The following is an 81,462-nucleotide window of genomic DNA, read 5'->3' on the forward strand; positions in this document are numbered from 1 at the left end:
TCTCCGGCCGGCACGCCTCCCTCACCACCGAGCCCTGCGGGTCAGCCACGCACAGCTGGCGGTCCCGTTCACGCTGATCGCCCTCGTGACGCTGGTCGACGTCCTCGCTCCGCCGGACGTTCACCTCGGGCCGTTCCTGGTCGCCGCACCAGCGGTGACGGCCTCGTTCGCCGGGCCCTGGATGACGGGCTTCGTGGGCCTGGTCGCCGTGCTGGCCCAGGTGGTCGTCGCGACGGTGCGCACCAGCCTGACCGACCTGAACCACACCTTCCAGGTCATCGCGCTCGTCATGATCTCGGGGTTCGTGGCCTTCTTCGCCTACCTGCGCGAGGTGCACGAGAAGGAGCTGGTCCAGCTGCGCTCGGTGGCGGAGACCGCCCAGCAGGTGGTCCTGCGGCCGCTGCGCGAACGGATGGGGCCGCTGAGCGTCGCCTCGGTGTACCTCGCCGCGGCGGCCGAGGCCCGGATCGGCGGCGACCTGTACGCGGCCGCCCGTACGGCCGCGGGGACGCGGCTGATCATCGGTGACGTCCGCGGCAAGGGCCTGGACGCGGTCGGGGACGCCGCGCTCGTACTCGGCGCCTTCCGGGCCGCCGCGCACCAGGAGGCCGAGCTGCCAGGCCTGGTGAACTACCTGGAGGCGGCGGTCTCCCCGGATCTGGACGGCTCGGAGGACGACGGCGGCAGCGGAGTCCCGGGTGAGGACGGCGAGAGCTTCGTGACGGCGGCCGTCCTGGACGTTCCCGACGTGGAACCGGTGCTGCACCTGGTCAGCTGCGGCCATCCGCCGCCGCTCCTCCTGCCCCGCACCGGCGGGGTCGTACGCCTGGAGGTGTCCCAGCCCGGGCCGCCCCTCGGGCTCGCCGGTCTCGTGGCCGCGCCCGTCACGGCGCAGACCTTCGCGTTCGCGGCCGGTGACGTCCTGCTCCTCTACACGGACGGCGTTCTGGAGGCACGTGACCGGGAGGGCGCCTTCTACCCGCTCGCGGAGCGCGTGGCCGCCTGCTCCGGCATGCACCCGCGGGCCCTGCTCGACCACCTGTGCCGGGACCTGCTCGCCCACGCGCCGGGCAGCACCCTGGGCGACGACGCCGCGATGGTGGCGATCGAACGACCCCTGTAGGGGGATCGGGGTTTGCCAGAATCGGATCATGCTGACCATCGGAACGATCGTCATGGGCGCCTCGGACGTGCGGCGCGCCACGGAATTCTGGAGCCGGGCCCTGGGCTACGTCCCGCGCGACGGCGAGGTCGACGAGGACTGGACGGTCCTGGTCCCCGCGGACGGCGGCGGGCCGGGCCTTGCGCTGGGCCGCAGCGTCACGCCCGTACAGGAACGCCCGCGCGTCCACCTCGACCTGTACGCGGCCGACGCAGACGAGCAGGCGGCGGAGGTGGCCCGCCTGGTGGCGCTGGGTGCCCGGCGCGTCGACTGGGACTCCTATCCCGAGGACCCCGATTTCATCGTGCTGGCCGATCCCGAGGGCAACCGCTTCTGCGTGATCGACGCTACCCACGGAAGCCCGAGCGGCACTGCGGACAGCGCGAGTTGAGGGACAGTCAGAGGTGGCCAGGCATGATCGAATTCGAGCTAGAGTATGCCTTTCCAGCCAACAACTTTTCCCTGGGGGACCCTTGCGCCTCAAGAGCAGCCTCGTCGCGACCGCCGCGGCCCTGGCCACCGTCGTGATTCCGCTCATCGCCAGCCCCGCGGCCGCGGCGTCCGGCACCGAGGCAACGGTCTCGACCAACTCGTACTACGGGCGGATGGTCATCGGCTGGCGGATCAACCCCTACCGCCTCGACCCGATCCAGATCGTCGCCCAGGACCGTGCGACCGACGGCTACGTCGTCGGCATCCGCCTCGTCACCAACGGCGCGAGCGGCCACAAGGTCTGGAGCATGCGGACCGTGCCCAGCGGCCAGACCACCGCCTCGTGGACCACCTACCTGGAGGCGGGCTGGATCGACAACGCCTACTTCGAGGTCTGCCAGATCGGCGCCAGCAGCGGTGTGATCGCGCGCTGCGAGTCCTCGAGCGTGATGAACAACCCGTTCGACGACTCCTCCGTCTAGGACGCACGACGAGGGGGTGTCAGCCGCATGCGGGTGACACCCCCTCGTCGCAACGCCGCTTCCTCAGCCCCCGCTTACCCCTGCCTTAAGCGGAACCTAAGACTCATGAGGGGCGGGCCGAAACGAACGAATGTCCGTTTCGGTGTCGCTAGCGTGCTGCCGCATACCCCAACTCCCCAGTAACACAGAGGCAGGCACGCGATGGGCAGCACAGTCGGGCACCGGCGCAGGACGAGCCGCAAGGCGAAGATCACGGGAGCGATCGTGGCGGCGGCCGTGATCGGAGGCGCGGCCTTCGCCTTCACCGGGACCGCCCAGGCGGCCTCCGTGGGCGCCGTGTACACGAAGTCCAGCTCGTGGAGCGGCGGTTACACCGGCCAGTACGTCATCACCAACCACACCGGCCAGGCGCAGTCGGACTGGACGCTGCAGTTCGACCTGCCGGCGGGCACGAAGATCGACTCCCTGTGGAACGGCACCCACACCGTCTCCGGTCGGCGGGTCACCGTGAAGCCCGCGAGCTGGAACCGGGAGCTCGCCGCCGGGGCCTCCGTCACCGTCGGCTTCGTCACCAGCGGCTCCGGCTCCCCCGGCGATCCGACCGGGTGCCTGATCAACGGGGTGAAGTGCTCCGTGGACCAGGGCGCGACGGCCCAGCCCAGCGGGCGGCCCACCGCCCGTCCCACCGTCACCGCGACCGCGCCCGCGACGCCCACCGCGCCCGCCACCTCCGCCGCGCCGACGAAGACCGCGTCGCCCTCCCCCACACCGACCCCCACCGCCCCCGTCCCCGCGCCGGGCGGCAGCGGCGCGCGCTTCGCCCCGTACGTGGACACCTCCCTGTACCCCGCCTACGACCTGGTCGACACCGCGGCCAAGACCGGCGTGCAGGAGTTCCACCTCGCCTTCATCACCTCCGGCGGCGGTTGCGCGCCCCTGTGGGGCGGTGTCACGGACCTCGCGAGCGACAAGGTCGCCGCGCAGATCGGTGCACTGCGCGCGAAGGGCGGCGACGTACGGGTGTCGTTCGGCGGCGCCGCCGGCCACGAACTGGCCCTGAACTGCGCGACCGTGGACGAGCTGGCGGCCGCGTACGGGAAGGTCGTCGACCAGTACCGGCTCACCAAGGTGGACTTTGACATCGAGGGCGCGGCCCTGCCGGACACCGCGGCCAACGCGCGCCGTGCCCAGGCCATCGCCCGGTTGCAGAAGTCCCACCCCGGCCTGGACGTCGCCTTCACCCTCCCCGTGATGCCCGAGGGGCTGACCCAGCCGGGTGTGGCGCTGCTGGCCGACGCCAAGAAGAACGGCGTGCGGGTGGACGCGGTCAACATCATGGCGATGGACTACGGGCCGGCGTACAGCGGGGACATGGGGCAGTACGCGATTCAGGCCGCGACGGCCACCCAGGCCCAGCTCAAGGGCGTGCTCGGGCTCTCCGACGCGGCGGCGTGGAAGGCGGTGGCCGTCACGCCGATGATCGGCGTGAACGACGTCGCCAGCGAGGTGTTCACCGTCGCGGACGCGACGCAGCTGGTGGAGTTCGCGGCGTCGAAGGGGATCGGCCGGCTGGCCATGTGGTCCTCGACACGTGACAAGCAGTGCGCGGCCGGTGCCGTCAACTACGCCGATGCCACGTGCAGTTCGATCCTCCAGCAGCCGCTGGCCTTCACCAGGGCGTTCGCCGCGCTGAAGTAGCCGCGCCGAACGGCTCACGGGCCCGCCGCACGAGACGAGCGGCGGGCCCGTCCGGTGTCACGCGAGGATGCCCGCGCGGGTGGCGAGGTCGAGCGCCACTTCCGGCCGCGGCTCGGGGCGGCCTTCGGTGTGGCCCGGTGCCAGCAGGGCCGCCACGGCGTCCGCGTCGGCCTTGCGCTCCCGCGCCAGCGCCTCGAACCGGGCGACGGCCTCGGCCAGGCTCCGCGCGCGGTCGTACGGGGCGTCGTACGAGGCCACGGCGAGGTCGAGGAACGCCTTCTGCGAGCCGACCCAGGGGGCGGCCCCCTCCAGCCCGTCCTCCCTCATCTCGTCGGGGTAGGGGATCCGGTGCCAGGCTCCGCCCTCCCACCAGTAGACGAAGCCGAAGAGGTTCCCCTCGGCGTCGTCCCGCAGGAGCTCCCAGGGCAGCCATGCGGGGCCGCCCGCCAGGAAGTCGATCTGCTCGCCGGCCGCATGGGTGTGGCTGCCGTCGGGGTCCTGGCCGCAGAACACGGCGCGTTCCCCGTCGAACAGTGTCAGGCGCCACCAGCCGCCCGCGCCGGTGGAATGGCACCACAGGCCGTCGTCGTCGAGGGAGAACTCGGTGCTGGTCGAGCATGCGGCGTCGACCATGGCCATGGTCACCGCCCTCGCCCACAACAGCTGGGGATGGTCGAGGTCTTCGGGTCGGCTCGGCGTGTGCATGGTGTGGTCTCCTCCCTGTGCCGGACACAGCCTCGCATGCCGCGGCCACGGCCCCGAGTGCGGGCACGGCCCGGGCGCCCCTCGGTCCAGCGGTCCTCGTGCGTCGGCGGCCATGCCGATGGTCGGGCGGCCCCGCGTGCTGGGACGCAGATACGGCGCGTCCGGACCACTTCCGGCCATTCCCCTCCCCGCACTTCCCTCCAGTGCCTCCAGCACGACTGCCCCGTCCCGCGGTCCGGGAGCGCCGAGAACGGCGGTGGCCTCGGCCGGGCACCGTTCAGGAGCTGACGTCGTCCCCGACGGTCCGGCCCCACGCGGCCGGCAGGGCCGTGGAGGCAGTCGGCACCCGGCGGCGCACGCACAGGCCGCCTGACCGACTCCCCACCAGGATGTCTTGCTTGCAAAAATATTTTGGTGTGCGGCGGCTTCGCGGAAGATTCCGCTGGGGCGCCCCTAGTGACACCGAGCGGATCCCGCCACCACCCTCGCGTCCCCAACTCCACTGCCCACAGCCGGGGTTACCGTCCGCCCATGTCTTCGAACACACGGACCCCCGCCGCCGTTCCGCGCAGTCGCCGCGCCCTGCTGCGCACCGCCGTGGCGGGCACGGCGGCCGCCGGGGCGGGCCTGACCCTCGGCTCGGCCTTTCCGGCCTCCGCCGCCCCGCGGGACGCGGAGAGCGCCGGGCGCGTCACCACGCCCGCGCAGGCGCTGCGCAGACTGGCGGCCGGCAACCAGCGCTGGCGCACGGAGCGCCAGGAGCACCCGCACGAGTCCGCGTACCTGCGGCGCCGGCTCGTCGAGGGGCAGCAGCCGTTCGCGGTCGTGCTGGGCTGCGTGGATTCGCGGGTGCCGCCCGAGCTGGTGTTCGATCAGGGTTTGGGTGACCTGCTGACCGTACGGTCGGCGGGCGAGGTGCTCGACGAGGCGGTGCTGGGGAGCATCGCGTACGGGGTTCTGGAACTGCGCGTACCGCTGGTGCTCGTCCTGGCCCACCAGTCGTGCGGAGCGGTGGCAGCGGCGGTCCACGCCGATGAGACGGGCGATCCGCTCCCCGCCCACATCCGGTACCTGGCCGATCAGATACGGCCGTCCATAGATCACGGACAGCACGGTGACGCCCGCGTCGACGCGACGATCAACGCACACGTGCGGGAGGTCCGTCGCCGGCTGGCGGCCGAGCCCGACCTCGCCGGGAAAGTCGCGGCGGGCGAGCTGGCCGTGGTCGCCGCCCGCTACGAGCTGCGCGACCAGCAGGTGCGCACCCTGTCGTGACGGCGGGGGTGGGACGGCTCATCCCGGCGCTGTCCGCGACCGGGATGAGCCGGGGTTCACGACCCTCAGGCGTTGACGCAGACGTTGCCGGCGGCCGGGTTGAGCGCACCGATCAGGTTGATGCTGTTCCCGCACACGTTGATCGGGATGTGGATCGGGATCTGGACCACGTTGCCCGAGAGGACGCCGGGCGAGCCGATTGCGACACCCTCCGCGTGGGCGTCCGCCGACGCCGAGGACGCACCGCCGATGACCGCCAGGCCCAGCACCAGGGCAAGGCCTGCACTCTTCAGAACACGCGACACGTGACATCTCCTTGTTACCGCACAGCGGTGCCGGAGCACCGCGCGGCCCCGAGGGGGACCGCCCCCTTTCATTCGGCAGCTGACCGCCGCGCGACCTGGTTCAGGAGCCCGGTTCCCTCGAAGGGGTACCCTCGCGGCCCCCGTTTGGGGGCATCGGAGGCCGGCGGCCGCGGGGCCGTTCGACGGAGCCCTGTTCGAGAGGGGCGGCGCAACGTGCTTCCGGGTTCGGGTACCGCCCCTTCCCCGAGACTCACCGGGCCCGGCCGGATGATGTGAGGCCACCGCCCCGATGCCGGCGATGGCGGGCATCGGCGGCACCGTTCCCGCGTGCTGGAAACGGTCGTCGGGGCACCTCCCAGCCCGGCACCGCAGGCGGGGGTCAGCAGGGCGAGGGACACCGCTGCGGCCACCGCGCCGTAGGCACGCGTGGCGCATCCGTATCCGCATCCGCGTGGGCAGCCGCTGCCGGTCACGCGGTCCGGTGGAGGTCCGCGCGGTGGACCGGGTGCGCGAACGGCAGTCCGGCGGCGTGGCGGGCGATCTCCTCGATGGCGGAATCCGCCATCCTGCGGAGTTCGTTGCCGAGGGAGCCCGCGATGTGCGGGGTGAGCAGCACGTTCGGCAGGTCGTACAGCGGGGAATCGGCCGGCAGGACCTCCGGCTCGGTGACGTCGATGACCCCGTGGAGCCGGCCGGAGGCCAACTCGTCGGTGAGCGCCGGCCCGTCGACCAGGGAGCCGCGGGCCGTGTTGATGAGCGTGGCGCCGTCGCGCATCAGCGCCAGCCGACGACGGTCGATCATCGACCGTGTCTCCGGCAGGGCGGGCGCGTGCAGGCTGACCACGTCGGAGATCCGGCAGAGTTCGTCGAGCCCGACGCGGCGGGCACCGAGATCGCTCGCCTGACGATCGCTCAGATGGGGGTCGTGGAGGAGGAGGTGGAGGTCGTACGGACGCAGGAGCTCGATCACCCGGCGGCCGATCCGGGAGGCGCCGACGATGCCGACCGTCCGGCGGTAGTTGCCCACGTCGCCGTAGCGCAGGTACCAGTCGTGGGGGGTGCCGCGCACGCGGCGGTAGTCCTCCCGCAGTTGGAGCACGCGTTTGTTGGACAGGAGGACCATGGCGACGGTGTACTCGGCCACTGGGCGGGAGTTGGCCAGGGCGGCGCAGGAGACGACGACGCCACGGTCCCAGCAGGCATCGGTGACCAGCTGTTTGACGGAGCCGGCCGCGTGCACGACGGCTTCGAGGCGCGGCGCGGCCGCCAGCGCCCGGGCGTCGACGGCGGGCGCGCCCCAGAAGGTGAGCAGGACCTCCGCCTCCGCCAGTGCCCGCACGGCCTCGGGTTTTCCGAAGTCGTCGGCGACGAGGTCCGGGTCGACGTCGGCCACTTCGGCGAGCCGTCGGGCGGTGGCGTCGTCCAGCAGGCGGGACCGGAACTCGGGGGCCATCGCGAGCAGGGTCCGTGGGCGGCGAACGGGCATCGGGGACTCCTTGCGGCTGGGTGAGGCCGCGCCGACTCTAGGAATCCGGATTCCGAGCGTCAAGATCTGTGCAGCGGGGCAGGATGTCGCCCGTGACGGGCCCGGATCCGAGGCACGAGGAGGAACCGCCATGTCGTCCACCCCTTCCGGCGAACCACACGGCACGGCCGCCCTGTTGGTCAATCCGCGCGGCCAGTACCTGCTCCACCTGCGCGACGCGAACAAGCCCCACATCTGCGACCCGGGGACGTGGAGCATCCCGGGCGGCGGCCGCGAAGGGGACGAGACCTCGCGGGAGGCCATCGCTCGGGAGCTGAGGGAGGAGACCGGCCTGACGGTCCCGCTGGAACCGTTCACGGTCGTCGACAGTCACGGACCCGGCGCCGCCGAAGGCAGGATCCAGGTCTACCTCGGCGCCTGGGACGGCGATGCCGACGCCCTGCCGCTCAGCGAGGGGATCATGCTGCGCTGGTTCGACGCCCGTACGACCGCGCACCTGACGATGTGCCCGTGGACGCGGCAGGTCATCGACCAGCACCGGGCGCTGGTGGCAGCGACGGAACCGGCCCCGCGCCCGCCCGCGTCGGCCGCGGCCCCCGTCGGTCGCCCGGGCGGCGGAGCCCTCCTCAACGTCGTCGGGGCCCACCTGTACCTGGAGCGCGACGGCCGGATCCTGCTCGGACTGCGTCACCCCGACTCGGCGTTCGGCGCCTCGCACCACCACTTCCTCGCCGGCCACTGCGAGCAGGAGTCCGCGGTCGCCTGCCTGATCCGCGAGGCGCGGGAGGAAGCCGGCCTGGTGCTGCGGGCCGAGGACATCGAGCTCACGCACGTCGTGCACCTGGTCGACCCCCCGGGCTCGCGGCCACGCCTGCAGCTGGTCTTCCGCGCACGCCGGTGGGAGGGGACGGTGGAGGTACGCGAGCCCGAGAAGTGCGTCAGCTGGGACTGGTGGCCTGCCGACGCGCTGCCGGAGCCGATCGTGTCGTACGCGCGGGCGGCGGTCGAGGGCATCCGGGCGGGACGCCTCTACACCGAGATGGGCTGGCTGTGACCACCGGCGACCACCCCGGAGCGGTGGGCCGGTACACCCTCCCGGTGGACGTGCACCTGATCCTGCGCCGCGACGGCGAGCGGGGGCCCGAGGTCCTGCTGTCCCGGCGGGCCGGCCCGGTCTACGCGGCCGGGATGTGGCACCTGCCCTCCGGGCACCTCGACGGCCCGCACGAGGACGTGGTCCAGGCCGTGGTCCGCGAGGCCCGGGAGGAGACGGGCGTCCTCATCGCCCTCGGGGACGTGGCCTCGGCGGTGACCGTCCATCACCGCGGCCCCCTCGGGCACGCCCGCCTCGGGCTGTTCTTCGAGGTCAGGCGCTGGACGGGCACACCGGGGGTGCGGGAGCCGGAGGTGTGCGACGCGATGGGCTGGCACCGGCTCGACGCCCTGCCGGAGCCGATCATCGCGTACTGCCGGGCCGGACTCGACGCGTACGCGGCGGGGCGGCCGGCGGCCGTCCACTTCCAGCAGCTGGGGGACCCGATCCCCTACCGCCCCGACGGCCCACGGCGCACCCGGCTGCTGGACGGGGCGGCGCCCGAACGCCCCTGACCCCTCGTCACCGCAGCGCACCCCGCTCCTCCTGCGCGTGCGCGACACCGGCCTCCCCAGCGGAACCTCCCCTTGTTTCCGCGGCGGGCCACGGGGAGCGGGAGCGGGGGCCGCGGCGAAAACCGCTTCGGGCGCGACGGCGGCGCCCCCTACTGTGACCTGGTGACGACTCAGGTGATCATGTTGAACGGCGGGTCCAGCTCGGGCAAGTCAGGGATCCTCCGGTGTCTGCAGGCGGTCCTGCCCGAGCCGTGGCTCGCCGCCGCGGTCGACTCGCTGGTCGAGGCGGTGCCCGCCTCGCTGCGGGCGTCGGACGCGGGGATCGAGTTCGCCGCGGACGGCGGCGTGCAGATCGGATCGGAGTTCCGGCGGCTGGAGGCGGCGTGGATGGCGGGAGTCGCCGCGACGGCCCGCGCGGGCGCCCCCGTCATCGTCGACGACGTCTTCCTCGGCGGAGCCGCCTCCCAGGAACGGTGGCGCCAGGCCCTCGACGGCCTGGACGTGCTGTGGGTCGGCGTCCGGTGCGAGAGCACGGTCGCCGCGGCCCGCGAGATCGCCCGCGGGGACCGGCCCCCGGGGATGGCCGCCTCGCAGGCCGAGCTGGTCCACCACGGTGTGGCGTACGACCTGGAGGTGGACACCACGCGCACGGAGTCCCTGGACTGCGCCCGGACCATCGCCGCCCGAGTCACCTGACCGGCACCCCGCTCGCGTACCCCCGTGCCCGCCACCATGGCCTCCGGCGACCAGACGATCGTGTTCCGCAGCGAGCCTGGGGCGGGGGCCGGCGTCAGGTGTCCTTCTTGGCCAGGAACCCGCGCAGCCGGGTGAGCGGCCAGGTGTTGATCACGTCGTCCGCGGTCAGCCAGCCGCGCTGCGCGGTCGCCACCCCGTAGCGCATGTACGGCAGATGCGTGGTGGCGTGCGCGTCGGAGTTCACGGCGAACTTCACGCCGTACCGCTTCGCGCGCAGGATGTCCTCGTCGCAGAGGTCGAGCCGTTCGGGGTGCGCGTTGACCTCCAGGGCGGTGCCCGCCCTGGCGCACGCCTCGAAGACCGCGTCGAAGTCGGCGTCTATGCCGGGGCGTTTCCCGATCCGGCGGGTCGTGGGGTGGCCGATGACGGCGACGTGCGGGTTCTCGCAGGCGCGGATGAGGCGGCGGGTGAGTTCGCTCCTGCTCTGGTTGAAGTGGGAGTGCACGGAGGCCACGCAGATGTCGAACCCCGCCAGGAACTCGTCGGGCCAGTCCAGTGCGCCGTCCGGGCCGATGTTGAGCTCCGTGCCGTGCAGCAGCCGCATCCTGCGGTGCGCGCGGTCCAGTTCCCGTACGCGCTCGCGCTGGGCGAGCATCTTCTCGCTGGTCATCCGCTGCATGGAGAGGTTCGGGGCGTGGTCGGTCACCGCGTAGTACGCGTATCCGCGGGCGGCAGCGGCGGCGACCATGTCCTCCAGCGGGGCCAGGCCGTCGGTGAGGTCGGTGTGGGTGTGCAGGTCGCCGCGGATGTCCTTCTCCGTAAGCAGGTCCGGGAGTTCGCCGCGCAGCCCGGCCGCGATCTCGCCGCGGTCCTCGCGCAGGGTCGGGGGGATCCAGGGCAGTCCCAGCCTGGCGTAGACCGCCTCCTCGGTCGCGGAGGTGAGGTTCTCGCCGCTCTCGGCGTCGAAGAGTCCGTACTCGGAGAGCTTGAGGCCCTGACGCACGGCGATCTCGCGGGTGCGGATGTTGTGCGCCTTGGATCCGGTGAAGTACTGGAGGCCCGCGCCCCAGGAGTCGGGGGGCAGGACGCGCAGGTCGACCTGGAGGCCGGTGACGGTGCGGACGGAGGTCTTCTTCTGCCCGTGCGCGATGACCTCGGCGGTCTGCGGGAGGGCGGTGAGGGCCTCCATGAACGGAGCCGCCCGCCGTGCCGCCACCAGGATGTCGACGTCGCCGATGGTCTCCCTCATGCGGCGCAGGGACCCCGCGTACGTGCACCGGACGCAGCCGGGGACCTCCGAGAGTGCGGCGACCAGCTGCTCGGCGACGTCCATGGCGGCGCTGACGAGGATCCGGCCCTCGCCGGCCTTCTGCAGTACGGAGATGCCGTGCAGGATGTTGTCCTCGGTCCGCTCGCCGAAGCCCTTCAGGTCGCGCAGCCGTTCCTGGCCGATGGCCTCGACCAGCTGGTCCACGGAGCTGATGCCCAGCTCCTCGTAGAGCACCATGGCCTTGCGGGGCCCGAGCCCCGGGATCGCGACCAGCTCGCGCACTCCGGCCGGTACGTCGGCGCGGGCTTCGTCGACCACGGTCATGCGGCCGGTCCGCAGGTACTCGATGATCTTGTCGGCGACCGATCTGCCGACGTGGGGGATCTCGCGCAGGCCCTTGGCGTCGAGCGTGGACACGTCCTCGGGGTGGCCCCCGACGGCCCGGGCGGCCTTCTCGTAGGCGCGCGCCTTGAAGGCCTCCCCGCCCCGGATCGCGATGAGGTCCGCGTATTCCTGGAGCAGAGCCTCGACCTGGTCGTTGGCTCGGGCCATGCCTCCAGGGTGCCCCGCGGGCCGCGCCCGGGCACGTCGGGCGCGGCCCGCCGACGTGCCCGACGTGCCCGGGGTCAGAGCATGACGTGCTTGGCCTGGGTGTAGTCCAGGAGACCGGACAGGGAGAGGTCGCTGCCGTAGCCGGAGTGCTTGACACCGCCGTGGGGCATCTCGGAGACGGTGGTGCCGTGGGTGTTCACCCAGACGATGCCGGTGTGGAGGGCGCGGGTGGCGCGCATCGCCCGGTCGTGGTCGGTGGTCCACACGCTCGCGGCCAGGCCGAAGCGGACGGCGTTGGCCAGGTGCAGGGCTTCGGTCTCGTCGGCGAAGGGCTGGACGGTCACCACCGGGCCGAAGGTCTCCTCCTGCACGATCTCGTCGTCCTGGCGGACGCCGGCGACCACGGTGGCCTCGTGGAAGAAGCCGGGGCGGGGTGGCCGGCCGCCGCCGGTGACGATCTCGGCGTGGGCCGGCAGCCGGTCCAGCAGGGCCTGCACCGAGGCGAGTTGGGCCGCGTTGTTGAGGGGCCCGAAGTCGACTCCGGTACGGAGTCCGGCCGCTTCGGCGGCGAAGGCCGCGAGGAAGGAGTCGTGGATGCGGCGGTGGACGAGGAGCCGGGTGGGCGCGGTGCAGTCCTGGCCGGCGTTGTAGTAGGCGACCGCGGCGAGGGCGGCGGCGGTGGCCGCCACGTCCACGTCCTCGTGGACCAGGACGGGCGCGTTGCCGCCCAGCTCCAGGTGGACCCGTTTGAGGTCGGCGGCCGCGGCCGCCGCGATCTCCCGGCCGGCCCGGACGCTGCCGGTGACGGCGATCAGGGCGACCTCCGGGTGGGCGGTCAGGGCCCGGCCGGTGTCGCGGTCACCGCAGACCACGTTGAGCACCCCGGGCGGAAGATGGTCGGCGGCGAGCCGGGCCAGGAGCACGGCGGAGGAGGGGGTGGTGTCGGCGGGCTTGAGCACGGTGGTGTTCCCCGCGGCGATCGCCGGGGCGATCTTCCACGCGGCCATCATCAGGGGGTAGTTCCAGGGGGTGATCTGCGCGCAGACGCCGAGCGGTTCCCGGCGCAGGAGGGAGGTGCGGCCCTGCGTGTACTCGGCCGCGGCGGCGCCCGGGAGGTTCCGTGCGGCGCCGGCGAAGTAGCGGACGGCGTCCGCGATCGCGGGCAGTTCCTCGGTGCGGAACTGCTCCGGGGGTTTGCCGGTGTCCGCGGTCTCGGCGGCGGTGAGGGCGTCCGCGTGCGCCTCAATGGCGTCGGCGATGCCGAGCAGGGCGCGCTGGCGGGTGGCGGGGGTGATGGTGGACCAGTGCGCGTACGCCGTGGCCGCCGCGGCGCAGGCCGCGTCCGTGTCGGCGGGGCCGGAGCGCGGGGCGTGGCCGTGCACCCGGCCGGTGGCGGGGTCGGTCAGGGCCGTGGTCGCGCCCGAGGCGGCGGGGCGGTCCGCTCCCCCGATGTGGTTGGTCAGGAGGTCAGCCACGGCGCAGCGCCTCCTCGGCGGCGGCGCGTCCGGTGCGGACGGCGCCTTCCATGTAGCCGGCCACCCACTGGTCGGATCCGCAGACGTAGAAGGGTGGTTCGTGGGTGCCGTGCCGGGGGCCGACGGCCATGACGTCGCCGGGGGTCCACTGGGTGACGTACCCCTGGGTCCAGGGGTCGGTGCCCCACAGGCGCAGGTACGAGGCGAGCGGCCGGTGGGCCTCGTCGCCGTAGAGGCGGGCGATGTCGGCGAGCAGTTCGGTGGTGCGCAGTGGGGCGGGCGTGCCGAGGAGGACGCCGTAGCGTTCGGGCGGGACGAGGGCGGACAGGATGCCTTCGCTCTGCGGCCAGGTGCTGCCGAGGACCCCCTCGCATTCGGAGAGGCCGCTGAGGCCTCGTTCGCGCCAGAAGGGGCGCGCGTACGCGGCGGTGAACTTGGCGGCGAGGGCGTGGCGTTGGCGGTGCAGGGAGGCGAGGCGTTCGTCGGACACGCCGGTGACGGCGACCGAGCGCAGCGGGCCGACGGGGAGGGCGCTGACGACGGCGCCCGCGGTGAGGGTCTCGCCGCCGGCCAGGCGTACGGAGCAGGGGCCGGACGCGCGGACGGCGACGGCCTCGACGGGTGAGTTCGTACGGATCCGTCCGGCGAGCCCCTCGGCCATGCGCAGGGCCACGGTCGCCGATCCCTCGGCGACCCGCAGGCCCTCCCAGGCCTCGTACTCGTAGTGGCCGCAGCCGGGTACGGCGGCGTGCTTGCGGAGGGCGGCGAGCAGGGAGCTCCGTTCGCAGGAGCCGTCGGCGAGGGCGAGTTGGCCGATCTCCCAGAGGCGTACGACGGACGGGCCGGCGTCCTGGGCGCGCAGCCAGTCGCCGACGGACAGCCGGTCGAGGGCGGTGGCCTCGGGGTGCGCCCAGGGGTCGTTCGGGTCGACGGTCGCGGCGAGCGCGGTGAAGGCGGCGGTGACCTTGGCGTGGCAGGTGTCGTCGCCGGGGCCGAACCAGTGCGGCGGGTCGGCGGCGGAGACCCCTTCGGGGGTGGCGCGGACGAGGGCGCCCGGTTCGGCTACGTAGCTGGGTACGAGGGTGAGGCCCAGTTCCGCGACGAGCGTGGTGTAGGCGGTGTGGGCCCGGCCCGCCACCTCCCCGCCGAGCTGGACCAGCCGGCCGTCGGGGAGGGTGGTCTGTTCGACGCGTCCGCCGACCCGGTCGCGGGCTTCGACGACGAGGACGTCGGCCCCGCCCGCGGCCAGGTCCCGGGCGGCGGCGAGACCGGCCAGTCCTGCGCCCAGCACGATGACGTCGTGGTTCATGGAGGTGCTTCCTTCGATCGGTACCGGCCAGTGGTACGGGGGCGGGAGCGGCGGCAGGTGCGGCGGCGCGGGCTCAGTCGAGGACGAGGCAGTGTTCGGGCTTCCAGCCGACCTCGACCTGCTCGCCGCCGCTCCAGCGGTCCTCCATGCGGGAGCGGACGGTGTTCTGCTCCAGCACGGACACCGTGACGCCGGGGGCCAGTTCGATGAGGTAGGTGGTGGTCGGTCCGCCGTAGACGGTCTCCCGGACGACTCCGCTCACCTTGGCCATGCCCGGTTCGAAGTCGGAGAGCCAGATCTTCTCCGGGCGGATCGAGAGGCGGACCCGGGTGCCGTCGGGCACGTCGGACCGGGGGCCGACGGGCAGGGCGGGGCCCTCGTCGAGGACGACCCGGCCGGAGCGGTAGGTGCCGGGGACGAGGTTGGAGGTGCCCATGAAGGAGGCGACGAAGCTGCTCGTGGGGCGCTCGTACACGTCCTCGGGCGTGCCGCACTGCTCGATGCGGCCCTCGTTCATGACGGCGAGGCGGTCCGACATGGTCAGTGCCTCGTCCTGGTCGTGGGTCACGAAGACGAAGGTGATGCCGACCTCGCGCTGGATCTGCTTGAGCTCGACCTGCATGCGGCGGCGGAGTTTGAGGTCGAGGGCGGCCAGCGGCTCGTCCAGCAGCAGCACCTGGGGGCGGTTGACGAGGGCGCGGGCGAGGGCGACGCGCTGGCGCTGGCCGCCGGAGAGGGTGGGCGGCTTGCGGCCGGCCAGTCCCCCGAGCTGGACGAGGTCGAGCATGTCGGCGACGCGCCGGCGGATCTCGTCGCGGGCGACGCCCTTGCGCTTGAGGCCGAACGCCACGTTGTCGGCCAGCGAGAGGTGGTCGAAGAGGGCGTAGCTCTGGAAGACGGTGTTGACGTTGCGCTTGTTGGGCGGCAGGCCGGTGACGTCCTGCCCGTCGAGCAGCACGCTGCCTTCGGTGGGGTCGGCGAAGCCGCCGGTCATCCGCAGCAGGGTGGTCTTCCCGCAGCCGGAGGGGCCGAGCAGGGAGAAGAACTCCCCCGGGGCGATGTCGAGGGTGACGTCGTGGACGGCGTAGGCCTCGGAGTTCGGGTACCGCTTGCCGATCCGGTCGAGCCGGACGGCGGGGTGGTCGTACACGGGGGTCGGGTACATGGGTGTCACTTCCCGGAGAGCAGATCGAGGCCGCCACGGCGGCCGAACAGGCGCGGGATGGCGAGCGCGAGGACGACGAGTCCGATGGAGCCGACGAGCATCAGGGTGCCGACGGCGTTGATGGTGGGCTGCACGCCGAACCTGATCGCCGAGTAGATGCGGACGGACAGCGGCTGCGGATCGACGCCGGTGGTGAAGTAGGCGAGGACGAAGTCGTCGAAGACGAGGGCGAAGATCAGCACCCCCGAGGCGAGGATGCCGGGAAGCAGCGCGGGGAGCGTCACCAGCCACAGGGCCTGTCTGCGGGTGGCGCCGAGGTCCATCGCGGCCTCTTCGACCTCGGGGTTGAGGGCGGCGATGCGGGAGCGCAGGATGACCGTCACGTACGAGATGGAGAAGGTGATCTCGGCGAGCATCACGGTGCCGGTGGACAGCGTGATGCCCAGCCCCTTGAAGAGCAGCATCGCCGCGACGCCGGTGACGATCTCCGGGGTGATCAGCGGGACGAGCATGACCAGGCCGGCGAAGGAGCCGAGGCGGCCCCGGTTGCGGACGAGGCCGAGGGCCAGGGCCACGCCGAGGACGAGCGAGCCGGCCATGGCGACGAGGGACACCCGCAGGCTCATGCCGAGCGAGCCGAGGAGCACGTCGTCGTGGAGGAACGCCGTGTACCAGCGGAGGCTGACGCCGTCGAAGACGGTGAGGGACTTCTGCGCGTTGAAGGAGAAGAGGACGACGACGGCGACGGGGAGGTAGAGCAGCGCGAAGAAGACCGCGGTGACGGCGATGGCGAAGCGGGGCCGGCGCTCGGCGCCGCGGCGCGGGCGACGCGGGCGTGGGGCGCTGGGCCGCGGGCCGCCGGCTCCGTGCGGCCCGGCCGGGTCGCCGGGGCGGGGGGTGGCGTCCCCGGTCGTGCCGCGTGGCGACGGAAGGGCCGTACGGGAGGCTCTGGGCCCGGGTCGGAGGGTCATCGGGCCGCCTCCGCCTCGTCCTTGCGGGTGCGGCGCAGGTAGCCGAGCATCCCGAGCAGCAGGACCGCCATCAGCAGCATGGTCAGGGCCGAGCCGAGCGGCCAGTTCTGGCCCTGGAAGAACTTGTCCTGGATCAGGTTGCCGATCATGATCTGGTCGGGACCTCCCATGAGCTGGGCGCTGACGAAATCGCCCATGGCGGGCAGGAAGACGAGGACGCAGCCGGCGGCCGCGCCCTGCCGGGTGGCGGGGACGGTGACGAAGAGGAAGGTCCGCAGGGGGCCGCCGTAGAGGTCGCGGCCCGCTTCGATGAGCGAGGTGTCCATGCGTTCCATGGCGGCGTACAGCGGGATGACCATGAAGACGACGAAGCCGTAGACGAGTCCGGCGATGACGCCCGGCCCGGTCTGGAGAATCCTGGTGCCGTCGTCGGCGAGGCCGATCGCGCGCAGGGCCTTGAGCAGCGGCCCGTCGTCGGAGAGCAGCACGGACCAGCCGTACATCCGCACCAGGTAGTTGGCGAAGAACGGGACGACGATCGCGGCGATCAGCAGGTTCTTGAAGCGTCCGCCGTACAGGGCGATGGCGTAGGCGACCGGGTAGGACACGGCCAGGCAGATGACACAGGTGATCAGCGCGTAGCCGAGGGAGCGCAGTAGGACGGTGCGGTAGGCCGGGTCGGCCAGCGCTGCGAAGTTGTCGGGGTTGAGTCCGAAGCGAGGGTTTCCGAGGGGGTCGGTGGTACCGAAGGCGAGGGTGGCCACCAGGAGGAGGGAGGCGAGGAGGAAGCCGGTCATCCAGAGGGTGCCGGGGAGCATGAGCCAGGTCCACAGCCGCGCCCCGGACGCTGCGGCCGTTCCTGGGCGGGGGCGGGCGGCGGGGCCGGATCGATCGCGTCGCAGCATGTCAGCCGGCCTTCACGTCGGTCCAGGCGGCGTCGCGGCGCTGTTCGCCCTCCGCGGTGCCGTTGCGGAAGTAGCTGTCGTCCTTGAGGTCCCGCGCGGTGACCTGGCACTGGGGGAAGGGTTCGACGAGCGCGGTGTAGGTGTCCTCGGTGCCGCGGACCGGCATCGGGTAGCCGATGTACTCGATGTTCTTCTTCACGTTCTCCGGGCGGAGCATGTAGTCGATGAAGAGCATCGCGGTGCCGGGGTGCTCCGCGTTGGCGGGGATGGCGTAACAGTCGGAGTTGACGGGGGCGCCCTCGCGGGCGACTTCGAAGCCGAAGACGGTGGGGTCCTCCGCCTGGGCGAGCATGGCGGCCATGTCCCCGCTCCAGGCCTGGGTCATGTCGGCGTTGCCGTTGAGCAGGTTGTTGTAACTGTCGCTGGAGAAGCCGCGCAGACGGGGGCGGAGGGAGCGCAGGGTTTCGGTGACGCGTGCGAGGTCGCCCGGATCGCCGGTGGTGAGGTCGAGGCCGAGCTTGAGGGCGCCCATGCCGAGGACCTCGTCGCGGTCGTCGAGGACGAAGACCTTTCCCTTGGCCTGGGCGTTCCACAGGTCGTCCCAGGAGCCGGTCAGGTCACCGAGCCGGTCGCGGCGCCAGCCTATGCCGGTCTTGAACATGGTGAACGGCACGGTGTGGGCGGATCCGGGGTCGTACCAGGGGTCGGCGAAGTAGTCGTAACCACCGAACACGGCCTCGGCGTTCTTCAGCCGGGTGTGGTCGATCGTACGCAGTCTGCCGCCGGCGGCGAGGCGCTGTGACCACTTCGCGGTGGGGAAGATGACGTCGTAGCGGTTTCCCGCGTTGAGCTTGGCGGCCATGCCTTCCATGGAGTCGAAGTTCGACTGGACGACCTTGACGCCGTACTCCTTCTCGAATCCTTCGAAGACGGCGGGGTCGACGAAGTCGGCCCAGTTGAAATAGACGAGGTCGCCGTCGACCTTGACGTCGATGGGCGCCTGACCGGCCGCTTCGCCGGCCGGGTCGGTGCCGGAGGCGAATCCGCAGCCGGCGGCGGCGAGGCCGAGGACCGTGGCGGTGCCGGCGCGGAGGAAGGAGCGTCTGGACGGGCGGAGTGCCTCGGGGGACATGGGGGTCCTCTCCGTAGGGGGCCTCGGGGGGATGGGGGCGCCGGGGTGGTGACCGGGGGGCGGCGCGGACGCTGTACGGCGGGGGGCGGTGTGCGGTGGTGCCGGGGCGGTGCGGGGTGGTGCCGGGGCGGGCCGCCTAGGGGGTGCGGCCGGGGGGTGGCCGTACGGGGGTGCCGGCGGCGGGCCTTCGGCGGGAGCGGCTCACTGTTGCGCGGTGTCGAGGTCCGCCCGGATGCGGCCGGCGAACCAGCCGACCGCCGACTCGCGGCGGGACAGGGGCCCGGGCTCGAAGCCGGGGGTGGAGAGGCCCTTTTGGACGCGGGCGACCAGTTCGGCGTCCTCGTCGTTGGTGATCCAGCCGATGTGGATGTTCAGGCGCCGGGCGAGCCGGGTGCGCAGGCCGGTGCCGCGCCGGGTGTAGAACGCGCCGGGCACGGCCACCCGGTCCACCGCGGTCGGGATCGCGGTCCAGGCCAGTACGTGGTCGGGGTAGAAGTCGATGAGGGTGTTCGGGTAGATCACCGCGTACCGCCAGACCCGTCGGTCGGCCTCGGCGAGGCCGGGCATGGGGGCGGCGATGCGCTGGTAGAGGCGTTCGGCCCAGTTCGAGGACGGTTTGTCCCGCAGCGGCGAGGCGAACAGCGCGTACGAGTCCTCGATCTCGCAGGTGTAGCCCTGGTAGTCGAGCAGCCGCATCAGCCCGGGGTGGGCCACCGGGACGTGGTAGCCCTCCAGGTAGTTGTCGACCGCCACCTTCCAGTTGGCCTGCTGCACCTCGGCGCCGGCCAGGTCGTGGATGCGGCTGCGGCCGACGGGCACCAGGTCGGCGCCCGCGTAGTGGCCGACCGCTTCGGCGAGCCCGGCGCACTGCTTCGCCAGGGGTACGGCGTCGGGGTCGAGGTTGACGAAGACGAAGCCGAGGAAGGATTCGACGCGGGCCGGGAACAGGCCGAGCGCGGGCTTGTCGAGGCAGGGGATCTGTCGGGCCTCGGGGGCGCCGACGAGGCTGCCGTCGAGGCGGTACGTCCAGCCGTGGTACGGGCAGCGGATGGCCTTGCCGTCCGGTTCGGGGACGGTGACCAGGCGTGTTCCGCGGTGCCGGCACACGTTGAGGTGGGCGGCCAGGCCGCCGTCCTCCGTGCGGACGACGAGGACTTCCCGGTCCGCGACCGTGGCGGCGAGCCGGGCGCCCGGGCCGGGCAGGTCGGACTCGTGGCAGACGAGCTGCCAGGACCTGGCGAAGACCTGCCGCGTCTCGGCGGCGGCGGTGCCGGGGTCGGTGTAGTAGCGGGCTGACAGTGCGTGCCCGGGGGCGTCCTGGACCGGCTGCTGGTCGGGGCCGGCGGGGGTTCGTTCAGGGGCTCTGGAGTACATCGGGTGACTCCTCCGTGCCGGCGGTGCGGCGATCGGTTCGGCGTCCGGTTCAGAGAGGGATGGCGAGACGACCCAGCGGCGGGCAGCAGGCCGCGGCGGGCGCCGCAACCTTGCTGACCGATTGGACAGTCAGATTGCTGGCTGATTTCCGCCGGGTCAAGACTTGTACGCTGACCGATCGGTCAGCTAGCGTAATTCTCGTCGCTGCACCGGCGTTCCTCCACTTCTGGGCCTTTTGTCGGGCCGGACGCAGCCCCGCCTCACGGGCACCCGCCCCGGCCGCACCCCTCTCCCTCCCTCCCTGCTTGCCGTACGTCTTCGGCCTCACCGACGTCACCGACGTCACCGGTCAAGGGAGCCCCCCTTCCCCGCCCCCTCCTCCACCCCACCCCACCCCTCCCGGAGGCACGCATGAGCGGTCGTCGGCGTCTGGACTGGCTCGGGCTCACCCCCGAACCCGAGCGGGAACTGCCTGCGGCGGTCGCCGCCCTGCGCGCCTCCTCGCGACGCCCGCCCGTGGCGCCCGCCGAGCTGGCGGCCGCCGAGCGGCGCCGCGTCGAACGCCTGGTCCTGCGGGGCAGCCGGCACAGCTGGCTGCGCTACCTGGCCGAGGTCACCGAGCTGGTGACCGCCGTGGCCACCGGCCCCGATCCGGGGCCGGGGCAGGGCGACCGTGCGGCCGCCCTGCTCGCCGCCGAGGTGGTCCTCGACCACCACCGCATGCTGATCGGCCTCCCGGGACCGGGGTACGGCCGCACCGCCAGGGACCGCGCCGCGCTGGAGAGCGCCGTACGGACCCTGCGGACCCCTCCCCCGACAGGAGAAAGCCGATGACCACGATCCGCCGGCCGGCGCAGCCGCCACCGGGCTCCGTGCTCGGAGCGTCACCCCACGCGGTCGAGAGCGCCGAGGCGTACCGCGCCGCCGGGGGCTACACCGCCGCCACCGGGCCGGACGAGCTGCTGCACCACCTCACCGCGTCCGGCCTGCGCGGTCGCGGCGGGGCCGGCTTCCCGGTCGGCGTCAAACTGCGCTCCATACGGGACCGGGGCGGCCGCCCGGTGGTGGTGGCGAACGGCGAGGAGGGCGAGCCGGGTTCGGTCAAGGACCGCTGGCTGCTGCGGTCCCGGCCCCATCTGGTCCTCGACGGACTCGTCCGCGCCGCCGCCGTCACGGGCGCCGTCCGCGGCTACGTCTACCTCTCGGACCCCGAAGCGGGCGCCCGCGTCCGCCGGGCCCTGGCCGAACGGGACCCCGGTCTGCCCGTCGAGGTCGTCGAGACCGCCCCAACCTATGTCGCCGGGGAGGAGAGCGCGGTCGTCCGCCGGATCGACGGCGGACCGGCGCTGCCCACCGTCAAACCGCCCCGTCCCTTCGAGCGGGGGGTCGGCGGCGCGCCGACCCTCGTCTCCAACGTCGAGACCCTCGCCCGCATCGCCCTCACCGCCGCCCGCCCCGGCCTGCGCGAGCGGATCGCGGACTCCACCCTGGTCACCCTGTCGGGCGGGCCCGCCACCCCGGTCCTCACCGAAGTCCCCATCGGCACGCCGCTGCGCACCCTGGCGTCCCTGCTCGGCGTCCCGGAGGCCACCGGCGCGCTGATGGGCGGCCTGTTCGGCGGACTCCTCGACTCCGACGCCGTGGCCGGGCTCCCGCTCGAACGCGGCGCGCTGACCGCCGCCGGCAGCGCCCTGGGCTGCGGAGCGATCCGCTTCCTGTCGCCCGGCACCTGCCCGGTGGCCGCCGCCGCCGACGCGGCCGGCCACCTCGCGGCCGAGAGCGCCCGCCAGTGCGGGGTCTGCGTCTCCGGGACCAGGGCCGTGGGCGAGGCCCTGTACGCCCTCGCCGCCGGGACGGCCGGGCCGGACACCGCGGACGGCCTGCTGCGCTGGTCGCAGGGGCTGCGGGGGCGGGGCGCCTGCGGCCTGCTCGACGCCGCCGCGGGCATCGCGGGCAGCCTGCTCCGCGCCTTCCCCCGGCTCGTCCGCTCCCATCTGGCCGGCCCGTGCCCGGTCTGCGCGGGCTCCGATCCCGCGGACGGCCGCCGACGCCTCACGGTCGCCGTGCCCGACGTGGCCCCGCGCACAGGGTGCGCGTCCGCCGCGGCCGTGCCGAAGGCCGTGGCCCTCCCGACCCCGTTGCCCGCCCTGAAAGGAACATCGTGAAACTCCTGCTGGACTCCACCCGCTGCCAGGGCTACGGGCTGTGCCAGGAACACGCGCCCGGCCTGGTCGAACTCGACGAATGGGGCTACGCGAAGGTCATCGCCGTCGCGGTCCCCTCCGGTACCGAGGAAGCGGCGCGCGCCTGCGCCGAAAGCTGCCCCAACTCCGCACTCCGACTGGAAAAGTGACATGGGACGCGATCTGAGCGCCCTCTTCGACCCCCGCTCCGTCGCCGTGGTCGGCGCGAGTGACGATCCCGCCAAGTACGGGCACGCCGTGGCCTCCCAGGCCCTGCGCGCCGACGGGCGGAGGCGGCCGGTGCACCTGGTGAACCGGCGCGGCGGCACCGTGCTCGGCAGACCGGCCGCCCCGTCCCTCGCCGCGATCGGGGAGCCCGTCGAACTGGTGGTGGTCTCCGTCCCCGGCGACGGGTTCGAGGCGGCCGTCGACGACGCCCTGGCCTGCGGGGCGAGGGCGATCGTCGGCATCACCGCGGGGTTCGCCGAGGCCGGCCCGCAGGGTCTGGCCCGCCAACGCGCGGTCGTCGCCCGCGTCCGGGAGGCCGGAGCCGTCCTGGTCGGCCCCAACTGCCTGGGCATCGCCGACAACACGACCGAGCTGTACCTCGCCTCGGACCGCTTCGCGCCCGGCGGTGTCGCCCTGCTGAGCCAGAGCGGCAACCTCGCCCTCGAACTCCAGCTCCGCGGCGCCCCGCACGGCCTGGGCTTCTCCCGGTTCGTCTCGCTCGGCAACCAGGCCGACGTGACCCTCGTGGACCTCGTCGAGGACTGCGCCCGCCACGAGGCCACCACGTCGATCGCCGTGTACGCCGAGGACTTCGGCGACGGCAGGGCCTTCGCCCGGGCCGCCGCCGCGGCGGGCAAGCCGGTGGTCCTGCTCACCGCCGGGCGGGGCACCGCCTCCGCGCGCAGCGCGCAGTCGCACACCGGGGCGCTCACCACCTCGGCCGACGTGGTGGCCGCCGCCTGCCGCGACGCGGGAGTGGAACTGGTGCGCACGCCAAGGGAGATGACGGTCGTCCTCGCCGCCCTGAGCGCCCGGCCGGGCCGGCCGCGTACGCAGGGACGCGCGAGCGGCGCCCGTACCGCGGTCTTCACCGACGGCGGCGGCCACGGCGCCATCGCCGCCGACGCCGCCGAGGACGCCGGACTCGACGTGCCGGAACTGGGCGCGGCCACCCAGGCACGGCTGCGGACCGTGCTGTGGCAGCAGTCAGCGGTCGGCAACCCCGTCGACCTGGCCGGCATGGGCGAGCAGGATCCCCTCTCGTACGCCGACGCGGTCGCGGAGCTCCTCTCCGCCGACGAGGTCGACGCGGTCCTGATGACGGGCTACTTCGGTGGCTACGCCGCCTCCGACGGGGGCCTCGGCGGCGGCCCGGCCGGCGGCTCCGTCCTCGCGGAGGGCGAGACGCTGGCCGCGGAGAAGATCGTCACGCACCTCGCGGCCGCGCCGAAGCCGCTGGTCGTGCAGTCGATGTATCCGAGGTCGCAGAGCTGCCGGGTGCTGGCCGAGGCGGGGGTGCCGGTGTTCGCCGCCACCGAGGACGCGGCCCGCGCGCTGTCGGCGCTGACCGGCCGGGGAACGGCGGGCGGCGCGGCGGAGCTCCCGGAGTTCCCCGCGCTGCCCGCGCCGGACGCGCCGCTGCGGGACCCCGGGTACCACGGAGTTCGGGCGCTCCTCGCCGCCGCCGGGGTGGCCTTCCCGGCCGCGCGGGAGATCACCGACGAGGCCGGACTGCTGGCCGCGGCCGAGGAGTTCGAGGGCCCGTACGTGCTCAAGGCCCTGCACCTGCTGCACAAGTCGGACGCGGGCGGCGTCGCGCTGCGGTTGGCCGACCGGGAGGCGCTCCTCGTCGCGTTCCGGGAGATGCGCGCCCGGCTCGGCGCGCCCGCCTACTCGGTCGAGGCGATGGCCGACCTCTCGGACGGAATCGAGCTGATCGTCGGCGTGAACCACGACCCGCGGTTCGGGCCGGTGGCCATGGTCGGGCTCGGCGGCGTCCTCACCGAGAGCCTGCGCGACGTCGCCTTCGCGCTGGCTCCCGTACCGGCAGGGCGGGCCGAGGCCCTGCTGCGCGGGCTGCGCACCGCAGCTCTGCTGGACGGCGTCCGCGGCCGGCCGGCCGTGGACGTGGCCGCCGCGGCCGCCGTGATCGAACGCATCACCACGGTGGCCGCGGCCCATCCGGAGATCGCCGAGCTGGAGGTCAACCCCCTGCTGGTGCGCCCGGACGGCGCGCTGGCCCTGGACGCCCGGGCGGTCCTCGGCTGACCCCGCCGATCGCCGTCTCCCCCGCTCCCCTGGCTCCGCCCTCATCCCTTCCACCGGAGGACACCCCCACCATGGACTTCCGCTACACCCCCGAGCAGGCCGACCTCAAGGCCCGTGCCGCCGCCTACGCCCGGCTCCTGATGGAGTACGAGGACCGGTCCGAGGAGGCCGGCGGCCCGCTGCCGGCCGACACGGTCCGCGAACTGACCCGCGCCGCCATGGACGCCGGTGTCTACGCGATCAACATGCCCGCCGCCTGGGGCGGGGCCGGCCTGTCCCTGCTCGACCAGGTCATCGTCGAGGAGGAGTTCGGCAAGGTCACCAACTGCCTCTGGGACATCCCCTGGCGGCCCGCGAACGTCCTCGCGTACGGGACCGAGGCCCAGCGGGAGAAGTACCTCCTGCCCGTCATCCGGGGCGAGCGGTTCGACGCGTTCGCGGTCACCGAGCCCGGGGCGGGCTCCGACCCCGGCTCGGGCACGAGCACCGCGACGCGGACCGCGGACGGCTGGCTGTTGAACGGCGAGAAGTGGTTCGTGACCTGCGGCGACATCGCCGACTTCCTGCTCGTGCAGGCGGATGCGGGCCCGGAGCGGGCCGCGACCCTCTTCTTCGTGGACAAGCACGCACCCGGGGTCGAGATGACGCGGGTCCCGCGCTTCATGCACTCCGCGGTGAACGGGCACCCCGAGTTCACCTTCACCGATGTGTTCGTCGCCGACGACGACGTGCTCGGCGGTGTCGGCAACGGATACGAGCTGACCAAGGAGTGGTTCACCGACGAGCGGCTGATGATCGCCGCCCGGACCGTCGGCGCCGCCGAACGTGCCCTGGAGCTCGCCCGCGACTGGGCCGTGCGGCGACGCCAGTTCGGCTCGCCCATCGCCGACTTCCAGCTGATCCAGGGCATGCTCGCCGACTGCGCCGTCGACATCGCCGTCAACCGCGCCTACACCCACCAGGTCGCCTGGGAAGCCGACCAGCCGCACACCGACCGCAAGACCCTGCACGCCAAGGCGTCGACGGCGAAGCTCGCGGCGAGCGAGGCCGCCGGACGGGTCGTCGACCGGTGCGTGCAGATCTTCGGCGGCCGCGGCTACGACCGCTCGTACCCGGTCGAGCGCATGTACCGGGAGCTGCGCGTGGACCGCATCTGGGAGGGCACCTCCGAGATCCAGCGGCTGATCATCGCCAACGAGCTGATCAAGCGCGGGACCCGGGCCCTCGCCCTGCCCGCCTCCTGACCGCTCCTGCCGCCGCCTGCCCCGCACCGCACCCGTACCTGCCCCGCACCCGCACCCGCACCAACACCCGACCCGCGATCACAAGGACCACAGACATGGACTTCCGTCTCACCGCCCGTCAGGAAGAGCTCAGGGAATCGGCGCGCGCCCTCACCGAGTTCATCACGAAGTACGAGCTCGACTGCGAGGAGAACAACGGCCTGCCCCCGCGGGCCCACGCCGAGATCCGCGACGCCGTCCTCGAGAGCGGCCTGCAGGCCGTCAACATGCCGGCGCAGTGGGGCGGCGCCGGTCTCACCATCCTGGAGCAGGTCACCGTCCAGGCGGAGCTCGGGCGGCTCACCGGCGCCCTGTGGGACATGGTGTGGCGGCCCGCCAACGCGCTGTCCTTCTGCACGCCCGAGCAGCGCGAGCGGTACCTGGTCCCCGTCATCCGGGGACAGCGCCGCGACTGCTACGCGGTGAGCGAGCCCGAGGCCGGCTCCGACCCGCAGAGCCTGCGGACCACGGCGACGCGGACCGCGGACGGCTGGGTGCTGAACGGCGAGAAGTGGTTCGTCACCGTCGGAGACCACGCCGACTTCATGATCGTGCTCGCCTCGGCCGGGGACGAGGGGGCGCCGACCCTGTTCCTCGTCGACAAGGACACCCCGGGCATCGAGATGACCCGGGTGCCCCGCTGGATGCACACCTTCGTCTACGAGCACCCCGAGTTCACCTTCACCGACGTGCACGTCCCGGCGGACGCCGTGCTCGGGGGAGTCGGCAACGGATACGACATCACCCGCTCCTGGTTCACCGAGGAACGGCTGATGATCGCCGCGCGGACGATCGGGGCGGCCGAGCGCGCCCTGGAGCTCGCCCGCGACTGGGCGGTGGAGCGACGGCAGTTCGGCTCGCCCATCGCCGACTTCCAGCTGATCCAGGGCATGCTCGCCGACTGCGCCGTCGACATCGCGGTCAACCGCGCCTACACCCACCAGGTCGCCTGGGAGGTGGACGAGGGCGGGCTCGACCGCAAGACGCTGCACGCCAAGGCGGCCATCGCCAAGCTGTCGGCGAGCGAGGCGTCCGGCCGGGTCGTCGACCGGTGCCTGCAGATCTTCGGCGGCCGCGGCTACGACCGCTCGTACCCGGTCGAGCGGCTCTACCGCGAACTGCGCGTGGACCGCATCTGGGAGGGCACCTCCGAGATCCAGCGCCTGATCGTCGCGGGTGAACTGGTCAAGCGCGGCACGGGAGTCCTGCAGCTGCCGGTGACCCGGTGACCGATGTGGAGCGCGTCGGGATCGTGGGCTGCGGGCTGATGGGATCCGGCATCGCCGAGGTCTGTGCCCGCGCCGGACGGGAGGTCGTGGTGGTGGAGGCGGACCGGACCGCCGCGGACGCCGGCCTGGATCGGATCGAGCGCTCCCTGGCCCGGGCCGCGGCGGCCGGGAAGCTGCCGGCCGCCGACCAGCAGGCCGCGCTCGGCCGGATCACGCTGACCACGGACGTGTCCCTGCTGGCGGACCGGGACCTGGTCGTCGAGGCGGTGGCCGAGGACGAGCGGGCCAAGCTGGAGGTGTTCGCACGGCTGGACCGGGTGGTGGAGCGCCGGGACGCCGTGCTGGCGACGAACACCTCGTCGATCCCGGTCATCCGGCTGGCCGCCGCCACCTCCCGGCCGGCCCAGGTCGTCGGCCTGCACTTCTTCAACCCCGTCCCGGTGCTCCCCCTGGTGGAACTGGTCCCCTCGCTGCTCACGGGCGAGGAAACCGTCCGGCGCGCACGGGACTTCGCCTCCGGTGTGCTGGGCAAACGGGTGGTCCGCGCCCAGGACCGGGCGGGCTTCGTCGTGAACGCGCTCCTCGTGCCGTACCTGCTCGCCGCCGTGCGGATGGCCGAGTCCGGGATCGCCTCGGCCGAGGACATCGACCAGGGGATGACCCTGGGCTGCGCCCACCCGCTGGGGCCGCTGGCCCTGGCCGACCTGATCGGGCTGGACACCGTCCAGGCCATCGCCCGGTCGATGTACGCGGAGTACCGGGAACCCCTGTACGCCCCGCCTCCGCTGCTGGCCCGGATGGTGGACGCGGGCCTGCTCGGCCGCAAGACGGGGCGGGGCTTCCACACCTATCCCTGACCCGATGGGGGCCACGCCCGCCCCGCCCCGCCACCGGCCCCGTCCCCGGCCGCCGCGGTCCAACGGGCGGGGACCGGGGGCCCGATGCGCGAGGATGGTGGTCCGGCGGGTCCGCCCGCCGGGCCTTCCACCCGCCACCCGCTCAACCACCCACCCACCGACCCCACCGACCCGACGGGCGTCGCCGACACGGGGAGCAGCCAACGTGACCAAGGCCGAGCGCGCACTCGAAACGCGGGAACGCATCCTCACGGCCGCGTGCGAGGTGATCGCGGACATCGGTTTCGAGCACGTCAGCATGCGCAAGGTCGCCGAGCACGCCGGTGTCTCGAAGGCCCTGCTGCACTACCACTTCGACACCCGGGAGAAGCTGTTCGCCGAGGCGATGACGCACTCGTTCGCCCGGACCGGCACGGACACCGGCAGCGACACCGGTACGGACCCGGCCGTGGTCGTCCTGGCCCGCATCGTGCGCAGCATGCTGCCCACGGACGAGGAGCTCCGCCAGGACTGGAAGCTCTGGCAGGAGCTTTGGGTGCGCGCGCTGCGCGACGGCACGGCCCGGACCCTCGCCGTCGACCTGTACGACCAGCTGCACGCGTGGGTCGCCGGCACCGTGGAACGGGGCATCGCGTCGGGCGAGTTCACCGAGTGCGACGTCGCCGCGATCGGCACGCTGGTGCTGGCCCTGTGCGACGGCCTCGGCATCCGCCTGATGCTGGACGACCCCCGGGTCGACCTCGCCACCGCCCAGTCGACGGTGTGGCGGGCCATCGCGCCCGCCCTCGGGATCGCGCCGGTGTTCCCGGAGGTGTGACGGCGCCGGGCCGGCGGAATGTTCGGGGAATGTACGGGCGGCGGCGCGCCCGCCGGAACACCGGGTCGACGGGGTTAGCATCGACGGTGTTTCCGCACGTGAGAGGCAGTGATGACGGGTTCGGAGTCCAAGGGCCTCGTGCTGATCGTCGAGGACGAGCGGCACATCTCCGACGTCCAGAGGCTCTACCTGTCGCGCGAGGGCTTCGGTGTCCACGTCGAGGCCGACGGGAACGCCGGGCTCGCGGCCGCGCGGCGGATGCGTCCGGTGGCCATCGTGCTGGACATCGGCCTGCCGGGCACGGACGGCATCTCCTTCTGCCGGGCCCTGCGGGACGCGGGCGACTGGACGCCGGTGCTGCTGGTCACCGCGCGCGGTGAGGAGGCCGACCGGATCCTCGGCCTGGAGCTGGGCGCGGACGACTACCTGACCAAGCCGTTCTCGCCGCGCGAACTGGTCGCGCGGGTCAAGACCGTACTGCGCCGGGCGGCGGGCCCGCCCGTACGGCCGGCCGAGAGCCTCGGCGGGCTCAGCGTGGACCCGGTCAGCCGGACCGTGCGCCGCGACGGCGAGCCGGTGGAGCTCACCGCCACCGAGTTCAACCTGCTCGCGCACCTGCTCCGGCACGTGGGGCAGGTCTTCACCCGGGAGCAGCTGCTCGCCCAGGTGTGGGGCTACCCGGGCTACCGCGACACGCGGATGGTCGACGTGTTCGTCTCGCAGCTGCGCGCCAAGCTCGGCGACGCGAGCCCGATCCGTACGGTCCGGGGCGTCGGGTACGGCGCGATCGCTCCCCGCACGTGAACCGCCCCGGCCCCCGTCCGGGCCCCCGTCCCGGCCACGGCCCCGGTACCCGCGGCTCCCTCGCGCGCAACATCGTGGTGCTGACCACCGTGGTGGCGGCGCTCGCCGTGGCCCTCACCGGTCTGATCGCCTGGCAGACCGCCGCGCACGGCGCGGAGCAGCGCGAACGCGACCAGCTGGCGCGTCAGGCTACGGTGCTCAGCCGCCTGCCGGCCCTGTCCGAGGCGCTCTTCGCGGGTGCCCAGGTGCTGGCGGGGCCGAACGGTGTGCAGCTCGCGGTCATCAGCCCGGACGGCGCGGTGAGCGGGACCGCCACCCCGGCCGTGGACCGGGCGTCGAAAGCGACGCTGCTGACCGGGAAGCCGGTCTCGACCACGGGCGTCCTCGGCGGCGAGGAGGTGCTGCTGGTGGGGCGGCCCGGCGTGCGCGGCGGCGCGGTCGTGCTGACCGAGCCGTACGCGGTGGTCGCCGAGAACACGAACCGGATCCGCCGCAACGTGGTCGTGCCGCTGATCGTGGGCATGCTCGGCGCGGCGCTGGCCGGGGCCCTCCTGGCCCGGCGCATCGCCCGTCCCCTGGTGCGGGCCGCGCGGATCGCGCACCGGCTGGCCGACGGCGAACGCGGCGTACCGGCCCCCGTCGACGGGCCCCGGGAGACGGCGGACATCGGGCGGGCCCTCAACGTGCTGGACGAGGCGCTGGCGCACAGCGAGAACCGGCAGCGGGAGTTCCTGCTCTCCGTCTCCCACGACCTGCGGACCCCGCTGACCGCGTTGCGGGGGTACGCCGAGGCGCTCGCCGACGGGCTGATCGAGCCGGAGCGGGTGCCCGAGGTGGGCGGCGTGCTGGCCGACGAGACGCGGCGCCTGGACCGGTTCCTGGGGGACCTGCTGGACCTGGCCCGGCTGGAGGCGGACGACTTCCGTCTCGACATGGCCCCGGCCGACCTGGGCGCGGTCGTCGCCGAGGCCGCCGCCTTCTGGACCGGCCCCTGTGCCCGTCACGGTGTGGGGCTCCGGCTGGAGCGGCCCGGGCGGCCCGTCGTCGTCGAGACGGACGCCTTCCGGGTACGGCAGCTGATCGACGGCCTGGTGCAGAACGCCCTGCGGGTCACGCCCGAGGGCGCACCGCTGGTCCTCGCCGTGCGCGCCGCCCCGGACGGCGGGGCCGCACTTCAAGTCCGCGACGGCGGACCGGGCCTCACGGACGACGACGTGCGCGTCGCCTTCGACCACGGCGCCCTGCACGAGCGCTACCGAGGCAGCCGCCCTGTCGGCTCCGGCCTGGGGCTGGCCATCGCCCACCGGCTGACCGGCCGCCTCGGCGGCGCGATCCGCGTCGAGGGGCACGGGCCGGAGGGCGGTGCCTGCTTCACCGTCACCCTTCCGCCGGCGCCCGGGAGCGTGTGAGCGGGCCGGGCTCCTCTTCGCCGGGGGCGCGCGGGTGTCCGTACATTCCCCGAACAATGCGCCCACGGCCCCCTTACAGACCGCGCGCACCGTGAGCTCCCATGAACACTCCATCGGCCGTGAGGCCGGGTCTCCTCCATCGGATCGGAAGCCGGTGTGCCCGGCACGCCTGGCGGGTCGTCGCCCTGTGGGTGGTGCTGCTGGTCGGTCTCGGGGCGGCGAACCACGCGTGGGGCGGCTCCTTCGCGGACAGCTTCTCCCTGCCGGGCACCTCCACGCAGACCGGCGCCGACCTGCTGAGGGCCCACACCGTCGGCTCCGGCGGCACGGCCGCCCCGATCGTGATCACCTCCGACGGGGGTTCGGTCACCGGGCACCGGGCCGCGATCGAAGCGTCCGTGGACGGCCTGCGCCGGCTGCCGGACGTCCTGTCCGTGGCCGACCCGCTCACCACGCCCGGCGCGGTCTCCGCGAACGGCGGGACCGCCCAGATCACCGTCCGCTTCGACGGCAATCCGGCGACCTTCGACCCCTCCTACCTCGCCGGGGTCGACAGCGCCGTCGAGCCGCTGCGCGCGGACCGCGTCACCGTCGAGTACGGGGCCCCGCTCGGGCAGCTGGCCGCGCCCAAGGCCGCCGACCACACCTCGGAGGCCATCGGTCTGGCCGTCGCCGTGCTGGTGCTGCTGATCGGCTTCGGCAGCGTCGCCGCCACCGGTCTGCCGCTGCTGACGGCCGTGCTCGGGCTCGCCGTCGGCCTGGCCGGTCTCGGACTGCTCGCCGGGTCCTTCGACTTCGCCCAGGCGTCGCCGACCCTGGCCGCGATGATGGGCCTCGGCGTCGGCATCGACTACGCGCTGTTCCTGGCCACCCGCTACCGGGCGCTGCTGCACGCGGGCACGGAGCCGGTCGAGGCGGTCGGGCGTACGGTCGCCACGAGCGGGCGTGCGGTGCTGGTGGCCGCCGCCACGGTCGCCATGGCCCTCGGCGGGCTGGGCGTCTCCGGTGTGGGCTTCATCGGCACCCTGGGCCTCGCGGCCGGGATCAGCGTGGTCGTGGCGGCCGCCACGACCGTGACGCTGACTCCGGCCCTGCTGGGCCTGCTGGGCAGCCGCATCGACCGCCTCCGCGTGCGCACGCCGGTTGCCGAGCCCACCGGCGAGGGGGACGTCTGGCACCGCTGGGCCGTCCGGGTCAGCGGGCGCCCCTGGCCGGTGCTGGTCGGCGGCCTGCTCGTGCTCGGGGTGCTGGCCGTCCCGGTCGCCTCCATGCGGCTCGGGCACGTGGACGCCGGTGCGCAGTCCACCGCCAGGACCGACCGTCGGGCCTACGACCTGATGACCGAGGGCTTCGGCCCCGGCGCCAACGGCCCGCTCACCGTCGTGGCCCACCTCGACAGCCGGCAGGTCGCCGACGGGGCCCTGCGCCAGGAACTCGCCGCCTCGCTCCGGCGGGAGCTGGCTGCCGTACCGGGCGTCGCCTCGGTGACGCCCCCGGTGTCCAGCCCGGACGACGTCCTGCTCATCACCACGGTCACCCCGGCCACCGGACCGCAGGACGGCGCCACCGCCGACCTGATCCACACCCTGCAGGACGAGACGGTGCCGGGGGCGCTGGCGGGCACAGGTGCCACGGGCTACGTCACCGGCACGGCCGCCGCCACCCAGACCTTCACCGACACCCTCGCCGCCAAACTGCCCCTGATCATCGGGGTGGTCGTGGCCGCGGCCTTCCTGCTGCTGCTCACCGTCTTCCGCAGCCCGCTGATCGCGCTCAAAGCGGCCGTGCTCAACCTGTTCTCCATCGCCGCCGCGTACGGGGTGGTCGTCGCGGTCTTCCAGTGGGGCTGGGGCGGCGGGCTGTTCGGTGTCGCCGAGAAGGTGCCCGTCGAGTCGTACGTGCCGATGATGATGTTCGCGATCGTCTTCGGGCTCTCCATGGACTACGAGGTCTTCCTGCTGTCCCGGATCCGCGAGGCGTGGCTGCACCGGGAGGACAACCACCTGGCCGTCGCCACCGGTCTCGCCGCCACGGCCCGCGTCATCACCTGCGCGGCCCTGATCATGACCAGCGTCTTCCTCGCCTTCCTGCTCTCTGCGAACGTCGCCGTGAAGATGCTCGCCCTCGGCCTGGGCGTGAGCGTGATCATCGATGCCACGGTGGTCCGTCTGCTCCTGGTACCGGCGTCCATGTACCTCCTCGGGCGGGCGAACTGGTGGCTCCCCGGCTGGCTGGACCGGCTCCTTCCGCATCTTGACCCGGAAGGCCCGGCCTCCGCGCCGACCCCGTCGCCCGTGTCCGCCCCCACGCCCACGGCCGCGGTCCCGGCGGCGACCGATCGAGGAGACCGCCGATGAAGCAGCGTCTGAGGAAGCAGCGTCTGAGGAAGCCGCGTCTGAGGAAGGCCCGCACGGCCCTGCGCCGCCACCTCGTCCTCAGCGTCACGGCCGCCGTGGTCCTCTCGGCCGCCGTCGCCGCGGGCGCGGCCGAGTTCACCGCCCGCGCCGTGATCCGGAACCACGTCACGAAGGCGGCGCCCGGCCTCGGCGGGGACGTGGCGGTCGGCGTGGCCGACGACTGGGCCCTGTGGGACCTGGCGCGGGGGAGCATCCCCCGTCTCGACATCAGCAGCGACGACGCCCGGGTCGGGCGCCTCCCGCAGGTCCGCGTCCGTGCACGGCTGGACGACGTCCGCCTCGGTGACGGGGGCGCCGTCGGCGCGACGCACGCCGAGGTGACCGCCTCCGCACAGTCCCTCGCCGCGGCGATCCGGACCGCCGTGCCCGCCGTGCAGGTGTCCGCGGTCACCACCGATCCGGCGCGCGGGACCGTCCTCGCCGCCGTCGGCCCGGGCGGCGCCGGACAGCTGACGCTGCGTCCCGTCCTGAAGGACGGCAGGGTCACCCTGACCGTGGACGGGCTCACGGTGTTCGGCCGCTCCGTCCCGACCGGCCGGCTCGGCGTGGGCGACGGCGCCTTCGGCCCGGAGGCGGGTGCGCCGAAGGAGTACCCGCTCGGGCTCAAGGCCACGTCCGTACGCGTCCGGGCCGACGGCCTGCACGTCGACCTGGCGGGCGGCCCGGCTCCCCTGGCGGGTGTCTGACAGCGGCCGGATCGGGGGCCGGCCCGCGCGTCCGCTCGCGTACCGGAGCAGGCCGGCGATCCTGGGGCGACAAGCCCTACGGACCCTGGAGCGCTGATGCGCGCATGAGCCACGACCCCGCCGACGCCCCCGGCTCCCGGCCGTCCCCCGCTCACGGCAACGGGCCCGCCGTCTCCCGCCGGGAGTTCGACGCGCTCTTCGAGCAGGTCCGCACATGGGGCCGGTGGGCGGCGGCCGACCGCGGGGCCTGGAACGGGGTGACGGCGGACCACGTGCGGCGGGCCGCCGCCCTGGTCCGGTCCGGGACGGTCGTCCCGATGGGCCGGCCCTGGGACACCCGGCCCGGTCCGGACAACGCGAAGCCCGCCCTGCACCACATGTCCGATCTCGGCGACGTGGAGGCCCCGGAGCCCTCCGTCTACAAGGACTTCCTGGCCGTGGACTACCACGGCAAGGGCGTCAGCCACCTCGACGCGCTGTCACACGTCGCCTACCGGGGGCGACTGTACGACGGCCGTGCGGCGCGCGAGTCCGTCGATGCCGGGGGCGCCCGCTTCGGCGCGGTGTCGGCGCTCGGCCCGTTGGTCACCAGGGGCGTACTGATCGACCTGCCGGCCGTCCTCGGGACCGCGTGGCTCGATCCCGGGCGGGCGGTGCACGCGCGGGACCTCCTCGCGGCCGAGGAGGCGCTCGGTGTGACGATCGGGGACGGCGACGCGGTGCTGCTGCGCTCCGGCGCCTTCCGCCGCCGAAGTGAAACGGGCCCCTGGGACCCCGGCGAGGCGAGCGCGGGCTGGCACGTGGACGCCGTGCCGCTGCTGGCCGAGCGCGCCATCGCGCTGCTCGGGGGCGACGGGGACAGCGACGTGCGCCCGTCTCCCGTGGAGGGGCTGCACTCCCCCGTGCACACGCTCGCCGTCACCGCGATGGGAGTGCCGCTGCTGGACAACCTCGATCTGGAACCGCTGTCGGCGGCCTGCGCCGAAGCGGGCCGATACGCCTTCATGCTCGTCGTGACGCCGCTGAACGTCCCGGGCGGGACGGGTTCGCCCGTCAATCCCGTCGCGGTCCTGTGAGGGCGATCCTGTCAGGGCGAGCCCGAGGAATATACTCAAATCTGACAAATCCGAGCATTCCGGTATGTACACCGAGCGCCGAGGGCCGACGACCGTGGGCCGAGGGAAGTGGTGCAGATGGGGGTGGTGGAAGACCGCATCGGGCCGGTGCGTCCCCGTGACCGGTTCCTGCACGGCGAGTCCGTCGAAGGGAGCGTGAGGGGGCCGATCCTGCACTCGTGGCAGCGCAGCCAGCTGCTGGGCATCTCGCCCGACCAGTCCGAGCTTCCGTTCACGCAGGACTTCGACCCGGAGGGCCGGCTCGTCCGCGCCGCCAGGCCCGTACTGGACCGACTGGAGGCGGTCTTCGCGGGCAGCCGGATGAACATCAGCCTCGCCGACGGCCACGGCACCGTCCTCGAACGCCGTTTCGGCGAGAAGTCCATGGTCAAGCACCTCCCCCCGATCCAGACCGTCCCGGGCTTCGTCTTCGCCGAGCAGTTCGCCGGCACGAACGGCATCGGCCTCACCCTCGCGGAACGGCGGCTCTGCCAGGTCTTCGGCGCCGAGCACTTCGCCGAGCGGTCCCAGTCGAGCGCCTGTACGGCGATCCCGCTGCGCGACCAGCTCAGCGGGCACATCGAGGGCGTCCTGTGCCTCGGCTATCCCTACACCGACGCGGACCCGGCCCTGGTCCCCGTGGTGCGCAAGGCGGGCGAGGCCATCGAAAGGCGGCTGATGGAGCAGAGTTCGGCGCGTGAGCGCGGCCTGCTGCACGCCTATCTGGAGGCCGCGAGCCGGACCGGGGCCGAAGACCACAGCGGCAACGGGCACGCGCTCGCCATGTCCGAGCTGCTCCAGAGCGAGCTGGAGCAGAGCGATCAGATGACGCTCAAGGAGAAGGCCACCGAGCTGATGTCCTCGGCCCAGTGGGCGGCCGCCGAGGTGTCGCTCTCCCGCGACCGGTGGGTCACCCTCGTCAGCCGTCCCGTGACGAGCCCCTCCGGGGTGGAGGGCATCGTGATCGAGGCGCTCCTCCCCGACGAGGACGAGCGGCACGCGCCCGCCCCCACCGGCCCGCCGCCCGGCCCCCTGTCCCGCGCCACGGCCCGTACGCCGACGAGGGCGGCCCGCGCACCCGGCACGTCCGCCACATCCCCCGCAACCGGACCGGCAGACGCGGCCGGCTCCGAGGACACCGCGGGCGGCACGGTCCGCGGGCTGGTGCTGGTGGGCGAGCCCGAGGTGGGCAAGTACGCCGTCGCGGCGCGGCGACGGCTGGAGCTGCTGGCCGAGGCCAGCAACAGCATCGGCACCACCCTGGACGTGGACCGCACCGCCTGGGAGCTCGCCGAGACAGCCGTCCCCCGGCTGGCCGACTTCGTCACCATCGACGTGCCCGAGGCCGTCCTGCGCGGCGACGAGTCCGCCCACCCCAGCAGCGAGATGCGGCGTACGGTGGTCCACGGAATCCGCGAGGACTGCCCCTTCTACCCGGTGGGCGAGCTGCTCACCCTGCGCCCGACCACGCCCCACATGCGCTCCCTGGTCACCGGTCAGCCCGTGCTGGAACCCGATCTGAAGGCCGCCTTCGGCTGGATCGCCCAGGACCCGGAGCACGCCGAGCTGCTCCTCGCGCACAACATCCACTCCCTCATCACCGTCCCCCTCTTCGCGCGCGGCGTCCTCCTGGGCATCGCGAGCTTCTACCGTTCGCAGGACCCGGCCCCCTACGGGGACGACGACCGCTCCCTGGCCAAGGAGCTCGCCGCCCGCGCCGCCCTCTGCATCGACAACGCCCGCCGCTACACCCGCGAACACACCCTCGCCCTGGCCCTGCAGCGCAGCCTGCTCCCCCGCGGCCTCCCCGCCCAGGACGCCGTGGAGGTCGCCCACCGCTACCTGCCCGCCGAGTCCGGAGTGGGCGGCGACTGGTTCGACGTCATCCCCCTGTCCGGCACCCGCGTCGCCCTCCTCGTCGGCGACGTCGTCGGCCACGGACTGCACGCCGCCGCCACGATGGGCCGGCTGCGCACCGCCGCCCGCAACTTCGCCGAACTGGAACTGGCCCCCGACGAACTCCTCACCCACCTCGACAACCTGATGGTGCGCCTCGACCGCGAAGAGGGCGGGGACAACCCGGCCCTCGGCAGCGGCATCGCCGGCGCCACCTTCCTGTACGCCGTCTACGACCCCACCTCACAGCGGTGCACCATGGCCCGGGCCGGCCACCCGCCGCCCGCGCTGGTCCACCCGGACGGCACCGTGACGCTCCTCGAACTGCCCGCGGGCCCCCCGCTCGGCCTCGGCGGTCTGCCCTTCGAGTCGGTCGAGATGCGGCTCCCCGAACACAGCCAGCTCGTCCTCTACACCGACGGGCTCATCGAGGACCGCCACCGCGACGTCGACGTGGCCCTGGACGAGCTCGTCCGCGCGCTGGCCCACCCGGACCGCGCCCCCGAGGAGACCTGTCGGGCGGTGCTCGACGCCGTGGCGCCCGAGCACCCCGGTGACGACATCGCCCTCCTCGTCGCCCGCACCAACGCCGTGCCCGCCGACCGGATCGCCTCCTGGGACCTGGGCGCCGACCCGGCCATGGTCGGCGAGGTCCGCGCCGCCGCCGTGAGCCAGCTGGACCGGTGGGGGCTGGAGGATTCCGCGTTCGCCACGGAGCTGGTGCTCAGCGAGCTGGTCACCAACGCCGTCCGCTACGGCACCGCACCCATCCGGGTACGCCTCGTCCTCGACCGCACCCTGATCTGCGAGGTGTACGACGCCAGCAGCACCGCCCCGCGCATGCGCCACGCCGCCAACACCGACGAGGGCGGCCGCGGCCTGTTCCTCGTCGCCCAGCTCGCCCAGGCCTGGGGTACCCGCTACACCACCGGGGGCAAGCTCATCTGGGCCGAGTGCGCCCTCGCCGCGGCGTGACGGCGTCGCCCACGACGGGCACGTCCCGGCGAGTTCAATGCCGGACATACGCGGCAAGATCGGCATAGAATCCCCCAAGCAGTCGGGAAGAACTCGGAGGCCGACCCCCCGGAGAAGTCTGTGCGTGACGCTCCCGACACCTCGATGAGCCCGCCCCCTCCCCCGGGTGGCGAACCGCTCGTGCGCCTGCGCGGCCTCGGCAAGCGGTTCGGCGGCACGGTGGCCCTGGCCGCGGTCGACCTCGACATCCACCGGGGCAGCGTCCTCGCCCTGCTCGGCCCCAACGGCGCCGGGAAGTCCACCCTCATCAAGGTGCTCGCCGGGGTCCACCACGCCGACGAGGGCGAGGTGAGCGTGGCCGGCCACCCGCTCGGCTCCCACGCCGCCGCCCGGACCATGTCCTTCATCCACCAGGACCTCGGTCTCGTCGAGTGGATGACGGTGGCCGAGAACATCGCCCTGGGCACCGGCTACCCGCGCCGGCACGGACTGATCTCCTGGCGGCGCACTCGGGAACGCTGCGACGAGGCCCTGCGGATCGTCGCCGGGCACCTGGACGCCGACGCCCGCATCGCCGACCTCGCCCCCGCCGAGCGCTCACTCGTCGCCATCGCCCGCGCGCTGGCCACCGACGCCGAACTCATCGTGCTCGACGAGCCGACCGCCACGCTCCCGGCCGCGGACTGCGCCCGGCTGTTCGCGGTCCTGCACGCCCTGCGCGACCGCGGACACGGCATCCTCTACGTCAGCCACCGCCTCGACGAGGTGTACAAGGTGGCGGACACCTTCGCCGTCCTGCGCGACGGCCGCGTGGTCGAACACGGTCCTCTCGCCGGTTTCGGCCCCGCCCGGCTGGTGCGCGCCATCGTGGGCCACGAACCGGCCGCCCACGCGCCGACCGCGCCCCGCCCCGCCGCCGGCCGGCCCCTGCTGAGCCTCGACCGGGTGCGCACCGCGTACGCCGGACCGGTCAGCCTGGACCTGCGGGCCGGGGAGGTCCTCGGCATGGTGGGCCTGACCGGCGCCGGTCACACCGACCTGGGTCGCGCCCTCGCCGGCGCCCGGCCGATGCTCGGCGGGCGGGCGCTGCTCGACGGCCGGCCGTACCGCCCCCGCCGGGTCTGCGCCGCGCTCGACTCCGGCGTCGGCTTCGTGGCGGGCAACCGTCAGGAGGAGGGCTGCGCCGCCGAACTGACCGTTCGGGAGAACTTCCTGGCGAACCCCCGGGCGGCCGGTGTCCCGGCGCTGCGGTGGACCGGCCCCCGGCGCGAGCGCGCCGAGGCGACCGCCCTGATCGACCGCTTCTCGGTGCACCCCCGCGACAGCGAGGTGCCGATCGCCACCCTGTCCGGCGGCAACCAGCAGAAGGTGATGGTCGGCCGGTGGCTCCGCGGGAACCTGCGCCTGCTCGTCCTCGAAGAGCCGACCGCCAGTGTGGACGTCGGCGCCAAGGCGGTGATCCACCGGCTGCTCGACGACGCGCTGGCCTCGGGGCTCGCGGTCCTGCTCATCTCCACCGATTTCGAGGAGGTCGCGGAGGTGTGCCACCGCGCGCTGGTGTTCGTCCGCGGGACCGTGAGCGCCGAACTGACCGGTGCGTCCCTGACCGTCGGCGAGCTCACCCGGACCGCCTCGGCCATGCCCCCGATCACCGGGACCGCGAAGAGCCGATGACCCGATCCCCCTCGCCCCGCCCCCTGCTGGGCCACCTCCGCGGGCACCTCGTCGGCGGCTACGGTCTCCTGGCCCTGGCCGTCCTGCTCTTCCTGGTCTTCTCCCTCACCCTGCCGGATACCTTTCCCACCCGGGACAACATCTCTTCGGTCCTCTCCAACCAGTCGATCCCCGCCCTCCTGGCGCTCGGCGCGACGGTCCCGATCGCCGCCGGCAAGTTCGACCTGTCGATCGGATACGGTCTCGGCCTGGCGCACGTGCTGGTGATGCAGCTCATCGTCAACGAGGGCTGGCCCTGGCCCCTCGCCTGCCTCGTGGTGGTCCTCGGAGGGGCGGTGTCGGGCGCGGTCAACGGCCTCATCGTCGAATTCGGTCGGATCGACTCGTTCATCGCCACGCTCGGCACCGGCAGCATCATGTACGCCTTCTCCGGCTGGATCACCGACGGCGGCCGGATCGTGCCCGGCCCGGACGGCCTGCCGGCCGCCTTCACCGGCCTCTACGACTCCCGGTTCCTCGGCCTGCCCGTTCCGGCCTTCTACGTCCTCGCCCTCACGGCCGTCCTCTGGGTGGTCCTGGAGCGGCTGCCGCTCGGCCGGTACCTGTACGTCATCGGCTCCAACCCGCGCGCCGCCGGCATCGTCGGCATCCCCACCCACCGCTACTGCGTCTACGCCTTCACCACGTCGGGTCTGATCGTCGGCTGCGCCGGGGTCCTCCTCGCGGCGCAGCAGCAGACCGGCAACCCCAGCGTGGGGCTGGAGTACCTGCTGCCCGCCTTCGTCGGCGCCCTGCTCGGCGCCACCACGATCAAACCCGGCCGCGCCAACGTCCTCGGCACCGTCGTGGCCGTCGCCGTCCTCGCCATCGGCCTCGCCGGCATCGGACAGCTCGGCGCCCAGTTCTGGGCCACGCCGCTGTTCAACGGCGGCACGCTGCTCATCGCCGTCGGCCTCGCCGGCTACTCCGCCCGCCGCCGCCTGCGCTCCGGCGCCACGGCGGCCCGCCGGTCCCCCGCGGAGCGGTCGGCCGCACCACCGCAGGACAGCCACCCGTAGCAGACCTCGTACGCGCACCCGCGCCAGGAGCACCGTGTACCCGAACCGCAAGACCACCCCCACGGCCGCAGCCCTGCTGGCGGCGGCCACGGTCCTCGTCGCCGGCTGCGGGAGCGGCCCGTCGACGGGCGCCGGGCCGTCCGAGACCGGCTGCCCCGCCGCCCTCGCGAGGGCCGAGGCGGCCGTCGGGCAGGCCGAGAAGTCCGACGCCGCCTGGCACGGCCCGACCGACGGGCCCTCGGCGGCGTCCGGCAAGACCCTCGTCTACGTCGCGCAGACCATGACCAACCCCGGTGTCGCCGGCGTCGCGCAGGGCGTCGAGGAGGCCGCGAAGGCCATCGGCTGGAAGCTCCGGGTGATCGACGGGGACGGCACCCCCGCCGGCATCCAGGCGGCGCTCAGCCAGGCCATCACGCTCAAGCCCTCGGGCATCGTCATCGGCGGCTTCGACCCTCGGCTGACCTCCCAGCAGATGGCGCGGGCCGAGGCCGCGCACATCCCGGTCGTGGGCTGGCACGCGGTCGGGTCGCCCGGCCCGAGCGAGCAGCCCCGGCTCTTCACCAACGTCACCACGAAGGTGGAGGACGTGGCCCGGATCAGCGCGGACTGGATCATCGCCCGGTCCCGCCGCGACGCCGGAGTCGTCCTCTTCACCGACGACTCGATCCCCTTCGCCAAGAACAAATCCGAGCTCATCCGCCGGGAGCTGGCCACCTGTTCCGGAGTGCGCCTCCTGACGACCGAGAACATCCCCATCCCCGACGCCGCCGGGCGCACCCCGCAGGCGGTCTCCTCCCTCCTCTCCCGCTTCCAGGACGACTGGACCCACTCCGTCGCCATCAACGACCTGTACTTCGCGGACGCGGCCCCGGCCCTGCGCGCGGCCGGAAAGCCGCCGGCCGGACCTCCCTTCAACATCGGCGCGGGCGACGGCGACCCGTCCGCCTTCCAGCGGATCAACAGCGAGCAGTTCCAGGCCGCCACCGTGCCCGAGCCGCTGTCCCAGCAGGGCTGGCAGATCGTCGACGAGTTCAACCGGGCCTTCGCCGGCCGGCCCGCCAGCGGCTACGTGGCCCCCGTCCACATCGCGACGGCCGACAACAGCCACGGCGCCACGTCCTGGGATCCGTCCGGCTACCGCGAGGGGTATCTGAAGATCTGGGGCAGGTGACGCACGCCCCCGGCCACCGCCGGGGGCTGCGGCGCGGCCTACTGATACGGGTCGAAGGGGATCCCCGCCGGCTTGGCCTCGGCGAGGTGAGAGGCGAAGGAGTCGTCCCTCAGCCCGAAGTGCGCACTGCCGAAATCGGCCTGGCTGAGCTTGTCGCGCAAGCCGGCGGGGTAGCCCGACCATCCGACGAGCGGGGGGAACTGCCAGGTGCCGCGATGGTTCTCGGGCGGCTCGTCGTTGGTGTTCGCCGCGCGGAAGCAGTGCGTACCGACCCCGTCCTTGTGGTACACGATCTTGGGGTGGGTGCCGTCCCAGCGGATCTGGTCGCGGGTGTGGACGTTGAAGTCGCCGTGGGCGGAGGTCGCGACGTACTTGGCCTCGTTGTTCTGGATCCACACCACCACGTGTTCCCAGTCGTGGCGGTGGCCCCCGAGGGAGATGCCGGCGAGCGCCTGGTCCTTCTCGAAGTAGAGCGCGTAGACCACGGCGCACCAGCCGTTGTTGCACTTCCAGCGGGAGTAGCCGTTGGTGTTCTGCAGGTCCGAGGCGTCCCGGCAGCTGCCGTTGAGGGCGCCGGTGGGTTTCAGGCCGCCGTTCAGGTCCCCGCCCGGGCCTATGGCGGGGGTCGGGTAACAGCCGTCGGTGTCGTAGTCGTAGGCGGGCTGGAAGGTCCGCTCGATCGCCTCGGCCTGGCCGGGCAGGGCCGGGGGCGGGGCGGCGAACGCCACCTGGGGGATGCCGACGACCAGCGCGAGGGCTGCCCCGACGACCACGGTTGATCTCCGGATATGACGGTTCGTCCGCAAAACGGGCTCCTGACCGGTCGGCTCGACGAGGCCTGGCGCATCCGGCCGCCTTCGGCCGACACGCCCGGAGCATCATTCGCGCACCGCGGTCGGCACGGCAAGAGCCCCGGCGACCCCTCTTTCCGCCTTCGAGCCGGACTCAACAGCGTTGCGGACAAAGCTATGTGACTGAATGTCAGGACACGTGGCGGTCCGCCGCCTCACGACCGCGCACCCGCCCGCCCGGCCGCCCGCGCGGAAACCGCGTGAGGTTCCGGCCGGTCCCTGTTGGATGTGTGGCATGACGAACCCCTGGCGCGAGCGCCGGAGCCGGGAGCGCGGCACTCCGCTCCGATACGTGGTGGTGGAGGAGCGGGACCACGGCCCGGAGGGCCGGGGCGTCCCCTACGCCCGCGGGTACGACCTGCCGGCGAAGTGCGCGGACGTGACGGGGCTGTTCGCTACGGCTCCTGCGCGGCGGCGCCCCGGCTCTTCGAGCCGCGGAAGCGTCCGGAGCCGGTCCGGCTCGGGCTCATGGGCTGCGACCCCGACGCCCCCATCCTGGCGCGGCACTACGGCACCACCCGGCTGGAGACCATCGCCGTCGACCGTGCGGGCCGGGTCATGACCGGTCGGACCGCCGAGGCCTGCATTGCGCGCTGGGAGAGGCGCTGGGCGGCCCCGGCGCTTCCTACGGACGGTGCTGGAACTCGCTGTTCGACTGCCTGTCCGGCGGTTTCGGCGCCGTTCCGCCCTTCACCCTGGTCCCGCACGACTTCGAGGTGGCCCGCGGCGCCCTGGCCGCTGAAGGGATGACCGCGGACTCCTACGCCGAGGAGGTCGTCGGACTCCTCAGGGGCTTCGGCGCGACCGTGGAACTCCGGTAGGGAGGGTCATGTCCCGACGGCGTTCATCAGGACGATGGCGACGAGGTTCAGGAGGATCACCGCGATGACGCCGCCGATCATGATCCAGGCCCTGCGTGATTCGTCCATGCGTACGAGTCACCTCCCGGCTCGCTCGGCCGCACCCTCGCGGGAGGGTTCCGTCGGCCCTCCCGCCATGATGACCCCGTTCCGCGCGTGCCACAGGTCGGGCACCCCGACCGGGTGGTGACCGGTCAGGCGACCCAGGTCCCGGTCATGCCGACGACCGCCGAGCCGTCCTGGTCGGCGAGCTTGTTGCCGGTGAAGTCCCGGGCCCACTGCGAGGTCTGGATGCGGAAGGCGGGCCGCTCCACGGTCAGCGCCTCCATCACGGACTCGGCCGCGCCGGCCGGGGTCTGGGCGCCGTCCAGGAACTGGCCGACCGTGCGCTCGACGTAGTGGCGCAGCGCGTCGGCGTACGGGCCGGCCGCGGCGATCCGGCCCTCGATGTCGAGCCCGATGTTGTTGACGAACTCGGTGGCCACGGCGCCCGGCTCGATGACGGTCACGCTGACGCCGACGGCGCCCGCGACGGGGGCCAGGCTCTCCATGTACCCCTCGACGGCGAACTTCGCGGCGCAGTACGCCTCGTTGAAGGGCTGGCCGATGACGCCGCCGACACTGGTGACCGTGATCAGGCGACCGCCGGTGGCCCGCAGGTGCGGCAGCGCGGCCTTGGAGACGTTCAGCACGCCGAAGAAGTTGACCTCCATGACCTCGCGGACGTCGGCGACGGTTTCGAGTTCCAGGGTGCCGACGTGTCCGGCGCCCGCGTTGTTCACGACCGCGTCCAGCCGGCCGTAGTCGGCGATCACGCCGTCCACGGCGGCGGCGACGGAGGCCTCGTCGACGACGTCGAGCCGGCGGATGTCGAGCTCGACGCCCGCCTCGGCGGCCGCCTTGCGCAGGGCGTCGGCCTTGCCGGTGTCACGCAGCGTGGCGATCGTGCGCCAGCCGGCCCGGGCGGCGGCGATGGCGGCCGCCAGGCCGATACCGGAAGAGGTACCGGTGATCAGGACGGTGCGGAGGGAGGCGTCGGGGGTGGTGGGGAGGGTCGACATGACGGTCACCTTTCACGGAACGTGATTTATGTGCGTGCACACACACCATAAAGTTATGTGCGTGCGCACGCAACCTCTAGACTGCCGACATGCCGAAGAAGCTCACCGAAGCCGAGATGTCGGCGGCCGACCACGCCTTCTACGGGCTGGTCTGGGCCGGCACCACCATGACCGACCGCGTCGACCGCGCCCTCGTGAAGGCCCACGACCTCCCCGTGTCCTGGTTCGAGGTCATGCTGTGGCTGGCGTCCAGCCCCGAGCCCGTGCCCGCTTCCGTCCTCGGCAACAGCACGCTGCTCAGCCGCAGCCAGGTCTCCCGCGTGGTGGACGCCCTGCAGACCCGGGGCCTGGTGACCCGCACACCCTCCGCGCGTGACGCCCGCTCGGTGGAGGTCGCCCTCACGGAGGCCGGACGCACGCTCTTCGCCGAGGCCGACGCCACCCGGCGCGAGGCCTTGGCCCCGGTCTTCACCGACCTCCTCGACGAGCGGGACCTGGAGGCGCTGGGGACCGTGTGGCGCAAGCTCAAGGCCGAGAAGGGCCGCCTTCAGGGCTGAGGGTGGCGGCGGCCGCGAAGAGGCGGGCGCAACGCCGGGTCATGGCCTCCGGGGACTGCTCCGGGTGCTTGACCCACCACCGCACGAGGGTGGCGACCAGGTCCCGCCAGACGTACTTCAGCGCGTCGGCGTCCAGCGGGTCGGTGGAGCCGGCCGCGCGCAGCAGGTCGGCGGTGCCGCCGGCGGCGAGCCCGTCGATGACCGCTCGGTACTCCGAGGCCCGGCGGGCGGCCTCGCCGCCGGCCGGCAGTGTGGTGTCGTACAGCACGAACCACGCCTCCCGCTGCCCCTCCAGGGCGGCGAAGATGCCGTGCAGCACGCGCAGGGGCGTGTGCGGCTCGGTCCCGTCCGGGCCCATCGCCGTACGGATCGCGTCCAGCAGCCGGTCCCCGACGGGGACGAGGCAGGCGACGTACAGGTCCTCCTTGGTCCCGAGGTACTGGTGCAGCAGCGTCTTGGTGACGCCGACGCGCGCGGCGATCGCGGGGAGCGACGCGGCCGCGTAGCCGTGCGTGCCGAACTCCTTGGTGGCCGCCTCCAGCATCTGCCGCCGGCGGTGCTCCCGCGGGACTCCTTTGGTGCCGGCCTTCGAGGACGGGACCGCCGGGACCGGTGGAGCTGGTGGGGTTGCCATGAGCGGATATTATCAGTAGGTAATTTACCGCTAGGTAAATTACCTCGACCCTGGAGTGCACCATGACCGGCACCACCGCGCGACCGATGTCCCGTGCCCGCTCCTGGTGGGGCTGGGGGTGGGCCGACGCCCATCCCGACGACGCCGAATGCGCCGCGATGGGCGCCCTCCTGCCCGGTACGCTCGCCCGCCCGCTGCCCGTGCCCCGGGTGCGGGACCTGGGCATCGGGAGCTCCGCCGCGCAGCCCCCGCGGAGCCTCGCCCGGCTGGTCACCGCCGATCCCGCGGACCGGGCCGCCCACGCCATGGGCAAGGCGTACCGCGACGTGATGCGCGCCCTGCGCGGGCGGCCCGGCCGCATCCCCGACCTCGTCGCCCGCCCCCTGGCCGACCGGGACGTGGCCGACCTGCTGGACTGGGCCGGCGAGCGGCGGGTCGCCGTCGTCCCGTACGGCGGGGGCTCCTCGGTCACCGGGGGCGTGGAGTACCGCGGCGACGAGCACCGGGCGGTGCTGTCCCTCGACCTGACCGCCATGGGCCGCGTCCTGGAGGTCGACGCCGCGGGCCGCTCCGCCCGCATCCAGGCGGGCACGCTCGGGCCGAGCCTGGAGGACCAGCTGCGGCCGCACGGCCTCACCCTGCGACACTTCCCGCAGAGCTTCGAGTTCTCCTCCCTCGGGGGGTGGCTCGCCACCCGGGCCGGCGGCCACTACGCCACGGGCCGTACGCACATCGACGACTTCGTGCAGTCGATGCGCGTGGTCACCCCGGCCGGCACCGGCGAATCCTGGCGGCTGCCCGCCTCCGGGGCCGGCCCCTCCCCCGACCGCCTGTTCCTCGGGTCCGAAGGCGCCCTCGGCGTCATCACCGAGGCATGGGTCAGGGTGCAGGAACGCCCCCGCCACAAGGCCTCCGCCGCGGTCTCCTTCGCCGACTTCCACGACGCGCTCCGGGCGGTGCGCGCGCTCGCGCAGTCGGACCTCTCCCCCGCCAACTGCCGTCTGCTGGACGCCGGTGAGGCCGCGCTGTCGGGCGCGGCCCAGGACGGCTGCGCGGTGCTGGTGCTCGGTTTCGAGTCCGCGGACGAACCGGTGGCCGGCCGCCTCGAACGGGCCGTCGCCCTGGCCCGCTCGCACGGCGGCCGCGCCGAGACGGCGAAGGGGTCCGGTGACACGGCCGTCGACGCCTGGCGTTCGGCGTTCCTGCGCATGCCCTACCTGCGGGACGGCCTCGCCAGGATGGGCGCCGTGGCGGAGACCTTCGAGACGGCCGCCACCTGGGACCGGATCCCCGGCCTGATCGACGCGGTGCGCACCGAGGTCGGCGCGGCGGCGCTGAAGGCCACCGGACATCCCGCGACGGTCAACTGCCGCCTGACGCACGTGTATCCGGACGGTGCGGCCCCGTACTTCACGGTCCTCGCGGCCGGCCGGCCCGGCGACGAGGTCGCCCTGTGGGACGACCTCAAGGCCGTCGCGGGCGAGGTCCTGCACCGTCACCGGGCCACCATCACCCACCACCACGCCGTCGGCCGGGACCACCGCCCCGCCTACGACCGCCAGCGGCCCGAGCCCTTCGCCCTCGCGCTGCGGGCCGCGAAGGGGGCGCTCGACCCGCACGGCATCCTCAACCCCGGCGTCCTGGTGGACTGACCGGTCCCACGGGCGGCGGGTGGGGCCGGGTCCGCCGGGGGGCGGACCCGGCCCTCGGGCCGGCGCGCGCGGTCAGACGCGGTCGGCGGCGATCAGCACGTACTGGAAGGAACCGTCCTTGTAGGACTCGATGAACGCCTCCTCGATGCCGGTGACCAGCGAGGACGTGGCCCGCAGCTCCCAGTAGGGCAGCGTCTCGGGCGTCAGGTCGATGACGGCCTGCGGTACGAGACGGTTGTCCGCCATCGCACGCAGGTACTCACGGCGGGAGTGGATGTTGCACTCGAAGTGCGCGTTGATCTGCGAGACCCACTTCGAGGGCTGGCCGTACCGCGGGTTCCAGCAGCCGGTGATGGTCACGTAGCGGCCGCCGACCGCGAGGACGCGGGAGTGCTCGGCGAAGAGGTCGTGCAGGTCGACGTACATGCTCGACTCGTTGTTCCACGAGCCGGCGGCCTGCCCGGTCTCGAAGGGCGTGTTGAGCATGTTGCAGACGCGGGCGTGGACGTGGTCCTCGATGCCGAGTTCACTGGCGCGCCGGTTGGCGAAGTCGGCCTGCTTGGCCGACAGGGTGACGCCCTCGACCTTGCATCCGAAGCGCTGGTGGGCCATGACCATGGAGCCGCCGCGGCCGCAGCCGGCGTCGACGAGGGTGTCCTCCCGCCGGATGGGTCCGAGGTGGTTCAGGAGGACCTCGGCCTGCGCGGACTCCAGTCGGTGGAGCTCGGCGACCAGCTTCTTCTCGTACTCGCTGTCGCCGGCGTCGCCGAGGGCGGCGTGGTCGACGTCGCCGATGCCGTAGTGGTGGTGGTAAAGGCCGTCGACGTCGCCGAGCCGCAGGTTCACGGGCCGGGCCTCGTTGTTCCAGTACCGGGCGATGTCGCCCTGGTAGGGCGTCGCCGGGGAGGGGATGATCACGGAGGGGTCCGCGGATGTGGCGGTGGTCGCGGTGGTGAGATCGGTGCTAGTCACGGATAAGTCCATCCTTACCAGAAGTCGGGCAGGCTGTAGCGATAGGTGTTGGTCTGGTGCCAGTAGTGGTTGCCGTCGACCCATACGGCCACGCCCCGCAGGAAGCGCGACACGCTCGGTACGGGACAGCCGGCCGCCAGGGCGGCGGCCTCGGCTTCGAACTCGTGCATGAGGTCGTTGTGGACCTCGACCGCCTTCAGGTAGGCCTCCTGCTCGGACACGTCCTCGCGTTCAGCGATCACCACGGGCAGGTTCAGGTGCCGGCCGGGGCTGGCGAGTTCCTTGGTGTAGGAGTACAGGTCGTTGACGATCGTGGTGGCGTTGCCAGCGAGCGCGATGACCCGCTGCATGGCGGCCTGCGCGTGGAGGTCCGCGGGCAGTTCGTAGCCGCCCACGGAGTCGGTGATGGTGGGGCAGGGGCGGAAGTTGTTGAACTGGCGCATCGCCAGGTACTCCCACACCTCGGGCACGTGGTCCGTCTGCGCCCAGGCCGCCTCGGCGAGGTACCCCATGTGCAGGCGGGCCATGTCGTGCCGGAACCGGTCCGCCTGGGAGGCGGTGGCCATCCGGAGGAAGTACTCCATGGCGGAGCGGTAGGCGCGCCGCGGCGCGTCCGAGTGGAGCGACCGCGCCCACTCGGGCTGGTACTCCTTCGTCGTGTGCAGGGGGTCGAGGGCGGTGTGCGCCAGCAGGAGGCGCCCGCCGAGGCCGATGGGCGAACCGCCGTGGTCCTCGCAGTAGCAGTCGTCGACCGCGTTCTCGGCCACCATCAGCCGGGTGGCGAGCATCAGGTGCTCGATGCTGGGGGCGTCCGGGTGACAGGCGACCATGTAACGCCCGACGGAGAATCCGTCGAACTCGCCCTCCCAGTCGTCGGGGTACAGGTCGACCTCGTCCACCGCCCATTCCTTGATCCTGCGGCTGACCTCCTCCACCCGCGCGGGATCGGGCTCCGGGATCGGGTGGTAGTAGAGGCCGGGGATCGGATGGCCCGGTACCGGCTCCGCGGGCGCCTCGGGTGCCGCGGCCGCGATCGGCTCCCCGGCCCGGGCGGCCAGGTGCAGGCTCGCCGTGCCCAGCCCGCTGGGTCCGCGCAGGATCCGCTCCAGGGCCGGGCTCGCCTGCCGCGCGGCGGCGGGACCGCCGTCGGGTACGGATCCTGCCGCGGGCACGTGGACGGGCACGTTGACCGGCGCTTCTACGGAGACTTCGGCGGGCACGGCGCCCACCGCGGGTACGGCGCCGGCGGCCTCGACACCGGAGGCCAGGGCGTTGGCGAAGAGGTGGGCCCCGAAACGGGCCGCAGCGGCCGGCAGGCTCGACTGCAGAGGGGAAGGCCCGGGCTCGGGCATCCGTGGCTCCTTGAAGGATGGGTGGGCTGTCCCGGACCGCCCCGGGCGCGCTCGGCCGACCCGGGGCGGTCCGGGCCGGCCCGTGGCGGGCGTCGGGGGCGACGGGGGTGGTGGTCGCGCAACGTCCTAGTCGCGCCTGCGGGCGATCTGCACGTTCTCCAGCACGCCGAGCGCGTCGGGCACCAGGATCGCGGCGGAGTAGTAGGCGGTGACCAGGTAGGAGATGATCGACTTCTCGTCGATGCCCATGAAGCGCACCGACAGGCCGGGCTCGTACTCCTCCGGCAGGCCGGTCTGGCGCAGGCCGATGACGCCCTGGTTGTCCTCGCCGGTTCGCATGACCAGCACGGAGCTGGTGTTCTCCTTGCTGATCGGGATCTTGTTGCAGGGCAGGATCGGGACCCCGCGCCAGGCCGGGACCTGCTGGCCGCCCACGTCGACGTGGTCCGGGTAGAGCCCGCGGGAGTTGAACTCGCGCCCGATGGCCGCGATCGTCCGGGGGTGGGCGAGGAAGAACTTCGAGCCGCGGCGACGGCAGAGCAGCTCGTCGAGGTCGTCCGGGGTGGGCGGGCCGGAGTGGGTCTGGATCCGCTGCTTGAAGGCGGCGTTGTGGAGCAGGCCGAACTCCCGGTTGTTGATCAGCTCGTGCTCCTGGCGCTCGCGCAGCGCCTCGATGGTGAGCCTGAGCTGCTCCTCCGTCTGGTTGTGCGGCCCGTTGTAGAGGTCGGCGACCCTGGTGTGGATCCGCAGGACGGTCTGCGCGATGGAGAGCTCGTACTCGCGGGGCTTGAGCTCGTAGTCCACGAAGGCGCCGGGCAGTTCGGCCTCACCCGTGTGGCCGGCCGACATCGCGATCTCGGCCTCGCCGTGCTTGTTCTGCCGCTGGTGCGGGAGCGAGCTGAACCGCTGGACGTGGGCCTGGAGGCTCGGCGCCCCGGACAGCACGGCGGCGAACTCGGCGCGGGACAGGGTGAGCAGGGTGCCGGGGGTCTCGGCGGTGGCGGTGTAGTCCCATGTGGCGTCGGCGTCCAGCAGGGCGTTCTCGCCGAACTGCTCGCCGTCGGCGAGTACGGCGACGGCGACCGCGTCTCCGTACTTGCCGACGGAGGTCTGGCTGATCCGGCCGTGGGCGATCAGGTGGATCTGGTCGGCGGGGGTGCCGCGTTCCACGAGCACCTCGCCGGCCCGGAAGTCGCGCTGGACGCACCGACCGGCGATCGCGGCCAGCACCTCCTCGTCCTCGAAGCCGCGCAGCAGGGCAAGTTCGCCGAGCTCGCGGGGGATCACCCGGACGTCGCCGCCGTCCTGGATGAACTCGATGCGTCCGTCGCCGACGGTGTAGCTGAGCCGGCGGTTCACCCGGTAGGTGCCACCCTTGGTCTCCACCCAGGGGAGCATCCGCAGCAGCCACCGGGAGGTGATCTCCTGCATCTGCGGGGCGGACTTGGTCGTGCTGGCAAGGTTTCGGGCGGCGGCCGTACTCAGGCTGGACTGCTGGGTCGGTTCCAGCTGTGCTTCCGGGCTCGTGTCAACAGTCATCGGTCGAGCTCTCCTTCGTAAGGGCGGCGATCGGCATACGTGCACGTCACCGGTGAAAGAGGAAAAAGAGGGGGAAATATTCGGGAATCCGTCCAGATCCCGGGGAACACTAACGGCGGGTACGCGCGGCGGACCCTGACACGCCGTCGTCATTACCTCGATGCAGTGATCTTGACCGGCACCACGTTTGCCCGCCCGACCGACGAGATCCAGCCTGGTCCGGACCGCCACGGGTGCACAACGGGCTGGAAGCTCACGTGATCACCCGACGGGAAATCGGGGGCGCGGCGACTCGGCGCGCTCGCCGCGTGGGGCGTCCCGCCCGGCTGCTTCGTCCATCCCCGGGACAGCGGGGCCCCCGGTAGCCGACGGGCCGGGCGCGGGTCCGGTGCTCAGCCGGCAGGGTGTTTTCCGGCCTCGCGGCCGTCGACGTACGTCGCCACCACATCGATGTCGCCGATGCGCGAGACGTCCACGCCGTGCGGGTCGTCGCCGAGGACGACCAGGTCGGCGCGTTTGCCCGGGGTGAGGCTGCCGGCCCGGTCCTCCCAATGGCAGGCGTAGGCGCCGGCGACGGTGTACGCGTGCAGGGCCTCGTCCACGGTGATGCCCTCGTCCGGGCCGATCAGCCGGCCGGACGCGCAGGCGCGCTCGACCATGAACTGGACGGCCCGCAGCGGGGAGCCGTCCGTCACCGGGCGGTCGGAGCTGCCGACCAGGGTGATGCCGTGGTCGAGGAACGCCCTGCCCCGGTAGAGCCAGGGGGCACGCTCCGCGCCCATGATCGCCGCGTAGTCGTCGCCGAAGTACCGCAGGAAACTCGGCTGGACGACGGCGCTGACGCCCAGGCGCGCGAGGCGCGGGAGCTGGTCGGGGCGGATCAGGCCGGCGTGCTCGATGCGGTGCCGGGCGCCGGGGCGGGGGCGCAGCCGCTGGGCGCGTTCCAGGGCGTCGAGGGCCACGTCGGCCGCGCGGTCGCCGATGGCGTGGACGGCGAGCTGCCAGCCGCCGAGGTGGCCGTCCACGATCGACTGGGCGAGCACCTCGGGGTCGTCCTGCAACTGGCCGGCGTGGTCCAGGCCTTCATAGGGGGCGCTCAGGGCGGCGGTACGGGCCATCATGCCGCCGTCGGTGAAGATCTTGAGGGCGCCCACGGAGAGCCAGTCGTCGCCGAAGCCCGTGCGGAGGCCGAGGTCGAGGGCTTTGGGGATGCCGTCGGCCTCGTGCGCGCCGGCCGGCCGGAGCCGGTCCGCGGAGACCATCAGCTGGACCCGCAGCGGCAGCAGGCCCTTCTCGCGGGCGAGTTGGTAGGCGCCGAGCTCGACCGGGGTGTGGCCGAAGAGGGCGCCGCCGATGCCGGCTTCGGCGCAGGCGGTGATGCCCTCGGCCAGGCAGGTGCGGGCGGCGCGTCCGATGGACTCGGCCACCTCCTCCTGGGAGTACGGCAGCCGCAGGGCGCGGGCGGCCCCCATCGCGCCTTCGGCGAGGAAGCCGTTCTCGTGCGGGACGTCGGCGGCGAGCAGGTCCAGGACGGCGGTGTTGACGACGCAGCCGTGCCCGGAGTCGTGCAGCACGTACAGCTTGTGTCCCCGGCTGACGGTGTCGAGTTCGGCGGCCGTCAGATGGCGCCCCAGCGCCCGCTGGTCGTAGCCGACGATGCTCACCCAGGCGCCGGGCGAGTCCTTGCGGGCGACGGCTTCGGCCACGACCGCGAGGGCGTCGTCGATCCGCGTACAGCCCGCGATGCTGGTGGTGTTCTGGGTGAAGCCGGTCCAGGGCAGGTGCACGTGGGCGTCGATGAACCCGGGGAGCACCGTGGCGCCCTGGAGGTCGATCACCTCGCGCGCGGGCAGGGCGGCGACGGCCTCGTCCAGGCCGACGACCCGGCCCTGCCAGATGCCCAGTTGGCGGGCGACGGGGTGGTCGGGGTCCATGGTGAGGAAGCGGGCGTTGACGAGCTTGGTGCACAGCACGGGCGGTGTCGTCCCCCCTGTGGGTGTCGGCCGGAGCGGGTCAGGCGTCGATCGACCGTACGAGGGAACGGGGGCGCAGGTCGGTCCAGTTGGCCTCGATGAACTCCAGGCACGCCCCTCGGGTGTTCTCCTCGAAGACGGTCGTCCATCCGCCCGGCACTTCGGCGAAGGAGGGCCAGAGCGAGTGCTGGCCCTCGCCGTTCACCAGCACGAGGAAGCGGCCCTCGGCGTCGTCGAAGGGGTTGGTGCTCACGGTCGGTACCTCCCGGGAACGTCATCATTAGGTTAGGCTCCCCTAATTGCGAAGAGCTTAGTCTGTCCCCTTGCCGCTCACAAGGAGATCCGCATGCCCCTGACCGATCCCGTCTCCGACCGCGGGCCCGGCACGGACCACTCCTTCGCCGCGTACGGACTGCCCGGCGAACCCGGCACCGAGGCGTTCTGGGCGGCAGCGGGCACACCCGCCTCCATCCCTACGGGCGACGGGAGTTGGGTGACGCTGTTCCTGTGGCGCGGCTCTCCGGCGAGCATGGCGTTCGAGAGCTGGTCGGACCCGGTGCCCCTGCGCCGGTGGGGGGGTACGGACTGCTGGTACGTCGAGGTCCCCATGCCCGCGCGGCTGCGCGTGAGCTACCGGTTCCTCGTCGACGGCACGGCGCACGCCGACCCCTTCAACCCGGCCGGCGCGGGCGGCGACCGCTCCGTCGCCGCGACCCCCGACGCGCCCGCCCAGCCGCACTGGCCCCTCATCGGCCCCTCGGACGTCCTGCCCCTGCCCCGTACCCGGCTGCGCTGGAGCAGCGAACGGCTCGGCGGGCGGCGCACCGTACGGGTCCATCCCGCGGGCGGTGGCGGACCGTTGGTCCTGCTGCTCGACGGGGACGACTGGCTGTACCTCCACCCGGCCGTGACCGCCTTTGACTCGGCCGTCGCCGCCGGCGAGATGCCCCCCGTCACCCTGGTGTTCCTGCCGGTCCGGGACCGGGAGGCCGAGTTCGGGTGCCGGCCCGCGCTGTGGGAGGGGGTGCGGGACGAGCTGCTGCCGCTGGTGGCGCAGACCGGTCTGCGTGCGGACCGGGACCGTCTGGTGGTCGCCGGGCAGAGCCTCGGCGGGCTGAGCGCGCTGTACGCGGCGCTGGAGTTCCCGGACCTGGTGTCGCGGGTCGCCTGCCAGTCGGCGTCGTTCTGGTGGACGCCCGGCGCCCCGGACCCGGCGGACCCCCTGGGCGGCCCGGCGGGCGGCGCCCTCGCCGCGCGGCTGCGGGAGGGCCCCGACCTGTCCGGGCTGCGGATCGCCTTCGACGTGGGGGAACACGAAACGCGCATGCTGCCGCACTGCGAACAGGTCGAGGCGTTGACCGAACGGGCCGGAGCGACCGTACGGGTGTCCCGTTCGGCGTCCGGCCACGACCGGGCGGGCTGGCGGCACGCCCTGCTCAGGGACGTCGCCTGGGCCCTCGGTTAGGGGGCGTTGCGGGACTCTCGCAACACCCACGGCTCCCTCGGACCGTGCCGCTCAGCGGGCCACCGCCAGGCAGTAGTCCTCGTCGGTGGCGAGGAGGTTGCGGTGGGTGTCCTCGGCGGTGATGACCCCGTCGTCCAGGACGAGGACGCGGTCGGCGGCGTCCAGGAGGGCCGGGCTGCCGGTGATCACCACGGTGGTGCGGCCACGGCGCAGCCGCGCGATGTTGCGCGCGATGAGCTGTTCCGTGACCGCGTCCACGGCCGTCGTCGGATCGTGCAGGACGAGGATCTCGCTGTCGGCGGCGAGGGCACGGGCCAGGGACAGCCTTTGGCGCTGTCCGCCGGAGAGGTTCGCGCCGCGGTCGCGGACCGCGTAGTCGAGCCCCTCGCGGTGGAGGGCGACGACGTCGGTCAGCATCGAGGCCTCGACCGCCTCGCGGAGCGTGCGGCTGGTGCCCGACGGGTCGATGTTCGTACGCAGGGTGCCGGCGAAGATCTCCGCCTCGTACGGGTTCACCAGCATGTGCTCGCGGACCGCCTCGAGCGACAGGCCGGCGATGTCCTGCCCGCTGAGGCGCACCACTCCCTCGTACGCGTCCGGCGGGACCTTGACGGCCAGGATCGAGGCGAGGTCGGCCGCGGCGCGCGGCTGGTAGACGGCGATCGCCACGAACTCGCCCGCCGGAACATCGAACTTCAGCTCGCGCAGGGCCCCGTACCGGACGCGGTCGATCTCCAGGTCGCCGCCCGCGGCCGGCCGCTCGGACGCGGTGGCCGTCACCGGCGGGGCGGCCAGCACCAGCGCCATCCGTTCGGCCGAGGCGCGGGCCGTCATCACGTACTTGGGCATGTCCGAGAACATCTTGAGCGGTTCCATGATGAACTGGGCCAGCCCGACGGCCATGACGAGTTCGCCGATGGTGATCCGGCCGTCGAAGGCCAGCCAGCCGGCCGTCAGGGTCACGGAGGCGGCGAGGACGGCGTTGAGGGCCGTGGCGGTGCCCGCGTACGCGCCGTTCGCGAGGGCCACGGTGACCGCCTGCCGCTTGGCCTCGGTGCTGACCCTCCGGTAGGAGCCGAACGCGGCGTGGTTGCCGCCGAAACCGTGCAGCGGGCGCAGGCCGGTGATCAGGTCGGCGACCTTCGCGCCCGCCCGCGCGACGCGGGCCTGTTGTTCGCGGGTGCCGGAGCCGATCCGTTTCGACATCACGCTCAGGACCGACAGGATCGCGACGGTGCCCGCGATCACCAGCAGGCCGAGCCGCAGGTCGGCCACTCCCAGCGCGACCGCCGCGACCAGCACGGCGACCAGCGAACTGATCAGCAGCGGTACCACCTCGATGATGTCGGCGCTCTGGTCGGCGTCCTCGGTGGCGATGGTCAGCACCTCGCCGAACTTGAGGTCCACGTCCCTGGCGACCGGCTGGAGTCCGCGCTCCGCGACGCGCACCCGCCAGCGGTGTGCCTCGGTCGTGTTGGCCTTCTGCAGGATGCGCATGCCGAACCGCCACGACAGCGACACGGTCGTGATGATCACGGCCAGCACGGCGATCGCCGCGGCGAGGGCGTCGAGGCTGCGCTCCCCCCGCATCGTGTGCTCGACGATCAGGCCGAGTGCGATGGGGAAGGCGGTCTCACCGGCCTGGTAGAGGCCCATGAGGACGGTGCCCCAGGCCATGGCGCCGACGTTGCGGCGCAGTGCGGTGCGGAGGATGTCGGACCCTGCGTGGGGCCGCCGCGTGTCAGGAGTCTTCATCGAGGTGCCGGGCAATCACTTCCGGGGTGCGCAGGGTGAACAGATCACGGATCGTGATCACTGGACCGTACTCGCGGCGGAGCAGCCCGATCAGCCGCACCGCCAGCATGGAGTGTCCTCCGAGGGACATGAAGTCGCTCACCGCGCTCACCTCGTCGTCGTCCAGGTCGAGTGCCTCCGCGAAGTACGCGCACACGACGGTCTCGGTCTCGGTCTCGGGGCCGCGTTCCCCCGCCGTGGTCAGCGCGCCGAGCGGCTTGGCCTCCGGGAGTGCCTTGGTGTCGGCCTTCCCGTTCACGGTCAGGGGGATGGCGTCGACCTGCGCGTAGTGGGTGGGGCGCAGGAAGTCCGGCAGTGCGGCGCCCACTTCGGTGGCGACGGTCGCCACGTCGGACCCGTCGAGGACGAGGTAGGCGGCCAGCCGGTGCGCGCCGTCGACCTGCGGGTCGGGCTGGGCGACCGCGGCGGCGAACCGTACGGCCGGGTGCGCGGTGAAGGCGGCCTCGACCTCGCCGGGTTCGACCCGGTGGCCGCGGATCTTGACCTGCTGGTCGGTGCGGCCGAGGTACACCAGGTTGCCGTCGGGCCGCCGCAGCACGAGGTCGCCGGTGCGGTACATCCGCTCGCCGGGAGCGCCGAACGGGCAGGCGACGAACCGGTCCGCGGTCTGGCCGGGCCGGCCGAGGTAGCCGCGGGCGATGCCGATGCCCGACACGTACAGCTCACCGGGGACCCCGTCCGGCAGCGGGCGCAGCCACGGGTCGAGCACGTACACGTCGGTGTTGTCGATGGCCACGCCGACCACCGGGTCCTGGCATTCGAAGGTGCCGACGCCGAGCGTGTTGATGGTGTACTCGGTGGGCCCGTACAGGTTGTAGCCGGCGGTGCCCCCGGTCTCGGCGAGGCGCCGCCACAGGGTCGGGGTGACGGCCTCGCCGCCGAGCAGTACCAGCGCCGGCCGCCGCGACGGGTCGTCGAGCAGGCCTTCGGCGACGAGCTGCTGGGCGTAGGTGGGGGTGACGTTGATGACGTCGATCCCGTGTTCGAGGCAGTACTCGACCAGCCGGGGGGCGTCGCGGCGCAGTTCCTCGTCGCAGATGTGCACCTCGTGGCCGTCGGCGAGCCACAGCAGCTCCTCCCACGACATGTCGAAGGCGAAGGACACGGTGTGCGCGATGCGGAAGACCCGGTGGCCGTGCTCGGCGAGCACCGGCTCGAAGATCCGGCGCTGGTGGTTGATCAGCATGTTGGTGAGCCCGGCGTACGGGGTCACCACGCCCTTCGGGCGCCCGGTCGATCCGGAAGTGTAGATCGTGTACGCGGGGTGCCGCAGGCGGTCCGGGTCGGCCGGGGCGTACGTCACGAAGGGCTCGGCCTCGGGCAGGGGCCGGTCCAGTTCGATCAGGTCGCCGGTCAGCCGGGGGGACACGGCGCTGACGGTGAGGACGACGTCGGGGCGCGCGTCCGCGAGGATCGCGGCGATCCGCTCGTCCGGGTGGTCGAGCTCCAGCGGCACGTACGCGGCGCCGGTGCGCAGTACGGCGAACAGCGCCACGATCGAGTCGAGCGAGCGCGGGACCGCGAGGGCCACCGTGGTCTCGGGGCCGATGCCGCGGCGGGCGAGCACGCCGGCCACTTCGCGGCTGCGGTCCCGGAGGGCGGCGAAGGTCATGGTCCGGCCGTGGGCGACGAGCGCGACCCGCTGCGGGTCACGGTCCGCCGCCCGGTCGAAGCGGTCGACGACGGTTTCCGTGCCGATGTCGGTGCGGTCGGCCGGAGCGGGCCGGGGCTCCGGGCCGGGCAGCGCGCCGAGCGGGCCGGTGGAGCGGGCCAGGTCGTCGAGCACGCGCAGGTAGTCGTCGAGGAGCCGGCGGGCGGCCGGCGTGTCGTGGTCGCGGTACTCCAGCTTGACCGTGAGCTGGTCGCCGGGCGTGACGACCCAGGTGAAGGGGTAGTGGGTGGAGTCGTCGGCGCGCACCGCGGTGATGCCGTGCCGGGCGTTCATCTCGGCGAACGCGTCCATGTCGAGGAAGTTCTGGAGCACGAACAGGTTGTCGAAGAGCGTGTCGTGGCCACTGGCCCGCTGGATTTCGCCGAGCCCCAGGTACTCGTGTTCCATCGCCGCGACCCTCGCCGCCTGTACGGCCGACAGGTACGCGCCGGCCGTGTCTGCCGGCCGGGCCCGCGTCCACAGGGGCACGGTGTTGAGCAGTACGCCGACGACGGCGGACAGGCCCTCGCCCTCGCGGCCGGAGACGGTCACGCCGAACACGGCGTCGCCGCGGCCGGTGCGGGCACCGAGGAGGAGGCCGAAGGCGCCGGTCAGTACGGTGTTCAGCGTGACGCCGTGCGTCCTGGCCGCCTCCCGCAGCAGTTCCGACTCCTCGGTGGACAGCGTGTGGACCAGCGTGCGGGGCAGGTCCTCGACGAGGGCCGGGGCCGGTCCGGCGAGCAGCGTCGGGCCGGGGAGGTCGGTCAGGTGCTCCGCCCAGAAGCGTTCCGCTACGGCCGCGTCCCTGGCGTCGAGCCCGCGGGCGTAGTCCTCGAAGCTCGGAGCCGCCGGGGTCGGGGGCGCCAACTCGCCCGCCAACGCGGCCTCGTACGCGTCGAACAGGTCCCGCAGGACGATCTCACGGGACCAGCCGTCCCACAGCAGCAGGTGGTAGCTCAGCAGCAGGCCGTCACAGCCGTCGGGCCGCCGCACCACGGTCAGCCGGATCAACGGCGGTTCGCCCGGGTCGAATCCGGTGTCCCGGTCGCGGGCGAGGAGGGCTTCGACCTCCGCGTCCGTGGCGAGGACGAGCGTACGGACACCGACACGCCGGCCCGGGGCGAGGACCTGCACGGCGTTTCCGTCGTCGTCCGTGGTGAATCCGGCGCCTACCACCGGGTGCCGGGCGATCACCCACGCCATCGCCTCGGCCAGCGCGTCGGTGTCCAGGCGCCGGTCGAAGGTGAACCAGCTCTGCGCGACGTAGTGGCCGGCCGGGCCCGCCAGCTGGGCCTGGAAGAACAGACCCCGTTGGAGGGGGGTGACCGGCGCCGTGTGCTCGGCGGCCGTGGCGGCGTCCGCGATGCGTTCCAGTGCCCGCAGCCAGTGCGCGGTGATCTCGTCGGGTACGCCCTCGGCGAGGGTGAAGGCCGCGTGCAGGCTGCCGGTGGCCGCGTCGGTCCAGGCGTTGACCTCCACGGCGTACGGGCTGCCCGGGTCCGCACCGGTGAGGTGCAGGGCCTGGGACTCGTCGCCGCGGCCGAGGTAGTTGAAGAGCACCTGCGGGCGGGCGGCCAGCAGCGGGCCGGTCTGCGGGTTGAGGTACCTGAGCTGTCCGTACGCCACGTGCGCGCGCTCGTCCGGCTGCCGTTCGACCACCTCGCGGGCCGCCGCCACGGGGTCGGTGTGCGCACTGAGCCGTACGGGCGCGATGGACGTGAACCAGCCGACCGTACGGGTGTAGTCGTGGTGGGGCAGCACCGGGACCCGGCCGTGCCGCTCGAGCTCGACGGCGAGATCGGTGGGCGTGGGCTGTACGTGGGTCAGCGCGGTGCGCAGCGCCCCGCACAGCAGCTCGGTGAGCCCGATGCCGAGTGCGGCGGGCGCGGTACGCGTGACGAGGTCGCCGACCTCCGGCGGGAGCACGACGGTGGTCTCGCGCGGCGCCTCGACGGCGGGCAGCAGCGGGGGCGCCTGGAGCGTGGTGATCCAGTGCCCGAGGTCTTCGGTCACGTGGGCGGACCGGGACGCGAGGGCCTGCGCGTACTCGGCGTAGGAGGTGGTCGGCGGGGCCAGGGCGGTGCCGCGCAGGGCGGCTGTCAGGTCGTCGAGGAGGACCAGCCAGGACACGGCGTCGACGGCGAGGTGGTGCACGGTGACCACCAGGGTCCGGCTCGCCTCCAGCCAGGTGAAGGCGATGACCTCCCCGGCCTCGGGATCGAGCCGTCCGGCGGCCTCGTTCGCGGCGGCCGTGGCCGCGGCGGTCGGGTCCGCCGTGGCCGCGGTCGCCGGATCGGTCGTCGCATCGGTCGTCGCACCGGTCGTCGCAGCGCTTGTCCCAGCGTTTGTCGCAGCGTTTGTCGCAGCGGTGGCGCCGGTGGTGTCCGCCCGTACGACGGTGACCGCGCGGGCGGGTTCGGTGTGCAGGGCCCACACCCCGTGCTCGACGCGCAGCCGCAGCCGCAGGGCGGGGTGGGCCGCCACGACGGCCTCCGCGGCGCGCCGGGCGTCGGCGAAGCCGGTGCCCTCGGCCGTCACGATGGCCCTGGCCTGGGCGAACCGGGCGAGTGATCCGCCCAGTTCGCGCCGGCGCAGGATGATCGGTGTGGGCGTCAGCGGGCCGTCCTCGTGGACGGCGGGGGTGGGTGCGGGGGCCGGCTCCGCGCTCTGCGGGGTGCGCGTCGCCAGGTGTCCGGCGAGGGCGCGGGGCGTCCTGAGCAGGAACACGTCCCGTGGCGTGAGCGCGAGGCCGAGCGCCCGGGCCCGGTTGACCACGGTGATGGCGAGGATGCTGTCGCCTCCGGCCCGGAAGAAGTCGCAGTCACCGTCCACGGCGACACCGGGCAACGTGTCCGTGAAGATGCCGAGCAGCGCGCCGAGCGCCGAGCCGGTCGCGGACACCGGGACGGCAGGGGGTGCGGCCCGCTCGGCCAGGGCCCTGCGGTCCAGTTTGCCGTTGACCGTCAGCGGCAGGGCGTCGACCGGGAGGACCAGGGCGGGCACCATGTGCGCGGGCAGCTTCGCCGACAGGAGGCGGGTGAGGGCGGTGGCGTCTTCGGGCAGGCGGCCCACGACGTGCGCGACGAGGTGGTCACCGCTGTCCGCCACGGTCACGGCGGCGTCGACCACACCGTCGATCTCCCTGACCGCGGACTCCACCTCGCCGAGTTCGATGCGGAAGCCCTTGAGCTGCACCTGGTCGTCGGCGCGGCCGACGAACTCCAGGTCGCCGTCGAGGGTGCGGCGGGCGAGGTCGCCCGTGTGGTACATGCGGGAGCCGTCACCCGCGAACGGGTCCGCCACGAACCGGCCCGCCGTCAGTCCCGGCCGGCCCAGGTAGCCGAGCGCCACCTGGTCGCCGGCGACGTAGACGGCGCCCACCCGGCCCGGCGGGACGGGCCGGAGCCGGTCGTCGAGGAGGTGGGTGACCAGGCCGGGGATCGGGACGCCGATCGGGCTGACGTCGCCGCCGCGCTCGAAGTCCCGTTCGGCCAGGACCCGGTGGGTGACGTGGACGGTGGTCTCGGTGATGCCGTACATGTTGACCAGCTCGGGCGTGGCGATGCCGTGCCGCTCGACCCAGCCGCGCAGCCGGCTCAGGTCGAGCGCCTCGCCCCCGAGGATGATCCGGCGCAGTGCGGGAAGCGGCTCGCCGGCCTGCCGGTCGGCGTCGACGAACTGGTGGAAGGCTGAGGGGGTCTGGTTGAGGACGGTCACGGCGCGCTCGCGCACCAGCCGGTGGAAGTCCACCGGGGAGCGGGTCAGCGCGTAGTCGGGCACCAGCAGCTCGGCGCCGTGCGTGAGAGCGCCCCACAGCTCCCAGACCGCGAAGTCGAAGGAGTACGAGTGGAACTGGACCCACACGTCGTGCGGGCCGAAGTCCATGCCGGGGCGGGTGTTCGCGAGCAGGGTCACCACGCTGGAGTGCGGGACGACGACCCCCTTGGGCCTGCCGGTCGATCCGGACGTGTAGATGACGTAGGCGGGATCGTGCCAGTCGACCTCGGCTTCGACCTCGGCCGCGGGCGCGGGCGCGGGCGCGGGCGCGGGCGCGGGCGCGGGCGCGGCGACTGTGGCGTCCGGCGGCGCCTCGTCCCCCTGCACGAGGACGCGGGCCGGCACGCCCGCCCGGTGCAGCAACCGTACGAAGCGGTCCCGCTGTTCCCGGTCCACGAGCAGGACCTGCGGTGCGGCGTCGGCGAGGACGTACTCCAGCCGTTCGTCCGGATAGGCGAGGTCGAGCGGTACGTACGCGCCGCCCGCGGTGACGACGGCGACCAGCGCGACGACCTGCTCCAGGGAGCGGGGCACGGCGACGGCGACCCGTGCGCCCGGTCCGACGCCGGCCGCGCGCAGCACGACGGCCGACTCGTTCTTGGCCGCGGCCAGTTCTCCGTAGGTCAGGGATCGGACTTCGCCGTCGAGGGCGCACTGGGTGACGGCGGCCCTGGCCGGGTTCCGGTGCGCGGCGGCGTCGAAGAGCGCACCCAGGGTCGTCGGCGTGATCGGCTGCGGGCGCCGGGCGTCCTCGGGCGCGAGATCGTCGACCAGGTCGTCCGGGCGGGTGAGCAGACCGGTGAGGGTGTGGGTGAAGGTCCGCAGGATCGCGCGGGCGCGCGCCTCCCGCAGCAGTGCGCCGTCGTGGATGAGGTTGAAGCGCGGCCGGCCGTCGGGGGCGCGTTCCACCACGAGCGTCAACGGGTAGTGCGGGGCGCCCTCGTTGACGATGCCGGTGACGGCCAGGGTGTCGTCGGGCCCGCGTAGGCCTGCCACGTCGGTCGCGACGTCGAAGACGACCAGGGTGTCGAAGAGCGGTCCGGCGCCGACCTGGCGGGCGATGCGTGCCAGCGAGACGTGCTGGTGCGCCAGCACCGCGCTCTGGTGTTCCCGTACGGAGGCGAGCAGTTCGCGTGCCGTGGTGTGCGCGGCCCACCGGACGCGCACGGGAACGGTGTTGATGAACAGGCCCACCATGTCGGCGATGCCGGGCACGTCCGCGTCCCGCCCGGACACCGTGGAGCCGAACACGATGTCCCCGCCGTACGGGTGCGTGCCGTGCAGGACGCCGGCGAGCGTCACCGCCCAGGCGGTGTGCACGGCCACGCTCAGCGGTACTCCGGCCGAGCGGGCGGCCTCGTCCACGTCCTCCGCCGGCTCCACGGCCGTGTCGGCGAACCGGTCGGACGGCGTGTGCCCCTCGGCGACCAGCGAGGGGCCGCACAGCCCGGCGAGCTGCTCGCGCCACACCCGGTCGCTCTCGTCCTCGTCGCGCCGGGCGAGCCAGTGCACGTAGTCGGCGAAGCCGCCGAGCGGGTGCACGGTGCCGGGTGCGTGGTATTCGGCCAGCAGCGCGCGGAGCATCGGCGGCACCGACCAGCCGTCGGCGATGATGTGGTGCACGGTCTGCACCAGGACGGTGCGGCCGGCGCCCGCGCGGACGAGCGTGTACCGCATCAGCGGTCCGGTGGCCAGGTCGAAGCCCGCGCGACGGTCCCGCTCGGCGAGGTCGCGGATCTCCTCGTCGGTGATGCCGGGGCGGTCCAGCGTGGTGAACGGGGCCCGCGCACCGCTTTCCAGTACGGAGACCACCCGGCCGTCGGCGAGGGCCGTGAACCGCGCGGCCAGGTTGGGGAAGAGCGTGAGCAGGCGGGTGGCGGCCGCCGCGAGCCGGGCGGGGTCCACCTCCCCCTCCAGGGTCAGCAGCTGCTGCTCCACGTAGCTGCCCGCGGAGTCGTCGTCGAAGACCGAGTGGAAGTACAGGCCCTCCTGGAGCGGGGTCAGCGGCAGGACGTCCCGCAGGCACGGGCCGTCCAGGTCGTCCACGTCGGCCTGGGTGAGCTCCACCAGGGCGAAGTCGCCGGGAGAGTGGCCGCCTTGGTCGAGCGCGGCCAGAGCGGCCAGGGCCTCTCGGAAGTACCGTGCGATGGTGGCGATGTCCTCGTCGGTGAACATCCCGTCGGGCCAGGAGATGGTGGTGGTCAGTTCGTACGCGCCGGCCGACGAGGCGGGTTCGGCGATGGCGTTGAACTCCAGGGCGCGCGGCAGACGCATGCGCGGATCGCGCCGCTCCCCCAACGGTGCGGTGCTACAGGCCAGTTGCCAGTCGCCGCGGGCTCCGGAGTCGAAGCGGCCCAGGTAGTTGAAGAGCACCTGGGGTGCGGGTGTGTCGGAGCCGGTGCCGCCGCTCAGGTACCGCAGGACCCCGTAGGAGAGGCCGTTGCCCGGTACCCGGGCGAGGTCGTCCTTGACCGCCTTGAGGGCGGCGGCCAGGTACGCGGGGGCGGTGAGGTCGGCGGCGGGTCCGGGGTCGACGGTCACCGGGAAGAGGGTGGTGAACCAGCCGACGGTCCGGGAGAGTTCGGGTTCGAATCCGGCGGTCCGCGCCACGAGGTGCCCTTCGCGGCCGTGGCCCTCCAGTTCAATGTGCGCGAACGTCTGGTCCTGCCCGAGGTCGCGGCGCCACCGGGCGAGGGTGACGGCGAGCGCGGTGAGCAGTACGTCGTTGACGCCCGCGTGGAACAGGGCGGGGATCTCGCCCAGCAGGGCGGCCGTCACCTCGGGCCCGACCGAGACGGTCGTCACCCGCTCTCGCTCGACGGTGTCGGTCCCGGCCGGAGCACGCCTGCCCACCGGTGCGTCGGGCCCCGGCAGGGGGCGCCGGTAGTGGGCGCGGTCGGCGTCGAAGGCCGTGCGCTCCAGCAACTGTGTCCAGCGCCGGAACGACGTGCCCACCAGGGGCAGTTCGACGGGCTCCCCCGCGGCGAACCGCTCCCATGCCGTGGCGAGGTCCTCCCGCAGGATCCGCCAGGACACGCCGTCGATCACCACGTGGTGGACGACCACGACCAGCTGCCGGGCCGCCCGGCGCCAGACGGCCCGCAGCATCACGCCGTTGTCCGGGCCCAGCCCGGCGGTGGCGAGGGCGACGCACGCGTCGAGCGACAGGTCGTCCCCCTCCTGCCACCCGGCCGCGGTCCCGTCGGGCTCCGGGACGTCGAAGCCCCAGCGGTCGCCGCGCACCAGCCTGGCGCGCAGCATGTCGTGGCGCGCGACGACGGCGGTGAGGATCTGGTCGAGGGCGTCGGCGGTCAGCTCGGCCGGGGTGTTCAGCACCACCGACTGGACGAAGCCGTCGATGGCGTCGGTGGTCTCGCCGAGCCATCGGAGCACGGGCGATCCGGTGACGGGACCGGTCGCGACGTCGCCGTGGTCCACGGCGGCCGCGCCCTCGCGGCTCGCCACCGCCGCCAGCGCGCCGATGACGCTGTGGGTGAAGATCTGCCGGGGTGTGACGTGCAGGCCCACGGTGCGCAGCGCGCTCAGCAGCGAGATGGCCAGCAGGCTGTCCCCGCCGAGCTGGAAGAAGTCCTGGTCGACACCGACCGCGTCCAGTCGCAGCAGCGCCGCGACCGCCGCGCACACCAGGCGTTCGTTCTCGGTGGCGGGCGGGGCGAGCGGTCCCGTCCCGAGGTCGGGTTCCGGCAGCGCGCCGCGGTCGAGCTTGCCGTTCGCGGTGAGCGGGAACTCCTTCATCACGACGACGTGCGTGGGCACCATGTACTCGACCATGTGCGCGGCGGCCCACGCCTTGACCTCGTCCGCCCGCAGGTCCTCGCTCCCGGCGGCCGGGATCACGTACCCCACGAGGTAGGTGCCGCCGGACGTGTTCTTCTTCGCGAGGACGCAGGTGTGGCGCACGTCGGGGTGTTCCGCGAGGCCGACCTCGACGTCCTCGATCTCCAGACGCATCCCGCGGATCTTGATCTGGTTGTCGGCGCGGCCGAGGAAGTCCAGCGAGCCGTCCGGGGCGAAGCGTGCGAGGTCGCCGGTCCGGTACAGCCGGGACCCGTCCGCGGCGAAGGGGTTGGCGACGAAGCGGGAGGCGGTGAGGCCGGGCGCGCCCGCGTATCCGCGCCCCAGGAGGAAGCCTCCGACGTACAGTTCGCCGCCGACTCCGACCGGGACCGGGCGCAGTCGTTCGTCCAGCACGTACAGCTGGGTGTTGGGGTTGGCCTTGCCGATCGACGTCGACAGGCGTTCCGCGGTGCCCCGGTAGACGACGTGCGAGACGCCGATCGTCGTCTCGGCCGGGCCGTAGCCGTGGTACATGGGTATGTCGAGCCGGTCGCGGAACCGTTCGTACAGCTCCGGGGTCAGCACCTCGCCCCCGCACCACACGTGCCGCAGGCTGTCGAGCCGCCCGGAGTGGCCCGCGATCTCCAGCAGCACGTCCAGCATGGACGACACGAGGTAGGTGAAGGTGACGCGCTGCTCGGCGATCACGCCGAGGAGGTGGTGCGGATCGCGTTCGCCGCCGGGGCGCAGGACCACCAGCCGGCCGCCGGACACCAGCGGCAGGAAGATCTCGTTGATGGAGATGTCGAAGGACAGCGGCGCCTTGAACAGCGAGGCGTCGTCGTGGCCGAAGCCCAGGATCTCGTCGACCTGCCACAGCAGGCGCTCGCTGATCGCCTCGTGGCGGATCATCGCGCCCTTGGGGCGGCCGGTCGAGCCGGACGTGAAGATGACGTAGGCGAGGGCGTTGCCGGGGACGGTGATCCCGGTGCCGTCTCCCGGGTAGGAGCCGTACGTCCAGTCGCCGAGGTCGACGACCACGGCCGGGGGCTCGTCCGGGTCGTGCTCGCCCGGGCCGGCCAGTTGCAGGACGACGCGGGCGTCGTCGATGACGACGGCCCGGCGCGCGGCGGGCCACTGCGGGTCGAGGGGGACGAACGCGGCCCCCGCCTCGAGCACGGCGAGCAGGCCGATCACCATGTCGGCCGAGCGGCTCAGGGAGATGCCGACGACCTGCTCGGCGGTGATGCCGCGTTCGATCAGGTGGTGGGCCAACTGGCTGGAAAAGCGCGCTGTTTGACGGTACGTCAGCGTGCGGTGCTCGTCGATGACGGCGACGGCGTCCGGCCTGGTCCTGGCCTGCTCGCGGAACATCTCCACGATCGTCGGGCGGACCCGGTCCACTCCGGTGTCGTTCCACTCGGCGAGGGTCGCGAGCCGCGTCGCCGCACTGGACGGGGTGATGCCGGCGAGGGGCCGGTCCGGGAAGTCGGCCAGGTCGTCCAGCGCGAGCTGTGCGTCGGCCACCGCGACGCCTTCGGGGACGGCGATGCTCCGGCCGTCCTCGCCGACCTCCCAGCCGGGCACCTCGGCAACGCCGTTGGCGGCCTTGCCGAGGACGTCGGCGAACAGGGTGCCGGGGGTGAGTTCCATGCCGTCCGGGCTGCTGCCCGTCGCCCAGTACGACAGCCCGATGGCGCACGCGTGGGCGATGGTCCGGTCGCAGTGGTCGCCTGTTCGTCGGCGCACGCCGGCCAGGCGCGTGGGAGAAAGCCGCACGAGACGAGCGGTCGGTTCCGTCATCGAAGACTCAACGCCCCTTCACAGTCCGTGAGTGCCCACCCGGATCGGGGTGGGCTAGCTGCCCTCGCGCCAGGCCCGCCACAGGTGGGCGTACCGGCCGCCCAGGGCCACCAGTTCCTCGTGGGTGCCGTGCTCGACGACGCGTCCCGCGTCCAGCACGGCGATCCGGTCCGCTGCCATCGCCTGGGTCAGCCGGTGCGCCACGAACAGCGTGGTGCGGCCCGCGCACGCGGCGAGCACGGCCCGTTCCAGCTCGGCCGCGCCCTCACTGCCCGCTTCGGCCGTGGACTCGTCGAGCACGACCACCGGGGACCGGCCCAGTACCAGCCGGGCGAGGGCGATCTGGGCGACCTTGGTGACGTCCAGGCGCTCGCCGCCCTCGCCGACCAGGGTGTTCAGTCCGTCGGGCAGCGCGTCGACCCATCCGTCGGCGCCGACGGTGCGCAGGGCGTCCGTCAGTTCGGCGTCGGTCGCCTCCGGTGCGGCCAGCCGCAGGTCGTCGGCGAGCGGGCCGGAGAACACGTGCGTCTCCTGCGTCAGGATGCTCACCAGGGCCCGCGCGCCGGCCTCGTCCAGATCTGCGAGGTCGGTCGGCCCGATGCGCACCGATCCGGCCTGGGGGGTCCCGATGCCCGCGATCAGCGCGGCCAGGGTCGACTTGCCGGCGCCCGTCGCCCCCACGAGCGCGAGCGAGCCACCGGCCGGAATCATCAGGTCGACGTCCCGCAGGACCGGCTCCTCGGTGTCGGGATAGCCGAAGGTGAGCGCCTCCACCCGGACGGGGTACGGCGCGTCGACCGCCGGCGTGACCCCCGGGGCGCCGACCAGACGGTCCTCCGCGTCCTCCCCCAGCACCCCGACCAGCCGGGTGAGGCTCGCGCCCGACTTCTGTGCCTCGTCGAAGGTGAACATGATGGAGCCCAGTGGGGTGAACAGCCGGTGGAACAGCAGCGGAGCCGCGGACACCTCGCCCAGGCTGGCGGCGTCGGCCTCCAGGAGGGCGTATCCCACCACGATGATCAGGACCAGTCCGATGAACTCGGCGCGGTTCTCCCGGCCGACGAACCGGCCGAAGAGCCGGAACACCTCGATGCCGAGTTCGCGTACCCGCCACGACTCGCTGGTGACCTTCTCGCGGACGGCTCCCTCCAGGCGGTACGCCCGGACCGTGTCGATCCCGTTGAGTCCGCTGATCAGGGCCTGTGCGCGGTCGGCCTGGACCGCGCGCTGCCTGCGGTAGAGCGGGGCGGACCGGGGCAGGTACCAGCGCAGGGCGAGCGCGTACGCGGGCAGCGCGCCGGCGCCCGCCAGGCCGAGCCGCCAGTCCAGGCCGAACATGCCGAGCGTGGCGATGACGACCAGCACGCCCGCCGAGAACACCGTGGGGACGGCCGTGCGGATGCCCCGGGACAGGACGGCGACGTCGTCGCCGACCCTGGACAGCACGTCTCCCCGGCCGACCTGCTCGATGCGCGCGCTCGGCATCCCCAGCACCGCCCGTACGGCGCCTTCGCGCAGCCGGGCGAGCAGGTCCGCGCCGAGCCGCCCGACCAGGTAGGTGGACAGGGCGGTGGCCGCCGCGCCGAGCAGCGCGGCGGCGACCATGAGTACCCCCGTCGTGACCAGGACGGAGCGCGGTTCGCCCGCCACCACCCCGTCCACGACCTGCCCGAGCAGCAGCAGCGGGAGTACCTGGAGCGCGGCCCCCGCCACCGTGGTGAGGACGGTGGCGGCCGTCAGCCAGGGCACCTCGCGGCAGTGCGCCGTGACCCAGCGGGTGGCCTCGCGTCCGCTCGTCGTGCGCAGGGTCGGCGGGGCGACGCGCGTACCGGTGGTGCTCACCCCCGGCCGACCGACTTGACGAGTTCGTCGATCGCGTACGGCAGGGACAGCAGGGTGCCCTGGGACATGGCGGCGCCGACCGCCGGGCCTTCGCTGTCCAGCAGGTACGACACCTTGCCGTTCTTGACGGCGGCCAGGTTGGCGAACAGCTCGAACTTCTTGAGCGCCTCCGTGTCGGCCTTGTCGTTGATGACGAAGATGCGGTCGACGTCGATGAGGTCCATGCGCTCGGGTGAGAGCGTGGTGTAGAACTTGCCGTCGGCGATCTTGTCGATCTCGGTCTGGTAGGTGAAGCCGGTGCCCGTCACCAGGCGTCCGCGGACGTCGGTGGAGGTGAACGGGGCCGCCGAGTCCTTGTACCAGGACAGTGCGACGGCGGTCTGGTTCGCGAACTCGGGGTGGGCCTTCCTGGCCGCGTCGAGCTTGTCCTGGACGCCCTTCACCAGCTCGACGCCCTTGGACTCCTGGCCGAGCGCCTTGGCGATGTGGACCGCGTTGTCCTGCCAGGGGGCGCTGAAGGGCTCCTTCTCGGCCTTGGTGCGTCCCACCGTCGGGGCGATCTTGGAGAGCTTGTCGTAGGCGGCCTGGTCGATCTCGGAGTAGACCGCGATGATCAGGTCGGGCCGGAGTGCGGCGATCTTCTCGTAGTTGGGGCCGGTGTCGCCGTTGCTCATGACGACCTCGGGGCGGGTGTCGCCCCACTTGTCCTTCACCCACGGCCACTGGGTGTTGACGTCCGGGCTCGTGCCCGGCGGGTTCGGGTACTGGTCGACCATGCCGACCGGCTTGGTGCCGAGCGCCAGGATGGCCTGGTCGTCGGTGTAGCCGACGGAGACGACCCGCCGGGGAGCCTTGCTGACCTCGGTGGATCCGAACGCGTGCTCCACGGTGACCGGGAAGGTGCCGGCCGCGGCGGCCGGGGCGTCGTCGCCCTTCTTGTCGGCCGGGTCCTTCGCGTCGGAACCGCAGCCGGCCAGGAGGCCGATGCCGAGGGCCGCGGCGGACAGTACCGCCATCAGCCGGCCCCGGGGGGTGGTACGCGTCGTTCGCTGGAGAAGCATCCGCAATCCCTTGCTTTCGTGCTGTCCACTGCGCCCCCGCCCGAGGGCAGGCACACCGTATCGCGCCCAAGTGAGGCTAGCCTAGCCTTACTTGACTCGGAATTGTGTCCGATCTAGTCGATTCGGCCGGGCTGGACGTGGGTGCGGCCGATGGGCACGATGAGCGGCCGGTCCCCCACCGGATCCTCGATCACCAGGGCGCGCAGCCCGAAGGCCTCGTGCAGCAACTCGGCGGTGATCACGTCCCGTGGGTGCCCCTGCGCCAGGATCGATCCGGCCCTCATCACGATGAGGTTGTCGCTGTACCGCGTGGCCAGGTTGAGGTCGTGCAGCACCATCACCACGGTGCGTCCCGACTCGTGCAGGTCGTCCACCAGGTCCAGCACGTCGATCGCGTGCGCCAGGTCCAGGAAGGTGGTCGGCTCGTCCAGCAGGAGCAGGTCGGTGCCCTGGGCCAGCGTCATCGAGATCCAGACGCGCTGGCGCTGCCCGCCGGACAGCGCGTCCACCGGACGGTCCGCCAGGTCGGACACCCCGGTCAGGGCCAGCGCCCGTGCCACGACGGCGGCGTCGTCCGACGACCACTGGCGCAGCCAGCTCTGGTGCGGATGGCGCCCCCGGGCGACCAGGTCGGCCACCGTGAGCCCGTCCGGCGCGACCGGCGCCTGGGGCAGCAGGCCGAGCTTCTTCGCCACGTCCCGGGTCCTGAGCGTGGCGATGTCCTCACCGTCCAGGACGACCGAGCCCTTCGTCGGCTTCAGCAGCCGCGACAGGGTCCGCAACAGGGTCGACTTGCCGCAGCCGTTGGAGCCGATGATCGTGGAGATCACACCGGGCGGGATCGTCACGTGGAGGTCGTCGATGACGCTCCGGCCGCCGTACCCGACGGTGACCCCGCTGGCCGCCAGCCGCGAGGTCTCCTGACCCCCGGACGCGATCCCGGCGATGGGCGATACGGCCACTGCTCCCCCTGAACTGGACGTGCCTGCATACGAGTCGGTCAACGGAGGTTCGCCCGCACCAGCAGGTGGACCAGGAAGGGGCCGCCGATCGCGGCGGTCACCACGCCGACCGGAAGGGTGATCGGCAGGGCCGTACGCGCCACCAGGTCGGCGCCGGTCAGCAGCAGGGCCCCGAAGATGCCGGAGGCCACCATCGGCGGGGTCGGGCACCTCAGCAGACGCATCGCCACCTGCGGCGCGACCAGAGCGACGAACGGGACCGGGCCCGCCGCGCTCACCGCCACGCCGGCCAGCAGGACCGCGCACAGCAGCAGGACCGCGCGGACGGCCGAGTACCGGACGCCCAGGCCCGCGGCCACCTCGTCGCCGAGGTGCATCGGTTTGAACTGGAACGCGGCGCACGCCACCACGACCATCAGCGCGAGCGTGCACCAGAGCGCCACCCGGATGTCGTCCCACGAGCGGTTGTCCAGCGAGCCGATCAGCCAGGCCTGGGCCCGGGCCACGTCCCTGATGTCGGCCCGGACCAGCAGCCAGGTCGTGACGGCCTCCGTCACGGCGCTCACCGAGATGCCGATGAGGATGAGCCGGAAGCCGTCGATGCCGCGCCGCCACGCCAGGAAGTACACGAGGAGCCCCGTACCGAGACCGCCCGCGAGCGCCGCTCCCGACAGACCGACGGAGCTGACGACCGCCGCGGCGGTCCCGCCCGAGACCGTCACCAGGAACACCGCGACCGCGCCGGCGCCCCCGGTGATGCCCAGGATGTCGGGGCTGGCCAGCGGGTTGCGCGCAATCGACTGGGTGATCGCCCCGGACACCCCGAGCGCGACGCCGACGACGCACCCGGCCAGGGCCCGCGGCATCCGCAGGTCCATGATCACGAACTCGTCGACCTGCTCGCCCCGGCCGAGGATCGTGGCGATCACCCGCGGCAGGCCGACGGGGAACTCCCCGACGCCGATGGACAGGCAGAACACCAGGAACGTCGCCGCCGTCAGCAGCAGGGTGGCGCACACCATCCACGGCCGCCAGACGAACGACACCCGGCCGAGCCGGACCCCCGGCGCCACCGACGCCTTCACCGCGTCCACCGCTTCCGCTTCCACGTCGGCCCCGTTCACGCGCTCTTGAACTTTCCGCGCCACACCAGGACCGCGAAGAACGGGGCACCGAGCAGGGCCACCACGACACCGGCGTCCAGCTCGCCCGGCCGCACCAGCAGCCGCCCCGCGATGTCGCAGACCAGCAGGACGACGGCCCCGAGCAGGCCCGCGTACGGCACCAACCAGCGGTAGTCCGGCCCGGTCAGGTCGCGGGCCACGTGGGCCACCATGAGGCCGAGGAAGGCGATGGGTCCGCAGGCCGCCGTCGCCGCTCCCGCCAGCAGGGTGATGGCGACGATGCCCACGGCCCGGGTCAGCGCGATGTCGACGCCCAGCCCGCGCGCCACGTCGTCGCCGAGGTTGAGCAGGTTGACGGCGGGCAGCGTGGTCAGGGCCAGCACCACCCCGACGGCGATGAACGCGGTCACCGGCCAGATGACGTCGAATCCGACTCCGGCCACCGAGCCCGCGTTCCAGAAGCGCAGCGCGTTCAGCGAGGCCTTGTCCGAGAGGGCGACCGCCGTGGTCATGGCGGCCAGGAACACGGTGATCCCCTGCCCTGCCAGGGCCAGCGTCAGCGGGTTGCCGGCCCCCCGGCCGATGCTCGCCAGCCCGAACACGACGACACCGGCGACCGCCGCGCCCAGGAAGGCGAACCAGACGTACTGGAACGGGCCGGCGAAGCCGAACACGGCGATCACCGTGACCACCGCGAAGGACGCGCCCGCGTTCACCCCGAGCAGGCCCGTGTCGGCGATCGGGTTGCGCGTGTACCCCTGGATCAAGGCCCCGCCGACTCCCAGGGCCACGCCCGCGACGACCGCGAGGACCGTCCGGGGCACTCGTACGGTCCGCACGATGAGCCTGATCTCGGTGAGCCGCCGGTCCGGGTCCGGCGCCCCCGTCAGCCCCTGCCACACATCCGCCGGGCTCAGCGCGCGGGCACCGACGGCCAACGACACCGCCACCGCGGCCAGCAGGATCAACAGAAGCGTCAACGATCCCGCAATACGGCGCCTGCGGGCCTCCGTCGCCCCCTTGGGCGCGGGACGCTCCACTGTAGTCGTGCCCATGTCGCTGTACGTCATCCCTTCGCTGACCGGCCCGGGTATCGGCTAGCGGGCGGTGCTGCCCGTTCCGTCGGCCACCGTCCGGACCTCGTCGGGATTCGTCGTGAGGCCCCGGTCGAGGAGCGAGTCCAGGATCTCGCCGACCCTGACGCTGGTGTTGGACAGCAGGGACGAGGTGATGCCGTGCGTGTGCTCCGTGCCGCCCTGCACGTAGAGGCCGCAGCGCAGTCCGGGGTCGGTCGCGATGCGGTAGTCGCGCTCGACGCGGACACGGCCCTCGTCGTCGCGCAGGCAGCGGTCGGCGACCTCGCCGAGGAGGCCGAGCGGGTCGGCGGGGCGGTAGCCGGTGGCGAAGACGACCACGTCCGCGTCCAGGGGCGTCTCCTCGCCGGTGACCAGGGACTGCACCGTGGCGTGGACCCCGGCCGGCGTCTCCGCGACGCCGGTGAGCCGCGAGACGTTGAGGAAGCGCAGGCGCTCGGTGCCGAGGACCTTCTCCTGGTACATCTGCCGGTACAGGTCGTCGATCAGATCGATGTCCACCACGGAGTAGTTGGTGTTGCGGTGGTAGTCCATCAGCTTGCGCTTGACGTTCTCGGGCGCGGTGAAGAAGGCTCCGACCGCCTCGGGGTCGAAGATGCGGTTGGCGAAGCCGCTGTCGTCGGCGGGGCTGTACCCGTACCGGGAGAACACGGCGCATACCTCGGCCCCGGGGAAGCGGCGGTGCAGATAGGCGACGTTCTCGGCGGCGCTCTGCCCCGCGCCGACGACGACGAACCGGGAGGGGTCGGCGCCCCGGAGGCCGTCGACCTTCGTCAGGAGGTCGGAGTTGTGCCAGATGCGGTCGGTGCGCTCCACGCCGTCCGGCATGAGGGGGCGTAAGCCGGTGCCGATGACGAGGTTGCGGGCGCGGCGGAGCGCGAGCCCCTCCGCCGACCGGACCGTCACGTCGAGGTGGTCCACCACGCCGTCGTGGACGACCGGCGTGACCCCGACGACCTCGTGCCCGTAGGACACCATGTCGTCGACCTGGGCCGCGGACCACTCCAGGTAGTCGTGGAACTCTACCCGCAGGGGGAAGAGGTTCTTGTGGTTGATGAAGTCGATCAGCCGGCCCTTGCTCTTCAGGTAGCACAGGAAACTGAACTCGCTGGCCGGGTTCCGGAGCGTCACCAGGTCCTTCAGGAAGGACACCTGCATGGTCGCGTCGTCGATGAGCATGCCCCGGTGCCAGCCGAAACGCGGCTGCTGTTCGAAGAAGTGAGTGGTGATCACTTCCTCCCCGCCGACGCGTGCGTTGTGCTCGCCGACCGCGATCGCCATGGCCACGTTGGACGGCCCGAAGCCGATGCCTATGAGGTCGTGGATCAGCGGGGGGTCGCCAGGACGAGCCTGTGCCATGTCACTCCCATCGCGCGAGGGCAGCCGCCGCGCCGGCCGGGGCGGATCACAACTTAGGTAAGGCTAAGCTGATCCACACGGAACTGTCGAGAGGCAAATCGGGCACTCAAGACTGAATGAACGTCAATTCCCGTCCGCGCAGGCGCCGTTGCACGCTTAGGCAAGCCTTGCTTAACTCGACAGTGACCAACCCCTGCTCCTGAGGAGGAACCCCATGCGGGTCGTCATGTTCGGTTACCAGACCTGGGGGCACCGCACCCTGCAAGCCCTCCTGGACTCCGAGCACGACGTGGTGCTGGTGGTGACGCACCCGAAGAGCGAACACGTCTACGAGAAGATCTGGAGCGACTCCGTCGCCGACCTCGCCGGGGAACACGGGGTCCCGGTGCTGCTCCGCAACCGCCCGGACGACGACGAGCTGTTCCAGCGCCTCAAGGAGGCCGATCCGGACATCATCGTCGCCAACAACTGGCGTACGTGGCTGCCCCCGCGGGTCTTCGGCCTCCCCCGCCACGGCACGCTGAACGTGCACGACTCGCTGCTGCCGAAGTACGCCGGCTTCTCGCCGCTGATCTGGGCGCTGATCAACGGCGAGTCCGAAGTGGGCGTCACCGCGCACATGATGAACGACGAACTCGACGCCGGCGACATCGTGCGGCAGGAGTCGGTGCCGGTGGGGCCGACCGACACCGCCACCGACCTCTTCCACCGGACCGTCGACCTCATCGCCCCGGTCACCGTCGGCGCCCTCGACCTCATCGCCTCGGGGCGCACGGAGTTCACCCGGCAGGACCGCAGCCGGGCGAGCTTCTTCCACAAGCGGTCCGTCGAGGACAGCCGCATCGACTGGACCTGGCCCGCGGAGGACCTGGACCGCCTGGTCCGCGCCCAGTCCGAGCCGTACCCGAGCGCCTTCACCTTCCACCGGGGCAGGCGGCTGGAGGTGCTGTCCGCCCGTGTGTCCCGGGGGCTGTACGGGGGCACGCCCGGCCGGATCTTCTACCGCGAGGGCGAGGGCGTGGTGATCGTCGCGGGCGCAGGTGCCCGGAGCGGCCGCAATCACGGGCTGGCCCTCACGCGCGTACGGACCGAGGACGGCCGGGAGCTGCCCGCGGCCGAGTACTTCACCGCCATGGGCGGATACCTGACCGGCCGCCCCTGACCGGCCGCCCCTGACCTGCCGTACCTGCCCGGTACCTGCCCGGCCGCACCTGCCGGGCCGACTCGCGGCCCGGCTCATGCCGGCAAGACCGGGTTCACGCCGTCGTGCGGGGGTGCGGGAAGGGTGAGGCGGGTGACGGGGTCCGCGGCCGGGAGGGCGATGGGCCGGGCGCCGTCGTGGTCGTGCGTGACGTCCGCGAGCGGGCGGGTGTGTTCGGCCGCGCGGGCCATCCACTGCCAGATCCGCAGCGGGGTGTCGGGAGTCGCCGGCGCCTGCCCGGTGCCGCTGATCCATGTGGTGAGGGTGAACCGGTGATCGGCGAAGTGCCCGCTGGGGCAGGTGGACGGGACCACCTCGTGGAAGGCGCTGGCCGGGAAGAACACGATGGTGTCGTGCTCGGGTTCGATCGTCCGGTAGGTCTCCGCCGGCTGTGGCCCGCCCTGACGGAACTGCGTGTCGTACAGCCGGAGTTGACCACCGTCGAAGCCGCGGGGCCTGCGGTGGAGGTAGTACACGGCCGAGACGGCCGTGCTGACGTCGCGGACCCGTGAGGCGTCGGTGTGGATGCCGTAGTGGCCCCCTTCGCCGTGCGCCGTCAGGACCGTCAGGGTCTGCGTCAGCGCGGCCTGGTGGCCGAGGACCTCCTGGACGAGCGGCAGGCAGTCGGCGAGGTGCCGGCTGAAGACGGAGCTGGTCACGGGGAGGACGAGGGAGCTGCGGCCCTTGTGGGAGACCTGGCCCGACAGGGGGTCCAGGACCGTTCCCGCGTTGAAGTCGGACTGCCGGGAGACCGCGTACGCCAACAGGCCGGCGGCGCGCTCCGCGCCCAGGAAGTTCTCGAAGCGGCAGACCGGGGCCGGTATGACGGGGGTCGTGGACCAACGGTCGGAGGGAGGCAAGTCCCGGGTGCTGATTTCCGTCGGCGTGGCCGGTTCCTTCGCGTATCCACTCATGGCCCGGAACCGTAAGCGGGGTGGCCGGTGCCGTCGAAGGAGCACATGGGGGCGCACAGGAGTACGCCACCCCCGGTCCGCTGTGTCGGCCCCCCGGCCCGCCCGGGTGGAGAGCGGCGCCCTCGCCCGGCCCGGTGCGGGCGGCGGGGCCGCCGTCCGCTGCGCGCTCACGGCGGCGGGCCCGGGCGCGGGGTCATTGGGCCGCCGTGGCGGCCGGGATGTTCACGCGGGCGGCCCTGCGGGCCGGCCAGAGCGAGGCGGCCAGCGCTCCCGCCAGGGCGACGAGCACACCGAGGGCGAGGCGCCCCCAAGGCAGGACCAGCGTGTAGCCCGCGACGCTCTCCTGGAGGGTGCGGCCGAGCGCCCAGCCCAGGAAGACGCCCAGGGCCGTGCCGAGCGTCGCGCCGAGCCCGCCGAGGACCAGGGCCTCCAGGCGGATCATTCGGCTCACCCCGGCGCGGTCCACACCGAGGGCGCGCAGGGTACCGATCTCCTTGCGGCGTTCCAGGACGGACATCGCGAGGGTGTTGGCGATGCCCAGCGCGGCGATCGTCAGGGCCATGCTCAGCAGGGCGTAGAAGACGTTGAGCTGGTCGCCGATGGAGCCGCTGTCCTGGGCCCGGATGCCCTCCTGGTCGAGGACGGCCAGGGCGGGGTTGTCCCCGAGGGCGCGGGTGACGCTGCCCAGCGCGGAGCGACTGGGCCCGCCGTCCACGGCGACGAGGATCCCGGCGATGTGCGGGGTGGGGTCGTGGCGGGCGACGAGTGAGTCGGGTGCGGTGATGCTGGGCAGCAGGTTGCTCTGCTCGTCCGCCCGGTAGACGGCGCCGATGGTGACGCTGTCCGGCCGGCCGTCCTGCCGCTGCAGGGGCAGGGTCTGGCCGACGTGCCAGCCGGCCGCCCTGGCCTTGAAGTCGGCCACGGCGATCTGGCCCTGGGCGAGGCGGTCGAGGGAGCCCTCGACGACGTCGTACCGCAGCAGGCGGCCGATGGTGGCGGGGTCGACGCCGGTCAGCACGGAGGGGGTGCCGGCCAGCCGGTACTCGGTGGACTGGTCGAGCGGGCTGACCGCGGCGCCGGGCAGCTTCTTCAGGGCCGCCGCGGTGTCGGCCGTCAGCCGCGTGCCGCCCTCGGCGGGCTTCACCAGGTAGTCGGCGATGAAGTCGTGGGTGGTCGCCCGGTCCAGGTACTGGGCGGCGGAGGCGCCGAGGACGGAGAGGCCCGAGGCGAGGGTGAGGGCGATGGCGAGCGCGGCGGCCGTGGCGCCGGTACGGCGCGGGTCGCGCACGGTGTTGCGGGCGGCGAGGTCGCCGTACACCGGGTGGAGGCGGGTGAGGAGCGGCCGGACCAGGGCGACGAACGGCCGGGCCAGCAGCGGGATGAGGACGATCGTGCCGGTGAGGGTCAGGGCGGCGCCGAGGCCGATGACGGTTCGCGCGTCACGGTCCGTGCCGAGCGCCCCGTACGCCGCGGCGGCGACGCCGGTGACCAGCAGCGCGGCGCCGAGGCCGGTGCGCAGGGAGCCGGTGCGCGCCGGGGCCGTAGGCTCGGCCGCGCTGAGCGCGGCGACCGGCGGGATGGCCATGGCCCGGCGGATGGGCAGCCATGCGGCGACCGTGGGCAGGGCGGTGCCGACCAACAGCGACGTGATGACGGTGCCGGGGGTGAGGACCAGCGGGCCGGCCGGGGCGTCGGCCGGTGCGAAGAGGGCCTGGAGCAGGGCGGCGGTCCCGGTGCCGGCGGCGAGACCGGCCGCGGAGGCGATCGCGCCGACGAGGAGGGACTCGGTCAGCAGGATGCGGCGCACCTGCCGGCGCGAGGCCCCGACGGCCCGCAGCAGGGCCAGTTCCCGGGTGCGCCGGGCGACGAGCATGGTGAAGGTGTTGGAGATGAGGAAGGTGGCGACGAACAGGGCGACCGCGGCGAAACCCAGCAGGATCTGGCTCATGGTGTCGCTGTCGTTGGTGGCGAGGTTGGCCTGGATCCGGGCGAGCTGGGCCCCGGTCGCCGCACCGGCGCCCTGGGGCAGCACCGATTCGATCCGGCCGAGGAGTTGCCGTACGTCGGCGCCGGGTACGGCCGTGACCTCCACGTTCTGGTAGAGGCCGGGCCGCAGGAAGAGCCGCTGCGCGGTGGCGTCGTCGAACAGCGTCAGGCTGCCGCCGGCGGGCAGCGTGGTCCCGTCCGTACGGAAGATCCCCCTGAGGGTGTAGGAGGCGGCGCCCTGGTGGGTGCCGACGCGTACGGTGTCGCCCACGCGGAAGCCGCCCTTCGCGGCGGTGGTCGCGTCGAGCGCGATCGTGTCGCCGCCGGTCGGCCCGGACCCCTGGGTGAACTGGTAGGCGGGGTCGGTGCCGTCCGCCCCCGGGGCGAAGTTGCCCGCCTTGTGGGCGGGGCCGTGACCGAGCAGTCGGCCGTCCCGGCCGGCGACGGCGGCGAAACCGGTGACGCGGCCCGCGGCGAGGGCGACGCCCTCGACCTTGGCCAAGGCACGCACGGTGCCGGTGCCGATGCCGGGCGGCCCGTCGTCCTGGCGCGGGGAGCCCTTCGCGCCCTCGGAGTCCTGGGGGAAGACGCTGACGGCGATGCGTTCGTAGCCGTCGGTCGCCCGGGCGGAGGCGGCCCGGTGGAGGCTGTCGCCGTAGACGAGGCTGCCGGAGACGAAGGTGACGCCGAGCATGACCGCGAACACGGTCATCAGCAGGCGGGCCTTGTGCGCGAACACGTTGCGCAGGGCGGTATGGAACATGGGGATGCGGATCCTGGGGAGGCTGGCCCGTCCGGTGTGAGCGGGCGGGCAGGCGGGCGGCTGGTCGGGGGCTCGTGCGGTGCCGGTGCCGGGTGGGCGGGCGGGCGGGGTCAGCTGGTGCGCGAGCGGGTGTCGAACTCCTTCATCCGGTCCAGCACCCGGTCCGGGGTGGGACGGCTCATCTCGTCGACCAGCCGGCCGTCGGAGAGGAAGACCACGCGGTCGGCGTAGCCGGCGGCGACCGGGTCGTGGGTGACCATGACCACGGTCTGGCCCAGCTCGCGCACCGAGTCGCGCAGGAAGCCGAGGACTTCGGCCCCGGAGCGGGAGTCGAGATTGCCGGTGGGTTCGTCACCGAAGACGATCGAGGGGCGGGACACCAGGGCGCGGGCCACCGCGACGCGCTGCTGCTGCCCGCCGGACAGCTGTCCGGGCCGGTGGTCGAGCCGCTGGGCCAGGCCGACCATGGCGACGACGCGGTCCAGCCACTGCCCGTCGGGCCGGCGGCCGGCGATGGTCAGCGGCAGCGTGATGTTCTCCAGTGCCGTCAGCGTCGGCAGCAGGTTGAAGGCCTGGAAGACGAAGCCGATCCGGTCGCGGCGCAGCCGGGTGAGCTGCTGGTCGTCGAGGGTGCCCAGTTCGGTGGTGCCGATGCGGACGGAGCCGGAACTGAAGGAGTCGAGCCCGGCGGCGCAGTGCAGCAGGGTGGACTTGCCGCAGCCGGAGGGGCCCATGATCGCGGTGAACTCGCCCTCCCCGAAGGCGATGCTGACCCGGTCCAGGGCGACGACGCGGGTGTCGCCGCTGCCGTAGACCTTCGACAGGTCGGTGGTGGCGGCCGCGGCCCCGGCCGGTGTGAGCGGCGGGTGCGGGGCAAAGGGGTCGGCGGTCACGGAGGACTCCATTTCGGGTGCGGGAACGTGCACGTCGAAGGGTGTCCGGGGAACGTGTCGGGGCCCGGGCGGCCGCGTATCGGCCGCCGCTCCGCTCCGTATCAATCGTGTAGGGACCAGCCGTCAGCAGGCGGGCGGTCAGCAGGCAGGCAGCAGGCGGGCGGTCAGGCCGGCAGGCGCAGGGTGGCGACCGCGCCGCCGTCCGGGGCGTTCTCGAAGCGCAGCTCGGCGCCGAGCAGCCGGGCCTGGCCCAGGGCGATGGTGAGGCCCAGGCCGTGGCCCGTGCCGCGCCCCGCGGCGCCCGTGTGGAAGCGGCGCGGGCCGTCGACGAGCAGGTCCCGGGGGAAGCCCGGGCCGTGGTCGCGGACGACGACCGTACGGCCCTGGACGGTGACCCGCACCGGGGTGCCCCCGTGCCGGTGGGCGTTGACGACGAGGTTGCCGACGATCCGTTCGAGGCGGCGCGGGTCGGTCTCCACGGTCACCCCGGCCGGGGCGGTTCCGGAGCCGCGCGGGTCGGCGGCGGTGGCGTCGGCGGCGGTGGCGTCGGCGGGGGAGGGGGGGGGGGGGGGGGGGGGGGGGGGGGGGGGGGGGGGGGGGGGGGAGAGGGAGGGGGGGGGGGGGGGCGTACACAACACATCTGGGAAAAA

Annotated in this window: 60 protein-coding genes and 1 pseudogene (1 of these 61 running past the window's edge); 30 read left to right on the forward strand and 31 right to left on the reverse strand. The window is 73.2% G+C overall.

Annotation, left to right across the window (positions count from 1 at the left end):
* The 4 genes from ACZ6JT_RS02100 to ACZ6JT_RS02115 all read left to right on the forward strand — a co-directional run.
* Positions 1-1,123, forward strand: the 3' portion of a protein-coding gene (locus ACZ6JT_RS02100) for a PP2C family protein-serine/threonine phosphatase (protein ID WP_469206217.1). It extends 5 nt beyond the left edge of the window; only the last 1,123 of its 1,128 coding nucleotides appear in the window; its start codon lies off the left edge, out of view; its stop codon occupies positions 1,121-1,123.
* A 28-nt stretch (positions 1,124-1,151) separates the two neighbouring features.
* Positions 1,152-1,553 (forward strand): VOC family protein, encoded by a 402-nt coding sequence (locus tag ACZ6JT_RS02105; RefSeq protein ID WP_469206219.1) that lies wholly within the window; start codon positions 1,152-1,154, stop codon positions 1,551-1,553.
* A gap of 82 nt (positions 1,554-1,635) precedes the next feature.
* Positions 1,636-2,076, forward strand: coding sequence for a hypothetical protein (locus tag ACZ6JT_RS02110; RefSeq protein ID WP_469206221.1), 441 nt, complete (start codon positions 1,636-1,638; stop codon positions 2,074-2,076).
* Positions 2,077-2,277: 201 nt separating this feature from the next.
* Positions 2,278-3,774, forward strand: a complete 1,497-nt coding sequence (locus ACZ6JT_RS02115) for a glycoside hydrolase family 18 protein (RefSeq protein ID WP_469206223.1) — start codon at positions 2,278-2,280, stop codon at positions 3,772-3,774.
* A gap of 57 nt (positions 3,775-3,831) precedes the next feature.
* On the opposite strand, the gene ACZ6JT_RS02120 is transcribed toward ACZ6JT_RS02115, so the two are convergent.
* On the reverse strand, positions 3,832-4,479 hold the full coding sequence (locus tag ACZ6JT_RS02120; protein WP_469206225.1) for a hypothetical protein: 648 nt from the start codon (positions 4,477-4,479) through the stop codon (positions 3,832-3,834).
* A 531-nt stretch (positions 4,480-5,010) separates the two neighbouring features.
* Between ACZ6JT_RS02120 and ACZ6JT_RS02125 the strand changes: the two genes are divergently transcribed.
* Complete coding sequence (locus ACZ6JT_RS02125) at positions 5,011-5,754, forward strand: carbonic anhydrase (protein WP_469206227.1); 744 nt, start codon at positions 5,011-5,013, stop codon at positions 5,752-5,754.
* Positions 5,755-5,819: 65 nt separating this feature from the next.
* On the opposite strand, the gene ACZ6JT_RS02130 is transcribed toward ACZ6JT_RS02125, so the two are convergent.
* The gene (locus tag ACZ6JT_RS02130) at positions 5,820-6,059 is read right to left on the reverse strand and encodes a chaplin (protein ID WP_469206229.1); all 240 of its coding nucleotides are present in this window, start codon (positions 6,057-6,059) and stop codon (positions 5,820-5,822) included.
* A gap of 469 nt (positions 6,060-6,528) precedes the next feature.
* Entirely contained in the window at positions 6,529-7,545 is a 1,017-nt protein-coding gene (locus ACZ6JT_RS02135) for a hydroxyacid dehydrogenase (protein ID WP_469206231.1), read from the reverse strand.
* Positions 7,546-7,675: 130 nt separating this feature from the next.
* On the opposite strand from ACZ6JT_RS02135, the gene ACZ6JT_RS02140 reads away from it, so the two are divergent.
* From ACZ6JT_RS02140 to cpt, 3 genes are all read left to right on the forward strand, one after another.
* On the forward strand, positions 7,676-8,599 hold the full coding sequence (locus tag ACZ6JT_RS02140; protein ID WP_469206233.1) for an NUDIX hydrolase: 924 nt from the start codon (positions 7,676-7,678) through the stop codon (positions 8,597-8,599).
* Positions 8,596-9,153, forward strand: coding sequence for an NUDIX hydrolase (locus ACZ6JT_RS02145; protein ID WP_469206235.1), 558 nt, complete (start codon positions 8,596-8,598; stop codon positions 9,151-9,153). Before ACZ6JT_RS02140 ends, ACZ6JT_RS02145 begins: the two co-directional genes overlap by 4 nt.
* Before the next feature lie 162 nt (positions 9,154-9,315).
* Positions 9,316-9,849, forward strand: coding sequence for a chloramphenicol phosphotransferase CPT (gene cpt, locus ACZ6JT_RS02150; RefSeq protein WP_469206237.1), 534 nt, complete (start codon positions 9,316-9,318; stop codon positions 9,847-9,849).
* A gap of 94 nt (positions 9,850-9,943) precedes the next feature.
* Here the strand turns inward: cpt and polX are convergent, their stop codons facing one another.
* The 8 genes from polX to ACZ6JT_RS02190 all read right to left on the reverse strand — a co-directional run bounded on the left by polX (position 9,944) and on the right by ACZ6JT_RS02190 (position 20,002).
* Complete coding sequence (polX, locus tag ACZ6JT_RS02155; protein WP_469206239.1) at positions 9,944-11,671, reverse strand: DNA polymerase/3'-5' exonuclease PolX; 1,728 nt, start codon at positions 11,669-11,671, stop codon at positions 9,944-9,946.
* 74 nt (positions 11,672-11,745) lie between these two features.
* A complete protein-coding gene (locus ACZ6JT_RS02160) occupies positions 11,746-13,146 on the reverse strand; it encodes an aldehyde dehydrogenase family protein (RefSeq protein ID WP_469206241.1) in 1,401 nt (466 codons plus the stop codon).
* A complete protein-coding gene (locus tag ACZ6JT_RS02165; RefSeq protein WP_469206243.1) occupies positions 13,139-14,455 on the reverse strand; it encodes a flavin monoamine oxidase family protein in 1,317 nt (438 codons plus the stop codon). Before ACZ6JT_RS02165 ends, ACZ6JT_RS02160 begins: the two co-directional genes overlap by 8 nt.
* A gap of 73 nt (positions 14,456-14,528) precedes the next feature.
* Positions 14,529-15,620 (reverse strand): ABC transporter ATP-binding protein, encoded by a 1,092-nt coding sequence (locus ACZ6JT_RS02170; RefSeq protein ID WP_469206245.1) that lies wholly within the window; start codon positions 15,618-15,620, stop codon positions 14,529-14,531.
* Between the two features lie 5 nt (positions 15,621-15,625).
* Positions 15,626-16,591 carry an ABC transporter permease gene (locus ACZ6JT_RS02175; protein WP_469206247.1) on the reverse strand — a complete coding sequence of 322 codons (966 nt, stop codon included), beginning with the start codon at positions 16,589-16,591 and terminating at the stop codon, positions 15,626-15,628.
* Positions 16,588-17,409 carry an ABC transporter permease gene (locus tag ACZ6JT_RS02180; RefSeq protein WP_469206249.1) on the reverse strand — a complete coding sequence of 274 codons (822 nt, stop codon included), beginning with the start codon at positions 17,407-17,409 and terminating at the stop codon, positions 16,588-16,590. Before ACZ6JT_RS02180 ends, ACZ6JT_RS02175 begins: the two co-directional genes overlap by 4 nt.
* 88 nt (positions 17,410-17,497) lie before the next feature.
* Positions 17,498-18,628: a polyamine ABC transporter substrate-binding protein gene (locus tag ACZ6JT_RS02185; RefSeq protein WP_469206251.1), complete on the reverse strand. Its 1,131-nt coding sequence runs from the start codon at positions 18,626-18,628 to the stop codon at positions 17,498-17,500.
* 201 nt (positions 18,629-18,829) lie between these two features.
* A complete protein-coding gene (locus ACZ6JT_RS02190) occupies positions 18,830-20,002 on the reverse strand; it encodes an aromatic ring-hydroxylating oxygenase subunit alpha (protein WP_469206253.1) in 1,173 nt (390 codons plus the stop codon).
* A 411-nt stretch (positions 20,003-20,413) separates the two neighbouring features.
* On the opposite strand from ACZ6JT_RS02190, the gene ACZ6JT_RS02195 reads away from it, so the two are divergent.
* The 17 genes from ACZ6JT_RS02195 (at position 20,414) to ACZ6JT_RS02275 (ending at position 41,853) form a co-directional block, all read left to right on the forward strand.
* Complete coding sequence (locus ACZ6JT_RS02195; RefSeq protein ID WP_469206254.1) at positions 20,414-20,836, forward strand: hypothetical protein; 423 nt, start codon at positions 20,414-20,416, stop codon at positions 20,834-20,836.
* A complete protein-coding gene (locus tag ACZ6JT_RS02200; RefSeq protein WP_469206256.1) occupies positions 20,833-22,167 on the forward strand; it encodes an NADH-ubiquinone oxidoreductase-F iron-sulfur binding region domain-containing protein in 1,335 nt (444 codons plus the stop codon). The genes ACZ6JT_RS02195 and ACZ6JT_RS02200 overlap by 4 nt, the downstream gene beginning before the upstream one ends.
* Positions 22,164-22,355, forward strand: a complete 192-nt coding sequence (locus tag ACZ6JT_RS02205) for a ferredoxin (RefSeq protein ID WP_376610604.1) — start codon at positions 22,164-22,166, stop codon at positions 22,353-22,355. The genes ACZ6JT_RS02200 and ACZ6JT_RS02205 overlap by 4 nt, the downstream gene beginning before the upstream one ends.
* Before the next feature lies 1 nt (position 22,356).
* A complete protein-coding gene (locus tag ACZ6JT_RS02210) occupies positions 22,357-24,462 on the forward strand; it encodes an acetate--CoA ligase family protein (RefSeq protein ID WP_469206259.1) in 2,106 nt (701 codons plus the stop codon).
* 71 nt (positions 24,463-24,533) lie between these two features.
* Positions 24,534-25,706: an acyl-CoA dehydrogenase family protein gene (locus ACZ6JT_RS02215; RefSeq protein WP_469206261.1), complete on the forward strand. Its 1,173-nt coding sequence runs from the start codon at positions 24,534-24,536 to the stop codon at positions 25,704-25,706.
* A gap of 95 nt (positions 25,707-25,801) precedes the next feature.
* Positions 25,802-26,974, forward strand: coding sequence for an acyl-CoA dehydrogenase family protein (locus ACZ6JT_RS02220; RefSeq protein ID WP_469206263.1), 1,173 nt, complete (start codon positions 25,802-25,804; stop codon positions 26,972-26,974).
* Complete coding sequence (locus ACZ6JT_RS02225; RefSeq protein ID WP_469206265.1) at positions 26,971-27,831, forward strand: 3-hydroxybutyryl-CoA dehydrogenase; 861 nt, start codon at positions 26,971-26,973, stop codon at positions 27,829-27,831. The genes ACZ6JT_RS02220 and ACZ6JT_RS02225 overlap by 4 nt, the downstream gene beginning before the upstream one ends.
* A 205-nt stretch (positions 27,832-28,036) precedes the next feature.
* The gene (locus tag ACZ6JT_RS02230) at positions 28,037-28,648 is read left to right on the forward strand and encodes a TetR/AcrR family transcriptional regulator (protein ID WP_469206268.1); all 612 of its coding nucleotides are present in this window, start codon (positions 28,037-28,039) and stop codon (positions 28,646-28,648) included.
* 111 nt (positions 28,649-28,759) lie between these two features.
* Positions 28,760-29,452: a response regulator transcription factor gene (locus ACZ6JT_RS02235; protein WP_469206270.1), complete on the forward strand. Its 693-nt coding sequence runs from the start codon at positions 28,760-28,762 to the stop codon at positions 29,450-29,452.
* On the forward strand, positions 29,449-30,861 hold the full coding sequence (locus ACZ6JT_RS02240; protein ID WP_469206272.1) for a HAMP domain-containing sensor histidine kinase: 1,413 nt from the start codon (positions 29,449-29,451) through the stop codon (positions 30,859-30,861). Before ACZ6JT_RS02235 ends, ACZ6JT_RS02240 begins: the two co-directional genes overlap by 4 nt.
* 101 nt (positions 30,862-30,962) lie before the next feature.
* Entirely contained in the window at positions 30,963-33,218 is a 2,256-nt protein-coding gene (locus ACZ6JT_RS02245) for an MMPL family transporter (RefSeq protein ID WP_469206274.1), read from the forward strand.
* Positions 33,215-33,964, forward strand: a complete 750-nt coding sequence (locus tag ACZ6JT_RS02250) for an LmeA family phospholipid-binding protein (RefSeq protein WP_469206276.1) — start codon at positions 33,215-33,217, stop codon at positions 33,962-33,964. Before ACZ6JT_RS02245 ends, ACZ6JT_RS02250 begins: the two co-directional genes overlap by 4 nt.
* 104 nt (positions 33,965-34,068) lie before the next feature.
* The gene (locus ACZ6JT_RS02255) at positions 34,069-35,040 is read left to right on the forward strand and encodes a cyclase family protein (RefSeq protein ID WP_469206278.1); all 972 of its coding nucleotides are present in this window, start codon (positions 34,069-34,071) and stop codon (positions 35,038-35,040) included.
* 117 nt (positions 35,041-35,157) lie between these two features.
* Positions 35,158-37,950, forward strand: coding sequence for a SpoIIE family protein phosphatase (locus ACZ6JT_RS02260; RefSeq protein ID WP_469206280.1), 2,793 nt, complete (start codon positions 35,158-35,160; stop codon positions 37,948-37,950).
* A 120-nt stretch (positions 37,951-38,070) separates the two neighbouring features.
* Positions 38,071-39,624, forward strand: coding sequence for a sugar ABC transporter ATP-binding protein (locus tag ACZ6JT_RS02265; RefSeq protein WP_469206282.1), 1,554 nt, complete (start codon positions 38,071-38,073; stop codon positions 39,622-39,624).
* The gene (locus ACZ6JT_RS02270; protein ID WP_469206284.1) at positions 39,621-40,682 is read left to right on the forward strand and encodes an ABC transporter permease; all 1,062 of its coding nucleotides are present in this window, start codon (positions 39,621-39,623) and stop codon (positions 40,680-40,682) included. The genes ACZ6JT_RS02265 and ACZ6JT_RS02270 overlap by 4 nt, the downstream gene beginning before the upstream one ends.
* A 34-nt stretch (positions 40,683-40,716) precedes the next feature.
* Positions 40,717-41,853 carry a substrate-binding domain-containing protein gene (locus tag ACZ6JT_RS02275; protein ID WP_469206286.1) on the forward strand — a complete coding sequence of 379 codons (1,137 nt, stop codon included), beginning with the start codon at positions 40,717-40,719 and terminating at the stop codon, positions 41,851-41,853.
* Positions 41,854-41,891: 38 nt separating this feature from the next.
* On the opposite strand, the gene ACZ6JT_RS02280 is transcribed toward ACZ6JT_RS02275, so the two are convergent.
* On the reverse strand, positions 41,892-42,626 hold the full coding sequence (locus ACZ6JT_RS02280) for an NPP1 family protein (RefSeq protein WP_469206288.1): 735 nt from the start codon (positions 42,624-42,626) through the stop codon (positions 41,892-41,894).
* 551 nt (positions 42,627-43,177) lie between these two features.
* Between ACZ6JT_RS02280 and ACZ6JT_RS02285 the strand changes: the two genes are divergently transcribed.
* Positions 43,178-43,525: a barstar family protein gene (locus ACZ6JT_RS02285; RefSeq protein ID WP_469208135.1), complete on the forward strand. Its 348-nt coding sequence runs from the start codon at positions 43,178-43,180 to the stop codon at positions 43,523-43,525.
* 233 nt (positions 43,526-43,758) lie between these two features.
* On the opposite strand, the gene ACZ6JT_RS02290 is transcribed toward ACZ6JT_RS02285, so the two are convergent.
* Positions 43,759-44,625, reverse strand: coding sequence for an SDR family oxidoreductase (locus ACZ6JT_RS02290; RefSeq protein ID WP_469206290.1), 867 nt, complete (start codon positions 44,623-44,625; stop codon positions 43,759-43,761).
* Positions 44,626-44,714: 89 nt separating this feature from the next.
* Between ACZ6JT_RS02290 and ACZ6JT_RS02295 the strand changes: the two genes are divergently transcribed.
* A complete protein-coding gene (locus ACZ6JT_RS02295; RefSeq protein WP_469206292.1) occupies positions 44,715-45,182 on the forward strand; it encodes a MarR family winged helix-turn-helix transcriptional regulator in 468 nt (155 codons plus the stop codon).
* Here the strand turns inward: ACZ6JT_RS02295 and ACZ6JT_RS02300 are convergent.
* On the reverse strand, positions 45,151-45,816 hold the full coding sequence (locus tag ACZ6JT_RS02300; protein WP_469206294.1) for a TetR/AcrR family transcriptional regulator: 666 nt from the start codon (positions 45,814-45,816) through the stop codon (positions 45,151-45,153). The genes ACZ6JT_RS02295 and ACZ6JT_RS02300 overlap by 32 nt on opposite strands.
* Before the next feature lie 62 nt (positions 45,817-45,878).
* On the opposite strand from ACZ6JT_RS02300, the gene ACZ6JT_RS02305 reads away from it, so the two are divergent.
* The gene (locus ACZ6JT_RS02305; protein WP_469206296.1) at positions 45,879-47,468 is read left to right on the forward strand and encodes an FAD-binding oxidoreductase; all 1,590 of its coding nucleotides are present in this window, start codon (positions 45,879-45,881) and stop codon (positions 47,466-47,468) included.
* A gap of 72 nt (positions 47,469-47,540) precedes the next feature.
* Here ACZ6JT_RS02305 and ACZ6JT_RS02310 read toward each other — a convergent pair whose 3' ends face one another.
* From ACZ6JT_RS02310 to ACZ6JT_RS02330, 5 genes are all read right to left on the reverse strand, one after another.
* Entirely contained in the window at positions 47,541-48,440 is a 900-nt protein-coding gene (locus ACZ6JT_RS02310) for a geranyl diphosphate 2-C-methyltransferase (protein ID WP_469206298.1), read from the reverse strand.
* Between the two features lie 14 nt (positions 48,441-48,454).
* Positions 48,455-49,792: a family 2 encapsulin nanocompartment cargo protein terpene cyclase gene (locus tag ACZ6JT_RS02315; protein WP_469206300.1), complete on the reverse strand. Its 1,338-nt coding sequence runs from the start codon at positions 49,790-49,792 to the stop codon at positions 48,455-48,457.
* A 126-nt stretch (positions 49,793-49,918) separates the two neighbouring features.
* Positions 49,919-51,331 (reverse strand): family 2B encapsulin nanocompartment shell protein, encoded by a 1,413-nt coding sequence (locus ACZ6JT_RS02320; protein ID WP_376610556.1) that lies wholly within the window; start codon positions 51,329-51,331, stop codon positions 49,919-49,921.
* Between the two features lie 392 nt (positions 51,332-51,723).
* A complete protein-coding gene (locus ACZ6JT_RS02325) occupies positions 51,724-53,304 on the reverse strand; it encodes an amidohydrolase (RefSeq protein WP_469206302.1) in 1,581 nt (526 codons plus the stop codon).
* Positions 53,305-53,344: 40 nt separating this feature from the next.
* Complete coding sequence (locus ACZ6JT_RS02330; RefSeq protein WP_351296379.1) at positions 53,345-53,557, reverse strand: MbtH family protein; 213 nt, start codon at positions 53,555-53,557, stop codon at positions 53,345-53,347.
* A gap of 93 nt (positions 53,558-53,650) precedes the next feature.
* Here ACZ6JT_RS02330 and ACZ6JT_RS02335 point away from each other — a divergent pair, with 93 nt between their 5' ends.
* Positions 53,651-54,769, forward strand: coding sequence for an alpha/beta hydrolase-fold protein (locus ACZ6JT_RS02335; protein WP_469206304.1), 1,119 nt, complete (start codon positions 53,651-53,653; stop codon positions 54,767-54,769).
* A 51-nt stretch (positions 54,770-54,820) separates the two neighbouring features.
* Here the strand turns inward: ACZ6JT_RS02335 and ACZ6JT_RS02340 are convergent, their stop codons facing one another.
* From ACZ6JT_RS02340 to ACZ6JT_RS02375, 8 genes are all read right to left on the reverse strand, one after another.
* Positions 54,821-56,524: an ABC transporter ATP-binding protein gene (locus tag ACZ6JT_RS02340; protein WP_469206307.1), complete on the reverse strand. Its 1,704-nt coding sequence runs from the start codon at positions 56,522-56,524 to the stop codon at positions 54,821-54,823.
* Positions 56,511-67,613 (reverse strand): amino acid adenylation domain-containing protein, encoded by an 11,103-nt coding sequence (locus ACZ6JT_RS02345; RefSeq protein WP_469206308.1) that lies wholly within the window; start codon positions 67,611-67,613, stop codon positions 56,511-56,513. The genes ACZ6JT_RS02340 and ACZ6JT_RS02345 overlap by 14 nt, the downstream gene beginning before the upstream one ends.
* 54 nt (positions 67,614-67,667) lie before the next feature.
* Complete coding sequence (locus ACZ6JT_RS02350) at positions 67,668-69,455, reverse strand: ABC transporter ATP-binding protein (RefSeq protein ID WP_469206310.1); 1,788 nt, start codon at positions 69,453-69,455, stop codon at positions 67,668-67,670.
* Positions 69,452-70,516 (reverse strand): iron-siderophore ABC transporter substrate-binding protein, encoded by a 1,065-nt coding sequence (locus tag ACZ6JT_RS02355; RefSeq protein WP_469206312.1) that lies wholly within the window; start codon positions 70,514-70,516, stop codon positions 69,452-69,454. Before ACZ6JT_RS02355 ends, ACZ6JT_RS02350 begins: the two co-directional genes overlap by 4 nt.
* A gap of 113 nt (positions 70,517-70,629) precedes the next feature.
* Positions 70,630-71,478 carry an ABC transporter ATP-binding protein gene (locus tag ACZ6JT_RS02360; protein ID WP_469206314.1) on the reverse strand — a complete coding sequence of 283 codons (849 nt, stop codon included), beginning with the start codon at positions 71,476-71,478 and terminating at the stop codon, positions 70,630-70,632.
* Positions 71,479-71,516: 38 nt separating this feature from the next.
* Positions 71,517-72,500, reverse strand: a complete 984-nt coding sequence (locus ACZ6JT_RS02365) for a FecCD family ABC transporter permease (protein WP_469208137.1) — start codon at positions 72,498-72,500, stop codon at positions 71,517-71,519.
* Positions 72,501-72,598: 98 nt separating this feature from the next.
* Positions 72,599-73,657 carry a FecCD family ABC transporter permease gene (locus ACZ6JT_RS02370; RefSeq protein ID WP_469206316.1) on the reverse strand — a complete coding sequence of 353 codons (1,059 nt, stop codon included), beginning with the start codon at positions 73,655-73,657 and terminating at the stop codon, positions 72,599-72,601.
* 42 nt (positions 73,658-73,699) lie between these two features.
* On the reverse strand, positions 73,700-75,055 hold the full coding sequence (locus tag ACZ6JT_RS02375; protein ID WP_469206318.1) for a lysine N(6)-hydroxylase/L-ornithine N(5)-oxygenase family protein: 1,356 nt from the start codon (positions 75,053-75,055) through the stop codon (positions 73,700-73,702).
* Between the two features lie 214 nt (positions 75,056-75,269).
* Between ACZ6JT_RS02375 and ACZ6JT_RS02380 the strand changes: the two genes are divergently transcribed.
* Positions 75,270-76,217 carry a methionyl-tRNA formyltransferase gene (locus tag ACZ6JT_RS02380; protein WP_469206320.1) on the forward strand — a complete coding sequence of 316 codons (948 nt, stop codon included), beginning with the start codon at positions 75,270-75,272 and terminating at the stop codon, positions 76,215-76,217.
* A gap of 74 nt (positions 76,218-76,291) precedes the next feature.
* Here ACZ6JT_RS02380 and ACZ6JT_RS02385 read toward each other — a convergent pair whose 3' ends face one another.
* The 4 genes and pseudogenes from ACZ6JT_RS02385 to ACZ6JT_RS02400 all read right to left on the reverse strand — a co-directional run.
* Positions 76,292-77,170, reverse strand: a complete 879-nt coding sequence (locus ACZ6JT_RS02385; RefSeq protein WP_469206322.1) for a 2OG-Fe(II) oxygenase — start codon at positions 77,168-77,170, stop codon at positions 76,292-76,294.
* Positions 77,171-77,363: 193 nt separating this feature from the next.
* Positions 77,364-79,919, reverse strand: coding sequence for an ABC transporter permease (locus ACZ6JT_RS02390; RefSeq protein WP_469206324.1), 2,556 nt, complete (start codon positions 79,917-79,919; stop codon positions 77,364-77,366).
* A gap of 110 nt (positions 79,920-80,029) precedes the next feature.
* A complete protein-coding gene (locus tag ACZ6JT_RS02395; protein WP_469208139.1) occupies positions 80,030-80,824 on the reverse strand; it encodes an ABC transporter ATP-binding protein in 795 nt (264 codons plus the stop codon).
* A gap of 152 nt (positions 80,825-80,976) precedes the next feature.
* A pseudogene (locus ACZ6JT_RS02400) lies at positions 80,977-81,294 on the reverse strand (sensor histidine kinase); the annotation flags it as partial.
* Between the last annotated feature and the right edge of the window lie 168 nt (positions 81,295-81,462).

It is taken from the genome of Streptomyces sp. NPDC046308 (assembly GCF_055588065.1).

What these genes read in the sequence shown, in the direction of transcription:
- polX (WP_469206239.1), bottom strand. Translation starts at nt 11,671, where the DNA reads ATGGCCCGAGCCAACGACCAGGTCGAGGCTCTGCTCCAGGAATACGCG.
- ACZ6JT_RS02220 (WP_469206263.1), top strand. Translation starts at nt 25,802, where the DNA reads ATGGACTTCCGTCTCACCGCCCGTCAGGAAGAGCTCAGGGAATCGGCG.
- ACZ6JT_RS02190 (WP_469206253.1), bottom strand. Translation starts at nt 20,002, where the DNA reads ATGTACTCCAGAGCCCCTGAACGAACCCCCGCCGGCCCCGACCAGCAG.
- ACZ6JT_RS02140 (WP_469206233.1), top strand. Translation starts at nt 7,676, where the DNA reads ATGTCGTCCACCCCTTCCGGCGAACCACACGGCACGGCCGCCCTGTTG.
- ACZ6JT_RS02380 (WP_469206320.1), top strand. Translation starts at nt 75,270, where the DNA reads ATGCGGGTCGTCATGTTCGGTTACCAGACCTGGGGGCACCGCACCCTG.
- ACZ6JT_RS02320 (WP_376610556.1), bottom strand. Translation starts at nt 51,331, where the DNA reads ATGACTGTTGACACGAGCCCGGAAGCACAGCTGGAACCGACCCAGCAG.
- ACZ6JT_RS02180 (WP_469206249.1), bottom strand. Translation starts at nt 17,409, where the DNA reads ATGCTCCCCGGCACCCTCTGGATGACCGGCTTCCTCCTCGCCTCCCTC.
- ACZ6JT_RS02175 (WP_469206247.1), bottom strand. Translation starts at nt 16,591, where the DNA reads ATGACCCTCCGACCCGGGCCCAGAGCCTCCCGTACGGCCCTTCCGTCG.
- ACZ6JT_RS02390 (WP_469206324.1), bottom strand. Translation starts at nt 79,919, where the DNA reads ATGTTCCATACCGCCCTGCGCAACGTGTTCGCGCACAAGGCCCGCCTG.
- ACZ6JT_RS02385 (WP_469206322.1), bottom strand. Translation starts at nt 77,170, where the DNA reads ATGAGTGGATACGCGAAGGAACCGGCCACGCCGACGGAAATCAGCACC.
- ACZ6JT_RS02125 (WP_469206227.1), top strand. Translation starts at nt 5,011, where the DNA reads ATGTCTTCGAACACACGGACCCCCGCCGCCGTTCCGCGCAGTCGCCGC.
- ACZ6JT_RS02260 (WP_469206280.1), top strand. Translation starts at nt 35,158, where the DNA reads ATGGGGGTGGTGGAAGACCGCATCGGGCCGGTGCGTCCCCGTGACCGG.
- ACZ6JT_RS02195 (WP_469206254.1), top strand. Translation starts at nt 20,414, where the DNA reads ATGAGCGGTCGTCGGCGTCTGGACTGGCTCGGGCTCACCCCCGAACCC.
- ACZ6JT_RS02185 (WP_469206251.1), bottom strand. Translation starts at nt 18,628, where the DNA reads ATGTCCCCCGAGGCACTCCGCCCGTCCAGACGCTCCTTCCTCCGCGCC.
- ACZ6JT_RS02120 (WP_469206225.1), bottom strand. Translation starts at nt 4,479, where the DNA reads ATGCACACGCCGAGCCGACCCGAAGACCTCGACCATCCCCAGCTGTTG.
- ACZ6JT_RS02105 (WP_469206219.1), top strand. Translation starts at nt 1,152, where the DNA reads ATGCTGACCATCGGAACGATCGTCATGGGCGCCTCGGACGTGCGGCGC.
- ACZ6JT_RS02215 (WP_469206261.1), top strand. Translation starts at nt 24,534, where the DNA reads ATGGACTTCCGCTACACCCCCGAGCAGGCCGACCTCAAGGCCCGTGCC.
- ACZ6JT_RS02135 (WP_469206231.1), bottom strand. Translation starts at nt 7,545, where the DNA reads ATGCCCGTTCGCCGCCCACGGACCCTGCTCGCGATGGCCCCCGAGTTC.
- ACZ6JT_RS02300 (WP_469206294.1), bottom strand. Translation starts at nt 45,816, where the DNA reads ATGGCAACCCCACCAGCTCCACCGGTCCCGGCGGTCCCGTCCTCGAAG.
- ACZ6JT_RS02235 (WP_469206270.1), top strand. Translation starts at nt 28,760, where the DNA reads ATGACGGGTTCGGAGTCCAAGGGCCTCGTGCTGATCGTCGAGGACGAG.
- ACZ6JT_RS02200 (WP_469206256.1), top strand. Translation starts at nt 20,833, where the DNA reads ATGACCACGATCCGCCGGCCGGCGCAGCCGCCACCGGGCTCCGTGCTC.
- ACZ6JT_RS02290 (WP_469206290.1), bottom strand. Translation starts at nt 44,625, where the DNA reads ATGTCGACCCTCCCCACCACCCCCGACGCCTCCCTCCGCACCGTCCTG.
- ACZ6JT_RS02305 (WP_469206296.1), top strand. Translation starts at nt 45,879, where the DNA reads ATGACCGGCACCACCGCGCGACCGATGTCCCGTGCCCGCTCCTGGTGG.
- ACZ6JT_RS02370 (WP_469206316.1), bottom strand. Translation starts at nt 73,657, where the DNA reads ATGGGCACGACTACAGTGGAGCGTCCCGCGCCCAAGGGGGCGACGGAG.
- ACZ6JT_RS02345 (WP_469206308.1), bottom strand. Translation starts at nt 67,613, where the DNA reads ATGACGGAACCGACCGCTCGTCTCGTGCGGCTTTCTCCCACGCGCCTG.
- ACZ6JT_RS02245 (WP_469206274.1), top strand. Translation starts at nt 30,963, where the DNA reads ATGAACACTCCATCGGCCGTGAGGCCGGGTCTCCTCCATCGGATCGGA.
- ACZ6JT_RS02315 (WP_469206300.1), bottom strand. Translation starts at nt 49,792, where the DNA reads ATGCCCGAGCCCGGGCCTTCCCCTCTGCAGTCGAGCCTGCCGGCCGCT.
- ACZ6JT_RS02295 (WP_469206292.1), top strand. Translation starts at nt 44,715, where the DNA reads ATGCCGAAGAAGCTCACCGAAGCCGAGATGTCGGCGGCCGACCACGCC.
- ACZ6JT_RS02395 (WP_469208139.1), bottom strand. Translation starts at nt 80,824, where the DNA reads ATGGAGTCCTCCGTGACCGCCGACCCCTTTGCCCCGCACCCGCCGCTC.
- ACZ6JT_RS02170 (WP_469206245.1), bottom strand. Translation starts at nt 15,620, where the DNA reads ATGTACCCGACCCCCGTGTACGACCACCCCGCCGTCCGGCTCGACCGG.
- ACZ6JT_RS02210 (WP_469206259.1), top strand. Translation starts at nt 22,357, where the DNA reads ATGGGACGCGATCTGAGCGCCCTCTTCGACCCCCGCTCCGTCGCCGTG.
- ACZ6JT_RS02340 (WP_469206307.1), bottom strand. Translation starts at nt 56,524, where the DNA reads ATGAAGACTCCTGACACGCGGCGGCCCCACGCAGGGTCCGACATCCTC.
- ACZ6JT_RS02335 (WP_469206304.1), top strand. Translation starts at nt 53,651, where the DNA reads ATGCCCCTGACCGATCCCGTCTCCGACCGCGGGCCCGGCACGGACCAC.
- ACZ6JT_RS02115 (WP_469206223.1), top strand. Translation starts at nt 2,278, where the DNA reads ATGGGCAGCACAGTCGGGCACCGGCGCAGGACGAGCCGCAAGGCGAAG.
- ACZ6JT_RS02250 (WP_469206276.1), top strand. Translation starts at nt 33,215, where the DNA reads ATGAAGCAGCGTCTGAGGAAGCAGCGTCTGAGGAAGCCGCGTCTGAGG.
- ACZ6JT_RS02270 (WP_469206284.1), top strand. Translation starts at nt 39,621, where the DNA reads ATGACCCGATCCCCCTCGCCCCGCCCCCTGCTGGGCCACCTCCGCGGG.
- ACZ6JT_RS02255 (WP_469206278.1), top strand. Translation starts at nt 34,069, where the DNA reads ATGAGCCACGACCCCGCCGACGCCCCCGGCTCCCGGCCGTCCCCCGCT.
- ACZ6JT_RS02355 (WP_469206312.1), bottom strand. Translation starts at nt 70,516, where the DNA reads ATGCTTCTCCAGCGAACGACGCGTACCACCCCCCGGGGCCGGCTGATG.
- ACZ6JT_RS02365 (WP_469208137.1), bottom strand. Translation starts at nt 72,500, where the DNA reads ATGGTGTGCGCCACCCTGCTGCTGACGGCGGCGACGTTCCTGGTGTTC.
- ACZ6JT_RS02165 (WP_469206243.1), bottom strand. Translation starts at nt 14,455, where the DNA reads ATGAACCACGACGTCATCGTGCTGGGCGCAGGACTGGCCGGTCTCGCC.
- ACZ6JT_RS02375 (WP_469206318.1), bottom strand. Translation starts at nt 75,055, where the DNA reads ATGGCACAGGCTCGTCCTGGCGACCCCCCGCTGATCCACGACCTCATA.